This window comes from Streptococcus fryi, from assembly GCF_053206505.1.
Genome location: NZ_JBRUGW010000003.1, coordinates 1 through 115,343, shown reverse-complemented (window position 1 = coordinate 115,343; position 115,343 = coordinate 1). Strand labels below are relative to the sequence as shown.

Here is a 115,343-nt window from a genome sequence, read left to right as displayed (position 1 = left end):
TAGCGAAAAGGGTTAAAACCGTTACTTGTCATCATAGACACCAGGTCTAAAATCTTAATCTGGTAGCCAGCCTTCAAGAAGAATTTCCCTGTCTTTTGCGGCAGGTGGTCCTTGGGGTCAACGACAATGTTGGAACAGTTGGCTTGAATCAGATTGGGTTTGACAAAGCGAAATGTCTTACCTGCTCCAGAGCCGCCGATAACCACAAGATTCTTATTTCGGTCATATTTAGGGGCTTTTTTCTCCAAGAGGGTCAGCCGAACGGTCTTCGCCAGTAGAGTATCCAAAAAGGGATTTTTACTGGCAAAGGCCTGACTCTCTTGTCTGGTGCCAAAACGAGCTGAACCATATTCCTGACCTTCTCGGTAAACCTTGGCTCCTGACATCGTGTAGAGGTAGGCTAAGCTCATTACCCCAAGACCAAATAGAAACCAGAGGCTGGAGTGAAGGGTAAAGTGGAAATTCCAAGGTTCATCAGCAAAAACATTTTGACCTTCCATCAAGAGATAGGTCCATCGTTCAAGAACAGGCAGGTGACCCAACTCATCATAGAGAAGGCTCAAGCGATGACAGACATAACCTAGAGCTAGACCCATCATGATAAAAACGACTTGTCTTGCTTTTGTCATGACAGCACCATCTCTTTCGTTTTGACGCTAGAATCTTCACTCAGAACAATGCTTTCCTTAGCTAAGGCTATTTCTTCATCTAGGGTCTTATCTGTCACCAAGTCCTTGAGCTTATCTGGGTCATTGACCAGTTCTTTGAGGAGGGTGTCTAGGTGGGTATCCAAGAGAGACCTATCTTTGGTGTAAAAATAGAGATAATCGTCTTGAAAAGCGATAGCCAAAGGCAAGTTGTCCTTAGTCAACATTTCTTTTAGCTTCTCAATATCTACAGGCTTATCTAAGAGTTCTGTTTTTAAGTCAATGCCATCAATGGTAAATGGGGTCTTGATCAAGTCTGCCAAAGTTTGAAGACCAATTTTATAGGCCGTTTCCTGATGAAGACTGCGTTTAATCGACCAGTCTAAAATCTTGAGAAAGGTTCTCAGCGTTAAGAGGCTAGTTCTCTCTAAATACTGAAAAGCTTGGCGTTCCTGTTGTTCACTAGACATAGCTTCTCCTTTCTTTGTAGGGATAGGCTTATCTTAAACCAGTTGCCTCGCCTTTTTTATCACAGAAAAGTAGTTAGTAAGACCAGGCCATTCCAAATCAGATGGAGGCCTGTTACCCCTAATAGGTCAGTTTTTAACCGCATGAAACCAAGGCAAAGTCCTAAACTCCAATAGACCACCCAACTCCCTAAACTATTAGGCTGATGAGCCAAGACAAAGACGATACTAGTTACCAGTAAGGCGTTATAAGGCTTTGGAAAGAGTGTCCAGAGGAAACAACGGTAAACCAACTCTTCGACCAGACTAGCGTTAACCAAAAAGAGAACAAAGACCACCAAAGGTAGTTGAGCTTGAACTGAGATGAGGCTGGTTTGATTGGTAGACGTCACTGGCCATAGAATCCCGACAAGAACTGACATCAGAAACATGCCAGCTAGACAAGTCACCAACCAAATGAGCCTTGACTGAGCAGATATAGACCGAGGAGACTTATTCAAAAGCCAGATCAGACTGGCCAAGTAAAGGAGCTGAAGGACAAGGTCTTCCCACAAGAATAGCTGGTTTCCTAAATACAGGGATACTAATACAGTATTCACATACTGGTAGAGATAGAGACCTACAATTTTCCAGATTCTAGCGTCTAAATAAGTCTTCATAGTCTACCTCCAAGACCAGCACAATTTTCTCCACCCACTTGGTCTGAGGCATTTGACAGGTGGACTTGTAGTGCCTGATTTTCTGATAGAGCCGATTGAACTCGCTGGGGTACTGGTAGCTCCCCGCAAACATCTTCCGTGTCAAATCAGCCCAGCTCATTTCCTTTTCCGACAACAAGAGAGCAACATTCTCCCAAAATAATTCCGCCATAGCCCCTCCTAAACACTCAACAAGGATTTAAGAGCCCGACGCTTTTCCTCTTTCATCTCACGAGGAAGAAAGGCAGGCAAGTCCTCTAGGGTCACATCAGGATAGACCTGCCCCTTATCAACAATCAGAGGTAAACGAAGGCTTCGTGCCCTATTATCCCAGATGATGTCAACAAATCGAGAAAAGGGGAGATTATCCCTGCGTTTGTAAATGAGACAGGTTGGGGTTAGAAAGTCAAAACAGTCTGGAGACAACCGCAACCATTCCAATAGGTCTGCTTTCTTCAGTTGGTCAAAGTCCACCAGCTCATAAGCAATCCCATATTGGTCTAAGGTTTCAACCAAAGACTGGTGGCGTTCTTGGTACTTACCTAGATAGAGTCGCATGTCACAACCTCCTTACCTTTGGTCAGGTCTTCCATCACAAATCCACTAAGGAGCCTGGCCATATTGACAGGAACCCTGCCCTCACTAAAGCACTTAACCGTCACTAAACTCGTCAGAATACCGTCTTTACCTTGATGGGTGTAATGTTGCCCATAGGCTCTAAAGGCCAAATCCCCATCATCTGTCAGGAAACTATCCACTTCGTTTTTGATGTCCCTCTCTTCCAAAAACTCAAAGATCCGATGGAGATTGGATTCGTAAAAGAGAGGATAGTTCATCTCCTTGTGGTAGTCGTCCTCAAAGGTGACTAGAAACTCACAGTCATAATTTGGCAAGGAAAAGAGGCTCTCTGTCAGTCGCTCCACCTCTGCCTGATGAATAACTTGGTCCAAGTCTGAACAGTTCAAGATGGATGTTTTATGTAGTCGTTTCATGAGTATTTTCCTCCAATTTCTTTAATTCTCCTGCGATGGCTGCGATAACAGGGACTGATACGCTGTTTCCAGCCTGTTTGTAGAGTTGGCTCTTGCTTGAAACGGCCTCTGCTCGGTCAAATGCCCAGTCTGGAAACCCTTGGAGGCGAAAGCACTCTCTAGGTGTGAGCTTTCGGATTCTCAGGCGATAAAGTTTATCGCCAACCAAGAAGCCTGTCACCTCAAACCATTTGTCTTTGTGGTATTCCAGGGCTGCGACAACCACCCCTTGTTGGGAGCTGGTCGTTAGCGTATTAGCCATTTCCTTGCCTACCCGTCCACGTTTAGAGTTAGACTTGGGATAAGACAGGTTAACTGAATCACCAACTTCCGCCTTGGCATAGCCTAGCTTGGTGGCCTCACGGATTTTCAAGTGTGGAGCTTCTTGGCGAAACAGGACTTTGGGAACTTTGTCTCCACCTTGCATGGTGGTTAAGGTCGGTGATAAGCCTGTCACATCATAAACCCGTCCTGACTGGGAATAAGTTGTTGGCAAGTTGCCAGCCACTAGAACCCCATGCCTATCTTGAGCCGTTAGGGTAAACATGGGGTCTTGATTAGCTTTGAACCGTCTGCCATTCTGTCGTTTAGTAAGTCTATCAGGTGATAGAACGGGTATGGCAATCTTAACCCCTTCCCCCTTGTTTACGGTTAAGGTCGGTGATAGACCTGTTGCCAGATAGACCTCCCCACTCATCCCCTTTCCAGACGGATTAACATTACCTAGTCGGTCAAGATGAGCTGGGCCACCTTGTTCTCGGAGAGGAAATATTGGTCGGAAACTTCGCTTTCGAGAATGTCCGATAAGAAAGACCCGCTCCCTGTTTTGGGGAAGGCCGAAATCTTTACTGTTAAGCACTTGCCATTCGACATGATACCCCAATTCATCCAGCGTATTGAGGATTGTGGCGTACGTCCGTCCCTGGTCGTGACTGAGTAACCCCTTGACGTTCTCAAAAAATAGATAAGATGGTTGAATTTCCTTGGCACATCGAGCAAGCTCAAAGAAGAGAATGCCTCTAGTGTCCTCAAATCCCAATCGTCGTCCTGCGAGAGAAAAGGCCTGGCAAGGAAAGCCCCCACAGAGGACGTCCACTTGTCCTCGGAGTTTCCTGAGTTGGCCATCTGTGATTTGGGTAATGTCATGGTATTCTAGTTCTCCTTTCGTGTCGTGAATGGCCTGATAAGACCTTCTAGCGAATTTGTCAATTTCGCAAAAACCAATGCAGGTATGACCTTGACTTTCCATGCCTAAGCGAAAGCCTCCAATCCCTGCAAAACAATCAAAAAATTTCATCTGTTTCTCCTTTCGTGCATCAAAAAGACCTTACTCCTCGTAAAGTCTTGGTTAGATATGGTCATCCATTTCTGGAGCGTTTTTGAACTCAATCGCTAGCACGATAAGGGAAAGTACCCACATGCCTAGTAAGGTTTTCCACCACATGATCCTCACCTCCTCTCCTGTTCCTGCCTACGTTTCTTGTTCCACTCTGCCAGAATCCCATTAAAGACATACTCAGCTATAACCTCTGCCGTTCTGGCAAATCTCATGTTCTCCAAAGCATACTGGTAGCGGTCATCAAAGTGCCTCATCACAAATTCAGCAGCATTCCTAGAAAAACCTTCTTGCCTAAACTGGTCATGAACCAGTCCCCAAATGTAGTCTTTATCATAAGGGCTCATTTTTTCAACCTTGCGAGTAAGCCTAATCTCCTCCTCATCCTCTGAAGGAAATTCAGTCTCACTACTATTAGTCTCACTATCTTCAGTCTCACTAGGGGCTGAAATTAAGACGGGGCCTGTCTGTTTTTGAGACTGGCCCCGTGTTTTTTTAACACTACCCCCGTCTGAATTTGACACGAGGGTAGGTTCATGTTCCAACTCACCAAGATAAATCTTGTTTGCGAGCCGTCCTTTTTCACTTGATGACTGTTGGACTTCCTCAATCAAACCATAGTCTCGCAGTGATTTCTTAATCGATAAGAGTTTTGACTTTGAACAGCCTAAAAGTTCCATCAATTTTGAGTTAGAGTAAATCAAGTAGATAGAACCTTCTTCATCTATCCAGCCCCTACTCAAAGATAATTCAAGACGGTCCTTCAAAACAGCATAGGCCACCTTAACCTCTAGTCTCATGTCTTTATATCGCTCACTCTCAAACAAGAGTTTGGGGAGCTTGTAGTACCTCTCTGAGGTTTGGTAGTGATTTGCACTAATGCGTTTCATGTTGTTCCTCCAATACTTTGAGTGCTAGTTGACCAGTTGTAGCAATATTAACCAGCCCATTTGTTTCTAATTCTTTCAACATGTCTGTTGCTTTAGATGATGTAACTCCCATAACAATCATGAGATAGCTAACAACACCTAGGCGAGTTGATTCTGCAAGTTCCACGATTTTCCTCCCTGTAAAATAAAAAAGGCAAGAACACTCTAAATTGTTCTTGCCACAAACTAGGCACCAAACTGGGCACCAAAAAATGGTTTTTATTGCTCATTATTGCTTCTTTAAGCGATGATATTTACTTGCCTATCTATTAGCACAACAACTTAAAAACCCTTTGAAATCAAGGGTTTTAAGGGTTATCCACTTCTCAAACAACTCACATAATCTCTTAGGCACCCATTCAACCATTGAATAGTAGCCATAACTTATAAATCCTTTCGTAGCAAGGGTTTGAGGCCCTTGTCTTAAAAATGTATAGAAAAACCCAAAATAAATGCGATTAGGAATAACCAAATTCAAATCTAAGTTTTTCTATTTTTACCTTCTTTTATAAAATATAATTAACTATCGATCTTTAAAAAGAGAAAATATGACAGCCAATAGAGTTAGCACATTCTATTTTACCATATCTTTTTAAAGTATCGGCCAATTTTTCTCTTTTCAAGTAAGGCTACAGAGTTAAAAGTTGCAATTCGAAATCGACTTGTCACCTCACTCATCACTTAAAATCGTTAGGAACATATCCAATCGCTCATTAAGATATTTAGCGAACAAATTTTCCATCTCTGATAAACTATCTTTTGAATGGTAACCATCAAAGGATTGATAGTAAGCTAGGCAATATGTAAATTTAATATCAATTGGTGGATAGCCTGATTTCATTAACTCTAAGTTGACCAGTAAATGTTCTATACAATCATTGCCATCAATACATCAATAGATGGGTGAATACTTTCAAATTCTATATGAAAGCGTACCATTTTGGTAATCATATTTTCTTGACTCCCAAGATAGTCAGCTAGTAATTGCTCCATCTTGGGGCCAATCATCAAGATTTGAACAGGTATATTAGCAGCCCCCATAATACGAACAAGAACTTTCCGATAGACACCTCTATCCTCTTTTTTATCAGATAAAACTAGATCATGTATAGCTTTGATAACTGGCTCTGTTAATGGCTGATGTTCTGATACCAAGATTTGAACATGCTGAAAGGATTCACGATATCCAATAGCTTCATTGTGTTCTTTCAAGGATTTTTAATTCATTGTCAAACCTCTTAAGACCATATCTGTTTCACGAAGGGTTTTCAATGGCATTCGAGTTGTAGGTATATTCAACCGTAAAATCTTCATTTAAGCGTTCTAACTCTCCTTCTGTCAATGGTCTCAAATTAGCAAGCTTAGCCATTTTTTCATCAATCAAGGGAAGAAGACTTTTCGCTTTTTATAACGAGCATCTGCAGGTTTTCTGCTATCAATGGGGATTTTCCAAGAACGCCCTTCTTGAATGGCTCCTAGAATTTTTCCATCCTTACACAAGGTACGAATACGTCTATCCAAAATCCCCCAAAGCTAGGCCGCTTGTTTTACAGCCATGTAAGTCATATAAAAATCCTTACTTTCTACTCTATTATACTACAGTTACGGAACAAAATGTTAGACCACTTAAATCAAAAAAGAATAATCCTTGCTATGATATCAGAAAGTCTTTACTAGAAGCTAGCTTGAAAATAAAAACTCTTTAAAATGCTAATTTATCAGCATTTCTAAGGATTTTTTTAAGTTTGTTACCAAAAGAAAAAAGATTGAAGAAAATTATCTAAAATGGACTTTTTCTTCAATCTGAATATAATTGTGTTCATTATTTAAACTAATTTTATCGTTAATCTAACTATCAATAGCTATATAGATTTATGGACTGTTTATCTTTACTCCTTTCTTAAATAACTAAAAACGCCGAACCGATAACTCCATTATTGCCTTCAATTTGGGATACTTTAATATTTTCTAAGATATGATATTGCTCTGGATGTAACATATCTTTTAAGGTAATGACTATCTTAGTTACAAAATCTGGATTATGGACAGCGACACTTCCACCTAGAACAATGACTTTAGGGTCCAATAGACAAATCATATGATGTAGTGCCGTTACTAAGCCTGATATTGTATTATCAATGATTTTCTGAGCTACTGGCTCATTATTAAAAACTTGCTCTGTTGTTATCGTATCATCTTGATATAACTGTTTGCCATAAGATGCAATCGCAGGACCTGAACAAGCCAACTCCAATCCACTCGTTTGACCGAAGCTCTGAACAGGCATAAAGCCAATTTCTCCTGCAAATCCTGAACCTCTTAAAATAGTGTTATTAACGATGTTTGTAGACGCAATTCCGGTTGAAATAGTTATGTATCCAAACATGTCATTCGATTTTAAATTTAGGAGACGATATTCAGCATAAGCAGCTACTTTGACATCATTGTCAATCTTAATCAGAATATCACCATATACTTCTTTGAGTCTGGCAACAACTGGAAACTGTTCCCAAGGAATGTTATTTTGAAAAACAGCAATACCATTTTCGACATCAACTTTACCAGGAAGACCTACACCGATCCCTTTGATGTCTCCTGTTGTTAGCTGGTAGCGCTTTAATAATTCATCAATAACTGAACAAACAGATTCAAAGAGAGATTCTGCATTCAATACTTGGCTAGGAACACGCAAGCTATCAATAACATTTCCCACATTATCAACTAGTCCAGCAGCAACTTTTGTCCCGCCAATATCAACACCTATTGCATATTGTTTTGCCATATATACTCCCTCACTTAGACAGAATTAAAATCTCATACGGTGCTAGTTCAATTTCTGTATCAGAAACTTGTGTGTAATCACCTGTAATCTTTTGATAATCCTTCAAATCCCAATCCAATGTAGAAATCGTAGCTGGTTTGTCTGAAGGATTTCTAAGAGAAAGAATCGCCGTATCACCATTCACACAATGATAACCATATATATCAAAAGCTGATGGGCTACCACCAATTTTTTGACTATGCTTCAATGTAGAGTAATTGGCTTCAATCCATTTCACTGCACGTGCATTAGCTTTCCAACGCTCATCATCAAACATGGTGTAAGAATAATGAAATTCCCAGAAAGCATTCCCTCTAGTAGCGATAAACATGAGATAATGTTCAAATTCTTCAACAGTCGCATACATTTGGTGATCCATATACCAAGTATGAGCCGTACTCGCATAAATAGGCTCATGATTGTACAAGGCCCACAATGGTAATTGAATATCACGCTTGTTCAAAAATTCCTCATATTGAGAATCACGATAAGTAATCATACGTTGGATATCATTACCAGCATTTTCAGTAAAGCCAACATCTTGTGAAATCTGAATCCATAAACTGTTAACCCACTGTAAAAACCACGGACTAGGATTAACATAAGACGTTAAATTGAGCCAACAATCTCTTTCGCCACGTTCTAATCTCAGATCTTTTAACAGTTCAATCAAAAATTCGTACACAGGTGTCATTGTGTGCATCGCATAATCACCAGATATATCTGAAACATCTGGTTTTAATAGCCAACCATCAATTTTCCAATAACTAATATCATATTGCTTCTGATACTCTAACATCTTAGCTTTCATACGATTAAGATAATTAAAATCAGCAATATTAACATCATTAGATAGCTTGTTCTTACTGCCAAATTCAGGATGTTCTTCAAGCCAGTCACTCATGATCACTTCAGTACCATTATAACCTCCTCGAGGACCAATCCAAAGCCCTAAGCTAGCTCCAAGACCATTGACCAAACGCTTAACTTTAGTTAAGCCATTAGGAAATTTTTTATTAAATTCCCAAACACTCTGATAATCACACCAGCCATCATCTACAACATAAGCGTCAAGCTGTACGCCGTGATCTTCAAATCCATGAGAAATCTTTTCAAAGCTATTGATGATAATCTCCTCATCAATCTCGGTCATATGATCGTACCAGGAATTATACTGTTTTCTAAAATAACTCGGCTGAGCAATAGCTTCTATGTATAGGAAAAATGCTTTTTGAATAGACATTTTATCTGGATTTTTAGCAGCTCCCATGATAGCTGGCCAAACAGTCTTCTCTTCTGTAATATCATGTCCTACATAGTATCTTGAGGCATATCGTGTATCAACAATTCGGTTCTCGCCCATAGGAAATTCCATACCCAGATATAAGGTTTTGGCATAAACAGGTTGACCGAGTTCGACATAATAACCAGGAAAATCTGCCATTTCTTTGATATTGTCTTGTTTTTTAGGATAGTAAATCCCCTCTTGATCAGAAAACACCAAAACTTCTACATCAATGTAGTTAATGGTTTTATCGCTCTGAAGTATTGTTACTTCTTTAGCAATGACATCTTCACGAGCTGTATAAAGGATATTCAACTTAACATCACTACGGTAAAAATGAACTAATAATGTCTGACGAGTCTCTTCGATAATACGAGCAGAAAAATCTGATGAGCGATATGAAGTGCCATCACAAAATACTATCTCAAATTCTGTTTCTGACTGATTTGAAATAGGAATTTCAGTATGTTTATTTAAAACATGAGTCGTATAGAATCGGTCATCCTGTAATTTAAAATAACGAGCGATTTGATGATTCTCAATTTTCATTATCTACCTCCTTTAACTCAATTTTAATCACACTATCTATATCATCTGGTAATGGGTAGGTAAAATGCGGGATATCACCGTATTGAGCGAAACAAATCCCTTCATAAGCATTTGTCGTCCAACTTTTAGAGATCTTAACTTCACTACCATCATGAAGAAAACTCATTCGTTTGATACTTCTCTCGTCAATACCAATCAAGGCAAGTGGCCCAATTGGTTGCTCAAAAACATGGGCGTAAACGGTATTTCCTTTTTGAGTATAATAGCCCCATTCTGGTTTAGGCAAGGAACTCACTCCACAACCGTAAATAGATTCGCCGTTCTTATTTAGCCAATTCCCAAAATCGTCTAAAATAGATTGACTTTCATGATTGATGACACCTAATGCATCTGGACCAACATTTAAAATCATGTTTCCATTTTTGCTGACACATTCTACTAACTTGCGAATGAGTGTCTTAGACGATTTATAAAGATGGTCGGTTGGATTATAGGCCCAGTTGTTATTCATTGTTAAGCATAATTCCCAAGGTATTGGTTCACCGTGATTATTGCGAATCCCTTCATGAGGCACTATTTGTTCAGGGCTTACAAAATCCCCTGAAAAAATGTTAATATCATCTGTTACAATACTACCAAAACCTTCTCCTGACGTTTCTAAGCGGTTATCAACAACCACGTCTGGTTGATGTTTTCGAACAAGATTAATCAAGTCTGTCGCACGCCATTTTTCTCCAAACATATCACCGTAAGAATAATCAAACCATAGAATGTCTAATTTCCCATACTTTGTCACGATTTCCTCAACTTGATTGTGAAGGAAAGTCAAGTAATTATCAAAGTCAATCTCCTCATCTTTGAAAGATTCATTTGCCCTCATAGGATGAATCATGTCGCCATATTTAGGATAATCTTTGTGATACCAATCAATCAGACTGAAATAAAGACCTACTTTTAGTCCCTCAGCACGAACAGCCTCAACAAATTCAGCAACCAAGTCTCTACCAATTGGTGTATTGGTTGCCTTATAGTCTGTGTAGGCTGAATCAAATAGGCAAAAGCCATCATGATGTTTGGCCGTCAAAACCATGTACTTCATTCCTGCTTTTTTAGCTGCTTTAGCCCACTCACGTGGATTGTACTTAACAGGATTGAATGCTTCAAAATAAGGTTGATAATCTTCAATGGATAATTCTTGATGACTTCTAATCCATTCCCCTTTCCCAGGAATTGAGTAGAGGCCCCAATGGATAAACATACCAAATCTATCTTTCCTAAACCACTCTGTTCGTTTGTTAATTTCTTGTAAACTATTCTTTATCATCCCTTAACAGCTCCTCCTCCTAATGCCTCAATAAAGTATTTACTTGCAAAAGCAAATAGTAAAATTGGTGGCAAAATAATCACTACAATCGCTGAAAATAAGCCATTATAATTAGTGTTAAAACTTGTTGTAAATTGACCGAGTAAGGCTGGGACCGTTAATTCATCCTTATTGATAATTAACATTGATGCCCAATAATATTCGTTCCAGTTATTAATAAATGCCAAAATAGCAGCAGTCAGAATCCCTGGCCTTGCAATAGGCAACATGACTTTCCAAAATGTTTGAGCATAGGTAGCACCATCAATTTCTGCTGCTTCCTCTAATTCTTTAGGAATAATAGCAAAGTAGTTTTTGATGATAAAGAAACTCATTGCAATCCCACTACAAGAATAAACAAAGATCAAGGCTGCTGGTGTGTTGTAAATTCCCAAAATATTGACCAAGCGATAAACAGGGAATGTCATTGCTGTGGCAGGAATAAAAAGTGTCGAGTATAACATGGCAGTAATCACTTTCTTTCCTTTGAATTCCATTCTAGCTATAACGTAGGAAGACATTGATATCATAATGATACTAATAAAGACTGACACCGAAACAACCTTAAAGCTGTTCCAAAAATAATCCAGAACATGTAGTTCAGTAAAAACCTTGATATAGCCTTCAAAGCTCAAATCAGTTGGCAGACTAATACCAGGATTTTTCATTGGATCAGCTTTAAGAGAGGAAAGGAAAATCCATAATATTGGAAAAACTGATATCAAACATGTGATGGCCATATAGCCATATATGATTAATTTACCTGTTCTTGATAATCCACTTAATTTTGAATCCATTTGCTATACTCACTTTCTTCCTTTACTTTCTCTGAAAATCAGGTTGATACAAACGATAATCAACATACCACCTAAAATTTGAATAACACCAATCGTATTAGCTCTAGCATATTGTGTTCTCGAACTTGAAACAGCTAACTCTCTAATAATGAAACTGATACTTTTTGTACCAGCAGCACCATTTGTTAAAAAGAATACTTCATTATAGAGCAAGAATCCTGATGTAGCAGCCATGATGGAAACTGTTTTTAAGGTTTCTTTGATCATTGGAATAGTAATGTACCACTCTCTTCTCCAACCTGTAATATTATCTAAAATAGCAGCTTCACTAATTTCTTGAGGTATGGCGAAAATCTGCCCCAAAATCATGATTGTTGATGTTCCAGCAAAGAAAATATAAGCACACGTCATTGCTATAATATTGATTCCTGGTGTTAAAAGAATGGCACCTGAGAAATCCGGATTAAAGAATCTGATGACTTGATTTACAACACCATAATTAGGGTTATAGATTTGTAAAAAGATTAAACCCATTGCTGCACTTGAGATAATACTAGGTATGATATACAAATTGCGTGATATCTTCCAACCTGTTAATTTTTTGGATAAGGCTATTGCTACTGATAATGCAAGTGGTACCTGTACGAGAACACCAATAGCTGCCCAAGTTAACGAATTTTTTAAAGCTTCTAAGAAGAAAGGATACTCCTTAAAGATATACTTGTAGTTGGCAAATAAATTGCCAAAACCTAAAAATTCTGGTTTAGTCAGGTTGGTATAATCCCACTTGGTAAAAGAAGTGGCGAAAATCGTCACCACAGAATAAAAATAAAACAAGAAGAAACAAATTAAAGTTGGTAAAAGAAATAAGAAGATAAACCTTTGCTTTTGTGTCTTTCTGTTTTTTAAGGTCATGGTTTTCATTGCCATACTATTACTCACTTTCTAAATAAAAGGACTAAGGAAAAACTCCTTAGCCCCATAATATTAGCCGATAAGGGCCTTCAATATGTCTTGTGTTTCTTTTACTTTTTGATCAATGTCTACGCCATCTGCTGCACTTTCTGTTAAAGCGTTAATAATTGCAGTACGAACATCACCACCCCAAGCAGAAACAACTGTCGGTACTGTCACTTTGGCATTGTTAGCCATAGAAGTCGCTTCACCTAATAACTTCACAGTAGCATCATCCGAACCTTTTGCAATATCTCCTGTATCAATAGCTTGACTCGCTGGGTTGGCACCAACTTTTTCAAAAATAGTCTTTTGAACCTCATCACTAGTCATGTATTTAACAAACTCAAGAGCTAATTTCTCTTCCTCTTCAGAAAGTTTACTTGAAATGGTTAAACCTCCTCCAGCAGAACTGATCGCAACATTACCTGCATAAAGTCCTGGTTTTAACGCAGCATTATCTTTCAAGCCTCCAGCTGCCCAAACACCGTTAAAGAATACACCTGATTTATTATCAGTAAAATCGGTTGAGTAAACGTTGGCGTCGCCGCCTGCATTAGCTGAACCATTTGCCTGTACTTCTGTCATAACTAATTTTAGAGCTTCAGCAAATTCTTTAGAATCAATTCCTTCAGCAGTTAGTGGTCCTTCTAATAATTTTTTACCTTTTTCTGATGATCCTAAAACAGTATTAAAGAGACGAATCGCTGGCTCACCAGCTCCAAAGGCATAAACACCTTCTTGTTTTCTAACTAATGCCATGGCATCCGTAAAATCACTCCATTTTTCCCACTGATCTGGTGTCTTGGCTCCAGCTTTACTAAAGACATCAGCATTATACCAAAGCCCTAATGTCAGCAATTGATCATGAACGGTGTAGATTTTTCCGTTAACATTATTTTGTGTATAATTCAAGCCCACATTTTTTTCAAGCCCATTCTCATCAATATATGGTTTTAAATCAAGAACTAAGCTTTGTTCAATAGCAGCAAGTGATACATCATTACCCGCCAAGTCGATTAAATCTGGAAATTCTCCACTAGCTACTTTATTATTCATTGTATCAGTTAATGCGCCAGTCACTGGGATAGCTTTAAATTCAACTTTACCACCTGCATGTTCTTTGGCAAAGGTATCATATAAGTCACGCATAACTTGAGCTGCTGGCCATTCATCTTCTGCGTGATGATAACCATGATAAAATTCTAAAACAGTATCATCACCAGCTGCAGCTGACTTTTGTTCCTTATCATTTCCAGAACCACAAGCAGCCAATAAAGTTGATGCAATTAAACATACCATTCCACATTTTAATAAATTTTTCTTCATGACAAATTCCTCCTTTATTTTGTTGTTTGTCTTTGTCCATAAGTTTTAAAGCGTTCAGCCATCAGTTCCATTTCTTCATCTGGGAGGATGACTGGTTCTCCCATGCTCTTGGCAACACAATAGATTTTAGCACAGTATTCAACTTCTTCAATAATATTGTAAGCATTTAGAAGGTCTTGTGCACCAGCTAAAATACCATGATTGGCAAGAAAAACGGCTCGACGATTTTCCATTGCTTTGGCAGCATTCATAGCTAATTCTTTAGTCCCATAAGAAGCATACTCAGCCACTTTGACATCTTTGCCTGCCACCGCAATCATATAATGGCTCGCCGGAAGCGGTTGGCGTAAACAAGCTAAGACCGTTCCATAGGTTGTATGGGCATGAATCACTGCATCAATATCATCGCGTTGCTTATATTGGATAAGGTGCATATTCCATTCACTAGACGGTAACTTATCACCCTCAATAATATTCCCTTCTAAGTCCATGATGACAATATCTTCTTCACGTATCTCAAAAAAGTCAATCCCTGAAGGTGTTATAGCCATATAACCATTTGTTCGGTCAAAGACACTCAAATTACCACCAGTACCTTTTGTAAATCCTTCTGATACTAATTTTTTACCGTAGGCGATCAGTTCCTTTCGTTCATTTTCCATTAACATATTTTATACCCCTTATTTACTATATAATGGCCCTAAGACATCACACATCTTAAAGTCTGCTGCTTCTAAATCTTTTGTACCAACACCGTCAAAAATAGCTGGACGGAAGATACGCTCTCTAGGCACATTGTGCAAGGCAACAGGAATCCGTAACATACTTGCCAATGTGATCACCTCGGCACCAATGTGACCATGTACAAATGCACCGTGGTTTGAACCCCAATGGTTCATCACATCATAGACAGTTTCAAACCCTTCTTCACCAAGATTTGGTGCAAACCATGTCGTCGGCCATGTTTTATCTGTACGCTCATCTAAGATCTGATGAACTTCATCCTCTAATGGACAAGTGTAGCCTTCTGCAATTTGCAAACTTGGTCCAACGCCTTTAACAAGATTGACACGAATCAATGTCACAGGCAATTCACCTTTTGTCTTGAAATGAGATGAGAAACCTCCTCCGCGGAAGTATTCATAGTTCGCACGACACCAATCAGTAGCTTCTAAACAAGCTTTGATATCTGCTTCAGTCATATTCCAAAATTCTTTCATTGTTGGTTGACCATTCTCATCACGAGCTGCAGCACTGCCATCCAAAGCTGAAGCTCCTGAGTTAATCAAATGCAGAATGCCATCTTTGGCTTTACCTGTCAGTTCTTTTCCAGTAACACGTTTAACCGCCTCTGGGCTCCAATAAGTTCTAACATCTGAAAAAATTGGAGCCTTATTGGTAAGGAGGGTTCCAAATAGCATGGCGGTTGCATTCAACGTATCATTCTCTGTTGCAAAAGCTGTCACGGGTCTTGGTCCATTCCAGTCAAAGGTTGAAGCTAAAATCGCTTCAGCAAAATCACCATTTGGTAACCAGTCTGTCCATTGACGTTGACCTTGGAAACCACCTGATATGGCATTTCTACCACGTGCTTCCTCTTCCCATCCGATGTCAGCCAATTTAGGATTACCAAAAAGAATATCCCTAATAATCAATGTCTGCTTGGCGATGAATTCCCAATCTTTATCAGCAGGAATAACCTTCGATTTTGTAATAACATCAGGGAAATCTTTACCAGCATTGATATCAATTCCCTCTTTACAATTAGCCTTAATCCAAGCAAGTGCTCTCTCGTATTCTTCTTTATCATAAATCTCTAGCTGCATACGACGAAGAATTTCCGTCATATCAACAAATTCGACAAACATCCCAAGATAATCTTCAAAGAAGCTACTGGTTACTTGTGAACCTGCAATCCCCATAGAAGATGCCCCGATATTGACATAGGACTTTCCTTTCATTTGACCAACAGCGATAACACCCTTGGCAAAACGTAAAATCTTTTCGGCAACATCATCTGGAATGCTGTTATCATCCAAATCCTGAACATCATGGCCATAGATTTTAAAAGCTGGATAACCTTTTTGGGCATAACCACTCATTGCCGCTGCTAAATAAACAGCACCTGGTCGCTCAGTTCCATTAAAGCCCCATATAGCCTTGATAGTATGAGGATCCATATCCATAGTTTCTGTTCCGTAGCACCAACTTGGTGTAACAGATAAGGTTCCAATGACATTTTGTGTCTCAAACTCATTATAGACGACACCAGCATCACCTTGACCACCAATTGTGCGACTAGCCACCACACATTGAACTGGTGTCCCATCAGCATAACGTAAGTTGCTTTCAATCAACTCCTTAGCAGCCAAAGCCATCTGCATGGTCTTTTCTTCTAAGGATTCACGAACGCCACCTTGTCGTCCATCGATGGTTGGACGAATACCAATCTTAGGATAATGTGTCATCTCTGACATCCTCCTTTTTTGAATAAAAGTATTTAAAATCTACTGATTGTTTGACAATTTCTTTTGCCTCTGTCATATCCTTGATATCACCCAAAGCTTTAAATTGTACTAAGGCATTTCCAAGAGAAGTCGCCTCATCTAGTCCAGTCACAACTGTCTTTCCAGTAATATCAGCTACCAATTGAGAAAAGTAACTTGATTTAGACCCACCACCTATCAAATTTAAGTAAGTAAAGTCATAATCAATGATTTCTTCAAGTTGATCTATCACCTCTCTATACTTATAAGCTAAACTGTGGTAAGCAATCTTAAACAATTGTCCGGGAGATTCGAATTTCAGATAGCCTTGTTCAAGAAGGTAGGTCTTAATCTTGTCAATCATCTGTCCTGGCTCTGCAAAAAGCTGATTATCCGTATCTATAATAGGAACATCCTCTGTAACGGATTCTATCATTTGACGAATATCATCAAAGCCAAACTCTTGACCAAGTTCTTTGTAATGTCTTCTCAATTCTTCCACGATCCAAAGTCCTGTACAATTTTTTAAAAAACGCGTCGTTCGACTATGACCGATTTCGTTTGTAAAATTATAAGTCAATGCTTTATCGGTCAGTATTGGATAATCTAACTCCGTGCCTATCAACGACCACGTTCCACAAGAGATGTAGAGCGTTTTATCCTCTAATTTAGGAATAGTTGCAACAGCACTTGCCGTATCATGCTGGCAAATATTGATCACTTTTAAACCATCAGAAGTTTCACCAAGAGTATTCCCCTCATCCACAAGATCTGGCAATAATAAATCTGAAATTTCAAAGATAGATAAAATTTCCTTATTCCACTCCTTTGTCAGTGGATTTAACATCTGCATGGTTGAAGCTATTGTTCTTTCAATGGCAAGATTACCCGACAATAAGTAATTAAAGTAATCTGATAACATCACAATCTTAGCCGTTTTAAAATAAAATTCAGGTTCTGTTTCCTTAGCAACAATAAGTTGAAATAAAGTATTGATTGGCATCAATTGATTACCAGTCTTGTAGTACAAATCAGTCAGTGTCGAATACCTAGCAATCTTGGATAGAACATCTTTCGTTCTATCATCACGGTATGTGACAGGTAAAGTAATCAATGAGCCACTACTATCTAATTGTGCAAAATCAACTCCCCAAGTATCGATACCTATAGATTGAATGGCATAAGTCAGTTTTGCCTGTTCAATGCTCTGTTCGATATGTTTAAAAATGCTTTTAATATCCCAGCAAAGATGACCACGATAGGTTATCGTTTTTGTATCAAATCGCAATATTTCTGACGAGGTCACTTTACCATTTTCTAAGGAATAGACAACCGAACGACCCGATGTTGCTCCAAGGTCAATCGCCAAAACCGAAGTCATTATCTCACCTCCAATGCTTTTTGATAACGTTTTCATATTTTTATTGTACTACTTCATTTTTATCATTACAATATGTGGAGAGTAAAATGAATTTTTTTCAAAAAAACTAAATAATTCATTCATTTTTCTTCATTTTTTTGTTATTATAAAATTAAGGAGGCCTGATATGTCAAGGATTGAACGTTTAAATGAACTACGAGAAATTATTCATGCAAAGAAAAGAATTAAAATTAAGCAACTTGAAAAATTAACTTTTTCTACTCCTTCTACTTTACGAAGAGACTTAATTTATCTTGAAGAGCTTGGGGTACTTAAACGCAAACATGGTGAAGTCATTCTAAATGCAATGAATACTGTAGAACTGGCTCATAGTATTCGAGAAACTGAAAATCGTGAAGCCAAAAAAATTATTGCAGAATTAGCCAAAGATTTTATTGGACCTGGTATGTGTATTTTTTTAGACTCTAGTACAACTGTTTTTGAGTTATGTCCTTATTTATCTGATATTGATAACCTCATTATTTTCACAAATGGATTACATACCGCTCAAGTTCTTTCAGACCTAGCTAATCCAACAATGAAAATCTTTATTACAGGTGGGGAAGTCAAACATCACTCTGCTTCAGTTGTTAATCATGGCAATGATAATAGTTTATTAGGACATTTTAGTATAGATCTTGCGTTTTGTTCAGCTCGAGGAATTGATAAGGAATTTGTATACGAAGCCTCCTTCAGTCAAGCTCAAGCTAAGAAAAATATTATCGACAATGCGAGAGAAACAATACTGTTAATTGATAGCTCCAAGTTTAACAAAACTGGTTTCTTTAAAATCAATAATTTAAAACAATACAGAACCATTATTTCAGAAAGTTTCCCAGGTTCTGAGCTTCTCACATCTGCCGAAAGAAAAGAAATTGAATGGGTTGCTTATGATTCTGAAAATTAATCAATAGTAACTACAATGTTTACAGCTCCAAGCATCGTCATTAGAAATCTATTATGATAATATTTAACAAAAAAGCAGGTGCCATTTTGATAAACTCTCCTTATAGCCAACAGTGAAAAATACAACAGTCACTAGAAATTATATGGGGAGTTTTTGTATGTCTAAAAGAAGGCCAAAATCAGTAGATGAACATTAACAAGAAGGAAATTAAGAGGCTACTGTACAACGACCATCTTTGTAAATTTTGAAGAGAATATTTTATAGCTCAAGTACCTAATCAGAAACGGTTTACAGCTATAATCTTCTTTCAATATTGGAGGCTGTAAAGCTTATTAAAGTGTTATTAAAAACCTTTGTGATGCTTCTATTCCAGCCTACCAAGTCAGTGGGCATAATGATAAATCCACTTGTCGTGGCTAATTGTCAGAAAGACTATACGATTAACTTAGGTGTAAGGAAACAATATCAGCTTACATGCTATATGTCAGGAGTTGGTAAATGCATTGACAAGCCCTTCTTTGACCACTTTCAAATGTAGTATTATAACTTGAGAACCTACAAGACGTTTGAGAAGTTAGTAGATGATAATTATGCCTATACCTATTTTTACAATAACAAACGTTTGTAATAACAAAACAACGACCATGTCCCTATTGAAATGAGGAACAAAGTCGCTGATTAAACGCTTATTATATCATTGTGGCTTATAATAGTTGTTAGACCACTTAAAGCAAAACCTTAGATATTGACTACATACTCTCGAAACTCAGTATCATGCTGTGACAACTTATCATAACAGAGCGTCAAGTATTTCAACCTTCTGACACTATTCACTTTAGTTAGCAACTTTTTACAGAAAATAGTTTTTTTTTTTTAGTTTTTTTATTATAATCGTTTCTGGAGGTCAAAAAATATGAAGAAACAAGCTTTTGATTCAAATCGTTATCTCGATTTGCAACGTGATCATATCCTTGAGCGTATTCAGCAATTCGATGGAAAACTCTACATGGAGTTTGGAGGTAAGATGTTAGAAGATTTCCATGCTTCTCGTGTGTTACCAGGATATGAGCCAGATAATAAGATAAGACTGCTTCAAGAGTTGAAAGAGCAGGTTGAAATCGTTATAGCCATTAATGCCAATAATATCGAACACTCTAAAGCCCGTGGCGATTTAGGTATTACTTATGATCAGGAGGTTCTCCGTCTCATAGATACCTTTAACGACATTGATATTTATGTAGGATCTGTTGTTATTACACAATATAATAATCAGCCAGCTGCTGATGCCTTCCGTCATCAATTATCAAAATATGGCATTACATCATACTTACACTACCCTATTAAGGGCTATCCAACAGATATTGATCACATCATTTCTAAAGAAGGTATGGGAAAAAACGACTATATTCAAACAAGTCGTAACCTGATTGTAGTGACAGCACCTGGTCCTGGTTCTGGTAAATTAGCAACATGTATTTCACAACTGTACCATGATCAGCTAAATGGTATTAAATCTGGTTATGCCAAATTTGAAACATTCCCTGTCTGGAATTTACCTCTCTATCACCCTGTCAATCTTGCCTATGAAGCTGCTACGGCTGACCTTGATGACCTCAACATGATTGACCCTTTCCACTTAGAAGCTTACGGTAAAACTGCCGTTAACTATAACAGAGATATTGAAGTATTCCCAGTCCTCAATAAAACATTTGAGCGTATCTTAAACAAATCACCTTATGCTTCACCGACAGATATGGGTGTTAATATGGTTGGTTTCTCAATTGTTGATGAGGAAGCTGCTATTGAGGCTTCAAAACAAGAAATTATACGTCGTTATTATCAAACATTAGTGGACTTTAAAGCTGAACGCGTTAGCCAAAATGCCGTGAAAAAAATTGAGCTGTTGATGAATGAACTTAGTATTTCACCAAATGATCGTAAAGCTACTGTTGCAGCACGTGAAAAGGCTGAGTTAACTGGACAACCAGCAATAGCTATTGAATTACCTAATGGAAATATAGTCACTGGTAAGACCTCTGACCTCTTTGGTCCTTCTGCTGCTGTTGTTATCAATGCTATCAAAAATTTAGCTGGAATCGATAAAGAAACACATCTCATCGAGCCTGCCTATGTCACTCCTATTCAAGAGTTAAAAATTAATCATTTAGGCAATCGCAATCCGAGACTTCATTCAACAGAGTTACTTATCGCGCTTGCTATTACTGCAATGACGAACCCTGAAGCTGATAAGGCTATGAAACAACTTGGAAACCTCAAAGGAAGTGAAGCACACTCTACAGTTATCCTTCCTGAAGAAGATAAGAATGTGCTGCGTAAACTTGGAATCAATGTGACATTTGACCCTGTTTACTCTCATAATAAATTTTATCATAAACGTTGAGACATTTAATGCCACTATAATCAACTGAGATAGGCAAAAGAATATGTAATAACAATTGTTTGATAGTCATTAATTTTGCTCTATAGTTGGTTAGTTCTGTCGACAACAGACCAAAACAGATCTTAAATATGGCATGGAAGGTAACTTGGTCATTATTACAGGTGAAAAAACCTATCTTGACTATTATTTTGATAAATACTTGAATTAAAAAGTTCCTAGTATCTAAAAATGATACTAGGAACTTTTTTAATTGACAATAATATTCCTCTACTTCCAACCCATTAGATAAGGAACCGCATTCCAAAGCACGTGATAAATAATGGGATAATAAATACATTTGGTTTTTCTAAATAAGCTAGCGATAAGAATACCTGGAATAAAATAACGTATAAACTCAATATTCTGCCAACCATAGTATATGAAGTGATTTATTGAAAAGATAATTCCAGAAGCTAAAACATCCAGATAAATATTTTCCCATTTCTTAAATAATGAAAAAATAATGCCTCTCCATAAAATTTCTTCTACAAAAGGTGCTAGAATTAAGTTATGTAATAGTTTTAAATGCGTAATGATATTCGGTAAAATCAAAACAAAAGTATTTAATTCCAAGGGAACTTTATCAGTATGACTAGAAACTATTGGAAATATAACTAAAACCCATATAGTATTTAATATAAATATCAATACAAACCAAACTAAATAACCCCATTGGAACTGGATTTTGAACATGTCACGAAACCCATTAGTCCAAAGAAGAATTACTCCTAAAATTCCTCCCAAAGTAAATAATGCATAATCTAATAAATAAAAGCTCAAATCAGATAACCCAATCAATATCTGAGAATCCATTATTTGAAAAATAACCTGAGGAAAAATTATTAATAATAAAATAGCAGAAAGATAAAATTGACTTTTTTTCATATTATGATTTCCTTATAGATTATAATAGTGATAACAACATTATTATATCATAAAGGAAAACAATTCGACTGAATTTTTAGAAAATTCAGTGATATTTAGCTGGTTATGATATCACATTTTTTGATAACTCTCTATGCTTCCTATTTTGGCGTTCTTTCATAACTATGGCAAACAGTGATTTGATTAATTTTTCGTGATTTATGTCAACTGATTAAAATCCCAGACATCATCTACCCAACCTTGATAGAAATCAGGTTCATGACAAACCATTAAAATTGATCCCTTGTAGGCTTTCAAAGCTCTCTTTAATTCCTCTTTAGCATCAACGTCAAGGTGATTGGTTGGCTCATCTAAAATAAGGACATTGCTTTCTTTATTCATCAGTAGACAGAAGCGTACTTTGGCTTGTTCTCCTCCTGAAAGAACTTGGATTTGGCTTTCAATATGTTTTGAAGTCAAACCACATCTCGCTAGAGCAGCGCGTACTTCAGCCTGATTCAGAGATGGAAAAGCATCCCATACAGCTTCGAGTGGCGTTTGACGATTACCACCTGCAACCTCTTGTTCAAAATAACCCAATTCTAAATAATCACCACGTTCGACTTCACCACCAAGGGCTGGAATAATACCGAGTAAACTCTTTAAAAGTGTTGATTTTCCAATACCATTTGCACCAACAATTGCGATTTTTTGATTACGCTCAAAAGTCAGATTAAGTGGTTGACGTGTTAGAACCCGACTATAACCAATTTCTAAATCTTTAGCTTGGAAAATAAAACGACTCGGTGTACGCGCTTCTTTAAACTCAAAACTTGGTTTTGGTTTCTCTGCCTGTAACTCAATAATATCCATCTTGTCTAACTTTTTCTGACGAGACATAGCCATATTACGTGTAGCTACACGTGCTTTATTACGGTTAACGAAATCTTGCAAATCAGCTATTTCTTTTTGCTGTCTCTCATAAGCCGCTTCAAGCTGAGCACGCTTCATGGCATGCACTTCTTGGAATTGATAATAATCACCAGAATACCGTGTTAACAGTTGATTTTCAACATGGTACACGATATTGATAACATCATTCAAGAACGGAATATCATGAGAAATGAGAACAAATGCATTTTCATAGTTTTGTAAATAACGTTTAAGCCAGTCAATGTGTTCAGCATCTAAATAGTTAGTCGGCTCATCTAATAGAAGAATATCTGGCTTTTCCAATAAGAGTTTCGCCAATAAAATTTTAGTGCGTTGCCCACCTGACAAAGCTGTAACATCAGTGTCCATACCATAGTCCATCACACCAAGGGCACGAGCCACCTCGTCAATTTTAGCATCAAGTGTATAAAAATCACGACTTTCAAGACGATCCTGTAATTCACCTACTTCTTCCATAAGGGCATCTATGTCAGCTCCTTCATCTGACATAGACATATAGATATCATTGATGCGTTCCTCAGTCTTAAAAAGCTCATCAAAAGCCGTTCGTAAAACATCACGAACAGTCTGCCCTTCTTCAAGAACAGCATGTTGATCTAAATAGCCAGCTGTCACATATTTGGACCACTCCACCTTGCCTTCATCAGGTTGTAATTGACCAGTAACAATACTCATAAAGGTTGATTTCCCTTCACCGTTAGCACCGACCAAACCAATATGCTCACCCTTTAAAAGACGGAACGAAACATTCTCGAAAATAGCTCTGTCACCAAAACCATGACTTAAATTTTTAACTTCTAAAATACTCATAACTTTTTACTTTCTAACTAAAATAACCAAAATAAGACACCGGATAAGACGCCAATGAAAAAACCAAATAAGACATCTAGGGGATAATGAACACCACCTATAACCCTTAACACAGCTAATAAAAATGCCATTATAAGCAATATTACACCTAGCCAAAGATTTAAATGTAGAGCACACATTGCAATCATCGTTGCTGAAAAAACGTGGCGACTTGGCATGGAATTACCCACTGTTTCCTTGCTAATAATAGTCTCAATCATCCACCGTTCATAAGGTCTAGGGTAGTTAAGATGTTGGCGAATATAGGATAGACCTAAAAAACTGATAGCAGGAATAACGAGATAAGGTAAGGTAGCTAAGTTAGCTACTCTAAAAGATTCGTCTTTTTGATATGTTGTCCACCATACAAATAAAAGAAGAACAGGATACAGAATATAAATTACCCTAGTAATACTATTATTCATCAAGTTGATCCATAAAACGGCTTTAGGTCTTTTCTTTATCTGATACGTCAACTTGTCATAAAATTCTTGATAATCACTCACAACTACTCTCACACTAATCATACTTTTAATCTGATAGCTCTGACATAAGAACAGATCATTAAACATTATATCATAAAAAAAGAGAGAGGCGCTGCTAAAAACTACTCTAGCATGTTACTCTCTCTAAACTAAATTCTAAAATATCCTATATCAAGGTACAAAAGAACAAGAACTATTTTAACTGTTCAAATCTAAGGTGAACAGCAATATGATCACCATAGCCATTACGCTCAAGATCACGTTGTAGACGATAGGAAATATAGTGTTCAGCAATAGTAATAAAACCAGCGTCAAGCAAGCGATACTCAACTAAAGATTGAATCATACTAATCGTTGGTCTCTCGGCATGAGCTTCTTCTAAATCCAAAACAACTTTCTTGGTTACTTGAGCCAAATCATGACGAAGGTTGTCATCCAGAACAAAAACGGTACTCGCTGCCTTTAAAATAGCTTGATAAATCTTATCAGGATTAAAATCAGAAATCTGACCATCACGTTTGATAATTTGCATAGGATACCTCCTGTTTATGAAACTGTTTTCCTACCCTTATTATCTCTATAAAACCTTCATTTGTCAAGAAGTTTCAACGTTTTCAATATCTTTTTGATGTGATTTTCAATCATTTTCCTACTACTTATCCTCTAAAACCTGATAGTGCTTATTAAAATAAGATTTCGATACCACTTTATGATTGGTTAAATCGATGATATCTCCAGGATAACCACACACATAGATTCCATAACCAGCAAAACCTCCACCAATAGTACCTGTTACACCTACTGCTAGATTATGTTTTAAACTTGGGTTTAATCCGGCCATTAAAATACAAACACGGTTATCTAACCACCGCATGATATTTTTTTGAAAGGCTTCTTTTACCCAGTCTGGTTGTGAGTTTGTTTTACTAATTTCCCAAACTTCAACGGGTTTCCCTCTAAATAAAATCGTCATGTTATTCTCCTAGATTGGTCCAATCATATTGCCAAACAAATGTAATTCTGGTTTGACTTTGTCATAATGGAAATGGTCATAAGCTCGCCAAGCTTGATAAGCCTCATCGCTTAACTTGAGATTGGTGATACCAACCATAAAACTGGTAGATTGGTAAAATTTTTCTAGTGTGATGAGAAAACGATTAGTCATCTTATGATAAGATTTAACTTGTCGAATAGTCTCATCAATAATGCTTTGTAATCTTATTTCTTCAGTACTGTTGCCTTTTGTCGCTTTAAAAGCTTTATCAAAAGCTGAGAGGTAGTCTAGTGCATTTGTTTGTAATGTGAAATCAGTTGTCATTTTTCCTTCCCCCTTTGATAGATGTTGATAAAATAAGTATAGCAAAAAACCATTTAGGAAGTATCTCTTTTCCTAAATGGCTTCTTTTTCACCCTAAATGGTTAGTTAAATCACTAAACAGTTCTGACATAATGATGTTGCGTACCTTCTGTATCATCTAACCAATTAGGTTCAACACCAAGTAACTCAAAGCCTTGCTTTTCATAGAAGCTAGTTGCAATAGTATTACCTGTCGTTGCATATACTTCCTGAGTAATGATGTCGTAAGTAGCTTTTTGATAGTTGGTTAGAAAGCTTAGTAAAGCAGTTCCAATCCCTTGACGTTTTAAGTTAGGGGCAAGATATAGCACATAGACAAGACCTGTTGTCCCGTCACAAGCACCACCAATACAACCAACAACCACACCATTTTGTTCTGCTACCATGTAACCATGCCACTCTTTAGTCGAGGTAAGGCACTCTTGTCGTACACGGTTAATAGAGTAAAACTCATTGATGATTTTAGAAATATAGGTTTCAGAGTAGAGATGAGCATATGTCTCACGCCAAGCATCCGAACAAATCTTAACAATAGCTTCAGCATCTTTTTCTTCTGCAAAACGAATCGCTAACATACTGATCCTCCATGATAATACCGTTAACCCCTCCATTTATCAGTGTTAACAACTATGCTTATCAACAGACAGTAAAGTAAATATACTTTTAAGCGCTTTGACACTATATAAAAACATCACTCTAGATTTTCTTTTTATAAAAAGTTAGAAATACCACTGCCAAAAATATAGTTACCAAAATAACATCTTTGATAAAATAATTTTTCAAAAAATAACCTATTACAAAGAAAATGATAGCTAAAATTAAAATGACATTATTGATAATACTTTTGACATTCATAGATGTCATACCTTTTGACAACTGTATGAATACTTTAAAGCACAATAATCCTAAAAGTGTCAAAAGTACTAGCGACTTGCACATAGCTAGTGGCTAGTACTTTTAGACATAACACATTTTAAAACATTATTTTAGAACTATCTAGATTAGAACTATCTGTTAGTAAATCACTAAAGCAATAGTCAAATAACTCATATTCAAATGATTCGAGGTTGCTATCGAATATAATCTACAACTCTTATAATTTATCACCGACATGTTTTAATGCCTGTTCAACAGAAGATTTTTCTTTGTCAATCAAAGCAACGCGAGCTGCAATCTCTTTGATCCCCATTGTAATATTACGGCTGATAGCCATGTCATCCAATTGTGGTTCAAAGAAGGCTTTGAATTCATCTAAACGTTCTTGTGTTTTAAAACGTGCTGATGGGTAGATCACAAATTTATCAAAGCTCATGTCTCCTCCAAGAGCTGACTTAATCCAATCCCAATTCTCGCGTGCCCAAGTCCAAATATGACCTTGGCTAAAGTTATTTGATAAGAAATTAACATACCATAGTGATAAATCTTGAGGCTTCACAATATCCTTATCTTTCAAGCCTGACAATACGAGTGATAAGGTTGACTCATTCTTAGTATCAGATAAGGCTGAAACAAGCTGATTACGGAAGTTAGAATCATGTGTTTCTTGAATAGCTTTAATGTAAGTTTCAGCTAATTCAACGCTGTCATCAGACTTAATTTGATTTGCCAAAATCAAGCCACGGATAGCAGCTGGCAAGGTTTCCATAGCATCTTTGTACTGGCTAAAGATCTCTTGACCTGCACGACTAACATCGTCGTCACCTGCAAAAATGAGAAGACTCAAGGTCAACTGACGCACCATTTCATCTTCATCAGATTCACCATCCTTAGACATAAAGCCTAAACGTTCATAATTGCCCTTGAACAATTGACGAACCAACTGTTTCAAGTCCGCTTCAGCTTCTGACTCTTCATCAATGATATTGCGAAGCGTATTGAGGATTTGTGCTGTCGCATTGGCAACAAGGTAAGTTGATTGGTCTTTCAAGTAAGGTAACAAATCAACCAGTTCTGCACTTGAAATCGTACCACTTTCAGCTAATAAACGACGTTCTTGGAGAACTTGAAGCTTAGTCAATTTATCCAAGTTATCCCAATTTGACAAGATGTTATCCAGTAATTCACCTTGATAATAAGAGATGTAATGAGCCGTGTTTTGCGTATTCAAACGTAGTGGCTCGTTGTTATTAGCTACTAGTAATTGATCATAGTTATCAATTACCAATTCTTCAGTTGTTAAGGTGTCTGGTAAACCAGTCCAATTGCTATTGAGTGGGATTTGCCATAAACGTCCCTTGTCTTCATGTTCACCAATGAAGAATTGTTTTTGACTTAAAATCAACTGGTTGTTTTCAACTTTGACTGTTACAACCGGATATCCTGGTTGCTCTAACCAAGCATCCATGAAGCTAGCAACATCTTTACCAGACGTTGTTGATAGGGCTTCCCATAAGTCTTTACCAATCGTGTTACCATACTGGTGTTTTTCAAAGTAAGTTTTTAAACCAGCTGCAAAATCCGTATCACCTAACCAACGACGAAGCATATGCATGAGACGACTGCCTTTAGCATAAACGATAGCTGGGTCAAATAATGTATTGATTTCATCAGGATGGTTAACTTCAACATGGACAGACTGCACGCCATCCGTTGCATCACGTTTGAGGGCAAGTGGCACACCTGTTGTCTGGAATTCTTCGATAATGTTCCAAGTTGGCTCAATCGCATCAACAGAAAGATATTCTGTCATATTGGCAAAGCTCTCATTCAACCATAGGTCATCCCACCACTTCATCGTTACAAGGTTACCAAACCATTGGTGTGCTAATTCGTGCGCCACAACAAGTGCTACTGATTGACGACTAGATACCGTAGAGTTTTCATCAACAAGTAGGTAGATTTCACGGTAAGTCACAAGCCCCCAGTTTTCCATTGCGCCTGAAGAAAAGTCTGGTAAAGCCAAGTGGTAAGACAATGGAATAGGGTATTTCACGCCAAAGTAATCTTCATAGAAATCAATCACACGAGTAGCAATATCCAGCGCGAAATCAAGAGATTTCAAGTCATGTGCCTTAGTTGAGAAAACGCCAACTTCTGTACCATTTTTGGTCTTAGCTGTTTTACCTTGCAAATCACCTAAACCAAAGGCCAACAAGTAAGATGACATACGTGGCGTCGTGTCAAATGACCAAACACCTGTCTCTTGACGACGTTCAACATTGATTTCAGGCATGTTTGACAAGACCAACTCACCATCTTCTTGGTCAAATTTGATGGATAGGTCAAAGGTTGCTTTAGCTTCAGGTTCATCTATTGATGGGAATGCTTCACGTGCGAAGTGGCTTTCAAACTGCGTTGAAATAACTTCCTTCTTGACACCATCCACAGTATAGTAAGATGGGTAGATACCTGTCATATTATCAGTAATATGACCTGAGAACTCGATAACTAATGTCATATTTCCTGTTTCAGGTAAGAGGATATGAACCGCTTCATTCTCGTCATCCATAGTAAACGACATTGCTTGATTATCCAAAAGCACAGATTCGATGGTCAAATCTTTTTGATGTAACGAAATAGCATTAGTCAATGCTTCACCAGTAATAGCAACATTACCTTGGAATGTCTTTTCCTTACGATTGATATCTAGGAAAAGATTATAGTTTTCGGGAATAAATTTTTCCACAAAATGGTCTACTTTTTTCATAAAATCTCCATGATTCTAAGGTTTATAATTAAAATTTGGCTCTTCTTAAAATGAAAAAAGAAAGAGTCTTACAACCCTTTCTATTATATCATAATTCAATGATTTTACCAGTTTTTAAATAAACCACCCACTCACAAACGTTCGTTGCATAAGCTGCGATACGATTCAAATGGAGTAAAACTTGGAAATAATCTTTACCAGTTACGATTGTTTCAGGACTTTGTTTAATTGTATCTACGGCTAATTCTTGAATACGGTGATAATGTCCTTCTATTTCTTGAGTGAGTGCAGCAACTTCTCTTGCTTTATGCTCATCTTCGGTAATATAGGCATCCAGAGCCTCCTCTAGCATATGTTTCACCAGCTTACCCATAACCTTTATCTCTGTCTCTACTGCTAAAATTCGCTCTTCACCTTTCATACGAACAGCTGCTTTTGCAATGGATACAGCATGATCTCCCATACGTTCAATATCACTACTAGCCTTCAAAACCGTAATAACAGTTCTTAAATCTTGTGATACCGGCTGTTGCAAGGCAATGATTTCGAGAGACTTTTTCTCCAATTTGACTTCATAATCATTAACAATTTCATCTGCAACAATGACCTCTTCTGCTAATTCTCTATCATGACTGACAAAGGAACGCAAGCTTTTACGTAGTTGGGCAAGCACTTCTGTTCCCATGGCATAGAACTGGTTGTGAAGCTTATCTAACTCTTTTTCAAATTGTGTTCTTAACATTCATTTTCTCCTTGATATGCTAACGGTATTAACCGAATTTTCCAGAAATATAATCTTCTGTTTCCTTATGTTGTGGGTTCAAGAAAATATCTTTAGTGCTATTATATTCAATCAGATTTCCATCTAAGAAGAAACCTGTTCTATCCGAAATACGTGATGCTTGTTGCATTGACCGCGTCACTAACAAGAGAGTATAGTCTTCTTTCAAGTGATAGAGCATTTCTTCAATTTTACCTGCAGAAATAGGGTCAAGTGCAGAAGTTGGCTCATCCAACAGAATGATTTTAGGGCTAGTCGCTAAAACCCTAGCGATACAGACACGTTGTTGTTGCCCACCTGATAAGCCAACAGCGGAATCATGTAAGCGATCTTTAACCTCATCCCAAATCGATGCTCCTGTCAAAGCTTTCTCAACAGCTTCATCTAGAATCTGCTTATCCTTAATACCTTTCAAACGTAGCCCATAAACCACATTTTCATAGATGGACATCGGAAACGGATTAGGTTGTTGAAATACCATTCCAATTTCTTTTCTTAACTCAACAGTATCTGTTCTTGGGCTATAAATATTATGGTCATTATAAACAATAGACCCTGTCAATGTCGCTTCGGGGTTCAAATCATTCATACGATTAATTGACTTCAACAGTGTTGATTTACCAGAACCTGATGGTCCAATCAATGCTGTAATTTCATTAGGATAAAAATCCATACTAACACTGTTTAAGGCTTTTTTCTTACCATAGTAAAGCGACAAATCCTTGACACTTAAAATTGGTTTCGTCATTCTTTTCTCCTATCCAAAACGACCTGATACATAGTCGCTTGTTGATTGACACTTCGCATTTTGGAAGATATTAACCGTCTTATCGTATTCAATCACATCTCCTAAATAGAAGAAGGCTGTGTAGTCACTTGCACGAGCTGCTTGCTGCATGTTATGTGTCACAATGATGATGGTATAGTTTTTTTTCAATTCCATCATAGTTTCTTCTAACTGCATAGTAGCAATTGGGTCAAGCGCAGAAGCGGGTTCATCCATTAAAAGAATATCAGGTTTGACAGAGATGGCACGTGCGATACATAAACGTTGTTGTTGCCCACCTGATAAGGTAAAAGCTGACTTGTGTAAATCATCTTTTACTTGATCCCAAAGTGCTGCTTGTTTCAATGAGGTCTCAACAATCTCATCAAGAACCTTCTTATCTCTAATACCTGCGCGCTCATGGGCAAAGGTGATATTGTTATAAATTGATTTCGCAAATGGATTAGGGCGTTGGAAAACCATCCCGATATGTTTTCTCATTTCATAAACATTGATATCTTTATGGTTAACATCGATGCCTTCATAAAGGATTTCCCCTGTCACCTTAGCGATATCAATCGTGTCATTCATACGGTTCAAGCTGCGTAAAAAAGTTGATTTGCCACAGCCTGATGGCCCAATAAGCGCCGTAATTTTATTCTTTTCAAATTGCATATCAATGCCTTTTATGGCTTCTTTTTGACCATAGTAAACATGTAAATCTTTGGTCTCTAAAGCCAGATTTCCTTCTGGAAAGGTAATGATATGTCTTTCATTCCAGTTATAATCAGCCATTTTTTCTCCTTGTTATAATCGCAGACTTAGGCTGCTGAAGTTAATTTTGAGTGCAAGACCTTACCGATTTTACGTGCTGAGAAGTTGAAAATCAAGATAAAAATCAAGAGCACCGCTGCACTACCAGCTGAAACCTGCGTTGCATCAGGAATTGTTCCCTCACTGTTAACCTTCCAAATATGAACAGCTAAAGTCTCAGCCTGACGGAAAATTGAGATTGGACTTGTTACGCTTAAGACATTCCAGTTTGACCAATCTAGTGCTGGAGCAGATTGTCCTGCTGTATAAATCAAGGCTGCTGCTTCTCCGAAGATACGTCCCGAAGCTAATACAATTCCAGTGATAATCCCTGGAAGTGCCTCTGGAATAACCACATGCACAACCGTTTCCCAGCGCGAAATGCCTAAGGCTAAACCAGCTTCACGTTGAGTATGATGAACTGTACGTAGACTATCCTCTACCCCACGTGTCATCATAGGTAAGTTAAAGACTGTTAGCGCCAAAGCACCAGAAATAATTGAAAAGCCATATTCAAACTGTACAACAAAAATTAAATATCCAAACAATCCCACAACAACAGATGGAAGAGATGATAGAATTTCAATACAGGTTCTGATAAAATTCGTTACAGGTCCTTTTTTCGCATATTCTGATAAGTAGATACCTGCCCCCATAGATAATGGAACAGAGATGATAAGTGTGATGATCAGCAAGAAGAACGAATTATAAAGCTGAATGCCGATACCACCACCTGCTTGATAAGACGATGATTTCCCCGTTAAAAACTGCCAACTAATATGAGGTAAACCCCTGACCAAAATATAAAGGATAAGAGATGCCAAAATAGTGACAATAATCGTTGCAATCGTGTAAAGAATAGCTGTTGCGATTTTATTAATTTGTTTAGCGTGCATAGTTTTTCTTACCCTCTCTCGTAATCAATTTGATAAGCGTATTGAATGCAAGGCTCATTGTTAACAGAACCAAAGCAAGCGACCAGAGGACATTGTTTTGCACTGTTCCCATTACAGTATTACCAATTCCCATTGTTAGCACAGAGGTTAAGGTTGCTGCTGGTGTTGTCAGCGATGTTGGAATAACCGCCGAGTTACCTACCACCATCTGGATAGCTAAAGCCTCTCCAAAGGCACGAGCCATTCCAAAGACAACAGCTGTAAAAATACCAGGTCTCGCCGCATTCAAGATAACACGCCAAATCGTTTGCCAACGTGTTGCCCCCATTGCTAAACTAGCTTCTTTATAATGACGTGGTACTGCTTTTAAGCTATCAACCGTCATAAAGGTCACTGTCGGTAAAATCATAACAAAGAGAACAAAAACCCCTGATAAGATACCAAAACCAGTTCCACCAAAAATCGAACGGACAAAGGGAACAACCACTTGCAAACCGATAAAACCATATACAACTGAAGGGATACCAACTAACAATTCAATAGCAGGTTGCAAAATTTTAGCACCATATTTAGGTGATATCTCAGTCATAAACACTGCAGCACCAATCGCAAAAGGAGTTGCAATCAAGGCTGATAAGATTGTCACAATGAATGATCCCATAATCATCGGAAGAGCTCCTAGGTAAGGTTGCCCAAGTTCGTTTTTGACACTAGGTTGCCAAGTGGTCCCAAAAAGAAAGTCAATCGGATTGATTTTATCAACAAAGAAAGTCGACAGACCTTTTTGTGCTACAAATAACAGAATCATAGCAACAACAAAAACAATGAGTCCTAAACAGAAAAATGTAATCGTCTTACCGAAGGTTTCTAATTTAGAATTTTTGGACGGGGCTAATAATTTTTTAGCTAATTCTTGATTTTTCATCTTCTCTCCTTACTTAGCCACAACATTCCCATTGGCATCTTTAATCACTTCCATCTGATTAATCGAAATATAGCCCATGCTAACAACAATTCCTTCTTGTACCTCATCGCTCATCATATAATCTAAGAATTCTTTAGTCAGAGCAGTCGGTTCACCTTTAGTATACATGTGTTCATAAGCCCAAATTGGCCAATTGTTTTTAGCAACATTGTCAGCAGTTGGTTCAAAACCATTCAATTTTATTTGTTTAACAGAATCATCAACATAGGCAAAAGCGAGGTAAGAAATTGCTCCTGGTGTTTGAGCAACAATCGATTTCACCATACCATTGGAATCTTGTTCTTGGCTTTGTTTGGCAGACTTACCATCCATAACTACAAGGTCAAATGTGGCTCTTGAGCCTGAGCTTGCAGCACGGTTGATGATTGAAATTGGTAAATCTTTACCACCTAGTTGTTTCCAATTAGTATACTCACCTGTGAAAATTTTTTGAAGTTGCTCTGTCGTCACATTATCTACTGTCACTTCTTTATTAGTAATAACAGCTAAACCAGCTACAGCAACTTGATGGTCAACCAAGGCACTAGCATCGATACCATCTTTTTCCTCAGCAAAAACATCACTGTTACCAATTTGTACAGCACCTGATTGCACTTGAGATAGTCCTGTACCAGAACCACCACCTTGAACATTGATTGATTTGCCGAGATGTGTGCTACCAAACTCATCAGCAGCAGCTTCTACTAGAGGCTGGAGAGCCGTTGAACCTACGGCAGTAATCGACTCACCACGGTCAATCCAACTTGCACAGGCTGTTAACAACAGACCACAGATGGCTACAAGAGCCAATTGATATATTTTTTTCTTTTTCAATGGTTTCGTTCCTTTCAAAATTGAAACTCAAATTGGAAAATCCTACTGATTTTCAGACTTTCCATTCTCACTATAACATAGTTAAAGCCTTTTGAAAAGCTATTTACTCTAAGCTTTCCTAAGGGATAAAGATAAACTGAAAATTCAAAAACGTAATCCCTTGGGGAAATAATTTTTCAGTTGTTGTCCAACAACTTTTGCAAAACCTAAGCCATTGCCATGTACTGTGACTTGGTACCAACCACTGTCCAATTCCTTTGCTAATGTGACAACATTCCCTGACACATATTGCCTAAACTCATCATCTGATAAATTTACAGATTGAGAAACTTCATCTGGCTTTAATGCGAGTCCTAAGGCAAAACTAGGCTCAAAACGCTTCTTTTTAAACGTTCCCAAATGTAACCCATTACGAGCAATTTTTATCTTTTTCAAATCAGGTAAGCCACTAGGTACTAGGTATAGATGATCGCCAAATACCTGCAATAGTCCATATAATGATAGTTTTAAATAGCGTTTAGCAAAATCCAACCACAACTTTTCCTGTTCTTTTGTTAGATTAGACTTCCCTGATTTTACTGATTTAAATTCCGTGGGTCTCTCATCAACTAATTTAGCAACAAACTGTCCTTCACCATGATGATGGTGAGGATACATTCTTGCCGCTTCGGGCATATCAATTCCTTCAACCATACCATTTTGTTTAGAAATATTGACTAATTTTAGGTGAGGATTTTCTGAGGTAAGCCAATTTACTACCCCCTCATTTTCCTCGGGTGACCAAGTACACGTCGAATAAATGAGTTTACCTCCTGGAGCCAACATACTCAAAGATGCTTGTAAAATCTCTTTTTGTAAACGAGCACATTGTTCAGGATAATCCTCATGCCAATATTGAGTAGCATCTGGATCTTTACGAAACATCCCTTCGCCGGAACAAGGACCATCAAAAATAATGACATCAAAATAGTCTTTAAAAACCTTGGATAAACGTTCTGCATTTTCATTGGTCACGAGAACGTTTCTAGCACCAAAGCGTTCAATGTTTTCAACCAAAATTTTACTACGCTTAGTTGAAATCTCATTGCTAACTAATAATCCTGTATTATTCAGGTAAGAAAGAACATGGGTGGACTTACCACCAGGTGCTGCAGCTAAATCGAGAACCTTCATCCCCTGTTCGATCCCAGCTACTTGTGCCACCATTTGAGCAGAAGGCTCTTGTGAGTAGACCAAACCAGTTACATGATCAACTGACTTTCCTGATACTTTTCCATAATATCCCCAATCAGTTTTTGGAATAGGATTAGGAAAAACTTTGGAAGATGCTTTTAAAGGATTTAACCGAAATGCTGAAACAGGTAATTCTTCAAATGTCTTAAAAAAGGCATCAGCTTCATCTTTCAAAAGATGACGATACTTTGTTATAAATTCTTTTGGTAGTGTCATATCTCTATTATACTATATCCTCATCATGCCAACAAAAAGAAAGCTCTCACAATAGACGCGAGAACTTAGGTTGTTAAATTTTGTTTGATTATATCATAAGCAAGACGTGGTACGAACATCACTTTCTGCCTAGTTTGAAAATCAGGTTTATCTCCTTCTAAAGTCAAAATATCATAACCAAGACTCTGGCCAATGACACTTGCCGCTGCGTAATCCCAAGGATAGATATAAGAAAAATAAGCCATCGCCTTACCACTTAACACTCTAGCCATACTAATCCCAGCACTACCATAAGTACGACAACCTAAACTTTTATCAATTAAAACGGCTAATCCATGGTCGTTATTGGCGTACATGGCGGCATTACTAATCATCATTTGACACTCAATAGGCTTAGGCTGATACGCTATTAACTCTTTGTCGTTAGCCATCGGCGTAAAATGAGGCCCCCCACTGTAAAGAATATCTGCCATAACATCATAAATACAAGCAAATTGACCTATACCATCTTCAAAGTAGGACATCATAATCACAAAATCATCTCTTTGTGCAATAAAATTGGCAGTTCCATCAATGGGATCAATAACCCAAACATGCCCATCTGCAATAGGATGAACGACGTTATCTTCTTCAGCCAGGATATGATCCTTAGGATAAAGTGTCTTAATCACACCAATTAAAAGCTCCTGAACTTGATGATCAAGTTCAGTCACTAAATCTGTATGTGAGGTTTTTTGAAACACATCAATTCCCTTAGACATATTCTCTCTAATATAAGCACCGGCTTCTTTTATCAATGTTTGTGCAAATTTAAATTTTGTTTCCAAGAGTAACATACCCTTTCTCTGATACCTTTGCTGCTTGTATAGCTCGGTAAGTTGAATAACCGCTTGCTTCTTCAAACGCTTTATCAATTTGCTTTTCCTGTGCTTTTCCAGGCACAACTTGCTTAAACCCCTTATAAGCTGTTAAAAGGGTATCAACAGCTACTTTTTCTTCATAAGCTTTTTCCACTTGGCTTAAAAAATAGAGTACTGATGAAATTTCCTCAGTACTCCACGATGGATCCAAGGGATAGGCATAATTTTTAATCATTTCTTCCCTCTATTTCTGCTCTAATTGTTGCTTGACGCAATTCATGTTTTCGGTAGTCTCTTGATAAGAAGGCTCTAATCTCATCTTCGTTGAATCCAATCTGCATCCTTTTTTTATCCATAATGATTGGTCTTCTTAATAGACTTGGATTTTCAGCAATAAGGGTCATCAACTCAGAGATAGAAAGTTCATCAACATCAACTGCCATTTTTTGAAAGACTTTTGAACGTGTCGAAATAATATCTTCTGTACCATTCTCAGTAAACGACAAAATCATCATCAATTCTTCTTTATTCAGAGGACTTGTGATAATGTTATGCTCTTGAAATTCAACATCATGTTTAAGCAACCAAGCGCGTGCCTTACGACAGCTGGTGCAACTGGGAGATAAAAATAAGGTAATCATATTTCGCCTTCTTCTATACACTTACTTACTCTTATTATATCTAATTTTGCATCAAAATTCTATACTTTTTCGCCAATTTATTGCAATTTCTTTATCTTTTTGCAATCGATTACCTAATTCTTCCATTGAGGCAAATTTAACCATTGGTCTTATATAGTCACGCCAGAAAATTTCAATTGTTTCACCATAAATATCACCATTGAAATTAAAGATATGAGCTTCTATTCTCAATTCTTCTCCGCCAAAGGTTATGTTTTCCCCGACGCTAGTCATTGCACGGTATGTTTTTCCACCAACAAGTACATCCGTGACATAAACGCCATAAGCAGGAATAAAAGTACGATCAATCAAAGCTAAATTTGCAGTTGGAAAGCCCATCGTTCGACCTCTAGCATCACCATGTACCACAATGCCACGGCTCGAGTAGTGATAGCCAAGTAGTTCACCTGCTTCCTTGACCTTCCCTTCACTAATCAACTGGCGAATGCGTGTAGAGCTGATTTTCTCACCACGACTGGTAATTTCTGAAATGGTAATGACTTCAGCATTGACAAGAGATGATAGGTCATTACTGTCAGAACGCTGACAACTAAAATGGTAGTCAAAACCAACAATGATGGTATGTGGTTGAAAACGTTCAATATATTCAGAAACAAAACCGTTGGCAGTTTGTTTAGCGAATTGGGCTGTAAAATCTGTCAAGTAGAGATGATCGACACCGTAATCTTCAAATAATTGATAACGCTTTTCTGGATAAGTCAAATGGCATAACAAATCCGGATGAAACCGTTCAAAAGCTAGTTGGGGAGACTCGTAAAAGGTTAAGACAGAGATTTCTAAATCATGTTGCGCTGAGACTTCCTTAGCTTTATCAAACAAAGCCTTATGTCCCTTATGAAGTGCATCAAAATAGCCTAACACCAAAACAGATGGCTTAGTGACATAAATATCCGATGCTTGCTTTATATGTTTAATTTCCATGCTTACCTCAATACTTTTCGTGGTTTGTAGAAGTCTCCACGTTTTTCAATCACCGCTATGACTTTATCGTTCAAAAAAGCAGCTAATAATGGTTCTTCTCGATTTAACGTGATAAAGCGACCGTAAAGTAACTCCTCAGCTTCTTTCGTATTAACAGAAATTTTGGGCAAATCCATAAGACCGTATTCAATCGGCAATAAAAACGACCAGTCCTCACTATCTCGTTTGACTGTTATGTTATCTAAAGTCAAGGCGTTCTTTAATTCTAGACCTGCTGATGACGTACGTTCGAGAAAGGACATGTGACTCGGAAAGCCTAATGATTCTCCCAAATCTACAGCTAATGTTCTAACATAAGTTCCTTTACTGCAAGATACCCTAAAATCAAATATTAAACAGTCATTCTCATACTTTAGAGGACTGATTCGTTCAAAGGAATGAATAGTTACAGTTCTTTCCGGTCTTTCGACTGTCTCACCAGCTCTAGCATATTCATATAACTTTCTACCATTTACTTTAACTGCAGAATACATGGGCGGAATTTGCTTTATTTCCCCCTCAAAAGACGTCATAGCAAGATCAATATCAGTTGTTGTAAAATAATCTTTTGGAACAACTTTCTCACTAATACGGTCACCACTTGCATCCTCTGTTGTTGTCGAATAGCCTAGAGTAATTTGACCTTCATAGACTTTACCAGAATCCGTCATATACTCAATCACACGAGTAGCCTTACCCACAGCAATTGGCAAAACACCGACAACATCTGGATCAAGTGTGCCCCCATGCCCAATTTTCTTTTCATTTAACAGTTTACGAAGTTTAAAAACAGCATCATGAGAGGTCATGCCTGCCTCTTTTTTCAAATTGATAATTCCTGAAATCATAAGACTAATTATAACATATTTTTAGAGAGAATACTTTCTTTAAAAATCTCTATTCATGTAATTCCAATGGTAGCCCATCTGGATCAAAAAAGAAGGTCATTTTTTTATTTGTATAGTCATCAAGACGAATCGGTTCTACAAAAATATCAAGCATGGTCAACTCTTGAACAGCTCTCTCAATATCATCTACTCGAAAAGCAAGATGTCTCAAACCAGCTGCTTCAGGACGATTGACCCTCTCAGGTGGACTGACATAGTGTGGATCAGAAGTCTTCTGACCAAAAATTTCTAGTTCAATATCTCCACATTTCAAATCTAACTTATAATCATGACGATGAGGACGATGATTTTCTCTAATAATGCTAAAACCAAGTTTATTCACATAAAAGTCTCTCGACTTGTCATAGTCAGAGACGATAATAGCGATATGATGAACGGCATCTAAATTCATATTGATAACCTCTACTTCTTCTTATTTTTGGGAATACCAAAAAGAGACTAGGTCAAATACTGCCTGTCTCTATCGGATATGACTTATACCATTTCTAAAATAGCATCCCAAGAGTCATCTAAGCCTTCTCGTGAGACTGCAGAAAAGATAATAAAGCGGTCGGATTTGTCAAATTGTAATTTCTTTTTTATAGCTGATTCATGTTTATTCCATTTACCACGTGGTATTTTGTCAGCTTTTGTCGCTACAACAATAACTGGTATCTCGTAATATTTCAAAAATTCATACATCTGAACGTCATCTGCAGAAGGATCATGACGAAAATCAACAAGACTGACCACCGCACGTAGATTATCACGACTTGTCAAGTACTCTTCAATCATTTTACCCCATTTTAGCCGTTCTGCTTTAGACACTTTGGCATAACCATATCCTGGAACATCAACGAAACGTAATTTATCATCTATGTTATAAAAGTTTAGCAATTGAGTTTTTCCTGGTTTACTAGATGTTCTTGCCAAATTTTTACGACCTAATAGTGTATTTATAAAACTTGATTTACCAACATTTGATCGACCTGCAAGGGCAATTTCAGGTAAGTCATCTTGGGGATAATGTGACTTATTAGCTGCACTTAGCAATAGGTCAGCGTTGTGAGTATTTAATAGTTCAGACATTCTTACTCCTAAGCTGTTTCTAAAATAGGACTATCCGTACCATCAACGGCAGCCTTTGTAATACGAACTAAGCTAACATCGTCCTGACTTGGTACTTCAAACATCACATCAAGCATCGTTTCTTCAATAATCGAACGTAAGCCTCTAGCACCCGTTTTCCGTTCAATAGCTTTAGTCGCTATGGTTTGTAAAGCGTCTTCGTCAAACTCTAACTCCACACCATCATACGATAATAAGGCTTGGTATTGTTTAACCAGCGCATTTCTAGGTTCGGTTAAAATCTTCACCAAATCATCAACTGTTAATTGTTCCAATGCTGCTGTTACAGGCAAGCGACCAATAAATTCTGGAATAAGACCAAACTTTTGAATATCCTCGGCTATGATTTCTTGCATGTAAGAAGCATTTTCATCAATTTTACGACTATTTTGCCCAAATCCAATGACTTTTTCACCTAAACGCTGTTTGACAATATCTTCAATGCCGTCAAAAGCTCCCCCAACGATAAAGAGAATATTTTTAGTGTTAATCTCAATCATCTCCTGTTGTGGGTGCTTGCGCCCTCCTTGAGGTGGCACACTAGCAACGGTACCTTCAATAATTTTTAACAAGGCTTGTTGAACACCTTCTCCAGAGACATCACGTGTAATCGAAACATTCTCACTTTTTTTAGCAATCTTATCAATTTCATCAACATAGATGATTCCACGTTCTGCTCGCTCGATATTATAATCGGCTGCTTGAATGAGTTTTAGTAAGATATTTTCTACATCCTCACCAACATAACCAGCTTCCGTTAGCGCAGTGGCATCAGCAATAGCAAAAGGAACATTTAAACTTTTAGCCAATGTTTGTGCCAAAAAAGTTTTTCCTGAACCTGTTGGACCAATCATGAGAATGTTAGATTTTTGTAGATCAACTTCTTCTTCGTCACGGCTTTCAGCAAAACTAATACGTTTATAATGGTTATAGACCGCTACTGCTAAAGCACGTTTTGCCCTATCCTGACCGATAACATAGTGATTTAAGATTTCTAATAACTCTTTTGGCTTAGGAACTTCTGTCAAATCTGCCAAAACTTCTTCGGCCATTTCCTCACGGATAATCTCCTGAGATAAGGCAACACACTCATTACAAATAAAGACGCCATTGCCCGCAATAATTTTCTTAACCTGTTCTTGGTTCTTGCCACAGAATGAACAATGAACCATGATATCATTTTTTCGATTTCCTGCCATTTTTCCTATCTATCTTTCTTAAAATAATTTACCATAAAAAGCGTGGATGGTGTTCACAAGGTTTGTAAATCCATTCAGTAAAAGGAATATCCCTAATCCATAACGCTTTTTCTTAAAGGCAGTCAGAGCACTTAAGACACAAAGTACCCCTAACAATGCCGTAAAAAGACCAAAAAGACTTCGTTGCATACTAATTTCCCTCTTTGCTTCTTTTTCTTGTAAAATGAGTCACTGTAAAATCATAGTCGTTTTTCTCATCTTTGGAAAAGAATGTTTCCTTAACCAATTCGTAATCAGACCAATCAAAATCAGGGAAGTAGGTATCACCCTCAAAACGACCGTGAACCTTAGTTTGGATGATATCATCAAAATAGGGCTCTAATGACGTGTAAACTCGAGCACCACCAACAACAAATAAGCTCTTCTCCTGTTGCTCATACCAGCTCAACACGTCTTTAATATTAGAAAAAACTGTAACATTCAATTCAGATCTCAACTTAGCATCAGAACTCAAAATCAACGTTTCTCGATTAGGTAGTGTCCTTCTATTCATCCCATCAAATGTGACACGTCCCATCAACAGAGCATGGCCACTGGTTGTTTCTTTGAAATGGTTTAATTCTTTAGGTAGATGCCAAGGCAATCTGCCGTCCTTGCCAATCAAACCTTCTTCATCCTCAGCCCATATAGCAATGATTTTCTTTGTCATTTTATTGACCTCATTGTGTTTTTACTATGAGTTAAGCGAATGCCTTTTTATGTAACAGATAACTATGATTATCTCACCTAGATACACGATGACGTCTTTCTCAGTGACATAGTGTTCATCGCTAATCCTAAATAGCTTCAACTCTGACTCTCATGTCACCTATTTTACCAAATTCTTCTCAAAAATGCTCATAAAAAAATTGACTGATCCAAATGGTAGCCAATCTCATACGTCATACTGTCAAAAAAAGCCTGAGCAAGCTCCCCAAAGTCTGACTAAACATCCGACCTTTAGGAGTTACTCAGGGGTTTTATTCTTGTTTAAATAGCTAAATCAAACGTTAATTGTGGCTTGACTGGATTATAATCGACTAATTCAAAATCCTCAGGACGAATGTCAAAGAAATTCGTCTTATCAGGAACATTAAGTAGCAGACGAGGTTGGCTTTCTGATGGTTCACGTCGAAGTAATTCTTCTGCTTGTTCAAACTGATTATCATATATATGTAAATTATTGATGAAGTAGAAGAATTTCCCTAGCTTCCAACCAAAATGTTTAGCAATCATCATTTGAAGAGCAACATACTGCATCGCATTAATATGATGCGCTACCAACATATCATTTGACCGCTGAGTTAGCGTCGCGTCTAGATAAATCTCGCCATCGACCCTTCTAACGTCAAACATGGTTTGGAAGGCACATGGTAATAAGCCTCCACTCTTCTCAAAAGCTTCATAATCCCAAAGAGAAATGACATTACGACGATTCCAAGGATTATCGTCAAGTTGTTTGAGGATTTTGGTAATAATATCATGTTTATTGACCACAGCACCATAACGCTGACCAATCGTACCACTTCTATCAACTTCCCAATCATTCCAATAATTAACACCATACTTATCTTGCAAAACTGACAAGTCACTGGTTTGGTCTTGATAGATCCAAAAAATCTCTTTGATAGCTGACTTAATTGGAATAGGACGAAGAGTTGTGATGGGGAATTCTCCTTTAGCTAAATCATATTCAGCAAAAGCACCTGTGATGTATTTTGAATTAGCTGTTTGACCATTTTTATATTTAGGACGAGCTTGTTCTGACCAAACTCCCTCTTCCATAATTTTACGAATATTCTCTTTAAATATATGATCTGCTTTTGTCATTATAAGTCTTCCTAATCTTATTCATCTATTGGGAAAAACTTATTGTTGAATCGTCAGCAATAAGTTTCCCTTTTAGTTATAATTATAGTTTTACTAGATTTTATCATAGTTAGCCTTGCCTTGCAATCTTTCTTGTTGTTCATCATTGTCTACTTCATTTTTCACATGACTCATCATAAGAGTAACGAATAGGTCCTAAGACTGATTTTTAGGAGATGTAAGCTTCTTTATCGTTTATTAGACAAATTATGATAAAATAGAAGGTATGTATTTAGCACATCAGATTTTACGTGATGGAGCTCGTGATAATGAATAGGAGAATATTATGACAAGTATTGGTATTGATAAGATTGGATTTGCAACCAGTCAATACGTTTTAAATATGTCAGAATTTGCAACAGCTAGGGGAGTTGACCTAGCTAAATTTACCTCTGGTTTAATGATAGATGCGTTTAGTGTCTTGCCTGCGAATGAAGATATTGTCACACTTGGTGCTTCAGCTGCCGAGAGCATCCTGACAGATGATGACAAATCAAAGATAGACATGGTCATTGTCGCTACAGAGTCAAGTATTGATCAAAGTAAAGCGGCATCAGTCTATATCCATGGTATGTTGGGTATACAGCCATTCGCAAGAACATTTGAAGTCAAAGAAGCTTGTTATAGTGCTACTGCAGCTCTTGATTATGCTAAATTACATGTCGCTCAATCACCTGATAGCCGTGTATTAGTCGTTGCTAGTGATATCGCCAAATATGGTATCAAAACAGGCGGTGAATCAACTCAAGGTTCTGGTAGCGTCGCTATGCTTGTGACAGCAAACCCTCGTATTTTAGAATTCGGTGACCAGAAGCTTGCTCAAACCCGTGATGTCATGGATTTTTGGCGACCAAATTACTCAGAAACTCCTTATGTTGATGGAGCCTTCTCAACAGAGCAGTACTTAGATACACTTGATACCACTTGGGCTGAATACCAAAAACGCTATCAAACAACTCTTTCTGATTTTGCAGCTTTCTGCTTCCACATTCCCTTCCCTAAGCAAGCCTTGAAAGGGTTAAACAATATGCTTGATGAAGTTGAATCACAAGATAAAAAAGATAGTCTTCTCAAAGAGTTTCACCACTCTGTAGCTTATAGTCGTAAAATTGGCAATATCTATACAGGTTCCCTCTATCTTGGCCTCCTATCACTATTAGAAAACAGCGATAGTTTAAAAGCTGGTGACAACATTGGCTTTTTCAGCTATGGTAGTGGCGCAGTTTGTGAAATTTTCCAAGGGAAGCTTGTGGAAGGTTATAAAGAACAACTTGAACAGAATCGCACGGAGAAGCTTGATAACAGAACAGCCTTAACTATCACTGAATACGAAGATATGTTCTTTGAAACAATCACTGTTGATGAGAATGGTAATGCCGAGACACCAGATTATAAAACAGGGAATTTTGCCCTTGTCTCTGTTGACCAACATCAAAGACAATATAAAAAGGTACACTAAGATGACAACAATAAATTGGTCTGGTTTTTCCAAAAAATCATTAAAAGAAAAGCTCACCTTTTTAGCTAAACATGATCTATTGACAACTGAGCTAATGAATGATTTGACAAACAACCGCCTCTTACCTGTTGACACTGCAAATCAAATCGTTGAAAATGTGTTGGGAACATTTAGCCTACCTTTTGCAATAGCACCTAACTTTTTAGTTGACGGTAAAACCTATCAACTTCCAATGGTGACTGAAGAGCCTTCTGTAGTTGCAGCGGCTAGCTTTGCTGCCAAACTCATTGCATCATCTGGTGGCTTTAAGACTGAAATCCATAACCGACAAATGATTGGACAGATTGCACTCTATGATTTGACTGATTATGATAATGCAGAGCGTATTATTTTAGAAAATCACGATAAGCTCATTACATTAGCTAATAATGCACATCCTTCTATTGTCAAAAGGGGTGGAGGTGTCACAAAATTATGGGTCGAAAAAGCTAGTGATGTCGATAACACCTTTCTTGTGGTTTATTTTTCAGTTGATACTAAAGAAGCTATGGGAGCCAACATTGTTAATACAATGGCAGAAGCCCTACGTCAACCTCTAAGAGAGCTAACGGGGGGTAAAATCCTTATGGCTATTCTATCTAATTACGCAACCAATAGCTTAGTCACAGCAACTTGTCGTATTCCAAGTCATCTGTTAAGCGATAACCTAGCAGATGCTGATGCATGGGCTGATAAAATAGAAAAGGCTAGTCAATTTGCTCAAATCGATCCTTATAGAGCTGCAACTCATAACAAAGGGATTTTCAATGGTATTGACGCCTTGGTCATTGCTACTGGGAATGACTGGAGAGCTATGGAAGCTGGTGCTCACGCTTACGCTTCTAAGGATGGTCAATATAAAGGTTTAACACGATGGACGTTTGATACTACAAGTAAAGAATTAGTCGGTACATTAACTCTCCCTATGCCCATAGGAACAAAAGGAGGCTCAATCGGACTGAATCCGACAGTCCAAATTGCTATGGCACTATTGGGCAACCCTACTGCAGCCGAATTATCGCGATTGATTGCATCTCTCGGACTAGCACAAAACTTGGCTGCTCTAAAAGCACTGACGGGCAAAGGTATTCAGGCTGGTCATATGAAACTGCACGCCAAGTCATTACTTCTACTCGCTGATGCTAAGGAGTCAGATATTGAACATTTGATTCCCATACTACTCAATGAAAAACATCTTAATTTAGAAACAGCTCAAAAAGTTGTAAACGAGTTTTAAAAAATATCAAATATAAAAAACCTAGAGCTTGAAGCTATTCAAAATCTAGGTTTTTTCGTTTTTAATAATCTTAACACAATTTATAAGAAGTAATTATTTTGTGTCTGAAGTAATTATTTGAAAATCAGTTACCACTTTAGCAAAATTAAAATCAAGTTCTTCTTGATATTTCTCAATTCCTTCAGTTTTAATTGCTTCTATTTTTTCTTCTGTTAGTGACCCCTCATCAGGACCTGTTAAAATACTCGCATATAGTTGACTAGGGGTACTGACCTCAGCCTGCTGCCTTATTGGTCCTCCATTATTGGATTTGTATGAATGCGATACGAAGAAGAGAGGTTCAACCTCCATAGGGTAATCCTTTGTTAAACTCAATTCCTCTATTTTAAAATCCCACACTTCATCGAACAATCCAGATATAAATTTAAACTGTTTCGCCTCAAACTCTGACAATGTTTTAATGTTATCGTCTTCATCGTCTATGAAGGGATAATCAACAACTATTTTACTAATTACTAAAATATTATCTCCGGCATCCTTAACTTCAATATCTTTGTTCCCTTTAGCTTTGGTAAAGTAATCGAAGTTATATTTTTTTGATTTTTTCATTGTAGTTACAACTTTTAAGACATCACCATGTTTAACATCATACAGTTGTTTTTCGTTTTCGAATTTAGCAGATATAATATTTGCATTTAATTCTTGCATATACTGTCCGCTGCTATAGCGATTATAAAAAGTTTGACTTTCCTCATCCGAAATTCCTTCGGGTTCTATTATATTAAACAAAACCTTGAGTTCAGGTTTTTCACCCTCACCCGACACACTCCAAGTAAAAGTAGAAGTATTGAGACCCTCTAGTAAATGATATTTAGTATTTTCTGAAATAATAAATTCTACCTCAGCTTCATGTTTTGTTAAACCTAAGTTTTGATTAAGATTTAAGTCAGTGTTACTGCATCCAGAAATAAACAAAATACATAGGCACGTAACTATTGAAAACAACACTTTTTTCATAAAACACCTCCATTTTTATTATACCACAAAATAAGATAATCTGCTAGTTCTGGATTTGATTCACTTACAAGATCTCTTAAATTTTGGGTAATAGTTTTGGCAGCTTCTCTTCCTATAAAATCGCTTGAAGAAGTTACAATTGAATGTATCATTTCTTCGCTATCAAATTCTGCCTTTATTTTTTTTAAGTTTTCTTCACCTTCAATTTTTTTATAACTAATTGTAAGATTATCTAAAACTGAACCACTGATATCATTAATTAATTTTTTTTTGGACTCTTCAATATTCTCTGTTGCTTTTTCAATAGCTTTTTTAAGATAACCTTTTGTCTTACTATTTAGGTAATCAGTAAAACTTTCTAATTCACTGTTTTTGAAATTTTCTTTATCAAATTTAATTTTTTCATCAAATTTAATTTTTTCATCAAATTTAATTTTTTCAGAATCTAATTCAATTGAATCCGTTAAATTATGTAAAGTATTTTTCACTAAATCCTTGCCTTCATCGCTAAGTTTGTAAGGCATCTTATCAACCAAAGTTTTCGTTAAATGATCACTCGTATATTCATCGATTGACTTGGGTTGATCTTCAATAATAAGATCATCAAGTATTTCTTTTGATATTTCTGATATTTCTGATATTTCTGATATTTCCTCTATCCTATCGAGATCAGATGGTTCTTCAACATCTGACGCTGCAACACTAGGCGTTAAACCAAAAGAAAACAATCCCGTAGCAATAACTGCCGATACTAGAGCTTTTTTACTCTTTCTAAAACCGTAAACATCTTTTTTCAAGTATGTCATTTAATATACCTCCTTATACAAATTATTATAACAAGTTATTCTGTTTTTCTTAAAAAAAGTAACAATTATTGTATTTTCTTCTTTACTTCATCTAAAAAATGAAACTTTAGTTGATTAATATACAAAACGACCTAAAATAAGTTATAATAGGATTAAAAATAGAATAAGAAAGGAATGCGTATATGTTTATCACATCATATGGTGCAGCATTTAAAAAGTTACGAGAAGAACGCGGTCTTACTATTAAAGCAACAGCTCAAGATATCGTATCCCCTCAATTTTTAAGTAAATTTGAAAAAGAAGACTCAAGCATCAGTTTAGAGAACTTTAATAAGCTTCTCATAAGAATTGGAGTTACATGGGAAGATTTCTTTGAAACTTATCAAGGTGAATCCATTGAGTTTCTTATACAGCATTTGCATAGATGTTTGACGAACTATACTAATGAAGAAGATATTCTCAGACATGCGCTAGAAGATATCCCTTATGATTTTAGTTTAAATCCTCCTCTAAAAACAATTGTAGCTGATATGATTAAACTTCATATTGGCTATGGTTTTGATACAACTTGGGATATGACTGAGGAAATCAAGCGCGTCAGTGAATTTTTGAATAAAGTTGATCATTGGGGCAAACTGGAATGGATGGTCTATAGCTTAACGCTTGCACATTTCCCTGACAAAATGGTTATTTATCGTACAAAAGAAATCATGGTATCTTTAACAGAAGATCACCATCTAGGTAAAGAAAGCAAGGAAGTTCAGATACAGATGCTATTAGATACTTTGCGATACTTTTCGCGTTCAGGAAATTATGAAAAAGCTGAATGGATTATCGACTATTTAGATAGTGAGTTAGCCAAGCCACAATATCAAACATATGTCATGCTTCATATTTTATTAAAACTACAGTCAACCCATCATTATTTCCGAAAAGGGGATATGCGAGCACACGAATTAGGAAGACAAGTTATGGATATACTAACTATTTTAGAAAAACAATTTAATATGCCTGCTCTTGGACATGGTCGTGATATGTTTTTCTGGGATGTTCAAAAAAATAATAACACTGGTAAAGATTTCATATAAAAAACGGGGTCCATCACTCTGACAAGGAGTCGATGATATCCCGTTTTTTTCTCTCTACAACTGCTCTTTGGCTTCTTTCAGACGTCCATATAAAAGATAATTCGTCTTTCTTAATTCCTCAATAGTACGACAAGATAAGGCACACATGATCAATCTTAGGTCATCTTGCCAACCTTTGACGATTTCAATAACCTCTGTAACCGAATAGTTCTCCACAAGTTCTAGTATCAGACGTGATAAACCAACAGCTCTAGCTCCGAGGACTAGAGCTTTTATCATATCTAACGGGTTTCTAATGCCACCACTTGCTAATACATCCATTCTGTCCATCATCGGCTTTGCTCTTAGCAAGGCTAAGGCAGTTGTTTGTCCCCAATCATCCAAATAAGGACGGTTTCCACCTCTTTGATTTTCAATAAAAGCAAAACTCGTACCACCTCGACCTGATAAGTCTACAATCCTAATCCCCAAATCATAGGCTTCTTGCATGGTCTCAAGATCCATACCAAAACCAACTTCTTTTAATATAATCGGAATAGGAATATGTGCAATAAATGCTTTTAGATGGCTCACCCAATGCTTAAAGGTTCTTTCTCCTTCAGGCATCAGTAATTCTTGCATGGCATTGACATGAATTTGTAAAAACAATGGGTTTAAGTCTTCAATCGCTTTTAAACCGTCATCAACCGTTTTATCAATCCCTATATTAGTAGCTAATAGCAAATTAGGTTTATCTGCTGAAACATGAAAAGAGCGATCTTCAGGATTTTTCAGAGCCGCGCTATATGAGCCAGTAACAAAAAGAATTCCTGTTGCCTCTGCAACCTGAGCCAACTTTTCATTAATCTCATGTGCTCTTTGACTACCACCTGTCATCGCATTAATGTAAAAAGGATAAGCATAATCACGTCCTGCAAAGCGGGTAGATAAGTCTATCTCGTCTAAATCATATTTAGGAAGCGAATGGTGAATGAGCTCTATGTCATCAAAACTATTATAAGGTGACTGATAAGCTAAAGCATACTCAATATGCTGATCCTTACGATTCATAATTCCCCCAATTCTCCTGATAAAGTAATTTAATACCTTCTTCTTTCCACAAAGCACTAATGTTATCTACCGCTTTTTGATCAAATGCCAAAGCAATTCCACAATCGCCACCACCGGCACCACTAGATTTAGCAACAGCGCCATGTTCACTGCTAATCTCAATCAGTCTTTCTAAACGACTTGTCTTTATAGAGGTATGCAAATCAAATAATAGATTGGACAACTGACCAAAAATCCTCTTAACAGCTAGCATATCGCCTTTTTCAAGTGACTGTTTCAAGTCTAGACTGAGCTGATGGGATGAGTGTAAAAATGGATTGGTAATAGCAGACTTAACATCATTGATCAAATCTTTTGAGATGGCTGGTTCCTGAGTCCAACCAACCATAAAAATACTAGGTAAGGCAACTTTTACCACTGAAATAGTATATCCCCAGTCTGATAAAAGAACTTCTTTCAAGCCTTTCTCATCCAATCGCCTTTTTATCTTTAAACGGTCAAACGATGTATAGGCGACAAAGTCATCATAGGCAATACAAGCTAAATCCCCCATAGAACCATTATCTCCCCTACTCAACAAGACAAGGCAAGCCAATTTGAATAAAGTATCCTTAGACAAGGAAATATTTTCAAAACGCGCAAGGGCTTTTAGGGTTAATATGACCACACTGCCACTAGAGCCTATGCCATATTTTTTCCCATGTTCTTCTAGCTTTCCCGTTATATCTAAACGAAACGGAGATAACGGTCTCTCTAAATAAGTCTCAAAGTAGGTTATCGTATCTTGAATCAATGAATAGTTATTATCCAATTCTCTTCCTACTGAATAATTAAACAAATCAGATTGTATCTGAAAGGTTTGATTTTGACTAATCTTAGCTGTCATGTATATGGGAATATTTTTAACCAAAGCCAACTGTCCTGGTTCTAAAATGGCATATTCACCAGAAATATAAAGTTTACCAGGTGTTTTGACTGAATAACATTTAGTCATGGTTGGGATCCTTTGTCTTAGAGACAATCACACGGTAGTCTTTCTCAAATATAGCTGCGAGATGAGATAAATCTTCTTCCAAACACAGAACTTTGACATTTGGACCAGCATCCATTGTGAAGTAACAACGCTCTCCTTGTGAGCGTAATTCTCTAACTCTATCCATAGCTTGATGGGAAGCCTCTGTCAAATAAGAAAAAGGGGGATTAGCAGCTAATGGTGTCTGATGCATGAAAATAGCATTACTCTCAGTTAGCTCACCTACTTTTTCAAAATCATTTTGGGCTAAATAAGTCAACATCGCCTCATAATCTTTTTCAGATTGTGCTATCCACTCAGCAAAATTGCTTGATGTTTCAACACAACGTTTCATCCCTTCTCGACTTGAAATGGGTTTCTTAGCATCATTCAACACAAGCATAATCATCGCCAATTTTAAATCTGTCTTAACAGGGAAAATATCTCCTGTGTCCTTATCCCAAGCTGTCAATGGACCAAAGAAACTGCGTGCTGATGAGCCCGAAGCAACTTTGGCTAATTGCGCCAACTCTTTTGGGCTATAATGGGTTTCAAATAGTTGATCACAAGCCTTCACCAATGCTGACAAACCGCTGGAGCTTGATGATAGACCCGCAGCCGTAGGCATATTATTGGTTGTGTCTATCTTGATAAAGTCTGTTTTATCCTGACGAAACAAATCAATAATCGCTGACATTTTGGTATGCTCATCGGGATGTTGTCTAACACCATCAATATAAAACTCATCTCCATTAGCTTTTTCCAAGCGCGTCAAACGTGTTTCTGTGTACATATTATCTAATGTCAGGGAAATACTACTTGTGGCTGGAACCATTTTTTTAGCATCTTTTTTGCCCCAATATTTAATAATCGCAATATTAGCATAAGATTTGACACTTACAGTCGTTCGATCCATGTGTTAATAGCACCTTTCTCTTCCAGTTTTTCAGCAATCATTTGTGCTTGAATTTCAGTAGTTGTTAAGGCAATTAAACAGCCTCCTAAGCCCCCACCAGTCATTTTACTTCCCAATGCCCCCACTGATAAGGCGTGAACGACTAACTCATCAGCCTCTACAGATGAGACTCCTAGCTGCTTCAATTCCTTATGAGCTTGTGTCATAAGGCCACCAAGGTCAGATAGGTTATTTGTCAAGAGTACTTCTTCTGCTTGTTGACTCAAATCCCCTAAGCTCTTTAAATGAGGAATAGCTAAATCACCAAGTGCCTTAACCTTTTCGACTGCCTCCTTAGTATGACCATGTACACCTGTATCCGCTATAATAAGATAAGCATCTAAATCAAAAAGGAGGGGTTTAAAGCCTTCGCCTTTAACAAAATGAATGGCAACATCACTCAAACACGTCTTAACATCCAATCCGCTTGGATTACAATGGGCAACTTCCTCTGCCTGATTAGCAAGTTTTTCTAACAGTGATAAACTTAATGCCTGTCCAAAATAATCAAAGGTTGCTCTAATTGCAGCAATTGCTACTGCAGCAGAAGAGCCCATGCCACGTCTCTCCGGCACACCTGATGCTATTCGATAGCTAATGTAAGCTTCCTCTCCTAAATAATCTAATGAAGCAAAAATTGCCACGGAAACAGGATCCTGTGGATCTCGGTTTAACACACTTTTACTTTCTTCTATGAAACAAAAGACTTCTATTGATTTTAATGGTAAAGCAATTGCAGAATAGCCGTAAACTACAGAATGCTCACCCATTAAGATTATTTTACTATGAGATTGACCAATCCCAGTTTTCTTTTTCATACCTACTCTTCACTTTTCATTTGATCCTTTACTATTTTAGTATAATTACGTCAAAAATGCGAATTTTTACCTTGATTCACTGCGATTTATCATTTACAAAAGACCTTTTTTTATTTACAATGAAAGGACAATCGTTAGAAAGTCGACATTATGAAATCTATTTTAACTCATTTCAAACCTTATGATTATATCCTCATTGCCATTGCTGTTGGCTTATCCTTTTTACCCCTCATCATCACTAGCAGACTATATTCTAATCATTCTAATAGCGAGTTGGTCGCTATCGTCAAAATCAGTGGTAAAGTTGTGGATGAACTCAGTTTGAACTCTCCAAAAGAGGTGATAAAAACCTATCACCCTAATGACGAGCAATACAATACCATTGAAATTAAAAATGGTCAAATACGGGTCAAGGAAGATAATAGCCCTGACCAAATCGCTGTTAGAACTGGATGGATTAGCCATGAAGGTCAGATCCTGGTTTGTTTACCACATCAGTTTTTAATCGAAATCACACGTAAAGGCCAAACCGATGAGGCAGTTGATGACCTTATCCTACCTCTGTAGGTTCCCTTTAATTATCTCTAGCACTTATGACAACAGAAAAAATGAACAAAAGACTTACAATTCCTAGGTCCTTTGTTCATTTTCATTTATTCTAAAAACAAATACTCACTAGCTAAAAATAACGAGTAGACATAATATGACTAAGTACATCATAGAAAACATGATAAAGGCTCTGATAGAGCTTACAAAGGTTTCAGATTTAACTTGCTTTTCTTGAAAGAGTTGCAACTGACGATAAGTTAAAGGAAATAATAAAAATCCTGATAAAGCTAATCTTGGTAGTAGTCCAAATAACACTGCTAAAAGCCATATAAACCAAGGTAACAATGCCAGTATCTTATAAAGAAAGAGTGCCCTTTTTTGACCAATATAAAAAACCAGTGTATGACGATGATTACGAATGTCTTGCTCAAAATCAGACAGATTATTAGCTAGCATAATATTAGCGATTAAACATACCAAAGGAATTGACATGAAAGCTATTGTGACTACTTCTCTCCATGCTAAATGTAAACTTACGACTGTTATCCCCCACTCTAGAGACATCAATGCAGTCGGATTTTGGATATAAATAGCTAAAAAGAAAATCCCAAACCCCATCGTTAAACCAGAAAATACTTCACCCAAAGGTAAACGTGACAAGGGCATTGGTCCAAATGTGTAAGTAATGCCAATAAAAAAACACAGCATACCCATAGGGAGTAAGAGTAAATCAGTTCTCCAAACCAAAATAAGAGATAAACAGATTGCTAAGCCTAACAATGCTAGAACAATCATTATCATTTGCTTCATCTCTAAACGAAATTTGCCAATAACATTTTCAGTATGCTTATACTCATCATCCAAAGCTTTATGGTAATCAACCGTATTATTTATGGCAGTTGTACACATGTCAAATGTCAAAGTGGCTGATGCAAAGAGCAGTGTATTGACTAGCGAAAATGACTGATAAGCATAAATAGACCATAGCACTCCTATCATAAGGGGAAATAGGCTAGCCACTTTGGTACGAAGTTCGACAAACTCTAAAAAAGAAGTTAGCGTTAAAGGATTTGATTTAGTTTGCAAGATGATACTCCTCATTAGTTAGTTTAAAATCTTTCTGTAATCCATCACTCAAATAGACATTGCGATCTTTAGTGATAAAAACAGCCTCAACATCAGGACGCTGATTGACTAAGTCTAAACCTTTTTCTAAGCCTAATAAAAAAACTGTTGTTGATAAGGCATCAGCTTCTATGGATTGGTTGGTAAGGATTGTGACACCAGAAATAGTATTGTCAACAGGATAACCCGTTTGAGGATTTAGAATATGGTGATAGATTTGCCCATCCTGCTCAAGATAACGTTCATATATGCCTGAAGTTACTACCGATTGATTAGAAACTGGAACTTGACCTACTGTCTGACCTCTGATTTCATCTGGGTCCTGTACACCTACATGCCAGCCATCATCATGACTCGGTGAACTTCCCATTGCAATAACATTGCCACCCAAATTGATGATTGCCGTTGTAATGCCAGCTTGTTCAAAACGAGTTCTAAGTTCATCAGCAATAAAACCCTTGGAAATAGCCCCTAGCTCTAAAGCCATTCCCTTAGCAATTTTGACCGTCTTAGAGTCTTTATTAAGCTCAATTTTTTTATAATCTATATGGGACAGAGCAGCTTCAATTTCTTCTTGAGAAGGTTTTCGCGCAGCTTCATCTCCAATTTTCCATAAGGTTGATACTGCACCGATAGAAATATCAAATTGACCATCCGTGATTGCTGACATCTCAACAGCTTTTTCAATGATGGTAAAGGTCCTGTCATCAACCTTAACCTCTGTTCCTGCTCCTTGATTAATGTTGTAAACATCTGAGCCTTCTAGTTGTGTAGACAATAAAGCTTCCATCTCCTTGATATAAGCTATAGCCTCATCCATAACTTTTTCTTGATTCTCATGATAGATACTGATTTGAACGACTGTATGTAATAGAGATTCTGATCGTCTTAATGGCGATTTAACTATAGGTAAACTGTCAGGAGTAGTCTGGGACTGACATCCTACTAAAAACAACAGAGAAAACATCAGAAGGTATTTTAAACATTTCATATTTCAGCTTCCTTTTCATCTAAAAAGGGGAATGGGATAAACAAGTGTTAAAATCCTTGCTCCCAAACCCCATAAGCTATGCTAAGTTAGTAATGATTATTTACCAAACTCAAATGTCACTTTTTCAGTATTTCCTTCTTCAGCTGCTTTCAACAAAGCTTCTGTTGCCATTTTGAAGTTTTCAGAAGTGTGCGTTGCACCAGTAACAACTTCAACATCAGATGCATTTTGCGCTTCGATAAGATCAGCATTCAACTTATCAGTAGCCTCTTTAGAAGATACTCCTGATTTTGCTTTCATGTTTGTGTTGTACTCTTCGTTATCAGCTTTTAACATACCTTTTTCATCTTCATAACCAAAAGCTGACTCAGTGATTTTACCATCTTTAACTGTAATAGAGTGAATAACTTTGAAACCGTGCTCATCAAATGCAGATTCACCAGTGTAAGTACCATCTTTTAATGCTGCCATTTCTGTTTTTTCAGCTGTTTCAGTCATTTCTGTCTTAGCTTCTGTTTCTGTTTTTTCAGCTTCTTTTTGACCACCACAAGCTACAAGAGCAAGTACTGATGAGAAAAGTAAAGTTCCGGTAATAAGTTTCTTTTTCAATGACATTATTGAAAACTCCTTTAATTTTTTTGCGCAAGCGCTATTCATATATCATTATTATACATGAAAATCTAAAAATTGTCACTACCTTTAAGTATTTTTTCTTTTCCTAAGATAAATACTCATATCAGGACTAAAACTGTCGAGACATAACTTCATCTAGCCAATGATTAAAGACTTCTTGCTGTTTTTTTTCAATAGGTAAGCGTGACAAATACTGTTTCGTACGTGTCATAAAGCGGCTAATCAGTTGTTCGGTATTCTTAAAAGCACCTAATTGTTCTAAGTCATGATAGAGTCGTCGTAATGACACTTCTTCCCAAGATTTTTCTTTGTGCTCTTCTAAAAGATGTTGAATGTGTTCAGAACGAGACAGCCCAATGATAATAGGATAAGTGTATATCCCATTTTGAACATCCTGTAACACTGGTTTACCTAATTGATGACTCTTTAAATTAAAATCAAGAAGATCATCTGTCAATTGAAAAGCCATCCCAATAGATTCTCCAATTTTGAAAGCTGTTTTAAAGTCGTAATCACTGACCCCTTCATGATAAGCACCAGCTTGAGTAGCAAGACCAAATAACAAGGCTGTTTTGCCACGAATTTGCTTTAGGTAGGTTCTAGGAGTGACAGATAGCTGATATTGATTCATCAACTGTCTCAATTCACCAACTAGTATACCTTCAATCACTCTGGGTTGAAAGGATAACCTATCCTTATCTTCCTTAATATCTAACAGTTCTGCTCCCTTAGCAAATAGACGTCCAGCATACGCCAACAAATAATCACCCGTATAAACAGCAATACGATTACTATGCGTTACCTGAAGGCTATCAAGACCTCGACGTGTCGCTGCATTATCAATAACATCGTCATGAATGAGTGTTGCTAAATGCAAAACTTCAATGGCTGCCGCAATGTAATATTTACCTTGTAAGAGATGACCGTCACTCATACTGGCAAAAAGTAAGCATAAACCTGCTCTCAAATATTTACCAGGAGCCTCAATATAAGCAGTTACTCTATCGGTTATTTCAGGATGAAGCTGAGATAGATTACCTTTAATAATGGCTTTGACTTCTTCTAATCCTGTTTGAATATCTGAATAGGTTGACCAAATAGGATGAACCACACACTTCTCCCTTCTTCTTCGTCAAATGACAGAAAAGCAGCCTAGCTATTTGATAACTTAGCTGCTTAGTCACATTAAATCTTATTATTTCCTATAAATATGCTTGGGCTTTCCATAAACCATACGATCAATTTTTTGACCAAGCCAAGGCATTACCCAGTAATCAAGTCCAAAGGCTCTACCTGCTCCATTCATCAGTGCAATCGCAACAGGAACAAACCACATATTAACCCAATAGAACATCCCTGAAAGGCTAAACATAGCAACTAATGCAACTGTCGTTGCACTAACCAACCAGACAAATAAACCACCGATTAAGGCTAAACCAATACCAATTTCAACAAAAGTCATCACCTTTTGCATTAAGAGAGCAATCTCTTGGTTTGGCATCATAAATTCCATAATCGTAGCAAACCAATCTGGCATACTGTCAAGAACAGTCATCGGCTGTTCACCGTAAGTATAGTTAAGACTGAATACTTGATGTACAACTTCTTCTGCCCCTGACTCAGATGCTCCTGATACTGGATCAGCTAACCAAGGGAATGGGAAGACAACCTCATTACCCAACCAAGATGTTGTTCCAAACAAGCCAAATGCCTTTTTAAGACCTTCATATAGCCACATGCTACCATAAAAGACCCTAAGTGGTACCATCCACAAGAGATTACCCTTGCTCGAGGTATGTCCACCAAAGATATTGCGTTTGTTTTGAATATCAAAGAACTCATGACGAACATAAGAGCCCATATAGAAGAAACTACGGATGGTGAAGAAATACAGTAGGTTCACCAAATGCTTAACAACCATCGCAAAGAAGCCTGATAGATGGTATTTATCCATAAGGTAAGCGACACCATAGCGAGAACCTATTGATACCATAAAGCCGTCGTATTTGCCCTTATAGGCATGTTTTTCGCCACCTTTAATAGCTGCAATGATATTGCTGGCCGCTGTATGACCTGTCTGTTCAGCTGCCTGTACAATTTGTGGTGTTGGTTGACCTTCTGTCTCTTCAAAGTAAACCAAATCTCCTGCCACATAGACATTTTCTTTGCCTTTGGCTTCCATGTAAGCATTAGCCACTAAACGACCAGAACGTCCTTTTTCAATCCCAAACTCACTAGCATCAGTATTAGCTTGTACACCTGCTGTCCAAATAGATGTGTAAGTTGGAATTTGACGCCCTGAAACAAGTGTCAAACGATCTTCCTCAACACTTGCAACACCATCTGAAAGCACTAATTCAACACCTTTTTTCTCAAGGTACTGACGAGCCTTGGTTTGCTCTTTTTCAGTTACCATCGCTAAAATAGTCGGTGTCGCTTCGACAACTTTTAGTGAAAATTCAGCGGTGTCTAATTTGAACTCACGCGCCAAAATCGGTACCCAGTCAATCAATTCACCGACCATTTCAATGCCTGTAAACCCTGCACCAATAACAGTGAATGTCAATAAAGCACGACGCTTAGCTTCGTCATGCTCACGCATGGCACGGTAACAAGCATCAATGATATGGTCGTGCAAACGTTCAGCAGCCTCGATCGACCATAATGTGAAGCCATGTTCTTTTACACCTTGGACACCAAAGTCATTAGCTTCACCACCCATAGCCAAAAGCAAATAATCAAAATTGAGTGTCTGATGCTCAGCAATAACTTGCTTCTTGTCATAATCAATCTCAACAACCTTATCAGTAACCAATTGAACCTTTGGGTACTTTTTAAAGATACGTTGCAAATCATATTTAATCGCATTTGCTTCAACACGGCCAGCAGCCACCTCATGTAATTCTGTCATATAGGTATGGAAAGAGTTTTTATCAATCAATGTCACGGTGACATCTTGATCTTTTTTAAACGTCTTTCCTAATTGTCTAGCAGCTGCAATACCAGCATAACCAGCACCTACAATTACAATGTTTTTTACCATAAAATCTCCTTAGTTAGTTTAAACATTTAAACCATATTATCATGACATACAGTTTAAATAACTTATATTAGTATAACGCTTTTTATCAATAAAAACAAGATAGCGATTTCCTCAAGCTTTTCACTAGGGATTATTAGCGCTTTAATATTGCCAGTTGGCTAAAAAAAATGTAAGATATAGAACAGTAGATTGTATTCTAGAAAGATAAACCTATGCAACGTTCTCATCATAAAATGGTATTCATCGCCATGTTAGCCTCTCAAGCTGTTGTCCTCTCACTAATTGAAAGACTTATCCCAACACCTTTTGCATTTGCTCCAGGAGCAAAATTGGGACTTGGTAATCTGATTACCCTCATCGCTATTTTTACATTGCCATCTCGAGACAGCCTGAAAATTGTCTTGGTACGCTTAATCATTGCTACGCTATTAAGTGGTACATTTTCAAGTTTCATGTATAGTGCTGCAGGCTCGTTACTGAGTTATCTTGTCATGTTAGCTAGCAAAAAACTTGGACCAAAACGAGTTAGTGTCTTAGGGATTTCAACACTCGGTGGCGTTATTCATAATATTGGTCAAATAATAGTGTTTGCCTTCTTGGCTCAATCACTTGGTGCTCTTAATTATCTGCCTATTTTATCAATGACAGGTATCTTATCTGGATTTCTAGTCGGACTGACTGGTTACTATCTTCTTCAAAAAATACCTGTTTTACATCACTATTATCAGACCATGTTAAAAAACTGGTAATCTATCTTGACTACCTTTTAAATCACACAAAAAATACTGGGCATATTGACCAGTATTTTTATGTTATCTTGATGGAAGCTTTAATACACTATTGAAGGATACTAGTTTTAACTGACCTATCACATGTTTAATTCAATCAAAAATCAAGTCTGTCGTCAGACGAACTAATCCTCTCTCATCCCAAACTTCAGAGCTTTAAGCAAAATTCCACGCAACACCTTTCAATAAGTTATGCGAAATAACGCACATATAAATACCATTTTCAGCATCTAAATCGTTGCGAATGCTTCATATAAACGATTAACCCCTTGCTTGTAAATAGAGGTGTGAACTATTATAGACTTTTTAGTGTGCATAAAATGAAATCTTTAAAATATCAAAGGTTTATGATAGCATGAAAAACAAAAATCCCCCACCTGAAAGGAAGAGGATTATAGGGCATCTTTCGATGAGTTAGGCAGGTTCACACAACCTAACAATGTCCGCTCCTGCGTTAATGACATCCCTAGCGCAATAGTGGCAAAGCCACTTATCGACTCATCGCATAATGTTATTATATCAGTTTTTTTACATTTGACAAGAGTTTTGTTGTCATTAAAGTAAAGGAGCAATCATTTTAATTAGCACACCTATGACTTTTTGATAAAACGGGCGTTGTCGCCAATCTAACCAAGTAATTTCTCTAGATAATCTAAATGTCTGTATAAAATCATCATTGATTGCTTCTAGACAATCGGTTTTATAAAGATAGGTTGCACACTCGAAATGATGGTAAAGACTACGGTAATCCAAATTAATCGTCCCAACAACTCCTTTTATGCCGTCAGACAGGAAGACTTTCGAATGGACAAAACCGGGCGTATATTCATAGATTCTAACACCTGAGGAGAGTAGGCTACCATAATAAGTTTTAGCGAGATAATAAGGGATTTTCTTATCAGGTATTCCCGGCATAATCAGTCGAACATCTACGCCACGTTCTGATGCAAATCGCAAAGCGTGTTCTAGTTCACTATCAAGAATCAGGTAAGGAGTCATGATATAGACATAATCTCTAGCATGGTTCAAAATATCAATATAAACATTTTCTCCCACTCTATCAGAATCAAGTGGTGAATCTCCATAAGGAATGACAAAACCTTCTTCCTCATAGTGTTCATGCTCCTCAGTTAAATAACGATCGAATTCTGGATTATCTTCAAAGACAGACCACATTTGTAAAAACATAACAACAAAGCTGTTGACTGCTTCCCCCTCTAACATGATCGCACTATCTTTCCAGTGACCAAAACGCTCAATTTCATTGATATACTCATCAGCAAGATTGACCCCGCCATTAAAGGCGACTTGACCGTCAATAACTAACAATTTACGGTGGTCTCGGTAGTTATAATAAGTGGAAATAAAAGGCGATAATGGAGCAAATGCTTTAGCTTCAATACCTATGGCTCTAAGGCGCTCTTTATAGTCAAATGAAAGTGTTGACATCTCAATCATGCCATCATACATCACACGAACCTGAACACCTTCTTGAACTTTTTGTTCCAAAATCGCCAAGATTTCACCCCACATCAAGCCTTCATCAATGATAAAATACTCTAAAAAGATATACTTTTTGGCTTTCAACAATTGACGTTTCATCTCATCAAACTTAGCTTCCCCCGAAGGAAAATAGGTAACTCTGGTATTCTTGTAAACAGGATACTTGCCATCTGTCCGTCTGAAATACTGAACAAGATTATAGGTGGTTGAGTGAGCATCTTGTAACTCTGCCAAGACATCCAAGTTCTGTTTGAGATAAGGCTGACCTCTGTGAAGTGAGACCAGAATCCCTCTTTTCATCCCACGATAGCCCCAATCCATCTTAGTATAGATTAAAAAGAGTGAGCCTAGTAAAGGTAAACTCAAAATCAGCAGTAACCAGGTAATCTTAGAAGTGGTATCCATACGGTTGTTAATCAAATACAAAACCGTTCCTATACGTAAAATATTTTCCGCAATTTCAACATAAAAACGGTACTGATCTAACCAGATAAATGACGATACAATAAAAAGGAGCTGAAGAATTAAGAGAATAACAATTATCGTTGTACGACTAAAAATCCCTCTTAAAATCCCTCTACGACTCTTATCCAGTAACTGTCGAACCGTATGTTTTTGATTCATACTAACTCCTCACGAAACTTTTTTTCTATTCTCATATCTCGACGATCTTAGCAATCTATCTATAATATCTCTTCAAGAGGTCTTAGAACATGACTTAAATCACTAGTCCTATACAATTAAGATATAACAAAGAGACTGGACATTTCCAGTCTCTTCATTATACCATAAGTTGAGTTCTTCCTTTTATCTGACACTTAGAAATTAAAAACATCATTCAAGTTTTCAGACATGGTTGGGTGGGTAAAGAGTTGATTCTTGATATAAGTATACGGAATCTTGTTATCTATCGCCATCTTAATCAAGTTTATGATTTCCTGACTTTCAGCAGATAGGAGAGTTGCTCCTAAGATCAAACGCGAATCCATATCAACGACTACCTTAAACATGCCACGTAGATTATTATTGACATGAGCTCTCGGCATATTAGCAACCAACAAACTGTTTGCTTTGTAGTTATATCCTTTATCTGCAGCTTCTTGTTCTGTTAAGCCAACCTGTGATAAGGCTGGACGAATGAAACTGGTTGTTGCAATAGTTGAACGATCCTGAAGACTATAGTTGCCATTACCAGTTAATTTCCCAAATACAATACGAAAATCATCTAAAGAAGTGTATGTGAACTGAGGACCACCATTAACATCACCTACGGCATAGACGCCAGGAACAGTTGTTTCGCAATAATGATCAACCTTAATCGCACCACGCTCGGTCATTTCAATAGACGTGCTCTCCAAACCTAAATCAGCAGTATTTGGTTTACGACCTGTGGCATAAAGAAGGGCATCAAAAGTAAACTCTTGATTGTTCGCAATCACAAGAACTTTATCGCCAACATTAGACACTTTAGACACCTTAGCCGACAAAACAAAGTCGACACCATCTTCTTCCATATAGGTTTTAGCTAAATCAGCAACTTCTGGTTCATAACGTCCAAGCACGCGCTCAGAAGCTTCAAATACAGTCACCTTACTGCCTAAATCAGCGTAAAGACTAGCAAATTCTAAACCAATATTACCACCACCGATAATACCTAAATGTTTAGGTTGTGCTGTTAGTTGTTGAATACCTGTACTATCATACACATGCTGACTCGTGGTCAAGCCCTCAATAGGCAAGATAACTGATTCTGCACCAGTATTGATAATAATCGTTTCAGCAGTCAAGCGAAGTGTCTCATCTCCTGCAATAACCTCAACAATCTTATCACCAGTAAAGCGGGCCTTACCATTGATAAGAGTCACACCTGCGTTTTCCATCAACAGTTTATTTTTACCACGTAAACGTGTCACAACAGCTTCTTTTTGAGCCATAGCCTGCTCAAAACTTAAATTTTCTTCCGCTGCAACAATCAGGGTTTTGGTTGGAATACAGCCGATATTGATACAGGTTCCACCGTACATACTAGTATCTTGTTCGACAATAGCGACTTTTTTACCACCCATACTCATCTTAGCAGCTAAGGTTTTACCAGCTTTACCAAAGCCAATAACCAATACATCAAATTGTTCCATATTAACTCCTTTAGTTGATTTTAAGGATTGACTCCCTATATTACATCATTATTTTATCAAATATGATAGCACCTGTCAGAAATATGCTACGAGATAGTCTAAAATCTCCAAAAAAAGTTAGGATCAAATAGAATAAAACGAATCAAAAAGTAGACAATACTATATCTTATCGGTGACAATCCTGTGCTTAAACTGTCTCTTTGCCTAAATAATAAGCGATACATGACATAACCTAAACCAGCACCCAAGGTATTCAAAATTAAATCATCGATATCCGTAATCCGCTCATTGCATAATTGAACCACCTCAATAAATAAAGAAAAGCCAAAGCTAGTTTGTATCATCTTAGGAAGAGATTGGTACTTCTTAGAAAAAAGAGGCAGGAAAAAACCGAATGGAACAAATAAGAAGAGATTTAGCAGATAATCAATCACATTGATCGTTTGACTAAATGGTATCACATTAATTTGATGTTCTAAGGCATACCACGCAAACAAGAAATCATGTCGTGTAGGTAATCCTGTCACGAAAAAAACGAACATCATATACATGGCGTACAAAAATGTCAACATCAAAACCTTGCCATGCCAATCTTCTTTAGGACGATAATACAAATAGAAAGCTAAAAAGGTTAATAAACCTATCACAGCTTCATAAATAAATGATAACGCAAGCATGTTTTCTCCTCTCAAAACGCTATTTAAGATAGCTCAATCACATGACTGTCAAACCCAATTTCTTCCAAAAATCTCAATAAATCACGAGTGTTGATAAAAATGGTTTTATCGTTCGTATTAGGATGAAAACTCATTCGTTCCTCTGACATAATCTCTTGGTCAAAATAAACCTTAATATCCTTTTCCATATTGTTTAAAAGACCAAAAGGTGACACTGTACCTGGTGGTAATCCCATCTTTGACAATAAACTATCAGGCGATGCCATACGGATCCGATTAGCTCCTACTATATCTCTAAACTTATCCATATCCAAGAGTTTTTTATCGTCCATAATCAAAAGGTAGTATTGCGTTTTCTTTTTATTAGTCAAAAACATAGTCTTGGTACGAACACCTTCGATGCCTTCGATATATTTATCTGCTTCCTCAGTCGTAAAAGCTGGTTCATGTTCTACCAACTCTATACTGATTCCAAGCCTCTCTAAAACCTTTAACACCTGTTCATAAGCTGTCATAATACACCTCTCTGCCACTTTTTTCTCATTATACAAAAAGTCACAATAAAAAGCTAACCATAGCTAGCTTTTGTTATTATAATGATAGTTCTTCCTCAAGGCTCTGTGTCGCAGTAACGACATCTTCTGTTATCTCACTTATATGTTTGTCAATAATCAACTTTTCATCCTGGGTAAAGGTTTTACCTGATGTGGAGACATTTTTATACAACTGCAGTATCAACTCTCCTTTTTTCTTGTTAGTCATGTAGATATCTGAACTTGAACCGTGAGCTTCTTCTAAGATGGATAGGTACATATCAATTAATTCGGTAGCTTCTTCATACGACACTTTATCAGGATACATACGCATCAAGACCATTTGTCGTGTCAATTCAATATAAGCATCGATCATCTCATCTTCTGGGGAATAACTATCATCTACTGGCAAATCAGTATCGCCATCGACCTGAATATCGTCTGTTTCTGTGTCATAATAGAGATGATGACGAGCAAGAGCGTCATCAATAGCTACTGATTCCATTATGGCACCAATAGCCATAACTAATAAAAACAAGCTTAACATCCCCAAAATTATCGTTGACCAGAATAAACCTCTTTTCCACAAGGGTTTAGACAAGACGTACAAATGACCTTCATCATCAAGAATGAATTGTTTGACAGGTGCTGCCATTATTTCTCCTTATAAGTATCTTTTATTCTCCAAACGCAACTAATTTCAATTGACCATATTCTAACTCATATACCTTGTCAACTAAATCTAAGATACGTTCATCATGTGTCACCATAATGGCTCCTGTTTGTCTCTCTTTAACCTCTTTACGCAGTAATTCTGCGATTTGACGTCCTCTATCGGCATCCAAACTAGCAGTAGGCTCATCAGCTAAAATAAGTTTCGGTTGATGTACAAAGGCTCTGGCAATCGCTGCACGTTGTCTTTGGCCACCTGATAGTTGATTAGGGTATTTATTTGCTGCGCCTTCAATACCTAAATCCTTCAATAAAGTAGATACAGCCTCTTGACGTTCTTGACGACTAAAATTCTTATTAAAAGCGGCAACTTCTAACAACTGGTCATTGATTGTCATAAAAGGCAAGAGATGATGGCTCTGAAAGATAAAGCCCAATTGCTCGCGTCTTAGTTTTGTCAAATCTTTTTGACTACTGCTAGATACTTTTTCACCATCCAAATAAATAGCACCAGTATCTGCTGTTAACAAGAGACCTGCGATTGATAAAAGCGTGCTTTTACCAGAACCCGATGGGCCTAAAATCGCAACAAATTCACCCGCTTCAACAGAAAGATTCAAATCCTTTAGAATGGTTAATGACGCATCACCATCTTTGTAAGACTTACCAATTCCTTTTAGTTCTAATTTTGCATGAGACATTACATATCACCTCCATTGATAACCTCTATGGCATCTATTTTGACAATCTGACGAATAGACAATAAGCTAGCTAAAATAGCAATCGTCATAAAGGCAACAACTACTGGCAACACTGTCGACGCCGTTAAATAGAATGGTAAGGTTTTTGGTAAAAACTGTGCCAATGTATAAGCAACAATTAAACCAATAGCTACACCAGAAAGTGCTAGAATAAGAATCTGGCTAAGCTGGCTACTAATAATCTCACCAGTTGAATTACCAATAGCTTTCATAACACCAAATTCACGCCTTTTCTGGAGAGTAATGATATAAAAGAATACACCTAAAATAGTTGATGAAATAACAACTAAGGTCCAAATAATCAATTTTAAAGTCAACTGTTGAGCAGTATAACCAGGAATTTTTGAAATAAGAGCTTTCTTTTCAAGAACTTCCACGCCATCAAAACTATAATCCTTAACAAGATCAGTTTCAAAGACAAGTGCTTGAGGAACCCAAGTATAAGCGGGGTTAACAGCCTTATTTAATTCCTCGAAGGTATCTTTTGTGACATAAGCAATGGAGCTGTGACCGTAGTAGGCATTTTTAGCAAAACCAACAACTGTTAATTCTTTATCTGCTCCTTTAGCCAATACCTTATCGCCTAATGCAATACCTTCTTCTCTAAAACGCTCATTTAACACCAGCTCATTAGAGCGAGAAGATAGTGGCTTACCTTCACTGATTTCAGGTGCTAAGAAACTATCTTTATCAATGGCAAAATAAACAGTGTCTAGTTTATTAGAATCCTTGTCGCTCAAGTCAGTTCTTTGAATCGTTAATTCTGTGTAGTTACCTAGCTGTTTGCTTTTGACATCATCCAAAATAGTGGTACTCAGATTAGAGAAGGTTGTGATACCTTCTGCTTCTTCACTTAACAGATAGTAGGGCGCTTCGATTTCTTCAATACCTGCACTAACCACACGGCTAAGTCCATTAGCGAGACCGATAAGAAATACAACCATAAACATCATTAAAATAATGAGTAACTCTATCAAAATATATCTTTTAGCGTAATAACGCAATTCTTTTAAAGCCAGTTTCATGTTTTAACCTCTTTCCAAGCGTAAAGCTAGATTATACTTTATTTATCAGCTTATTGCAACAAAAGGGTTCATAAAATCAATCCTTAACATTTAAAATCAATGCATCGCTTCTACCAACATTTCCTAATCAAGTCTATCATCAGAGTTCAGATAACTGCTTTGTTTTTCTTATTACCATGCATGATTAGGTAAAGAATACTAGAGATTGCAACACCAATAAAACCATATACAAAGTTCATCATGTTACCGCCAGCAATCATAAGAATACTTATGACAACGGCTAAAATCGGAATAAATCTACCAAATGGTACTCTAAAAATAAGATTGGCATTTGGTTCATCCTGACGCAGTTTGATAACTGCTAATGCGGTTGGGATATATTGAAAGAAGCGGAATATCACACTAAGCCCTGAAAGAAATTCAAATGAACCAGTTAGTAATAGCAAAATGGCAACAGTTGATGAAATAGCAATTGCTATTATAGGTGCTCCATTTTTATTTTGTTTAGAAATAACAACTGGCAATAAGCCTTCATCTGCAATAGCTGCTCCAAGACGAGGAACCATAATAGATTCACCCATATTAAGCCCAGTGATTGAAATAAGGGCACCGATAGAAACCAGCCAAGCACCAACAGGACCAATCATGCGCGTGAAAGCCTCTTGAACCGGTGCATTAGTATTCATGATATCATCACCCAACATGGCAATAGTTCCAGCGATAATAAGCATATAAAGAACGGAAACAATACTAATTGAGCCTAAAATAGCACGTGGCACATTTTTTTCAGGATTTTTCATCTCACCGGCAACGATAGAAAGGGTTTCAAATCCGATAAAGCCATAAAAAATATAGATCGCTGTATCAGAAACAGCACCAAAAAGTGTTTTGCCTTCTTCTAACTGTACAAATGGTGCAAAGTTACCCAAACCTTTGTTTATAAAGAAAATAGCACAGATAGAGAAAAGCACAATCGGAATGAGTTTAGCTACCGTAGCGATAATCGTAAAGATTTTTGAGATTTTTAATCCTGATAAATTTATTAGCGATAGAAAAACAACTAATCCAATACTGATAGGGATATTCATGCCTTCAAAAGTCGGGAAAGTAATGATGAACATTTTTGCGAATCCTGCCGCCATAGCAGCCCAAGAAAAAATAGTTACAACCCACCCTAAAATACCGACATTAAAGCCTATAAAGTCACCAAAAGCCCGCTTAGAATATTGGAAAGCTCCACCATTTTTACCAAAGTAACCCGAAACTTCAGCAAAACAAACAGCTAACAGAATCGTTAAAAGAGCTGTTCCAAACATAACTGCTATAGATGCAGGACCTAAGCCACGATAAATATGCTGCGGTCAAAGAAATATACCAGAACCGATAACAGCATTTATCCCATAAAGTGTCGCCCCAGTCAGGCTAAACTTAGCACTCTCTTGAGTAGCTATTTTTTTGTTTCCCATACGTTGTCCTCCTTAGTTGATATAAAATGATAAGTAGAGCTTAGTAGACCCTTCACATAAATAGCTTACTAAACAAGAAATAACTCTACAGGCAGCTTTTCTCACTAGGTAATCAACCAACACCTACATCTGTTTTTTACCTTCAAAAATGATGATTTTCTAAGATAGTGTATCAATTGTGAACTGTTTGCCTAGTTTCAAATAAACTGTAACTCATCTGTATAGTCATATCAACTATGATAATCAACCTATCATTTCATTAGACCTCTATCACAGATGAATAAAACTTATTATACAGGAAGCTGACATTCTTGCAAATCCAATAACTTTTAATTTAGATCATCATTTTTAAAAATCTGGAAAATAGTTATATTTTGGTACTGTTTTAAATGATTTGGTGTTCTAAACCTATGAAATCATTCAAAAATAGAAGGATGTGATGATAATTAGGAGAAATCATTTAATACTTGCTAGAGGGTAAGAATAGAAATATAGTTGCTTTGGTTGAACCTTCAGCTCATTTTGTCAACATAAAATCGGTAAACCTTAGGTCTTGTATGGTTATTGGATTAAAAAAGACCTGTAATCTTTCCTTGGGTATCTATGTCAATACGCTCACTTGCTGGAACTTTTGGCAAACCTGGCATAGTCATAATATCTCCAGCCAAAGCTACAATAAATCCAGCTCCTGCTGATACTTTGAGTTTGCTAATTGTAACAAAGAAATTTTTTGGTGCACCAAGTTTTGTCGCATCATCAGAGAAAGAATACTGCGTCTTAGCCATACAAATTGGCAAATGGTTAAATTCAAGGTCTGTTAATTCTTTCAATTCTTTCTTAGCAGCAGGTGTCAAAATCACACCCTCACCACCATAAACCTTAGTCACAATCTTATTCAACTTTGTTTCAATGCTATCTTCATCGTCATACACGAATTGGAACTGATTGGGTTCTTCGGTAAGGGCGACAACTTTTTCTGCGAGTTCAATACCACCTTGTCCCCCTTTTGCCCAAACATCTGAAACCACAACATCAACACCTAATTTATGACAAGCATCATAAACTACCTTCAATTCTGCTTCTGTATCAAGTGGGAATTTATTGATAGCTACAACAGCTGGTAAGCCATAGACATGACGAATATTATCTAAGTGTTTTTCAAGGTTTGATAAACCATCAATTACAGCTTGGACATTTTCAGTAGCAAGATCTATTTTAGCCACACCACCATGCATTTTAAGGGCACGAATCGTCGCGACAAGAACAACAGCACTCGGGCGTAATCCTGACACACGACACTTGATATCAATAAATTTTTCTGCGCCCAGATCTGCCCCGAATCCTGCTTCAGTGACCACATAATCAGCATATTTCAAAGCCACTTTTGTTGCTAAAACACTGTTACAGCCATGGGCAATATTAGCAAATGGTCCACCATGGATAATGGCTGGAGTATGTTCCAGAGTTTGCACTAGGTTTGGATGGATAGCGTCTTTCAGAAGAGCTGCCATCGCACCACTAGCCTTCAGTTCCTTTGCTAAAACTGGTTTCCCTTGAAAATTATAGCCGATGATAATGTTATCTAAACGTTTTTTGAGATCTGCTAAGCTATCAGCAAGACACAGGATTGCCATAATTTCAGATGCTACAGTGATATCGTAGCCATCTTCACGTGGCACACCATTAACCTTACCTTGAAGACCATTAACGATATGACGTAATTGACGGTCATTCATATCAACAACACGTTTCCAAGTGATGCGTCGAGAATCAATGCCTAAACTATTACCATGATGAATATGATTATCAATCAAAGCTGCTAGGAGGTTATTGGCAGCACCAATTGCATGAAAATCGCCTGTAAAATGAAGATTAATGTCCTCCATAGGAACAACTTGGGCATAACCACCACCTGCAGCTCCACCTTTAATACCAAAAACTGGACCTAATGATGGCTCTCTGAGGGCAATTACTGCTTTTTTACCAATTGCTGAAATGGCATCTGCTAAACCAACAGATGTTGTTGTTTTGCCTTCACCAGCATCTGTAGGCGAAATAGCAGTAACCAAAATAAGTTTGCCATCAGCTTTATCTTTAAAACCATCCAACTGATGCAAGTCAATTTTAGCCTTATATTTCCCATACTGAATTAAGGCATCATCTGTCACACCAAGTTTTTCAGCAATGTCTGCAATTGGCTGCATTGTCATAGAATTTGCAATTTCGATATCTGATAAAACCATGTTGTCCTCCTTATTAGACAAGTTCTAAAATGTCTCGGTAAATCGTCTTAAAAGGGGGCTATCTTTTTCAAAACGTTTTTTACCTTATTAACAGTACGAGGACACAAAGTCCCTATGCTTAATTCCCCATAAATTAATTAAAACATTTAACTAGACTCCTTGCAAGCCTGATGTGAGATGAAATGTTGCGAATGATCAATCACTAGTTGTTAAAATAGTAAAATGACACTGCTTTTTTTGTAACAGTCAAGTCATTGGCAAGGTCAGATATCATCTCAAGAGAGGGGGTAGTGATACTTTTAAAAACCAAAAACAACCTGTCCCTTCTATACCTATTAGGAACAGGTTACTTTATGATTTTGAAATTAAGGTATTAAACCTATCCCTCATCTAAAAAACGAGTTCCTAAGAACTCGACGACCTATTATTTAGCTGCTTGGTAAAGTTCTTCAACCTTATTCCAGTTGATAACTTCAAAGAACGCTTTGATATAGTTTGGACGAACATTGCGGTAGTTCAAGTAGTAAGCATGTTCCCAAACGTCCAAGCCAAGAATTGGTTTATGACCATCCATGATTGGTGTATCTTGGTTTCCAGTTGAAAGAACTTCAAGTTCACCCTCTTTATTAACAACTAACCATGCCCAACCTGAACCAAAACGAGTTGCTGCTGCTTGTGCAAAAGCCTCTTGGAAAGCGTCAAATGAACCGAATTTAGCATCAATAGCAGCTGCAAGTTCAGCTGAAGGCGCAGTTTTTTCTGGTGTCATTAACTGCCAGAAAAGCGCGTGGTTAAGATGTCCACCACCGTTATTGATAACAGCTTGACGGATATCAGCTGGAATAGCTGTCACATCAGCCAATAATGCTTCTAAATCTTCACCAATTTCAGGGTGTTTCTCAAGAGCCGCATTAACATTAGCAACATAAGCCGCATGGTGCTTGCCATGGTGCAATTGCATTGTTTCTGCGTCAATCGTTGGCTCAAGTGCATCATAAGCATATGGTAAATCTGGTAACGTAATTGTCATTTGGTTATTACCTCTTTTCTTTTAATAACTCTATCTTATCGTAAAATAAGTTGGCTTACAAGTAATTAGCTTATATCACTATAAAGCAAGCTAATGTTGCTCAAAACTCGCTATCTTTAACAAAGCTAAATCAAAAAGATATTCTTTTTCAAATTGTCCTGTCTTGATTTGAAAATCTGTTTCAATTAAGGTTTTGATACTGTTTTTCAAGAAATCTACCGACAAGACACGGCTATCTCTAAGTGCAAATTTGACTTGGTAAGGGTTTATTTTCTTACCCGTTATATCCGATAATTCAAAAATCATTTGCGCCTCTGATTTGCCTAAGCTAGCTAACAATTTAACTTGTAAAAACAACCTAAACTGCCCCAACATAACAGCTATCAACTTAACATCATCTTGTCCTTGTAAACGTAAATCCTTAATCAGTTGTCGTGCGTCATCAACTCTATGCTTTAAGACAAGCTGAATCAACTCAAAAATATTATCTGATAACGTACGTGGAATAGCCTCTTGAATATCTTTTTGTGAGATATGACCATCTGCTTTATAGGCTTTTAAAAATGCAATATTCTTGGTCATTTCACCAAAATCAAAATTCGCTTTCACCAAAAGTTGATCAAAAACACCTGATTCAAAGACCATTCCCAACTGATGAGCATGCTTTTGAAAGTAAGTTTTAAAGGCTGCTTCTTTAAGTGGCATAGCCTCAAAAATCTGAGCATCACGTTTTAATAGCTTGACGATTCGACGCTTACTATCTAGCTTACCCGGAGCTAAGAGAATTAGTCTGGTCGTATCTAACGGGCTATCAAGGTAAGCCTCAAAGCGTTTTAAAGCATGTTCGTCGAGATATGTTTTTTTTGATGTCGTAATATCTAAAAAATGGTCAAAAATGACAATTTTCTCATCAGAAAAAAATGGCAAACTCTCCAAATCCATCTCAGCATCTTCATAAGCACTTTCTGACAAATCAAAATAAGAATAGCTCAAATCACTAGGATCATAACCAATCTGAGTCATTAGTGTTTGACGCATCAAAGCGTACTGACCTTGGTCCTCCCCAGTAATTACAGTGATTAAACCTAATTTGGATTTGCTTAGTTGTTCAATGTGTTCAATTGCAATCATAATTCCATTATATCACAGCTAAAATCAGTTGGGACCAGAAAAATGTATGAATGAGGGGTGAATGGCAAACATTTGGGTAAAATTAGACTTTTTATTCTTTTTATATCTAACAAAATAAGGCTGAACTTTTGATTCAACCTTACTCAATATTATATGCAGATATTTGCCTATTTTTTGTCAAATGCGTTTTGAATGCCTTTTAAAGCACCCTCAACAGCACCTTTAGCATCTTCTGCTAACTCCTTAGCTTTACCAACAGCCTTTTCGACAGTTCCTTCTGCCTCGAGTGATTTATCACCAAGCACTTTTCCTGCGAATTCTTTAGCAGAACCTGAAACTTGCTCTAATGTTGCATTTAATTTTTCTTCTGACATAACGATCCCTCTTTTCATTTGTTTGTTTCATTATATCAAAGGACATCAAATAAAGAAAATATAATGCTTAATATTTTTAGCTCACCAGCTTACACTGAACGCTACAGACAAGGAAGCCAAATATTTTTTCGACCAACACTGTATCATTAATCTCATCAAAGACGATAAATCTATTACTCAAATAACTTATCTAATATCATTTCCAGATCAGTACGCTTATCACGTGTTTTGATACCTTCTTTAACAGCCAAAACATAATCTGTAATTATCCCATCTACTTTTGAATTAACAAATGAGCCAATGGACTCCGGTGTATTGACCGTCCAAACAATCACTTTTTTACCGCTTGATTTCAATAAATCAATATTATCAGAGGTTGCTTCGCGCTCTTCCATAATCAGATAATCACCAAGTAAATGATTCGTTTGCCCTATCGCAAAATAATAAAGATAGCCAGATTGGATCTCAGGATATTTTTTTTCAATATATTCAATGAGTGTATAATCCAGCGATAATAAAACAGCTTGATCTCCTAATTTTTCTTTTTTGATGAGCTTGACCATATCATCAACCATTTTTTTATCGGCTGTTTTTCCTTTTAATTCTATAAAAAGACCGATCTTACCCTTTGATGCCTTAATGACTTCTTCGATAGTTGGTACAGGTTGAGAGGGTTTACTAGGATCAAAAAGATTTCGAACTTCTAACTTCTCCACTTCCTTCAAAGTCATTTCTGAAGAGGTACGTGAATCTCCAGCAACACGTCTAAAATTACTATCATGATTTAAAATATAACGACCATCTTTTGTTCTCTGGATATCAATTTCGGTCCATGAAGCACCTTCCTTAGCCGCTTCAATAATCCCTTCAACAGTATTTTCCGCTCCCAAGTCCCCTCCTGCACGGTGCGCTACAATTTCAATAGGGTGATGTGTTTTAAAAATAGGATCAAAAAATACGGTTAATATTGCTGAAACAATTAGATTAACTACGACAGCTACAAAGATGCCTAGAAGAATCCATAATTTTGTTTTCAAGCGAATTTTGTGTTTAACATTATCTAACCACGATGTTGCATTTGTGGTTAATTGTAATTCAATCGTTTGTCCTTCCAAGTGATTGTATTTATAAAATAAATCAGTTATAGACAAGACAAATATAGGCATAAAAATAAATGTTATTAAAGTTAGTAATTCTGAAATGCCTAATAAGATAAAGAAGAGTAAAAATCTTGATGGTTCTGTTCCATCACTTAACTGTATGAGTAAAAAGATTAAACTGGATACAATTATTGTTAAAGGAAAATAAAGCCAAGTTAACCGTTTTAAAAATGCAAGAACTAAATCCTTCAAAAACTCCCACTGAAACTTCTTAGTCAGTTTCCAAGAAGCAATCAAAGCCGAAAAACTGCCATATCCCGAAATCAAAATATAGTGAAAAACGAAAGCAAAACGATAACTGATATAAGCTAGTAAGAGTAATACCAAATTATATAAAGCAAAATAAAGCGGACTTGCATAAATAACAGATGTGATAAAGTTAGGGATTTGAAAATTCTTCATCGGTGAGATGGTTACACCCACCCCAATTAAAGGGAAAATCAAAGCAGCATAAACCATCACAAGTAAGCCAAGCGGGCTGAAAAAATACCTTAAGGATTTGATTCCAATGGCAATCATGTGACGAGCTGTCATCTCAATCTTCCCCTCTTTGATTAAGGCTGACATAATAATAAAGCTGTTAATATCCAAACCAAACAAAATCATCATGAAGATTAAGGTGACAATCAATAAGCTAACCCCATTAAAACTCAATAAGAAACTCATGAAATCGCCACTAGAAAATACAGTACGACCTGATTGATTTAACAACAAGCTAATGATAAATGAATATATTGGGTAAACTAATAAGGTTAAAACACCTTTTGTTAATAACTGGTATTTCGCAAACAACCATATAATTCTACCTTTGTATGCCAATGACGATTTGAATTGTAAAGATTTAGTCTTCACGATAATCTCCTAATGTGAATGTAATAGATTTTATTATAGCATTAAATCTTGAATGCTAAAAGATGGTTAAATTTAAGAAAAAGAATTGTTTAAGTAGCCTTAGACAATGAAGAAGCTATCGTCACTTCGGTTCCCACATCTATCTGACTTGTAATGGTGATCGTAAGACCTAATTGATCAATAATCCTCTTGGTCATGTAAAGTCCGAAGCCTGTTGCTTTTTGGTGTTCACGACCATTAAAACCTGTAAAGCCTTGTTCAAATAAACGAGGAATATCTTCTGCTAATATCCCTATTCCGTTATCCTTAATACATATACCATCGTTAGACATCGTTATTGTAATCCGACCATGCGGTTTACTATATTTCACCGCGTTATCCAATAGTTGCGACAAAGCAAAACGTAGCCATTTACGATCTGACAAAAGAGTCCAATCCCCATCTAATGAAACCTGTATATCTTTTTTTAAAAAAAGCACCCTAAATTCTTTTATGATATCAATGACGAGGGCTTTTACGGATACCTTCTCAAATCGAAAATCACTATCATAATGACTTAACTTGAGATAGTTTAACATGTTACTTAGCTGATGGTTGAGAGATTGAACCTGTATGGCAACATCCGATACTTCCAAACTATCTGTCTGTACCATCAGGGACAAAGCTGACAAGGGGATTTTCATCTGATGACTCCACATTTTGATTAGCTGTTGTAGATCATTCTCACGTTGCCTGGTTTTTAACAACAATTTTGAAAATGCTGTTTTTTCTTGATCAATAATTGCTAAGTAGGCTTTGTCACTGGGTTTTGTTAGTAGATACACATCTGGATTAAACGAAAAATCTTCGAGCAAGTGTATCTTCTGTTGAAACCGATAGTACAATACCATACTAATAAGGATAATGAGGACAGACGATACTAAAAAACTATAGGTGAAATAAGATAAGGGTAATCGGTATAGATAGAAAGTCATTAAAAATGCTACAGCTTGTATAATGTACATCATATACCAAAAACGATATTCTCTAAAAAAAGCTCTGATCATTTCACAAGATACCCCACTCCTCTAACCGTATGAATACGGTCAAACCCTAGTTGAGCCACTTTTTTACGAAGACGTGCCATATTCACATTTAAAGTATTGACATCAATAAAATCTTCTCCTTCCCATAATTTGTCAAGGAGTAGTTCTTTGGTCACTACTTCTCCTTTAGCTGCAATTAAGACAGCTAAAATTTTAGTCTCTGTAGGTGTTAGTTTTAAATGCTCACCGTTTCGACTAAAGTGGCCATCTAAGTCAAGCTTAAAATCATCAACCACCAACTTAGGTGTTTGCATTAAATACGTACTACGTCTTAACATGGCAGCAATTTTGGCATCTAACAATCCCAAAGAGAATGGCTTAGCAATAAAATCATCCCCTCCCATATTCATCGCCATAATAGCATTCATTTCATCGTCAGCTGAAGAAATAAAAATAATTGGCATAGTCATGGTTTTACGAATTTCAGTTGTCCAATAAAAGCCATTAAAATACGGAAGATTGATATCCATTAAAATCAAATCTGGCTGTAACTCATCAACTTCCTGTGTGACAGACCTAAGATTGCTAACACTAAACACACGATATTGTTGACTCAAATGATTTTTTAAACGTTGAACAATAACCTCATCGTCTTCGACAATGAAAATGGTAGCTTCTTTTCTCATAGATTTATTTTAATACAAATATGTTACTATAGCAATCTCAAACTAAAACAAAAAAGAGTCTCAGAAAGATCGTCATCTCATAAAAACGATATCTCTGACACTCTGAAAATCTTGATTAGTTAAGAATTCTTGTTCTAGAAAGTATTTTTACACCTTTAACAAACAAAGATCCCTAAAGTTATGAAAAACGCTGAAAGTGTTGTATCTGAACTCAGTTCTTAAGTTAGCGTTCAATAATCTTAAAGTAGGTGCGACTGGTTAGACGATAGATGAGATAGTAAATAAGGATAACCAATACAATCACAATGGCACTAACCGTATAAACTGTCGTCGCACTAGTCACTCCAAACATGAGCAACATTTGGCGCAACATGACAATGGCAAATAGAAAATGCACAATTGCCATGACAAGTGGCATAAAGAAAACCAATATGGTTTGAGAATTGATGGTTTTCTTGACAGCTTGTGCTGACATGCCTACTTCTTGTAAAATCTTATAGGATTTTTTATCTTCATGCCCTTCTGAGTACTGCTTATAGTAGATAATTAAGGCAGCTCCCAGTAAGAATGAAATGCCTAGTAAGAAACCAGTAAAGAGGAAGCCACCAACAAAACCAAGAACATCATGTTCATAACTCTCTCGTAGCATGTAGTAAGCACTAACCTCATCGGTGTCTAAGACAATGTCTCCGTCTTGACCTGCTGATAAGGTCTGCATGACCTCTGGTGTCACATCTGCAAATAACGTCATCTCATATTGACTATCTTGTGTATGACTTACAAAATGCTCAAGGACTTGGTCGTTACTCACAACAATGACAGTTCCAGCAAAAGTTTGTATTAAATCAGGGAAATAAAGGTTATCAGAATAGCTGACCAGTTCATAGTCCTGACCAACGTAGGTCAGCTTGTCAGTAATAGACTTGTTATCTGGTGTATAAAAGATAATTTGATTGTCCGCCAACTGAGGCAAATCATTACCTAGACGTCTCATATCCTCTTGGGTGACAACATAAGTATAAAGAACATTAGGGTAGTCAGGGTTGGCTAAATTCTCTTCTGTAATCTCCCAATGTTGATTTGTTGGAGCATTTACGGTCAATTGAGATGATTTGTAGCTAATGGTATCTTCTAAAGACTGATTAAGCTTAGTGACAAAGCTCTCATCAATAGCTTGCTTAATGGCTGACATATCTTGTCCACGATAGACCATTTTGACTGACTTTGGAAAAATCTGGTCAGTTTTACCTATCATATCCGTATATAGACTGGTCGTTGTTGCGATAGTCACAAAACTCATAATGGCTAAAAGAGTGATATTAGCAAGTCCAACAGCGTTTTGCTTCATTCTGAAGAGCATTTGTGAAGTGCTGATAAAATGCTCTGGTTGGTAAAAATAAGCCTTGTTGGCGCGGCGTTTTTTCAAATACCAACTAATAAAGCTAATGTAAAAGAGATAGGTGCCGATAATAACGAAGATAACAGCCGTAAAAAATCTAAGAAGAAGACTGGCTGATTGGATATAATGTGAAGTCACAGATAGACCATATCCAGCTCCTAATGAGATAACGCCTAACAAGGCAAGAAATACGTTACCCTTTGGCTCTTTTTCTCCTTTTTCCTGACTTCTAAATAAAATGAGTGGTGACGATTTACTAATGATGAGAACTTCAATAATCAGCAAAAAACCAAAAATCGCTAAAAAAAGTACGGCAGTCAAAATAAAGGCTAGAGGATTGAGCGTAAACTTGAGATCATCAAATTGGATTAATTTGATAAAAAAGAGATAGCTAAGATTTGAAAATACAGCACTTAAAATGGAGCCGATGAGAACAACAAGGATATAGGTGATTATTAACTCAATACTTGCCACAACAGAGACTTGTTTCTTATTCATTCCAAGCATATTATAAAGTCCAAACTCTCTGCTACGTTGTTTCATCAAAAAATTATAACTATAAGTCGCCATGATAAAGGCAAAAATCGTTAAAACCGTAATAGCTAAGCCTAGTGTCATTGTTCCACTCTGCATGGTTTCAGAAACAGGGCTCAGCATGATCAGCTGAGTAGAACAAATCAGCATAAAGAGAACTAAACTGGATAGTATAAAAGGCGTAAAAATACCAATTGAATTTTTGATATTATTGATGGCTAATTTGAGGTAAAACATGTTATTCACCTCCTAGAAGAGCTGCCATAGACAGAGAAATGTCCTTACTAAATTCACCATTGGCTTTATTACCACGATAAAGCTGATGGAAAATACGACCATCTTTGATAAAGAGGACACGATTAGCATGACTGGCAGCATTGGCAGAGTGGGTTACCATCAGAATGGTTTGCCCTTCGTCATTGATTTGCTCAAACAAATGGAGCAAGTCTTCTGAATTGCGGTAATCAAGGGCTGCGGTTGGTTCATCAGCTAGGATAAGTTGCGGGTGTGTAATCAGACTACGAGCGATCGCAACCCGTTGTTTTTGACCTCCTGACAATTCAAAAGGACGTTTTTTCAAAAGATCGGAAATACGCAATTTAGGTGCGATAACAGCTAATCGCTGTTCCATCTCCTTAATGTCAGTACGCGATAAGACAAGTGGCAAATAAATATTGTCACGGACGGACAAAGTATCTAACAGGTTAAAGTCTTGGAAGACAAAACCTAAGTTACGCAAACGATAATCTGCTAATTGACCATCCTTAATTTGGGTTATATCTTGTCCCCCTAAAACCACATTACCATTTGTGGGCCTATCTAACGTAGCTAAAATATTCAAAAGCGTGGTCTTACCTGAACCGCTTTCTCCCATGATGGCGATAAACTCACCCTTCTCCACTTTAAAGTCCACATCTTGTAAGGCACGAGTTTCCTCTTTTGAAAAACGAGTGCGATAAATTTTTTCCAAATGATTAATTTCTAAAAACATATGAAGCTCCTTTTTATAATTGATGTATTAATAGAGTTGAATAGCATTATCTAACGACATTGTGGGTTGATAAAGCGTGGTTGTCCCATTAGCTTGAGATTTCTCAACAACTAAATAATAATTATCCTGAATACCAATCACTAACTGGTGGTGATCATCCCACATCAAACCATTATAAGCAATAGAAACCTTCTCTTGACCTGTATCTACAAACTTCAGCTTCCAGAAAGCAACTTCTGAACTGGTCAGCGATTGTTCAGAAATCGTTTCTTCTGTAACAAGATATTCACGTCCCTGATATGTAAACGTATTAAAGCTGTTGTCGTCAAAAAGGACTTCGTCTTGTCTTTTTTGACAAGCTAACAGGCAAAATATTACTCCTATGCTTAATAAAAAGATGGCCGCTTTTCGCATAATCATCAACTCCTTTCTTGTACTATTATTATAAGTCAAAAAGGGTACCTATAATCTTACAAAATAGAGATAATACCTTACAATTTTGTAAGAAAAAGACTAAAAACACGAGCAAACATTGGAGTTTGAAAAACCTTTTTGCTATAATCAAATCATTACAGAAAAGAAAAGAGATTAAAATGGTTACTCAAAAAAAAGGTCTATTTAAAAAAGCAGGTAAGGCACTTGGTACCGTAGGAAATGTACTTGGGATTTTAGATGCTGTCAATATTGTCGATAAAGTATCGGGACACGCAGCTCCTATTATTGATAAGGCAGTCGAACGACACTACGACTTGAAAAAAGAAATGATTACCGTTCAAAATTTAACTCATCTACCAATCGAACAAGCGACAACAATATTAGAAAACCTTGGTTTTATCGTTGTGCCTATCTTATTAAAACCCGATAAGAAATATGCTTCAAAAACCGCTGATGAGGTCATCACAATGGTGCCAAAAAGTGGACAACTCAAGCAGGGTTCCGTCATCAAATTATACTACATTAATCAAGATAATTTATCAGCCAGCCAAGAGCTAATGGCTGAGCAAGAGCGTAAAACAAAAGCATTCATTCAGAAAATGACTGATGGCCTAGCCGCTGCCAAGCAAGCTATTCCAAAACAAAAACAAACGCAGCCATCAGAGGATGATCATCAATAGTGAAAAGGCTTAGAATCAGTGTTAAAACCTGATTTTAAGCCTTTTCATTTATTTTTACTCTAGAATTGCATTTTAATCTGTTCGCCCAAGATAAACATCAATAGGTGATTTAGCAGTTAGTTGATACAGGTCAATCAATTCTTTTGGAGCATTGATACCCAGTTGATAATATCTGATTTCCCTGACAAGAAAGGTATTTAATTTCATAGCTGCTAACGGAATATTACCATTATCATCTATCACTTTGGCCGTTTCAATCAGAATAGCCTTTAACTCATCGGTCAAAGTCAGATGATGGCGATTATACAAGTCTGAAATCCTTTTTTGTAAACTCACTTTATCAATCATAGGCACTTCTCCATCACTTAAAATAGCTTTACATGTTAATGTATGGCTCCAAATCACTCAAAGCACGTTCTGCAATACGTTCATAACGTTCTTTTTTATCACGAATACGTGGGCCTTCTAATTCTTTGATAATGCCAAAGTTGACATTCATCGGCTGGAAATGTTTACTCTCAGCGTGTGTCACGTAGTAAGGTAAACTACCGATAGCTGTTGTTTCAGGGAAGACAACTTCTTCTTCCTGTTTAAATAATTTAGCTGCATTGATGCCAGCAACTAAACCTGAAGCTGCTGATTCGACATATCCCTCAACACCTGTCATTTGACCAGCGAAAAAGAGATTTGGATTAGCTTTAGATTGGAAAGTTTGTGTCAGTAGATTTGGTGAATCCATGTAAGAGTTGCGATGCATGACACCATAACGGACAAAATCAGCATTTTCAAGACCTGGAATCATTGAAAAGACACGCTTTTGCTCGCCCCATTTCAGATGCGTTTGGAAGCCTACAATATTAAATAAACTACCTGCTGCATTATCCTGACGTAGTTGCACAACAGCGTATGGCGTTTTAAAATCGCCATCACGTTTACCTTCATAATCTTCTGGATACTCCAAACCAACAGGTTTCATTGGGCCATAAAGCATAGTTTTAATCCCTCGTTTTGCCATAACCTCAATCGGCATACAACCTTCAAAGTATTTCTCTTTTTCAAAGGAGTTTAAAGGGGCTTCTTCTGCTTCTGTTAAGGCATCATGGAAAGCCATAAATTCTTCCTTGGTCATCGGACAATTGAGATAGGCAGCTTCTCCTTTGTCATAGCGGGATTTTAGATACACCTTCGACATATCAATACTTGATTTGTCAATGATAGGAGCTGCTGCATCATAGAAATAAAAGCCCGAACCACCATTTAAGGCATGGATTTTTTCTGCTAGAGCATCCGAAGTCAGAGGACCAGTTGCAATGACTGTAATCGTATCTTGAGGGATTTCAGTAATCTCTTCACGAATCACTTCAATCAGTGGATGATTACTAACAAGGTCAGTTACCATTTCAGAAAAACCTTCTCTGTCTACTGCAAGTGCGCCACCGGCAGGAACACGAGTTGCTTCAGCTGCCTTCATAATAACTGAATCTAGACGACGCATTTCTTCTTTCAATAGCCCTACGGCATTGGTCAATGAATCACCGCGTAGGGAATTGGAACAAACTAATTCAGCAAACTGATTTGTTTTATGTTGTGGTGTTGCTTTAACACCACGCATTTCATAAAGTTTGACCGGGATACCACGTTTGGCAATTTGATAAGCTGCTTCTGAGCCAGCCAAACCAGCACCAATAACATTGATATAAGATTGAGACATGCACTAATACCTCTTTGGATAATGTCTTTCATTATCCTCAAATCTTTCTATTTTTATTAACGTTTCATTCTACCATAAAATCATGGAAAAAGATAGGCACCGACATTTTGCATATTTTAACTGATGTAAAATAAATCTGTGACTTATTCAGACTCCTTCAAAGCATCAAACTTTGCTTTCATGGTTGGGTTTTTGCGTGTCAGGCGTTTGACGGACACATCATCTAGCTTGTTATTGGCAAGACGTAATTGATTTTCAGAAGTTGTCAAAAACTTCTTAACTTCTTCCATACGACGAATGGCTTTGTCAATCTCATCAATCGCTTTTTGGAAATTATTGCTAGCTGAGTGGTAGTTCTTAGCAAAGGCATTTTTAAAGGCTTCTAAATCTTCTTCAAAATGAGTAATGTCAATATTTTGCTCTTTCACCAATGCTAACTCTTGTTTGTATTGTAAGGTATTCAGAGCAGCATTACGCAGTAAACCGATGAGTTGAATGAAAAACTGAGGTCGCACAACATACATTTTATCGTATTTGTGACTAACATCAACAATACCGATATTGTAATAATCATTATCGGTTTCTAACATGCTGACTAGAACCGCGTACTCACAGTTTTTTTCGCGTCTATCCTTGTCTAACTCTTTGAAAAAGTCCTCGTTCTTATGTTTTTTGACGGTTTCATCAGCTTCATTTTTCATCTCAAACATGATTGAAAGGATTTCAATACCATTGTCGTCGGTTTCACGGTAAATGTAATCTCCTTTTGAACCACTATTTGATACAAGATTATCTTTTTCAAAGTAGGCATTTGGAAAGGCTAGGTGTCTGACCTTGTTAAATTCGTTTTCAGCGTATAATTCTAGACTTTCACCGATAGCCTTCGTAGATTGCTGAGCCTTGAAATTTTTATAAAACTCAACTTGTTCATTGGCTGCCTTTAGCTGTAAAGCATGTTCCTGTTTAACAGTTGATAGCTCTAGGGCTTGTTTTTGTTCCTGTAAAGCTAGGGAGGTCTTGATAGTATCTCTTTCTTTTTCGACTTTACCAAGAATATGTTGCCACTCCATATCTTTTTCAAGAGCCAATTTATCCATTTTGGCTTTAAGAGCTGTGAGTTCCTGCTCTTTTTTAGATAGAGCTACTGCTAAATCAGCTTGTGCTTGATTAGTAGATTGGTCTAATTGACCTTGTAAGGTTAAGATAGCCATATCTTTATCAGCTAGTTGACGCTCCAAATCATTTTTAGCTTTTTCTTCTAATAGAGCTGTCTCACGCGCCAATCGCTCATGAATTTCTTTATCAAATTCAATACCTCTGACTTGTGATAGCAACTGGCCATATTCTGTTTCATTAACCTGAAATGCCGTCCCACAATGAGGACAGGTAATATGATGGTTCATCGTCTCTCCTTTGGACTTTGTATAAGTGATTACTCCTCTATCTGATAATCACAGTAAAAATCAACCTTCATCTGAATGAAGAGTTTCATATCATTTAGCAATTGAAATAAAATAGCTCGATTCTCAAACTCCTGACGTGTCTTTGGCAGTTCTCTTTGTCTAAATGTCACCAAGAAGTCATCAATGGCTTCTAACTGCTCCAAACCTGAATTTTCCTGACTGAGCTCGTAAGCGACTTCTTGAAAGAGTTGCGCCAAGATAATACTTTCAGGCGTTTTTAGGGCGAGGCGATTGATAATTTCAGCCATTTGTCTAAGCACCCTGTTTTGTTCCATTCGCATTCTAAAATAATGAACATGATAATCTGTCGTTCTAAACACCTGATTATGACGTTCCAGATAAACAACCTCAGCTGCTTCTTTGAGTGTCTTATCAAATTCGTTGATTAAGAAACCATTGTTAGAGCCGTCACCTTCTTTCAAAAGCAAGCTAAAGCGTAACATAATATCCTTCAATTCCTTTTCAACTCGAACATGGTAGTAATCTATTTTAGCTTGATTTGATGACATGTAGCTATTAAACAGCAAAGCCATTCCAGCTCCGATAACAAAGAGAAGTAATTCATTTTGTAACACGCTGACATCAATCGATTTATCTAAATAAAGATGAGTAACTAAGACACTACTCGGTGCTATTCCAGCTTCTAAACGCCAATAATACGATAACGGAACAAAAATCAACAAGTAAGCTGCTAGAGACCACAATTCAAAACCACCAATTAAAAACATCAAACAGCCTAAACCTAATGCTAAAAGTGTTGACATGAAACGCTTAAAAGCGAGTTTAAGCGAACTGCGTCTCGTATTTAAAATGCTAAGCAAGGCAATTATCCCTGCTGATGTCGCATAAGTCAAGTGTAAAAAATCCGCTACAAATATAGCTAGTATCGTCGCTAAAACCAACTTCATGGTTCGCTGAAACAGTGACATAAAGCGCTCCTTTTCTTTATACTTCTTACATCATATTATATCATAGTTAGCTTATAATCATAAAACCCCAACCTCTTGGATAAAAAGGTTGGGGAAGAGATTATAACAAAGAGCTGATGATATAAATGATAACAAGATGTATTGGATATGCAAAATAGAAAAGATATTTTTCCCATTTAGCCCCCTTAACACCTTTTTGTCCATTATATAACCAAATCATTGGTAAAGCGATAATCTGCATAAATTGATTATCATAAGTCAAGTGTTGATATAAAGTTTGATACTCATGCCCATAGTCATAATAGCCAATAATAGCTTTGACAAACCACAGTAATGAGGTTACCAGTAAAATGCCGATAACATAAGATTTTTTATTTTTGAACCAAGCAAATACAATCGCTAAAGGTAGTAATTCAAGCCCACCTTCGCTCATCATAATGAATGGCAATAATAAGATAAACCAGACAATCACACTGTATTTTCGGAACTTCTTTTCAACTTTAAAGCGGTCAATAAGGATAAAGACCACAAAGAATAACATCAAGGTTTGAAAAATATTATGACCACTCCTCAGATAAAAGAGGTCAAAATTTCCCGTGACAGGATGTACATAGTGACCAGTAATCAGATTTTTACTGATATTAATACCGTACATAATGAGAGTGCCTAGTAATAGACGGTTAAAATAAGCTTTTTTATTCTTAGTGTAACGATAGCCTTCTGCCATCATATACAAGAATATAGGAGCCACAAAACGTCCAATCCAACTAAACCAGAGTGGAAAGCCTAGCTCTGAACCAAAATACGTATTGATATGATCAAAAATCATACCGAGTAAAGCGATTAGTTTCAACTGAAACCCTGTTAAACCTATTTGTTTTGTCATGATAAACTCCTTAATTTAAAAGAATAATGTCGCAAAAATGTATAACATATAGAGCAGAAAGTAATTGATATTGTTTTAAAAACATAAAAACATCTTTTATGAAGATATGTAACCATTTTACCATTTTTTTACAAGAACAACCTTACAATTTTGTAAGACATTTCTAATCAGATAAAAAAGTTTAAAATAACTCTAAAATGCGTTAAAATTAAACGTTTTTGGTTATTATTTAAGTTTTTGAAATGACTTAGTAAGAATACTTATGTCTCCTTATTCCAAAACAGCTCTCAAATCGATAACAGCGTCACAGGCTTCTGCTATTAACTCTTGGTCATGTGTAATGACAATAATAACTCTGTCTTTAGTTTTGAGTTTTTTGAGCAGGTTTGCAACTTGTTTCATTTGTTGGTAATCCAAACCTGATGTTGGTTCGTCAAAGATATAGATAGACTTATGTGCTAATAAACTGTTTGCAATTAAGACCCGCTGTTGCTCACCACCAGATAAACTCATGGGGTGTCTGTCCAGTAAATCCGACAAACCAAGTGTATTTACTATTGTTTTAGCTTCCTGAACATCATGGTTATGCGTTCCTAGTTTAATTTCCTTATCAACACTTTCTGAAAATAATTGCAGACGAACATCTTGCATAACAAAACTGGTATGTCTTAATCTATCCTTGTCTGATAAAGGTCTATTAAATAAACTAATGGTCCCATCTGCGTGTGCCAAACCAGATAGGATATGTGCCAGAGTTGATTTTCCTAAACCATTTGGACCAACTAAAGCGACAACTTTATTTGCAGGAAACAACAGGTGTTTGATTTGACCCAAATAGCTGTCAGCAGTCCTCAAGGAAAGAGTTGTGATTAGCAAACCTTGTTCTTCATGACAGAATTGTGTTAATTTTTTCTGCTCTTGGTTAAGACTTCTCAAGCCTAATTGAGCACGTGTCTGATTGTCAAATGATAGCCATTCTTGTTTTGACCATTCATGTGTCAATCGTCCCTTATCAATATAGAGATAACGGTCAGCTAGTTCCTTTAAAAAATCCAGTCTATGTTCTGCGATAATCACAGTAATTCCTAATCTTTTGAGTTGTTTGATATGCTGAGCTACTTGTTTTATACCAAGTTCATCTAAATTGGCTGTCGGCTCATCAAGTACAAGTAATCTAGGACGTTGCATCATAGCCGTAGCCATTGCAATCCGCTGTCTTTCACCACCAGAAGCAGTTAAGAGATTTCGTTGTAAAAGATGTTCAATACCGAAGAATGCTGTTGTTTCAGCCAATCGTTTTTGAATGAGTTCCTGTATAAGACACTGATTCTCGCAAGGAAAAACTAATTCATGTTCTACAATTTTATGAAAAAATTGCGTGGCAGGATTTTGAAAAACTGTCCCAACTTGCTGGGATAAAACCTCAACACCTTTTTCACCAATCATGGTATCTCCAATTCTACAATAGCCCTCTAAGCTTCCCTCATAATATTCTGGGATAAGGCCATTCAACAATCGGATAAGGGTGGTTTTGCCAGACCCAGATGGACCACATAGGACAACACACTCTCCTTCGGTTACTATCAGTTCATCAATCACCAACGATGGCTTATCCTCTTGAGGGTAACGAAATGCTAATGAACGAATCTCAATCATACACGTGTTACCCCAAACTGAATAGCAATCACACAAACGCCCATTGTAGCTAATAATAGATCATCCCTCCAAGACATCTGATAATGCTTGTAGGACGTTTTTCGAGGATTAGAAGAGATGGATTTAGTTAAGCTAGCTACCGTTAAATCCTGAGCTGTCCTTGTTGCACTCATCAAAAGGGGAACTGTAACATATTCAAAAAATTGCATAGGATGACAGATAACATCACTCGCTTTTATAAAAATCCCTCTCAGCTTTAAAGATTGTCTAATATGCTTATAATCTTCTGGAATCGTTGGCAAAAATCGAAACATTACGGCTAACACTAATAATAAGGGTTCAGGGAAATGCCATTTACGCAAACCTACCATAAATTCATGAACACTTGTTGTTGCTAATAAATAGCTGCCAGCCATAAAACAAGGTAACATCAATCGACCACCTACAGCTAGCATAGACAGTAAGGTAACCCATTTCCCAGACAGAGATGATACGACATAAGTATCAAGCAACCATAAGACACTAAACAGGATGGAATAAAGGATTCCTTTTTTAGTTTTCCCTGAAACCACAAATAGTAAAATCAATAGCCCTACAAATCCCAATTCATAAAAAGCCATAGCTCTCGTCATCAAGAGGTAATTAGCAAAACAGAGCAAGAGGACTTTAGTTCTAACATCAAGGACACTCATAAGCTAACCATTCCAGCTTTTGCAAAATGTTTTTTGACCAAAAACTGTCCAAACAAACCGCCAACTAGGCCTGCAAGAGCGATTAAACTAAATAGCCATAATACATTACCAAGTGTGAAATCAACCATAACAGTTGAAATATAAGTCATGTCTTTGCCTTTTTCTAATAAGCGATTGATATAAGCTTCTCTCATAAACCACATAAGAATAATAGGACCTAAATTACCAAATGAAAAAACGATATAGGATAATAGGTTTATAGAAGCTTTTTTATAATCACCAATCTTAGCAATCATATCACCTAGGAAACCAAACAGTAGGCTTGGCACAAACGACAGAATAAAATGACCAGATAAAAAGAAGAAAATAGCCATAACTGAGCCTACCAAAAAAATGGCTCCGAATTTTCTCACTTTAGCAATCAAGAGCATATAAACCGTTCCATTTAACAAGGCAGCAAATACTGGGGCATACATCATATTACCAGAATGTATGAGCAATACACCTAGCAGAGTACCGAGACCTACAAAAAGAAAGTAAAGAGCGGCATAAACACCAATAGTCATTAAATCTTTAATTGTTAATTGTTTCATAATGCATATCCTTATTATTGATTATTTGATTTTGATAAGACGTTTATTGTCAACTCTATAAATCTCATCAGCACTAGATACCGTACTATCACGATGAGAAATCAAGAAAACATAACCCTTACAATGCTCACGAATAACTTGTAAGAACGAAGCCTCATTCAGAGAGTCCAAATGACTCGTCGGTTCATCAAAAATATAACATTCTGCTTTCTTTAGTAGCGCTCGTGTCAATTCCAACCGCTGCATTTCTCCTGCTGAAAATAAGGGGTGTTCGGTCTTAATTCGAGTATCAAGTCCATCAGGTAGTGAAAGTATTCTATCTTTTATACGACACTTTGCAGATGCATCTAAAATCTCATCATCACTAATTCCAGTTTTTCCTAACAACAGATTTTCTCTTAAGGTTTGTGAAAAGAGTTGTGGGTGTTGCGGGATATAGGCAATTTGTTCTTGAACAGAGTGACCAGAGAAACCATTGATTGTGGTATTATTGAGGAAAACTTCACCATGATTGACATTGTACCAACGCATGATTAGTTTCATTAAACTACTTTTACCAGAACCAGATGGTCCAACTAAGCCAATGATTTTATTTTTATCAAAACGCACACTCACATTATCGTAAATCAGATGTGAACGGTTATCATAGCTAAACGAAACGTTATTAAAAACAATATCCTCAATAGGTTCCTGTAATTGAGCTCCAGAACGATCAAGCTCTGGCTCCTCTAACAAGGTGTATACTTGATTGGCTGCATTGATGGCACGTTTAAATCCTAAAGGAAGACGACTCAACTCCAAATACGGTGCAAAAGAGGTGCTAAAAACAATAATCACTGTCGTCATGTCTAGCAGACTGATTTGGTTTTCTTGATAATGCCAGAAGGCAAGGCTAGTAACCGTCATGATAGATAGACCAACTAAAAAGAACGTCGCTGTTAATTGATTATGATTAGCCACTGCTACCTTTTGCTCGATAGCGTTCACGGATTGGCTTTTATCCTCTAATTGTTCAAAGTAAGCTTTGGCTTGATTAAATTGCAGTAATTCTTTCATACCTTTCAAGCTATCCGAAAAAAGAGACAAATAATCGCGTCTTTTTTCTGTTTGCCTTTTTAGCAACGGTTGCAATCGTTCTGCAAATACTTTCGGTAGGATAACTGCTAGTCCTAAATAAGTCAAAAAAGCAACTAGCGCAATAAAACCAGATAAACGAAGGTAATAAACCATCAATATCAGTGTTGTTGTCGTAGCTGTCAGAATGGGAGGCAGGGTATGGGCAAAGAAAACCTCCATAGCTTCAATATCCTCACCAATCATCTTAAGTAAATGACCGCTATCTTGTCTGTCTAATTTTGCAGGTGTTAACTTGACTAATTTAGTAAAAACCGCTTTTCTAAAATCTGCCAACGTTCTAAAGGCAACATAGTGACCAAAATAATGTTCACCGTATCTAAATAATCCACGTGATAAGGCAAGCAATATCAAAGTACCCAAGTAATACCAAGCAATTGTTTCACCTTCTAGTGCTTGCCACGCGAGATGAACAAGTAAAGCAGGAATGAGTAGGGTCACTAAAAAGCCCATCACAGCAAAACTCACCGCAATCAAAATATGAGGAATGAGATGTCTTACTGATTTAGTCATGGTTTTTGCTAATTGCCATGTCGTCAAACTATGATTCATGTAACAGTTCCTCCAATTCCTTTTGAGTATTAACTAAGGTTGCAAATGCCTGATTAGTCGTCAATAAATCATTCGGATTACCGATATGAACCTGATGATTCTGATCAAGGAAAATCACTTGGTCAGCTTTTAACACCTGCTTCATCTTATGAGAAATAAAAATAACTATTGCTTCAGAAGATATTTCTTTAATAGCATTAAAAAGAACGATTTCATTTTCGCCATCGACACTAGATGTCATCTCATCAAAGATATAAACTGGTCTTTTAGCCAATAAGGCTCTTGCTAGAATAATCTGTTGACGTTGACCAGGCGATAAGAGAGAGCCATTTTCACCCACTTTTGTATCTAAACCTTCTGGGAGGTCTGTTATAAAACTTAACAAGTGATATCTATCAAGCCATGACAACACTTCACTTTTGGAACGCTTTTGACCTAAAATGAGGTTATCGTAAATGGATTGGTTAAACAGATAACTCTCTGGAGATACTAAAACAATGTTTTCTTCCAGACTTTTTAATGAGAATGACGATATCGGACGTTCATCCAAAGTAATGCTTCCTGAATCGACTTGTAAACGGCCCTTGAGCAACTTTGCTAAAGTTGTCTTACCTAAACCACTCTCACCAGCAATTGCAAACATTTGTCCCTTACGAATAACCGCTGATAAATGATTGAACAAAGTAGCATCACCATAGCCAAAAGTCAGATCATTAAGCTTTATCGTATTGACATCTCCTATCTCTTCTGAAGCATGATAGTGACTTGATACTTCAGGGGAATTGACGGAGTCCAAAAAGGTGTAAATCCTATCAGCCATTTTTGTATTCATCATGACTAAATGCATACCGTATCCCATCTCTCTGATAGGAGCAAAAAATTCTGCCGCAATAAGAAGAAAGAAAACCATGCCAGCTAAGGTTAACTGCCCTTTTGATAAGGCTAGTACGGCGAAAAAACCGGAAATGCCAACACCTAAGTACATGATACCATCCATATAACCGACTGCTTCTAATTGAAAACGTAATAAACTCATTGTGGATTGACGAAATTCTTCTGCTTTTTGAGCGAAGGTTTTTTCATATGTTTCGGTAGCACCATAGGTATACAAGGTGTTCAAACCTCGCAAATTATCGACAAATAAATTACCAACATCCATGTAAGTTGCCCAATAATGATTCATAATCTGTTTTGAACGTTTTTGCATAGCGACAATAGATATAGGAATCAGTGGCAAGCTTAGTAAAAAAATTAACCCTCCAAGTGGAAAAATAAAGGTAACTAAAAGCAGAACACTTGTACAGTTGAGATAAACTCTTAAAGCAATAGAGAGATAATAGTGGTAATAAGTATCCAAACTATCAATGCCTTGAGAAGCCACCGTCATCAAGTCAGCCATTGTAAATCGCTCATCAAACTCACCTGAGTTAGCCTCAAACGTTGTAAAAAACCGTTTTTTCAACTGATTTCGAGCATATTGTGAAGCTAAACCTTGATAACGGCGTGCTAACATTGAGAAAATATAACCAGATAGTGATAACACAGTCATCGTTAGAATAAATGGCATTATCGATATCTGTTGTCCTAAATAAAGCATATATATAGCTTGTGAAATCAGATAAAAGGAAATAACCCTCATCAAAAATTGTAACCAAGAAAGGATAGCCCCTTTATAGAGACTTGATTTTTCAGGACCAATCTCAGCCTTAAGACGCTTAAGCAAGTAGCGCTTTTTTTCTTTGGAAATACGTTCTTGACCTTGTGACATAACTCCCACTTTCTAATGATAATTGTTCTAAAAAAGCCTTGTCTGACAAGCTTTCAAGGCTTTTCAATACTCTAATATTATAGCACAAAAGAAAGGGGTTTCAAATATTTTCTTAATTTTTTCATAAATGATAATGATTATAAAAAAGAAACTGGCTAAAAGTATACCAGTTTCTTTTCGTGTTCAGTTTAGCGAGAATTTGTTGCAAATTGTTCAAATAACGCCTTTATTTTGGATAAAATAAGTTCTTCAGTACCTTCTTGGATAAGAATTTGCTCATCTGCATATTTACGAAGAGGTTTATAGTTTCCGATTTGTACAGCATAGAGAGCTGCTTTAAATAACTCTTTGTCATTTTTATCATTGCCGAAAACAACAAAATCAGCGCCGACATGATCCATAACTGAAGCTGCCTTATTGATATCTGCTGGAAGAATATAGAGACATTTTTCATTTTCGTTATAGCTAATCGCTATCTCTCCTAAGGCAGTTAAATCATCACAGAGGTCAGCAACCAACTCCTCATGATCACCCATATAAAGGACAACTTTAATGACTTCTTGCAATTCTGATAACTCTAATCGTTTCCCTTTACCAAGAACATCTACAGTTTTAATAAAAGGAATTTTTTCAGGAATATAAGCACTGTAATTAAAATTATCATCGATAAAGTAAGGTAGGTTGTAGCGTTGACTCCAAGTCAGCAAGTCATTGATAACCTTTTTTGAGATATGTTGTTCGTTTAGGAGTTTTCCATTTTGGTAAACAACTCCTCCATTTAAAGCAATAACCAGATTTTGGCTTAGTTGCTCACCTAAAAGGCTTATGACATCTCTATAAGAACGAGCTGTCGCAAAAATCACTTCATGACCTTGATTTTGAGCATCTAACAGACAGTGTTTCAACTCATCAGCTATTGTTAAGCCATCAAAACACAAGGTACCGTCTATATCAAATACAAATTTCATAAGTATCTATCCTTCCCAATCTCCTACTTTTTGATAGGGTTTTCATACTTCTATTATACCACTACTGAACATAATTGCCTATTGCTTTAATGTGATGGATTAGGTTTTTTTCTCGATAGGTGCTACGCTAGCTAGTACTTTTTTCAAGCCAACACTAGGGAAATTAATTTTTAATTCCTGAGTTTTACCTGTTCCTGATACTGATAGGACTGTCCCCTCTCCCCATTTACGATGTATGGCAATATCACCAATTTCCCAAGACACATCCGATGAAGAATCTTGATTATAGGATGATATCGGTTGACCAAATGCTCTTGGACTAGCAGCTTGTTTACGCATCTGTAGTGCTTGAGAAAGGCTCATCCCTTGTCCGAAGGTTTGTGATTTACCTTGATTACTATAAGAAGCTACAAATGAAGACTGTACTGGTCTCGCTAATCCGTCATAAATTAATAAATCACTTGATATTTCCCTGATAAAGCGACTAGGACGATTAGAATTGGTTTTACCAAACATAGTTCTCGTATTGGCATTGGTCAGAAATAGCACTTCCTCAGCGCGCGTGATACCCACATAAGCTAAGCGACGTTCTTCTTCCAACTCTTCCTCATCTTCACTAGCACGTGAAAGTGGGAAGACATTTTCTTCCATGCCAATAAGAAATACCACAGGGAACTCCAAACCTTTTGCTGCATGTAACGTCATCAAGGTAACTTCTGAAGACTCCACCTCGCCATCATCTGTATCAGCAATCAGGGCCAAATCAATCAAAAACTGACTAAGTTTTTCTAGACCAGTAGCTTGTTCCGTATACTTGTCATCGAAATGTTTGGTAACAGAGAGAAATTCGTTCAAGTTTTCTATACGAGCTTGGCTCTCAAGAGTGTTTTGAACAGCTAAGGCTTCTTTATACCCTGTTTTTTCAAGGATAGTCTCCACTAAGTCTGTTAAACTCATCTTGTCCAAAGAACTACGTAAATGTAACAACAGATTAGCCAAATCCCATATAGATTGGGCTGCCTTACCTTTTATCCCAGATAGCATAATTTGATCAGAAGCTTCAAACAGTGATAATTGATACTGATTAGCATGAAGCCTCAACTTTTCTACTGTTCCTGGACCTATGCCACGCTTTGGCTCATTAATAATACGTTCGTAGCTAATGTTATCCGAAGTATTAGCGACAACATTCAAATAAGCAATGATATCACGAATTTCCTTGCGGCTATAAAACTTCGTGCCACCAACCATTGTGTAAGGAATATTAGATTTTAGCAAAGCCTCCTCGATAGTACGTGATTGGGCATTGGTGCGATACAATACTGCAAAATCTTTGTAATGGCGATTATTCTCTCGGACCAGTTGTTCAATCTGACTAGCCACAAAGACGGCTTCTTCTTGTTCATCACGCCCTTGATGATAGGTAATATGATGACCTTCTTGATTTTGTGTCCATAAGTTTTTAGGACGGCGTTTTTTATTGTTGGCAATAACATCATTGGCCGCTTTAAGAATTCTCTTGGTTGAACGGTAATTTTCTTCCAACAACACCACTTTTGCTTGAGGATAATCCTTCTCAAAATCAAGAATGTTTTGCATATCAGCACCACGCCAACCATAGATAGACTGGTCTGCATCCCCTACAACACAGATATTTTCAAAACGTTTAGCAAGTAATTTTACTAACTGATACTGAGCGTGGTTGGTATCTTGGTACTCATCGACATGAATATATTGATAACGTTGCTGATAGTAGGCTAAAACATCAGGATGCTGATCAAATAAACGCAAGGTTTGCATGATTAAATCATCAAAATCCATGGCTTCACTACGCCTTAGCTCTTCCTGATACAGTTTGTAACATTTGGCAACAACCTGACTGTATATGTCATTGGCTCTTTGTTCATAGGCTTTTTCATCTAGCAAATCATTTTTAGCGTTAGAGATGGTTCCTAAAATAGATCTTTCATTCCACTGTTTAGGATCATAATTGAGTGTTTTTAAAATCCGCTTCATCAAAGTACGCTGCTCACCTGGATCAATAATCGTAAAATGGCGATTATATCCAATATGATCTGCATCACGTCTCAAAATTCGGACACACATGGCATGAAAAGTAGCAATCAAGGTATCTTGCGTAGCAGGATTAAGTGCCATCGCTCGCTCTTTCATCTCTCTAGCAGCTTTATTCGTAAAGGTAATAGCTAAAATATTCCAGGGATTAACCATTTTTTCATCAATCAAGTAGGCAATACGATGCGTCAATACCCTTGTTTTACCTGAACCAGCACCAGCCATGATTAACAACGGTCCTTCTGTTGTTCTAACAGCTTCAGTTTGCTTCTCATTCATACCATTTAATAAAGGATTCATTTATCTTCTCTCTTTCAAGTAGTCACCAAATTATACCATTTTTTAAACAACTAAAAAAGTCAAAGTCCTACTTAGTCTATTATATTAAATAAAAACAAATTCAAAAGCTTGACAAATTTTATATATAATTGGTAAAATGTTAAAAATTAAATGAATACCGGTTGATGTTTTACAGGAGAAGATGATATTTGTCATCGCCGAAGGAGTTATACTCTCAGGTGCTCATCTATTGAGCGGGACTGTTCAACTGACGGACTTCTGGAGAGACCTATATAGGCGCCGAAGGGGCAAGGTAGATTAGCTACTCAATCTCTCAGGCAAAAGGACAGAAGATAATGAATGATTCGCTCATTGCTTAAGGCTTTTTGAGTGTTTTCCTTATTATTTTTAAAAGCTTGCTTTTTACTAAGCTTTATTTCTCAGAGTTCGTATCAACAACTTAATTTAGTACTGATCAGGTAGGTGTTTCAACCTTACTTAGTAATTTGCTAAATGGTGTTGCTATACGAACTTTTTTGATGTATCACGTCCTTCTCTCTCTCTTGTCTGTTTTCTTAACCGTGATAAAGGAGATAAACATGTTATCATTTTTTCAGATGTTAAACGACTTGGTTTGGGGACCACCTCTACTGATTCTTTTGGTTGGTACGGGTATCTATTTAACCATAAGACTTGGTTTGCTACAAATGAGTAAATTAGGTACAGCTTTTAAACTTATTTTCGTTGACGATGAAGGGCATGGAGATATTTCTAGCTTTGCTGCTCTAGCCACTGCCTTAGCTGCAACCGTTGGTACGGGAAATATTGTTGGTGTTGCTACTGCCATCAAATCTGGTGGACCAGGAGCACTATTCTGGATGTGGATTGCTGCCTTCTTTGGTATGGCGACAAAATATGCTGAAGGATTGTTAGCGATCAAATACCGTACTAAAGATGCTAATGGACAAATTGCTGGTGGCCCTATGTACTATATTGTTCACGGGATGGGTGAAAAATGGTTACCTCTGGCGAAGTTTTTTTCAATCAGTGGTATTTTAGTTGCTCTTTTCGGGACAGGAACATTCACTCAGGTTAATGCTATTACCTCTTCCCTAAAACAAAGTTTAAAAATATCGGAACAATTTTCTGGTCTCGTTATCGCCATACTCGTAGCCATTGTGATTTTTGGAGGTATTCAATCTATTTCAACAGTCTCCACTAAAATCGTTCCATTCATGGCTGGTATTTATCTGATTGTATCATTAGCTATCATTATTGTTAATTATCAGTCGGTTCTTCCGATGTTACAATTAGTCCTACAATCAGCTTTTACTCCCGCAGCAGCACTGGGAGGATTCTCAGGTGCTATTGTGAAAGATGCGATCCAAAAAGGTATTGCTAGAGGGGTTTTTTCCAACGAATCTGGTCTTGGCTCAGCACCAATTGCAGCTGCTGCAGCTAAGACTAATGAACCTGTCGAGCAAGGTTTAGTTTCAATGACAGGAACTTTTATTGACACTATTATCATTTGTACCCTGACGGGCTTAGTGATTCTGGTCACAGGTCAATGGACAACTCAACTTGAAGGAGCTCCGCTCACACAAGCTGCTTTTGCGACAATTTTCCCTCAATTTGGCTCAATCATGCTTACATTCTGCTTAGTGCTATTTGCTTTTACTACTATTTTGGGATGGAGCTATTATGGCGAACGTTGTGTTACCTTTCTTCTAGGAACTCATTTTATCACTCCATATCGTATTCTTTTTGTTCTTATGGTTGCTTTAGGCGCTTTTCTAAAACTGGATCTAATCTGGGTTATTGCAGATATTGTCAATGGCTTAATGGCTTTACCAAATCTCATCGCTTTGTTGGCTTTGTCACCAGTGATTATTGCAGAAACAAACCGTTATTTTGAAGCAAAAAATGAATAAACTAAAACTAAATTAGCCACCACACAAAAACGAACAGGCTCAGCATTCCTTGGAATAGAATGTTGGAACTGTTCGTTTTTTATGATATTTAGTCTCGTTTTAATTTGGCTATTTTAAAGCACAACCTTTGCTACAAGGGTATTTTGCCCTAATTTACCTGTTTTGAATAAATCTACTGAGCTAAGCTCTGCAGTATTTGTATAAACAACAACAATCGTTTTTTCACGTTTAGCAGCCACAATGGAATCAATGTCTGCTACCAGTAATAAATCTCCTGCTTCAACGCGTTGCCCATCAACCACCTTGACAGAGAATGGGGCACCGTTTAAAGCAACAGTGTCTAAGCCAACATGGATAAGAACTTCTAGTCCAGCATCTGTTCGCAAACCAATAGCATGTTTTGTTGGAAAAACACTAGTCACTATTCCAGAAATTGGGGAATAGACGTAACCATTATCAGGCTCAACAGCAAATCCTTCACCCATCATCTTTTGAGAAAAAACAGGGTCTTTAACATCAGTAATAGGAATAACCTCACCTGAAGCTACAGAATAAATCTCTTCGACTGTTCCTTTTAGCATAGCAGTATTAACCTGAGTAGCTGACTGACTTGAAACGGCTTTAGGTACAGAGACACCGGAATCTAGGACATCCTGAATATCAGATTTTAAAATATCTGCTTTGGGACCATAGACAGCTTGTACACCGGAATCTTTCATAATCAACCCCATGGCACCTGCCTGTTTCCAAGCAGTTTCTTTGCCAACTTTGTCCAAATCCTTCACAGATACACGTAACCTTGTCATACAAGCGTCTACATCAGTGATATTGTCAACACCACCAAGAAGATTAATGACTTGAACAACTTGCGAACTAGCATCTAAATTTGTGGTATTTGAAGAAGATTCTGTAACTTGTCCATCTAATTCATAGTTGCCATTACGACCAGGTGTCGCAAAGTTGAATTTCTTAATCATAATATTTGCAATCACATACATGATCACAGCAAATAGAATAGTCACCCAGATAAAATTAAGCACATCCATACCTAAACCAGCTTTGATTGCCATTGGTGTACGGGTTAAGAATTCAATATTACCAAATGAATGCATACGAAGGTTTACAAGATCAGACATAGCAAATGCCGCACCTTGAACTAAAGCATACACTAGATAAAGGGGTAAGGCAACGAACATAAACATAAACTCAATCGGCTCTGTTACACCTGTCAAAAAGACAGCGAGTACAGTTGAGATGAACATACCTTTATATTGTTTTTTCTTGTCAGCATCAACATTACGGTACATTGCATAAGCCAAGCCCATCAAAATACCACTTGAACCAATCATTTGTCCAACTTTAAAACGCGCTGGTGTCACGTTAGTTAATAACGTATTATACTGAGAAAGCTCGCCAGCATCTTTGAGGTTAATTAAGTCTGTAATCCAAGCTAACCAAAGTGGATCTTGTCCAAATACTTGGCTACCTTGTTGAGCACCAGTTAAGATTTCATAAGTACCACCTAAGGCAGTGTAGTTCATCGGAATGGTTAACATGTGATGCAAACCAAATGGTAACAATAGACGTTCTAATGTTCCATATACAAATGGCGCTAAGATTGGTGCTGTGTCTTGTGAGTTCGCAATCCATTTTCCGAAATTATTGATTCCTGTCTGAACCAGCGGCCAAACCACTGCCAATGTCAAGGCAACAAGAACTGAACGATAGATGACAACAAAAGGAACAAAACGTTTACCATTAAAGAAAGATAAAGCATCTGGAAGTTTACGATAATTGTAGTACTTGTTATATGTTGTTGCACCTACAAAACCAGCTATCATACCGACAAAAACACCCATATTCAAAGCTGGTTGACCTAAGATAGACACAAAATAACCAGATACAGGGATAGTTGTCCCAAAGACTGTTTTAACAGTTGCTTCAGCATCATTGAGCATGGCTGTTGATACGCCGAAGAAATGACCTGTGATAAGGTTAATCAGAATAAAAGCCAATCCTGCAGCAAAAGCTCCTCCTGCCCTTTCTTTAGCCCAACTACCACCAATTGCAAGTGCAAATAGTAAGTGGAGATTACCAATAATCCCCCAACCAATTTGAGCAATCACATTACCAATCAAGGCAAGTGTAGCCGAATCTTGACTAAGCAACGGAATAGAATTCCCGATACTAACCATCAATCCAGCCGCTGGCATAACGGCAATCACAACCATCAAGCTCTTACCGAATTTTTGCCAAAATTCAAAGCTTAAAAATTTTTTCATCTGTCTCCTCCTAAAAAACTAGTTCTACTTCAACACCATAATGATCTGACACAATAGGCTTATATTTACCATTAAAAATCACACGATGTGCATTAACTTGGCAAGGTTCATTAACAAAGACATAATCTAATCTTTTATCTTGGAAATGATTATCCCAACCATCAATAGCTTTCGTTGCCGTAATACCATCATCTTTAACTTTTGCCAAATCATAGGTATCATAAAGTGGTAACTCTTTTAACCGTTGATACTCTCTGGATTGTGATAAGGCATCAACATTAAAGTCCCCTAATAATATCTTTAAACGCTTGGCAGAGTGCCTATTAAGAATACTTCTAACATTTTCAACTTGATCTTCACCCTTGCAATCTGGGAGATTAATATGGCAAGAGTAGCAATCAATAAGCTGATTATGATAGGATAAGGTTAAGCCGACCACTTTTCTTGCAGCGATAGAATTGATATCTGTCGATTGGCTACAATAGAAAGCATCTGTATCATAGATCGGCAGCTTAGTTAAGATAGCAATACCTTCCTCGTATTTGTCATACCCTATATGTGATTGACTCCAAACGTAAGAATAAACATGGTCAGACCATTCATTAATCATTTGAACTAATAACATACCAAAGTTATCTTTTTTGAGCTGTTGGCTAATCGTTTCTGAGACAATCAGCTGATTGACTTCTTGTAAAGCCACAACATCATAGTCATTTTCAGCGATTGCCTTAGCTAAAATAACCAGCTTGTCCTCTTGGTTTTCTTCAAGCCATGAATGAACATTTAAGGTTAATAATTTCATTTATTTCAGATTCACCTCCTTCAACAACAATTATATTTTAACGAAAACGTTTGCAAAAGTCAATATGTTTTACGTAATTATTTTTAAAATAATATCACTTTTATGTACATATAATTAGTGGTATGGTTTTGTTAGTCCAATTATGGTAAACTAAAGAGAGTTAGAACAAAGGAATAGATTAAGATGAGTAAATATAAATCCGTTTATAGCGATATCAAAAGTAAGATAGATAAGGGTGAATTAAAAGTCAATCAGGAATTGCCTACCGAAAATGAATTAATGGCTTTTTATGGTTTCTCTAAAGATACTATTCGCAAGGCATTATTGCAATTGGAACTTGATGGCTACATTCAAAAAATGAGAGGGAGAAATTCTATTGTTCTCGAACGAGGGCGTACTAAAAATAACTATATTAGTGAAATTCGAACTTCCGATGAATTAAATAGAGCAGATGGTCATGATATTAAAACACATTTGAACAGCTTCTATATTGTTCAAGGAGAACCATTATTGATGGAAATATTTAAGGTGGATGACAGTGTCGATTTTTACCGTGTTGGACGCAGTAGAGAAATCGATGGTGAACGGATTGAATATGAATTATCTTATTTTGATAGACGAGTCATCCCATACCTCAATAAAGATATTGCCGAACAATCCATTTATCAATATTTAGAGACAGAACTTGGACTGAAAATCACCCACTCTCGTAGAGAAATTGCCTTTCGTTACGCAACCGACGAAGAAAAAGCTAATATGGATTTGGGCGATTTTGATATGGTAGCCGTCATGACCAGCCTAACATACCTGTCGAATGGTCAGATTTTCCAATACGGTACCATCAGCTATCGTCCTGATAAATTTACATTTGTGACTATGGCTAAACGATAATACAAATCCATTTCAATAAACAATTAAGTTAGGAGTAATTATGTCAACCCCAACTGAAGACTTAAAACTGGCAGAACGCGGACCAATCCTGAGCATTCTGACCTATCTCATTCTAGCCTGTATAAAGCTATTAGCAGGTTACAGTTTAGGGGCCTCTTCCCTAGTGGCTGATGGCTTTAATAACTTTTCAGATATTATCAGCAACGTGACGCTACTCATTGGTCTCAAAATGGCAAGTAAACCAGCGGATGTTGACCATAAATTTGGTCATTGGAAAATTGAAGATTTGGCAAGTCTATTAACTTCCTGTATCATGTTTATGATTGGTATTCAAATTCTTTTTCAGACCATCCAAAACATCATTAGTAAAACCACTCCTAAAATAGACCCTTTAGGTGCTGCTGTTGGTTTATTATCAGCTCTAGTCATGTTAGCTGTTTATACCTATAATAAAAATCTGGCAAAAACGATTAAATCAAGTGCCTTGATTGCAGCATCAAAGGATAATTTAGCAGATGCAGTCACTTCAATAGGTACCTCATTTGCCATATTAGCAAGTTGGTTACACTTTCCTCTGATCGACCAAATTGTTGCTTTCGTTATTACCTTATTTATTTTAAAAACCGCCTATGACATCTTTGCTCAGGCAAGTTTCTCCTTATCCGATGGATTCAATGAAGAGACACTTCACATCTATGAAGAAGCTATCTTACAAATCCCTAAGATAACCACTGTCAAATCTCAACGTGGTCGCACTTACGGCAGTAATGTGTATCTCGATATTGTATTAGAGATGCATCCGGATTTATCTGTTTATGAAAGTCATGCTATTACAGAAAAAGTTGAAGAATTGTTACGGGATGAGTTTGGCGTCTATGATATTGATATCCATGTAGAGCCATCTGCTCTACCCGAAGATGAGATCTTTGAGAATGTTTACAAAAAACTCTTGACTTATGAAAAAATGATTCTCTCTAAACTACCTGACTATGACCAACATATTCACGACAATTTTTATCATATCGAAAGTAATGGCGAAATCAGCGATAAGCAAAAACTCGTTGAGCTAGAACGCTTTTTACCCAGTAATATTGAACACTTCTCTTTTCAAACTATTAGTCAAAAAACCAAATTATTAACGTATGAATTGAACAACGAAAAGCATACCAGTATTTGGCGACGACACGAAATTTGGCAAGTCATTTACCACCAAACCACTAAAATAGAATCATAACCCTAGCCTGAGTTAAAGCTAGGGTTTTCCATATAAAGAAAATAAGAAAGTCTGATATCTCAGTATTTACATTTTGACTTATTCACCATAATGGTGTTGAATACGCATTAAAGAGGCATTAACCTTTCTGAGATAAATGATTTTTCAATGACTCTACACTTGAGAAATAAGATACTACTACTAAACAAGAGCAGGGATGATTTAAGTAATGAACGTTTCGACATAAAAATCTTTCTAAGTACGACAACACAAGTTTTATGACAATTTAAAACTTATCATAATAACAAAATATTACATTAGTCGATTCTAATATATAATTTAGGTTTACCTAAAAATATCATATAGATAATCTTTTTGTCAACATTTATCTATAAAATAAAAACAACGGAATTTAAACCGTTGTTTTTAAATCATCAAAAGCTATTTGATATGCGCTATTAAAAAGAACATTTAGACCTTTTTAACAAATTCTGATTTAAGCTTCATGGCACCAAAACCATCAATTTTACAATCAATATTGTGGTCCCCTTCAACGAGACGAATGTTTTTTACTCGCGTACCTTGCTTAATATCTTTAGGAGCACCTTTAACTTTTAAATCTTTTATAACCGTCACAGTATCTCCATCTGATAATCTTGTTCCATTGCTATCAAGAACAACTAAACCTTCTTCTTCTACACTATCACTAGGTGACCATTCATAAGCACATTCAGGGCATACAAGTAGTGCACCATCCTCATAAACATACTCTGACTGACATTTTGGACAATTTGGTAATGACATTTTTTCTCCTCGTTTATCTTATCATCTATTTCATCTGTAATAAATAGTTACCTTACTATTTTACTCTAGTCAGACTATTTTAGCAAGCTATTATTCGACCGTTACCGATTTAGCTAAGTTACGTGGTTTATCGACGTCAAGACCACGTTGCAAAGTTGCATAATAAGCAATCAACTGTGTTGGAATAACCATTGAAATAGCAGATAAATACGGATGAACCGTTGAAATCGTCAAGTCATCACTGGCTGTCGCTATTACTTCATCAGCAATGGTCAGCACTTTAGCTCCTCTTGCTGTAACCTCTTGAATATTTCCACGTGTATGTGATGCTAAAATTGGGTTATTTGATAACAAGGCAATAACTGGCACACCATCTTCAATCAAAGCAATTGTCCCGTGTTTTAATTCACCTGCAGCAAAACCTTCACACTGAATATATGAAATTTCTTTTAATTTCAAGCTGGCTTCCATGGCAACGTAATAATCTGTACCGCGTCCGATATAAAAAGCGTTACGGCTAGTCGCTAAAAGCTCTGATACTTTAGCTTCAATTTGCTCTTTTTGGGCTAAAGTCGCTTCCATTGATTGTGCAACAAGGGATAATTCATGTATCAGATCAAAGTCTTTAGCCTTAGGATTGTCAATCGCTTCACCTACTGCTTTAGCTAAAATCGCTAAGGTTGCAATTTGAGCTGTATAAGCCTTGGTCGAGGCAACAGCAATCTCTGGACCCGCATGCAACAACATGGTGTGTGTCGCCTCACGAGATAAGGTTGAACTTGGAACATTCGTTACAGTTAAGCTTGGGATCCCCATCTCATTAGCCTTAACTAAAACTTGACGACTATCAGCCGTTTCACCTGATTGGCTAATCATAATGAATAAGGGTTTCTCACTAAGAAGTGGCATGTTGTAGCCCCATTCTGACGCAATACCTAATTCAACAGGTGTATTGGTCAACTGCTCTAAAAAGTCTTTTGCAGCAAAGCCTGCATGGTAAGATGTCCCAGCAGCCAATATATAAATACGATCTGCTTCTATCACTGCATCAACAATGCCTCTATCAACCTTAACCTGATTATCTTCAGTATAAGCTGAAAGCAGTTTGCGCATAACCGTTGGTTGCTCGTCAATTTCTTTAAGCATATAATAAGGGTAAGTTCCCTTACCAATGTCAGACAAATCTAATTCAGCAATGTAGCTTTCTCTATGGATTTGTTGGCCTGCATAATCTTGGATAGTCACACCATCCTTTTTGACAATGACAAGCTCTTTATCATGAATTTCCATATACTCATTAGTTTCTCTAATCATAGCCATGGCATCAGAACAAATCATATTATAACCATCACCAAGTCCAATGAGAAGTGGTGACTTATTTTTAGCTACATAAATAGTGCTATCATCATTTGCATCCATTAATGCAAACGCATAAGACCCTTCAATGATAGACAAAGCCTTTTGAAAAGCCGGTAAAATAGGCATCTCATCTTCTTCAACAAACTTACCGATTAAATGAACCGCAATTTCTGTATCGGTTTGTCCCTGAAGATGGTGATTAGAAAGATAAGTTTCCTTAATCTCTGCATAATTTTCAATAACGCCATTATGAACCAAAACAAAGCGTCCAGTTTCAGAACGGTGAGGATGTGCATTCGCTTCACTCGGCTTACCATGAGTTGCCCATCTAGTATGTCCTATTCCCGCTGATCCCGCAATATCAATTCCGATTTTGTCGCGTAATTCTGCAATCCGTCCAACAGACTTAACTAATTTTGACTTTCCTTGACCATTAGAGACAAAGACACCTGCAGAATCATATCCACGATACTCTAACTTCTCCAAACCTTGCATCAAAATGTCAGTTGCATTTTTATTGCCTACAACGCCAACAATTCCACACATATACTTTTTTCAGTCAGATAATTCTGACTTACTTCTCCTATCGTCATTGTAAATTGGTATAGTCTTTCAATAAGACTCAAAAACCACTAAAATAGTATATAATTTTATTTCATTAAAGTCAATTATTATAATTGGTATAGTCTATTTGGATATAAAACACTACAAAAAAAAGAGTAACCATATTGGTTACTCCACATCAATAAAACCAAAATCCTCTAGAGGTAATAAACGAAATGTAATAGTTCCCTTGATTTGCTTTTTAGGTATCAATCCAAAAGTACGACTATCATTGAAATTTTGCCTATCATCATTCAAAATCAAATAATAATCATCTGGAATTGTCTGATATTTTCCTTCTGTCAGGGTTTCTAAAGTAAAATCAGGTGTAAAAGCTGTCTCACCATTAGAAGCAACTAGGTGCTTGGTACGCAACTTTTCTAAATAATCCTGAGATTCCACCATGGTATCAAGGTAAAAAATATCGTCCATATAAGTGATCGTCTGCCCTGGAAGCCCTATGACACGACCTATATGCGTTTTATTGTCAAATTTATAGACAACCAACTCCTTATAGTTAGGCAAATCATGTTTCGTTGCAGTAACCAAATCATTTTCTCTAATAAAAGCATTAGCATTCTCTGAAACAACACGATAGGTATCAAAGACAAAAAGCCTTAAAAAAATAAGCATTAGTATAGCTAAAACGGCTAGAACAATATTTCTAATAAAATCACGTTTGACCATAACTACTCCTCTTCTTAATACTGCTATTATACCATAAAATAAATGGGAAAAAAAGATGCGAAGATAAGCAAAATAACGTTAAAAACTAATCAGTAGCTATGGCTTAATCTTCTTGTTAAATAACTGAGACTAAGAACTCTCAAAAACAAAACAATATGCTATGAAAACAAAATAAGAAATTGAATTCAAAATCCAATTTCTTACCTTGTTAATTTAATTATTTAACTGTACGAACACGCATTGTGTTAGTTGAACCAGCTACACCGACTGGAACACCAGCCACAATAACGATATTATCACCTGATTCTACTAAACCTTGTTCAAGTGCAACTTTTTCTGCCAATTCAAACATATCATCTGTTGATGCTGGTCTTTCAGTAACTACTGGAATAACACCCCAATTCAACATCAATGATTTTTGAACTTTTTCAGAGAAAGTAACAGCTAGGATATCAGCATCTGGACGGTATTTTGAAATTGAGCGAGCTGTATAACCTGTTTCAGTAATCGCAACAACCAATTTAATGTCCATTGAATGTGTCGCATCCTTAACAGCTGATGCAACAACTTCTGTTTTTGAAGTACGATCAAAGTGTGCTGAACTTAAACGACCATAGGTATTAAGGTGATTTTGAGCATTCTTAGCAATAGTAGCCATTGTACGAACAGACTCAACAGGGTATTTACCGTTTGCAGACTCACCAGAAAGCATTGTTGCATCTGTACCATCGATAACAGCATTGAAGACATCTGATACTTCTGAACGCGTCGCACGTGGTTTTTCAGTCATTGTCTCAAGCATGTTTGTCGCTGTAATAACAGCTTTACCTGCAGCATTAACTTTCGTGATAATCATTTTTTGGTAAACTGGAACCATTTCAAATGGTACTTCAATTCCCATATCACCACGAGCAATCATGATACCATCAGCAGCTTCAATAATTTCATCTAAATTGTCAATACCTTGTTGGTTTTCAATTTTAGCGAAGAGTTGAACATGTGAGTTACCTGTTTCGTTACAGATAGCACGAACTTCTTCAACGTCTCTTGCTGTACGAACAAATGAGATAGCAATGTAGTTCAAGCCTTGTTCAAGACCAAAACGGATATCAGCGTTATCGCGTTCAGCAAGGGCTGGGAACGGAATCTTAGTGTAAGGAATGTTAACGCCTTTTTGTTTGGCAATTACACCATCATTTTCAACACCAACGATGAATTCACGTTTTTCTTCATCTTTAGCGATAACAGTCAAACCAAGTTTTCCATCGTCAACAAGAATTTGTTTACCAACTTCAACGTCGTCAAAAATGTCAAGACCACCTGCAACATTAAGAGCAATAACCTCTTTTGTTGATTTAATTCCTTGTTTTGTAGCTACACGAAGTTGATCACCTGTTTTATATGAATATTCTTTTGCTTCACCGTCAAAAAGCTCTGTACGGATTTCAGGACCTTTTGTATCAAGTAAGAAACCAACTTTTTGACCTGCAATCTCTTCTGCACGACGAACAGTTGCCATACGTGCTCCTTGCTCAGCATGGTCACCATGTGAGAAGTTGAAACGGAAAACGTTAGCCCCTTCAGTAATTAATTTCGCAATAGTTTGAGCTGACGTCTCAACGTCAAGTGGCTCACCCCAATAACCACTTTCGTGTTGACTTTTACCACCACGTGTTTCAACAGCAGGACCAAGTGTAGCAACAATTTTTACGCGTTTATTCATGTTTCGTTAAACTCCCTTTATTTTTTGTCTTTTATGACTAAGTTATAACATTTTTAATGATTAGAAAGCTAAATCTTTATTCAATTGAGCGAAATCAAGACGTGCTTTATGTGGGTTATTCACAATAATCTTACCATTTTCACCCAAGCTGAACAGAGCATTTTCTTCTGCTGTTCCGAGAATTGGACTCTCAACAAGTTCTTCGTTGTGAACACCAACAGCTAAACCACCACGTCCTTCTTTAAGCAACTTAACCGCGTGAGCACCCATCCAAGATGCTAAAACACGGTCACGGGCAGTCGGTGAACCACCACGTAGAATATGACCAAGGTTAGTCACACGAAGGTCACTAATGTCTCCAGCTTCTTTAAGTTTAGCAGCAAATGCTTCTCCGCTCATAACGCCTTCAGCAAGAACAATGATATGGTGATTTTTACCTAAATTGTAACCATGGTTGATCGATGCTACGACTTCATTAATGTCATAATCTTCTTCTGGTACAATAATTTGATCAGCACCTGCCGCAATACCTGCCCAAAGAGCAATGTCACCAGCATTTCTACCCATGACTTCAATAACAAAAGTACGCTTGTGACTTGAAGAAGTGTCACGTAATTTATCAATAGCCTCAGTAGCCGTATTAACTGCAGTATCAAAACCAATAGTATAATCTGTTCCAACGATATCGTTATCAATTGTTCCTGGAACACCAATTGCTGGGAAACCATGCTCTGTTAAACGCATAGCCCCATGGTAAGAGCCATCGCCACCGATAACAACAACACCTTCAATACCGTGTTTTTTTAATTGCTCAATACCAGCTAATTGACCTTCTAACTTAGCAAACTCAGGATAACGAGCAGAATAAAGAAAGGTTCCTCCACGAGAAATATTGTCTCCTACTGTACGTGAATCAAGAGGGAAAATATCTCCTGCAACCATGCCTGCATAGCCATTATTGATTCCGTAAACTTCCATTCCTTCTGAAATTGCTTGACGAACAACTGCACGAACTGCAGCATTCATACCAGGGGAGTCACCACCACTAGTCAAAACAGCAATACGCTTCATTTTTTAATACTCCTTTTTTGATATTTCAACGTTTCTATTATAGCACATAGATTGGAAAAATGCTTGTTTTTCTTACATATTTTACTGAAAAATCGTTTTCAAGACATATGGAGACAGGTCATTTAATAAAGCCGTGCTATCTCTCACTCTAAATTCCTGAATTCTCAATGTCTCTCTAGTCTCTTGATATCTCAAAACAACGGGAATATCACCATTGTAGCGACTTAAAATATCGGCAATGATTTGATCATGCTCATGATTAGCTAGGAGTATCCATAATTTCTCCTCCTTGAGTAACTCAAGTTCTTCCAAAACCAATTGCATTTGATCATCACGTTTTTTTACTTTTCCTTTCACCCAAACCATTTGGTCTTCTTGGATCAAAGATTTATAGCGACTAAATACTTCTGGAAACAGTGTCACATCTATATGTTTCCTACTATCTGATACTTTTAAAAATGCCATTTCTTGTCCAGTGCTCTTTGTTCTAATAATTCTAATAGAACTTATTTGGCATAGTAGGGTTGCTCTCTGATCTGGTATAAGCTCATCAAACGGTGTATAGTGACCTTTAAAATCTTTTAAATAACCAATAAGCGGATGAGGACTTATACCAACGCCTAAAATATCTTGCTCCAATTGATATTTTTCTAAATCGCTATAATCATCATGAATCGTCCAACTATATGACGAATCAGCAAACAAACTACCTAGTTCTGTGACAAAAATGAATAATGTATCCAAATTTTCTAAGATTTGACGCCTATTTGTATCAAATTCGTCAAATAAACCAATCTGTATCAGAGGAGCTAACAATGTTTGCTTGTGATACTTTTCTGGAAGTCTTGTCAAAAAATCTTCAATGCTTACAAAAGGTCTATTTTCTATAATCCAGAAAGCTAAATCTTTTGGGAGCTGTCTGATATGTTTCATCCCTAATAAAATATAATTTTGATTGATTTTATCATGATAACCGACATTGTTGATGTTCGGTTTTGCTAATTTAAAATGAGATGATAGGGCATCAGTAATGTAATCACTGCTAGAATAGTTAAGCATCACATCATAAAAGATAGATGGGTAGTGGGCTTTAAAATAGGCTAATTGAAAAGCTAAGGCTGAGTAAGCATAGGCATGACTTTTATTAAAACCATAGCCAGCAAACTTTGCCATCATCGCAAACAAGTGTTTAGCCGTTGTTAAGGAATGCCCCAAAGATTGTGCCCCTACTAAAAAATCACTTTCCATACGCTGCATTTCTCGAGCATCTTTTTTAGACATGGCACGACGTAATAAATCAGCTTTACCTAATGTGAAACCACCAAAAAGTTGTGCAATTTGCATAACCTGCTCTTGATAGAGCATAATACCATAGGTAGGTTCTAAAATTGGCGCAATTAAGGGATCAATCAAGTCTACTTGTTCCTTGCCATATTTACGATTGATAAAATTTTCAATGTAATCACTGGCTCCCGGACGATTTAGACTTGTCGTCGCAACAACTTCTTCAAAACGCTGAGGTTTAATTCTTTTTAACAGATTGATGGCTCCTGCTTGCTCAAACTGAAAAATGCCTTTTGTATCGCCACGTGCAAATAACTCTAGCGTTTTTTGATCTTCTAAGTCAATCTCACGTATATCAATTGAAATGCCTTGTTCAAAGAACAATTTCTCTTTCATCTTTTGAACAAAAGTTAGATTACGTAAGCCAAGAAAATCCATTTTCAGTAATCCATTCGCTTCTACTGCTGACGCGTCGTACTGAGTGATCATCATATCCTCACCTGATTTCAAAGGAATATGCTCCGTCAGGAGATCATCACTCATAACAACTCCTGCCGCATGGATAGATGTCTGTCTTGGTTTGCCTTCAATTCGTTTGGCAATCGCAAAAGCTTTCTGAAATTCTACACGACTGTTAATCAATTGTCTCAAGGATAGCTGTTTTTGATAAGCCGAATCAAGTGTGTCCTTAAAACCGATTTTCTTTGTTAGATTACTCAATTCATACTCTTTAGCACCAAATCGCTTAAAGACATCCCTAATCGCTTGTTTAGCTCCAAAAGTAGAAAATGTCACAATTTGAGCAGAATGATTATCTCCATAGCGTTCTTTTGTATAATTCAAAAAATGAGTACGATAAATATCAGGTAAATCGATATCAATATCAGGCATGCTGTAGCGTTCCTCATTTAAAAAACGCTCAAAAAGGAGGTTATTTTTGACTGGATCAATACCTGTAATATCTAAAGCATAGGCAACTAAACTTCCTGCTGCCGAACCACGACCCATTCCCATATAGTAACCACTTCTCAAACCAAACTGAATGAGATCCCAGACAATCAAAAAATAATCATCAAATCCCATTTTGTGGATAATACTCAGTTCATGGTCAAGTCTCTTTTGATAGAAACTTGTTTGACAACCTTTTGCCAAAAGCCCAGCTTCTGCTAGCTCCCTGAGTTCTACAACAGCTTCTTTAGAAGGATTAAATCTTGGTAATTTAAGATGAGAATCAAATGTGTATTTTACCCCCTTCACCAATTCATCAAGATTGTCTAAAGCTTCTGGATAACGTTCTTGAAAGATAGCCTCAATTTGAAATGGAGATAAAAATTCCTGATGAGGGGTTGGTGGGGGAGTGTTGCTTAAAGAAGTGTTTTCCCTAATAGCATGCAATACATGAAGAGTTTCAATATCTTCTTTCTCAAAATACCTAACTTGGTGCAGAGCGATTGTTTTAGCTGAAAATGATTGGATTTCTGTATCTGGATAAACACCAATATAGTATGACATCGGCAATTTTACTTCTTTAACGACTTCCTTGTTATCCTTATAAGGTATGATTATAGCAATGTCTTCTAAAAATTGGACAATATCATCCCAATCACGATGATTCGTCATAACAGCCGTTGAAATTTTCATCAACTGCTTATAGCCGTTTGTATTTAAGGAGATCAACTGTAATGATACTGATTGCCCTTTTATTGCGATCTTTATTTCAAGTCCAATAATGGGTTGGATATCTACCTTTTCACATGCCTTAACAAAATGATAGGCTGTATAAAGATTGTCCCTATCCATAATACCTAGGGTTTTATACCCCAGCTCACAAGCCTTTTGAATGTAGTTTTCAATATCAATAACACTATCCATAAAGGAATAGACCGTTTTAGTATCTAATTGAGCAAACATAAAACTCCTCTCCTTGCTTGATATAGAGATAACTGACTAGTTAATTAATATTATACTATAAAAAAACAGAACTTTCTTGACAAAGTCGTTCTTTTGTTTTATTATGATAATACAAAAGATAACTCATTTATCATCTTTATGTTACCTTCAGAAAGGAGCAAGCTATGGCATGGATATTTGATGAAAAATCTCCAATTTATGCACAAATAGCTCATCACATCAAGCTACAAATTATTAGTGGCGTGATAAAAAGTGGGCAACAGTTAGCAACTGTTAGAGAATTAGCAGAGGAAGCCGGTGTTAATCCCAATACCATTCAACGTGCGTTTACTGAATTAGAACGTGAAGGAATTGTCTATTCTCAAAGGACATCAGGACGATTTGTCACAGATGACTTAGAACTTATTCGTCAGCAACGCCAGGAACTAGCAGAAACTGAAATATTAAATTTCATCTCTAAAATGAAACAGATTGGATTGGATAACCAGTCCATTATCAATACGGTTTCTACCTATTTGGAAACATCACAAGTGGTTAAAGGAGAATCATTATGACACAACTTTTACAAGTTCATCGTGTAACTAAAAAATATGGTAAACATACTGCCCTAGATAATTTAACCCTATCTATCCCTTCAGGTAAAATCATTGGTCTTTTAGGACCAAACGGAAGTGGTAAAACAACACTCATTAAATTGATTAATGGGCTTTTACAACCAACCAGTGGTGAGATTGTCATCAACGGCTTTAGACCTTCAGTTGAGACAAAAAAAATAATCTCTTACCTACCAGATACAACATATCTCAGAGATAATATGAAAGTTTTTGACATGTTGACCTTGTTTGAAGATTTCTATGAAGATTTTGACAGAGAACGTGCTGAAAATCTTCTCAATGATTTAGATATCAGCTGTGATGAAAAGTTAAAAAACCTCTCAAAAGGAAATAAAGAAAAAGTTCAATTGATTTTAGTGATGAGCCGTAAAGCTAAACTCTATATTCTTGATGAACCAATTGGTGGTGTTGATCCTGCAGCTCGTGAATATATTTTAAAAACCATAATCAATAATTATTCAGAAGAGGCTTCTGTAATCATTTCAACACATCTCATCTCAGATATCGAGCCTATTTTAGATGAGGCTATCTTTATCCGTAAAGGAGAACTTGTTCTACAAGGCAATACTGATGACTTGCGCGAAGAACATGGCAAATCAATCGATGCTATTTTTAGAGACGTGTTTAGAACATAAGGAGGTTAATCATGTTTGGGAAACTATTAAAATACGAAATAAAAGCAGCAGGAAAATGGTATTTTCTACTTTACGCTGGCGCTTTAATCCTATCTATTATAATAGGATTCACCATTAACTCAACTCTTAAACACAGTGCTGAAAATGAAATGCTATATGTTCAGGACACCTTCTACTTCTTCTTAACAATGACACTCGTTGCCATTATTGTTGGTATCTCAATTTCGACATTATTCTTAATCATTTCCAGATTTAATACCAATATTTTCGGACGAGAAGGTTACCTAACACTAACACTTCCTGTTAGTACACATGCAGTCATCTTATCAAAACTCTTAACCTCAGTCTTCTGGTCACTATTGAATTCCTTAGTTCTTGTCCTAAGTTTTGTCCTCATTAGTTTACCATCATTTGCATTAAAAGATGTGTTGATTATATTGCCACGTCTCAAACCTTACTTAATGACACCTCAAGCTGGACTCTTTATCCTATTTGCTCTGACTTCAGTTTTATCAGCCATTATGTTAATTTATTTTTCGATTTCAATCGGTCAACTCTTCCAAGATCGTCGTGGTTTGATGGGATTTGTTGCATACTTTACAATAATTGTCATCTGGTCAGTATTTGATTTAGCAATTGGATATAATATGGAATTCTTTACTCCAGACTTTGTTATGGATACTTACTTAATCAGCGGAATTATAGAATCTTCTATTTCAGCCATTATATTCTACATCGGTACTTACTTGATTATCAAAAATAAACTAAATATCCAATAAATATCATTACATCACTTCTTGTCATCTACTATTGAGAGAAGTGATGTTTTCTTTATACATTGTATACATAAAGAAATCTTGAAAATAACACTAAACCTCAACTGTCATAACATGTATGCTAAATGCTTTGTTAGTGTAAAATAAATCTCGGAAATGCTTTACCAAATGCAAAAAGTCCTATATCCTTCTAGATAAACACTACATTTACCTAGAAGGATATAGAACTTATCAAGAGGTTTTGTGGCTCTATAATTTCTGTAGTGGGTAACTCCACCATAGAGATTATAGGGCCTTTTGAGTATCAAAAAGTCCCATATGACCTATAATGAAAAGCAAGCAAACCATCATTAGAAAGCCTCATATGGAAT

General features: G+C 36.9%; 106 protein-coding genes, 2 pseudogenes and 1 riboswitch (1 of these 109 running past the window's edge). Of the genes and pseudogenes, 14 read left to right on the top strand and 94 right to left on the bottom strand.

The features are described from left to right. The 19 genes and pseudogenes from ACVRZH_RS02035 to ACVRZH_RS01945 all read right to left on the bottom strand — a co-directional run. On the bottom strand, positions 1-629 hold part of the coding region annotated (locus ACVRZH_RS02035; RefSeq protein ID WP_447453659.1) for a VirD4-like conjugal transfer protein, CD1115 family (this coding region is incomplete at its 3' end). Its footprint begins 1,142 nt before the window's first position; 629 of 1,771 annotated nt are visible. Next, positions 626-1,117 carry a hypothetical protein gene (locus ACVRZH_RS02030; RefSeq protein WP_447453658.1) on the bottom strand — a complete coding sequence of 164 codons (492 nt, stop codon included), beginning with the start codon at positions 1,115-1,117 and terminating at the stop codon, positions 626-628. The genes ACVRZH_RS02035 and ACVRZH_RS02030, both read right to left, overlap by 4 nt. A gap of 59 nt (positions 1,118-1,176) precedes the next feature. Then, complete coding sequence (locus ACVRZH_RS02025; RefSeq protein WP_447453657.1) at positions 1,177-1,773, bottom strand: CPBP family intramembrane glutamic endopeptidase; 597 nt, start codon at positions 1,771-1,773, stop codon at positions 1,177-1,179. Beyond that, positions 1,751-1,984, bottom strand: coding sequence for a transcriptional regulator (locus tag ACVRZH_RS02020; protein WP_447453656.1), 234 nt, complete (start codon positions 1,982-1,984; stop codon positions 1,751-1,753). Before ACVRZH_RS02020 ends, ACVRZH_RS02025 begins: the two co-directional genes overlap by 23 nt. A gap of 8 nt (positions 1,985-1,992) precedes the next feature. Beyond that, positions 1,993-2,370 carry a hypothetical protein gene (locus ACVRZH_RS02015; RefSeq protein ID WP_447453655.1) on the bottom strand — a complete coding sequence of 126 codons (378 nt, stop codon included), beginning with the start codon at positions 2,368-2,370 and terminating at the stop codon, positions 1,993-1,995. Next, complete coding sequence (locus tag ACVRZH_RS02010) at positions 2,355-2,804, bottom strand: hypothetical protein (protein ID WP_447453654.1); 450 nt, start codon at positions 2,802-2,804, stop codon at positions 2,355-2,357. The genes ACVRZH_RS02015 and ACVRZH_RS02010 overlap by 16 nt, the downstream gene beginning before the upstream one ends. Further along, the gene (gene dcm / locus ACVRZH_RS02005; RefSeq protein ID WP_447453653.1) at positions 2,788-4,140 is read right to left on the bottom strand and encodes a DNA (cytosine-5-)-methyltransferase; all 1,353 of its coding nucleotides are present in this window, start codon (positions 4,138-4,140) and stop codon (positions 2,788-2,790) included. The genes ACVRZH_RS02010 and dcm overlap by 17 nt, the downstream gene beginning before the upstream one ends. A 152-nt stretch (positions 4,141-4,292) precedes the next feature. After that, positions 4,293-5,069 (bottom strand): replication initiator protein A, encoded by a 777-nt coding sequence (locus tag ACVRZH_RS02000; RefSeq protein WP_447453652.1) that lies wholly within the window; start codon positions 5,067-5,069, stop codon positions 4,293-4,295. Continuing rightward, positions 5,056-5,235: a hypothetical protein gene (locus tag ACVRZH_RS01995; RefSeq protein WP_447453651.1), complete on the bottom strand. Its 180-nt coding sequence runs from the start codon at positions 5,233-5,235 to the stop codon at positions 5,056-5,058. The genes ACVRZH_RS02000 and ACVRZH_RS01995 overlap by 14 nt, the downstream gene beginning before the upstream one ends. A gap of 543 nt (positions 5,236-5,778) precedes the next feature. Continuing rightward, positions 5,779-6,632 (bottom strand): annotated as a pseudogene (locus tag ACVRZH_RS01990) (Fic family protein). A 376-nt stretch (positions 6,633-7,008) separates the two neighbouring features. Further along, positions 7,009-7,890, bottom strand: coding sequence for an ROK family protein (locus ACVRZH_RS01985; protein WP_447453650.1), 882 nt, complete (start codon positions 7,888-7,890; stop codon positions 7,009-7,011). Between the two features lie 10 nt (positions 7,891-7,900). Then, positions 7,901-9,763, bottom strand: coding sequence for an alpha-galactosidase (locus ACVRZH_RS01980; protein ID WP_447453649.1), 1,863 nt, complete (start codon positions 9,761-9,763; stop codon positions 7,901-7,903). Further along, positions 9,753-11,087: an alpha-L-fucosidase gene (locus ACVRZH_RS01975; RefSeq protein WP_447453648.1), complete on the bottom strand. Its 1,335-nt coding sequence runs from the start codon at positions 11,085-11,087 to the stop codon at positions 9,753-9,755. Before ACVRZH_RS01975 ends, ACVRZH_RS01980 begins: the two co-directional genes overlap by 11 nt. Further along, on the bottom strand, positions 11,084-11,923 hold the full coding sequence (locus ACVRZH_RS01970; RefSeq protein WP_447453647.1) for a carbohydrate ABC transporter permease: 840 nt from the start codon (positions 11,921-11,923) through the stop codon (positions 11,084-11,086). The genes ACVRZH_RS01975 and ACVRZH_RS01970 overlap by 4 nt, the downstream gene beginning before the upstream one ends. A 9-nt stretch (positions 11,924-11,932) precedes the next feature. Next, positions 11,933-12,853: a carbohydrate ABC transporter permease gene (locus ACVRZH_RS01965; protein WP_447453646.1), complete on the bottom strand. Its 921-nt coding sequence runs from the start codon at positions 12,851-12,853 to the stop codon at positions 11,933-11,935. 57 nt (positions 12,854-12,910) lie between these two features. Beyond that, a complete protein-coding gene (locus tag ACVRZH_RS01960) occupies positions 12,911-14,206 on the bottom strand; it encodes an ABC transporter substrate-binding protein (protein WP_447453645.1) in 1,296 nt (431 codons plus the stop codon). Between the two features lie 14 nt (positions 14,207-14,220). Beyond that, on the bottom strand, positions 14,221-14,874 hold the full coding sequence (locus ACVRZH_RS01955) for an L-fuculose-phosphate aldolase (RefSeq protein ID WP_447453644.1): 654 nt from the start codon (positions 14,872-14,874) through the stop codon (positions 14,221-14,223). Positions 14,875-14,886: 12 nt separating this feature from the next. Then, a complete protein-coding gene (locus tag ACVRZH_RS01950) occupies positions 14,887-16,674 on the bottom strand; it encodes an L-fucose isomerase (protein ID WP_447453643.1) in 1,788 nt (595 codons plus the stop codon). Continuing rightward, on the bottom strand, positions 16,658-18,073 hold the full coding sequence (locus ACVRZH_RS01945; protein WP_447453642.1) for a rhamnulokinase: 1,416 nt from the start codon (positions 18,071-18,073) through the stop codon (positions 16,658-16,660). Before ACVRZH_RS01945 ends, ACVRZH_RS01950 begins: the two co-directional genes overlap by 17 nt. 166 nt (positions 18,074-18,239) lie before the next feature. Here ACVRZH_RS01945 and ACVRZH_RS01940 point away from each other — a divergent pair, with 166 nt between their 5' ends. Continuing rightward, a complete protein-coding gene (locus ACVRZH_RS01940; RefSeq protein ID WP_447453641.1) occupies positions 18,240-19,019 on the top strand; it encodes a DeoR/GlpR family DNA-binding transcription regulator in 780 nt (259 codons plus the stop codon). Between the two features lie 913 nt (positions 19,020-19,932). After that, a complete protein-coding gene (locus ACVRZH_RS01935) occupies positions 19,933-21,420 on the top strand; it encodes a DUF1846 domain-containing protein (protein WP_447453640.1) in 1,488 nt (495 codons plus the stop codon). 267 nt (positions 21,421-21,687) lie between these two features. Here the strand turns inward: ACVRZH_RS01935 and ACVRZH_RS01930 are convergent, their stop codons facing one another. The 26 genes from ACVRZH_RS01930 to ACVRZH_RS01805 all read right to left on the bottom strand — a co-directional run bounded on the left by ACVRZH_RS01930 (position 21,688) and on the right by ACVRZH_RS01805 (position 43,721). Next, a complete protein-coding gene (locus ACVRZH_RS01930) occupies positions 21,688-22,344 on the bottom strand; it encodes a CPBP family intramembrane glutamic endopeptidase (RefSeq protein ID WP_447453639.1) in 657 nt (218 codons plus the stop codon). 198 nt (positions 22,345-22,542) lie between these two features. After that, positions 22,543-24,087, bottom strand: coding sequence for an ABC-F family ATP-binding cassette domain-containing protein (locus tag ACVRZH_RS01925; RefSeq protein ID WP_447453638.1), 1,545 nt, complete (start codon positions 24,085-24,087; stop codon positions 22,543-22,545). A gap of 17 nt (positions 24,088-24,104) precedes the next feature. Continuing rightward, positions 24,105-24,653: a phosphatase PAP2 family protein gene (locus tag ACVRZH_RS01920; protein WP_447453637.1), complete on the bottom strand. Its 549-nt coding sequence runs from the start codon at positions 24,651-24,653 to the stop codon at positions 24,105-24,107. Between the two features lie 151 nt (positions 24,654-24,804). Then, positions 24,805-25,143: an ATP cone domain-containing protein gene (locus tag ACVRZH_RS01915; RefSeq protein ID WP_447453636.1), complete on the bottom strand. Its 339-nt coding sequence runs from the start codon at positions 25,141-25,143 to the stop codon at positions 24,805-24,807. A gap of 120 nt (positions 25,144-25,263) precedes the next feature. Beyond that, on the bottom strand, positions 25,264-25,584 hold the full coding sequence (locus tag ACVRZH_RS01910) for a hypothetical protein (protein ID WP_447453635.1): 321 nt from the start codon (positions 25,582-25,584) through the stop codon (positions 25,264-25,266). Between the two features lie 9 nt (positions 25,585-25,593). Continuing rightward, positions 25,594-25,929: a helicase BlpT gene (locus ACVRZH_RS01905; RefSeq protein WP_447453634.1), complete on the bottom strand. Its 336-nt coding sequence runs from the start codon at positions 25,927-25,929 to the stop codon at positions 25,594-25,596. A 113-nt stretch (positions 25,930-26,042) separates the two neighbouring features. Beyond that, positions 26,043-26,543: a GNAT family N-acetyltransferase gene (locus ACVRZH_RS01900; RefSeq protein ID WP_447453633.1), complete on the bottom strand. Its 501-nt coding sequence runs from the start codon at positions 26,541-26,543 to the stop codon at positions 26,043-26,045. A 518-nt stretch (positions 26,544-27,061) separates the two neighbouring features. Continuing rightward, positions 27,062-29,614, bottom strand: coding sequence for a M1 family metallopeptidase (locus ACVRZH_RS01895; RefSeq protein WP_447453632.1), 2,553 nt, complete (start codon positions 29,612-29,614; stop codon positions 27,062-27,064). A gap of 88 nt (positions 29,615-29,702) precedes the next feature. Then, positions 29,703-30,356, bottom strand: coding sequence for a phosphate signaling complex protein PhoU (gene phoU, locus ACVRZH_RS01890; RefSeq protein WP_447453631.1), 654 nt, complete (start codon positions 30,354-30,356; stop codon positions 29,703-29,705). Positions 30,357-30,384: 28 nt separating this feature from the next. After that, positions 30,385-31,143, bottom strand: a complete 759-nt coding sequence (gene pstB, locus ACVRZH_RS01885; protein WP_447453630.1) for a phosphate ABC transporter ATP-binding protein PstB — start codon at positions 31,141-31,143, stop codon at positions 30,385-30,387. Positions 31,144-31,152: 9 nt separating this feature from the next. Further along, complete coding sequence (gene pstB, locus ACVRZH_RS01880) at positions 31,153-31,956, bottom strand: phosphate ABC transporter ATP-binding protein PstB (protein WP_447453629.1); 804 nt, start codon at positions 31,954-31,956, stop codon at positions 31,153-31,155. A 26-nt stretch (positions 31,957-31,982) separates the two neighbouring features. Further along, positions 31,983-32,870 carry a phosphate ABC transporter permease PstA gene (gene pstA / locus ACVRZH_RS01875; RefSeq protein ID WP_447453628.1) on the bottom strand — a complete coding sequence of 296 codons (888 nt, stop codon included), beginning with the start codon at positions 32,868-32,870 and terminating at the stop codon, positions 31,983-31,985. Continuing rightward, positions 32,860-33,795 (bottom strand): phosphate ABC transporter permease subunit PstC, encoded by a 936-nt coding sequence (pstC, locus tag ACVRZH_RS01870; protein ID WP_447453627.1) that lies wholly within the window; start codon positions 33,793-33,795, stop codon positions 32,860-32,862. The genes pstA and pstC overlap by 11 nt, the downstream gene beginning before the upstream one ends. A 9-nt stretch (positions 33,796-33,804) precedes the next feature. After that, positions 33,805-34,668 carry a phosphate ABC transporter substrate-binding protein PstS family protein gene (locus ACVRZH_RS01865; protein WP_447453626.1) on the bottom strand — a complete coding sequence of 288 codons (864 nt, stop codon included), beginning with the start codon at positions 34,666-34,668 and terminating at the stop codon, positions 33,805-33,807. Positions 34,669-34,812: 144 nt separating this feature from the next. Further along, entirely contained in the window at positions 34,813-36,117 is a 1,305-nt protein-coding gene (locus ACVRZH_RS01860; protein WP_447453625.1) for an RsmF rRNA methyltransferase first C-terminal domain-containing protein, read from the bottom strand. A 65-nt stretch (positions 36,118-36,182) separates the two neighbouring features. After that, a complete protein-coding gene (locus ACVRZH_RS01855) occupies positions 36,183-36,944 on the bottom strand; it encodes an inositol monophosphatase family protein (RefSeq protein WP_447453662.1) in 762 nt (253 codons plus the stop codon). Next, the gene (locus tag ACVRZH_RS01850; RefSeq protein ID WP_447453624.1) at positions 36,928-37,212 is read right to left on the bottom strand and encodes a UPF0223 family protein; all 285 of its coding nucleotides are present in this window, start codon (positions 37,210-37,212) and stop codon (positions 36,928-36,930) included. The genes ACVRZH_RS01855 and ACVRZH_RS01850 overlap by 17 nt, the downstream gene beginning before the upstream one ends. Then, entirely contained in the window at positions 37,205-37,618 is a 414-nt protein-coding gene (locus ACVRZH_RS01845; RefSeq protein WP_447453623.1) for a Spx/MgsR family RNA polymerase-binding regulatory protein, read from the bottom strand. The genes ACVRZH_RS01850 and ACVRZH_RS01845 overlap by 8 nt, the downstream gene beginning before the upstream one ends. 51 nt (positions 37,619-37,669) lie before the next feature. Then, positions 37,670-38,599, bottom strand: coding sequence for a bifunctional riboflavin kinase/FAD synthetase (locus tag ACVRZH_RS01840; protein WP_447453622.1), 930 nt, complete (start codon positions 38,597-38,599; stop codon positions 37,670-37,672). A 2-nt stretch (positions 38,600-38,601) separates the two neighbouring features. After that, positions 38,602-39,486, bottom strand: a complete 885-nt coding sequence (gene truB, locus ACVRZH_RS01835; protein WP_447453621.1) for a tRNA pseudouridine(55) synthase TruB — start codon at positions 39,484-39,486, stop codon at positions 38,602-38,604. 49 nt (positions 39,487-39,535) lie between these two features. Continuing rightward, positions 39,536-39,937, bottom strand: coding sequence for an SMU1112c/YaeR family gloxylase I-like metalloprotein (gene gloA2, locus ACVRZH_RS01830; RefSeq protein ID WP_447453620.1), 402 nt, complete (start codon positions 39,935-39,937; stop codon positions 39,536-39,538). A gap of 83 nt (positions 39,938-40,020) precedes the next feature. Next, positions 40,021-40,614 (bottom strand): ribosome biogenesis GTP-binding protein YihA/YsxC, encoded by a 594-nt coding sequence (gene yihA / locus ACVRZH_RS01825; protein WP_447453619.1) that lies wholly within the window; start codon positions 40,612-40,614, stop codon positions 40,021-40,023. Between the two features lie 8 nt (positions 40,615-40,622). Beyond that, positions 40,623-41,852: an ATP-dependent Clp protease ATP-binding subunit ClpX gene (gene clpX, locus ACVRZH_RS01820; protein WP_447453618.1), complete on the bottom strand. Its 1,230-nt coding sequence runs from the start codon at positions 41,850-41,852 to the stop codon at positions 40,623-40,625. 18 nt (positions 41,853-41,870) lie between these two features. After that, positions 41,871-42,041: a hypothetical protein gene (locus ACVRZH_RS01815; protein WP_447453617.1), complete on the bottom strand. Its 171-nt coding sequence runs from the start codon at positions 42,039-42,041 to the stop codon at positions 41,871-41,873. A 1-nt stretch (position 42,042) separates the two neighbouring features. After that, positions 42,043-42,561 (bottom strand): dihydrofolate reductase, encoded by a 519-nt coding sequence (locus ACVRZH_RS01810; protein WP_447453616.1) that lies wholly within the window; start codon positions 42,559-42,561, stop codon positions 42,043-42,045. A 320-nt stretch (positions 42,562-42,881) separates the two neighbouring features. Next, entirely contained in the window at positions 42,882-43,721 is an 840-nt protein-coding gene (locus tag ACVRZH_RS01805) for a thymidylate synthase (RefSeq protein WP_447453615.1), read from the bottom strand. Between the two features lie 325 nt (positions 43,722-44,046). On the opposite strand from ACVRZH_RS01805, the gene ACVRZH_RS01800 reads away from it, so the two are divergent. Both ACVRZH_RS01800 and ACVRZH_RS01795 read left to right on the top strand, forming a co-directional pair. Continuing rightward, the gene (locus ACVRZH_RS01800; protein WP_447453614.1) at positions 44,047-45,219 is read left to right on the top strand and encodes a hydroxymethylglutaryl-CoA synthase; all 1,173 of its coding nucleotides are present in this window, start codon (positions 44,047-44,049) and stop codon (positions 45,217-45,219) included. A gap of 1 nt (position 45,220) precedes the next feature. Further along, positions 45,221-46,495: a hydroxymethylglutaryl-CoA reductase, degradative gene (locus tag ACVRZH_RS01795; RefSeq protein ID WP_447453613.1), complete on the top strand. Its 1,275-nt coding sequence runs from the start codon at positions 45,221-45,223 to the stop codon at positions 46,493-46,495. Between the two features lie 93 nt (positions 46,496-46,588). Here the strand turns inward: ACVRZH_RS01795 and ACVRZH_RS01790 are convergent, their stop codons facing one another. Together ACVRZH_RS01790 and ACVRZH_RS01785 are read right to left on the bottom strand one after the other, a co-directional pair. After that, positions 46,589-47,512: a hypothetical protein gene (locus ACVRZH_RS01790; RefSeq protein ID WP_447453612.1), complete on the bottom strand. Its 924-nt coding sequence runs from the start codon at positions 47,510-47,512 to the stop codon at positions 46,589-46,591. After that, a complete protein-coding gene (locus tag ACVRZH_RS01785) occupies positions 47,509-48,318 on the bottom strand; it encodes a hypothetical protein (RefSeq protein ID WP_447453611.1) in 810 nt (269 codons plus the stop codon). Before ACVRZH_RS01785 ends, ACVRZH_RS01790 begins: the two co-directional genes overlap by 4 nt. A gap of 182 nt (positions 48,319-48,500) precedes the next feature. Here ACVRZH_RS01785 and ACVRZH_RS01780 point away from each other — a divergent pair, with 182 nt between their 5' ends. Continuing rightward, complete coding sequence (locus ACVRZH_RS01780) at positions 48,501-49,406, top strand: helix-turn-helix domain-containing protein (protein WP_447453610.1); 906 nt, start codon at positions 48,501-48,503, stop codon at positions 49,404-49,406. A gap of 54 nt (positions 49,407-49,460) precedes the next feature. Here the strand turns inward: ACVRZH_RS01780 and fni are convergent, their stop codons facing one another. The 4 genes from fni to mvk are packed head-to-tail and all read right to left on the bottom strand — an operon-like array spanning position 49,461 to position 53,241. After that, the gene (gene fni / locus ACVRZH_RS01775; RefSeq protein ID WP_447453661.1) at positions 49,461-50,459 is read right to left on the bottom strand and encodes a type 2 isopentenyl-diphosphate Delta-isomerase; all 999 of its coding nucleotides are present in this window, start codon (positions 50,457-50,459) and stop codon (positions 49,461-49,463) included. After that, positions 50,446-51,450: a phosphomevalonate kinase gene (locus tag ACVRZH_RS01770; RefSeq protein WP_447453609.1), complete on the bottom strand. Its 1,005-nt coding sequence runs from the start codon at positions 51,448-51,450 to the stop codon at positions 50,446-50,448. Before ACVRZH_RS01770 ends, fni begins: the two co-directional genes overlap by 14 nt. Next, entirely contained in the window at positions 51,443-52,384 is a 942-nt protein-coding gene (gene mvaD, locus ACVRZH_RS01765; protein ID WP_447453608.1) for a diphosphomevalonate decarboxylase, read from the bottom strand. Before mvaD ends, ACVRZH_RS01770 begins: the two co-directional genes overlap by 8 nt. Further along, positions 52,366-53,241: a mevalonate kinase gene (mvk, locus tag ACVRZH_RS01760; protein ID WP_447453607.1), complete on the bottom strand. Its 876-nt coding sequence runs from the start codon at positions 53,239-53,241 to the stop codon at positions 52,366-52,368. Before mvk ends, mvaD begins: the two co-directional genes overlap by 19 nt. Positions 53,242-53,391: 150 nt before the next feature. On the opposite strand from mvk, the gene ACVRZH_RS01755 reads away from it, so the two are divergent. Beyond that, positions 53,392-53,808: a NusG domain II-containing protein gene (locus ACVRZH_RS01755; protein WP_447453606.1), complete on the top strand. Its 417-nt coding sequence runs from the start codon at positions 53,392-53,394 to the stop codon at positions 53,806-53,808. A 108-nt stretch (positions 53,809-53,916) separates the two neighbouring features. Here the strand turns inward: ACVRZH_RS01755 and ACVRZH_RS01750 are convergent, their stop codons facing one another. From ACVRZH_RS01750 to ACVRZH_RS01730, 5 genes are all read right to left on the bottom strand, one after another. After that, positions 53,917-54,876 carry a 1,4-dihydroxy-2-naphthoate polyprenyltransferase gene (locus tag ACVRZH_RS01750; protein ID WP_447453605.1) on the bottom strand — a complete coding sequence of 320 codons (960 nt, stop codon included), beginning with the start codon at positions 54,874-54,876 and terminating at the stop codon, positions 53,917-53,919. Then, the gene (locus ACVRZH_RS01745; RefSeq protein ID WP_447453604.1) at positions 54,866-55,906 is read right to left on the bottom strand and encodes an FAD:protein FMN transferase; all 1,041 of its coding nucleotides are present in this window, start codon (positions 55,904-55,906) and stop codon (positions 54,866-54,868) included. The genes ACVRZH_RS01750 and ACVRZH_RS01745 overlap by 11 nt, the downstream gene beginning before the upstream one ends. 96 nt (positions 55,907-56,002) lie before the next feature. Beyond that, positions 56,003-56,521, bottom strand: a complete 519-nt coding sequence (locus tag ACVRZH_RS01740; RefSeq protein WP_447453603.1) for an FMN-binding protein — start codon at positions 56,519-56,521, stop codon at positions 56,003-56,005. 127 nt (positions 56,522-56,648) lie between these two features. Further along, complete coding sequence (locus tag ACVRZH_RS01735) at positions 56,649-57,650, bottom strand: polyprenyl synthetase family protein (protein ID WP_447453602.1); 1,002 nt, start codon at positions 57,648-57,650, stop codon at positions 56,649-56,651. A gap of 84 nt (positions 57,651-57,734) precedes the next feature. Continuing rightward, positions 57,735-59,582 (bottom strand): FAD-dependent oxidoreductase, encoded by a 1,848-nt coding sequence (locus ACVRZH_RS01730; RefSeq protein ID WP_447453601.1) that lies wholly within the window; start codon positions 59,580-59,582, stop codon positions 57,735-57,737. Between the two features lie 212 nt (positions 59,583-59,794). Here ACVRZH_RS01730 and ACVRZH_RS01725 point away from each other — a divergent pair, with 212 nt between their 5' ends. Next, positions 59,795-60,331, top strand: a complete 537-nt coding sequence (locus ACVRZH_RS01725; protein ID WP_447453600.1) for a Gx transporter family protein — start codon at positions 59,795-59,797, stop codon at positions 60,329-60,331. A gap of 594 nt (positions 60,332-60,925) precedes the next feature. Here ACVRZH_RS01725 and cls read toward each other — a convergent pair. From cls to ACVRZH_RS01635, 18 genes and pseudogenes are all read right to left on the bottom strand, one after another. Next, entirely contained in the window at positions 60,926-62,497 is a 1,572-nt protein-coding gene (gene cls, locus ACVRZH_RS01720; RefSeq protein ID WP_447453599.1) for a cardiolipin synthase, read from the bottom strand. A gap of 194 nt (positions 62,498-62,691) precedes the next feature. Further along, positions 62,692-64,008, bottom strand: a complete 1,317-nt coding sequence (locus ACVRZH_RS01715; RefSeq protein WP_447453598.1) for an FAD-containing oxidoreductase — start codon at positions 64,006-64,008, stop codon at positions 62,692-62,694. A gap of 98 nt (positions 64,009-64,106) precedes the next feature. Then, the gene (locus tag ACVRZH_RS01710) at positions 64,107-64,685 is read right to left on the bottom strand and encodes a VanZ family protein (RefSeq protein ID WP_447453597.1); all 579 of its coding nucleotides are present in this window, start codon (positions 64,683-64,685) and stop codon (positions 64,107-64,109) included. A 23-nt stretch (positions 64,686-64,708) separates the two neighbouring features. Beyond that, the gene (locus ACVRZH_RS01705; RefSeq protein ID WP_447453596.1) at positions 64,709-65,200 is read right to left on the bottom strand and encodes a prolyl-tRNA synthetase associated domain-containing protein; all 492 of its coding nucleotides are present in this window, start codon (positions 65,198-65,200) and stop codon (positions 64,709-64,711) included. Between the two features lie 76 nt (positions 65,201-65,276). After that, complete coding sequence (locus tag ACVRZH_RS01700) at positions 65,277-65,873, bottom strand: hypothetical protein (protein WP_447453595.1); 597 nt, start codon at positions 65,871-65,873, stop codon at positions 65,277-65,279. Positions 65,874-65,895: 22 nt separating this feature from the next. Beyond that, positions 65,896-66,591: an ABC transporter ATP-binding protein gene (locus ACVRZH_RS01695; protein WP_447453594.1), complete on the bottom strand. Its 696-nt coding sequence runs from the start codon at positions 66,589-66,591 to the stop codon at positions 65,896-65,898. Beyond that, on the bottom strand, positions 66,591-67,676 hold the full coding sequence (locus ACVRZH_RS01690) for an ABC transporter permease (RefSeq protein WP_447453593.1): 1,086 nt from the start codon (positions 67,674-67,676) through the stop codon (positions 66,591-66,593). Before ACVRZH_RS01690 ends, ACVRZH_RS01695 begins: the two co-directional genes overlap by 1 nt. A 146-nt stretch (positions 67,677-67,822) precedes the next feature. Further along, positions 67,823-69,142: pseudogene (locus tag ACVRZH_RS01685) on the bottom strand (APC family permease). Between the two features lie 569 nt (positions 69,143-69,711). Continuing rightward, positions 69,712-71,385, bottom strand: a complete 1,674-nt coding sequence (locus ACVRZH_RS01680; RefSeq protein ID WP_447453592.1) for a formate--tetrahydrofolate ligase — start codon at positions 71,383-71,385, stop codon at positions 69,712-69,714. A gap of 424 nt (positions 71,386-71,809) precedes the next feature. After that, positions 71,810-72,415: a superoxide dismutase gene (locus tag ACVRZH_RS01675; RefSeq protein WP_447453591.1), complete on the bottom strand. Its 606-nt coding sequence runs from the start codon at positions 72,413-72,415 to the stop codon at positions 71,810-71,812. Positions 72,416-72,505: 90 nt separating this feature from the next. After that, entirely contained in the window at positions 72,506-73,546 is a 1,041-nt protein-coding gene (gene holA / locus ACVRZH_RS01670; protein WP_447453590.1) for a DNA polymerase III subunit delta, read from the bottom strand. Between the two features lie 167 nt (positions 73,547-73,713). Beyond that, the gene (locus ACVRZH_RS01665; protein ID WP_447453589.1) at positions 73,714-73,920 is read right to left on the bottom strand and encodes a CsbD family protein; all 207 of its coding nucleotides are present in this window, start codon (positions 73,918-73,920) and stop codon (positions 73,714-73,716) included. Between the two features lie 173 nt (positions 73,921-74,093). Next, positions 74,094-75,932 carry a glycerophosphodiester phosphodiesterase family protein gene (locus ACVRZH_RS01660; protein WP_447453588.1) on the bottom strand — a complete coding sequence of 613 codons (1,839 nt, stop codon included), beginning with the start codon at positions 75,930-75,932 and terminating at the stop codon, positions 74,094-74,096. 89 nt (positions 75,933-76,021) lie between these two features. After that, positions 76,022-76,978 (bottom strand): sensor histidine kinase, encoded by a 957-nt coding sequence (locus ACVRZH_RS01655; protein WP_447453587.1) that lies wholly within the window; start codon positions 76,976-76,978, stop codon positions 76,022-76,024. Next, positions 76,975-77,643 (bottom strand): response regulator transcription factor, encoded by a 669-nt coding sequence (locus tag ACVRZH_RS01650; RefSeq protein WP_447453586.1) that lies wholly within the window; start codon positions 77,641-77,643, stop codon positions 76,975-76,977. Before ACVRZH_RS01650 ends, ACVRZH_RS01655 begins: the two co-directional genes overlap by 4 nt. 223 nt (positions 77,644-77,866) lie before the next feature. Next, entirely contained in the window at positions 77,867-79,813 is a 1,947-nt protein-coding gene (locus ACVRZH_RS01645; protein ID WP_447453585.1) for an FtsX-like permease family protein, read from the bottom strand. Position 79,814: 1 nt separating this feature from the next. Further along, positions 79,815-80,567 (bottom strand): ABC transporter ATP-binding protein, encoded by a 753-nt coding sequence (locus ACVRZH_RS01640; protein WP_447453584.1) that lies wholly within the window; start codon positions 80,565-80,567, stop codon positions 79,815-79,817. 27 nt (positions 80,568-80,594) lie between these two features. After that, positions 80,595-80,981 carry a NisI/SpaI family lantibiotic immunity lipoprotein gene (locus ACVRZH_RS01635; protein WP_447453583.1) on the bottom strand — a complete coding sequence of 129 codons (387 nt, stop codon included), beginning with the start codon at positions 80,979-80,981 and terminating at the stop codon, positions 80,595-80,597. A gap of 179 nt (positions 80,982-81,160) precedes the next feature. Here ACVRZH_RS01635 and ACVRZH_RS01630 point away from each other — a divergent pair, with 179 nt between their 5' ends. Then, positions 81,161-81,682: a PASTA domain-containing protein gene (locus ACVRZH_RS01630; RefSeq protein WP_447453582.1), complete on the top strand. Its 522-nt coding sequence runs from the start codon at positions 81,161-81,163 to the stop codon at positions 81,680-81,682. Between the two features lie 72 nt (positions 81,683-81,754). Here ACVRZH_RS01630 and ACVRZH_RS01625 read toward each other — a convergent pair whose 3' ends face one another. From ACVRZH_RS01625 to pcrA, 12 genes are all read right to left on the bottom strand, one after another. Beyond that, on the bottom strand, positions 81,755-82,030 hold the full coding sequence (locus ACVRZH_RS01625; protein ID WP_447453581.1) for a bacteriocin immunity family protein: 276 nt from the start codon (positions 82,028-82,030) through the stop codon (positions 81,755-81,757). Positions 82,031-82,058: 28 nt separating this feature from the next. Further along, positions 82,059-83,393, bottom strand: coding sequence for a methylenetetrahydrofolate--tRNA-(uracil(54)-C(5))-methyltransferase (FADH(2)-oxidizing) TrmFO (gene trmFO, locus ACVRZH_RS01620; RefSeq protein ID WP_447453580.1), 1,335 nt, complete (start codon positions 83,391-83,393; stop codon positions 82,059-82,061). Positions 83,394-83,536: 143 nt separating this feature from the next. Beyond that, positions 83,537-84,796: a DUF2130 domain-containing protein gene (locus ACVRZH_RS01615; RefSeq protein WP_447453579.1), complete on the bottom strand. Its 1,260-nt coding sequence runs from the start codon at positions 84,794-84,796 to the stop codon at positions 83,537-83,539. A gap of 29 nt (positions 84,797-84,825) precedes the next feature. Further along, entirely contained in the window at positions 84,826-85,785 is a 960-nt protein-coding gene (locus ACVRZH_RS01610; protein WP_447453578.1) for an aromatic acid exporter family protein, read from the bottom strand. 100 nt (positions 85,786-85,885) lie between these two features. Beyond that, on the bottom strand, positions 85,886-86,671 hold the full coding sequence (locus ACVRZH_RS01605; RefSeq protein WP_447453577.1) for a TraX family protein: 786 nt from the start codon (positions 86,669-86,671) through the stop codon (positions 85,886-85,888). A 270-nt stretch (positions 86,672-86,941) separates the two neighbouring features. Then, complete coding sequence (locus ACVRZH_RS01600; RefSeq protein WP_447453576.1) at positions 86,942-88,327, bottom strand: ABC transporter ATP-binding protein; 1,386 nt, start codon at positions 88,325-88,327, stop codon at positions 86,942-86,944. Beyond that, the gene (locus tag ACVRZH_RS01595; RefSeq protein ID WP_447453575.1) at positions 88,324-89,019 is read right to left on the bottom strand and encodes an energy-coupling factor transporter transmembrane component T; all 696 of its coding nucleotides are present in this window, start codon (positions 89,017-89,019) and stop codon (positions 88,324-88,326) included. Before ACVRZH_RS01595 ends, ACVRZH_RS01600 begins: the two co-directional genes overlap by 4 nt. Then, the gene (locus ACVRZH_RS01590; RefSeq protein ID WP_447453574.1) at positions 89,016-89,612 is read right to left on the bottom strand and encodes an MptD family putative ECF transporter S component; all 597 of its coding nucleotides are present in this window, start codon (positions 89,610-89,612) and stop codon (positions 89,016-89,018) included. The genes ACVRZH_RS01595 and ACVRZH_RS01590 overlap by 4 nt, the downstream gene beginning before the upstream one ends. A gap of 21 nt (positions 89,613-89,633) precedes the next feature. Next, on the bottom strand, positions 89,634-91,298 hold the full coding sequence (locus tag ACVRZH_RS01585) for an ABC transporter ATP-binding protein (RefSeq protein ID WP_447453573.1): 1,665 nt from the start codon (positions 91,296-91,298) through the stop codon (positions 89,634-89,636). After that, the gene (locus tag ACVRZH_RS01580) at positions 91,288-93,066 is read right to left on the bottom strand and encodes an ABC transporter ATP-binding protein/permease (RefSeq protein WP_447453572.1); all 1,779 of its coding nucleotides are present in this window, start codon (positions 93,064-93,066) and stop codon (positions 91,288-91,290) included. Before ACVRZH_RS01580 ends, ACVRZH_RS01585 begins: the two co-directional genes overlap by 11 nt. Before the next feature lie 188 nt (positions 93,067-93,254). Next, positions 93,255-94,034, bottom strand: a complete 780-nt coding sequence (locus ACVRZH_RS01575) for an HAD-IIB family hydrolase (protein ID WP_447453571.1) — start codon at positions 94,032-94,034, stop codon at positions 93,255-93,257. A 99-nt stretch (positions 94,035-94,133) separates the two neighbouring features. Next, positions 94,134-96,407 (bottom strand): DNA helicase PcrA, encoded by a 2,274-nt coding sequence (pcrA, locus tag ACVRZH_RS01570; RefSeq protein WP_447453570.1) that lies wholly within the window; start codon positions 96,405-96,407, stop codon positions 94,134-94,136. 248 nt (positions 96,408-96,655) lie between these two features. Next, positions 96,656-96,746: riboswitch (glycine riboswitch) on the top strand. A 239-nt stretch (positions 96,747-96,985) separates the two neighbouring features. Here pcrA and ACVRZH_RS01565 point away from each other — a divergent pair. Beyond that, positions 96,986-98,317, top strand: a complete 1,332-nt coding sequence (locus ACVRZH_RS01565) for an alanine/glycine:cation symporter family protein (protein WP_447453569.1) — start codon at positions 96,986-96,988, stop codon at positions 98,315-98,317. 113 nt (positions 98,318-98,430) lie between these two features. Here the strand turns inward: ACVRZH_RS01565 and ACVRZH_RS01560 are convergent, their stop codons facing one another. Beyond that, on the bottom strand, positions 98,431-100,599 hold the full coding sequence (locus ACVRZH_RS01560) for a PTS transporter subunit IIBC (RefSeq protein WP_447453568.1): 2,169 nt from the start codon (positions 100,597-100,599) through the stop codon (positions 98,431-98,433). 10 nt (positions 100,600-100,609) lie between these two features. Next, positions 100,610-101,401, bottom strand: coding sequence for an endonuclease/exonuclease/phosphatase family protein (locus ACVRZH_RS01555; RefSeq protein WP_447453567.1), 792 nt, complete (start codon positions 101,399-101,401; stop codon positions 100,610-100,612). A 183-nt stretch (positions 101,402-101,584) separates the two neighbouring features. Here ACVRZH_RS01555 and ACVRZH_RS01550 point away from each other — a divergent pair, with 183 nt between their 5' ends. Next, on the top strand, positions 101,585-102,292 hold the full coding sequence (locus ACVRZH_RS01550) for a UTRA domain-containing protein (RefSeq protein ID WP_447453566.1): 708 nt from the start codon (positions 101,585-101,587) through the stop codon (positions 102,290-102,292). A 37-nt stretch (positions 102,293-102,329) separates the two neighbouring features. After that, positions 102,330-103,526 carry a cation diffusion facilitator family transporter gene (locus tag ACVRZH_RS01545; protein ID WP_447453660.1) on the top strand — a complete coding sequence of 399 codons (1,197 nt, stop codon included), beginning with the start codon at positions 102,330-102,332 and terminating at the stop codon, positions 103,524-103,526. 450 nt (positions 103,527-103,976) lie between these two features. Here ACVRZH_RS01545 and ACVRZH_RS01540 read toward each other — a convergent pair whose 3' ends face one another. From ACVRZH_RS01540 to ACVRZH_RS01515, 6 genes are all read right to left on the bottom strand, one after another. Beyond that, positions 103,977-104,309, bottom strand: coding sequence for a zinc ribbon domain-containing protein YjdM (locus ACVRZH_RS01540; protein ID WP_447453565.1), 333 nt, complete (start codon positions 104,307-104,309; stop codon positions 103,977-103,979). Between the two features lie 90 nt (positions 104,310-104,399). Continuing rightward, positions 104,400-106,214, bottom strand: coding sequence for a glutamine--fructose-6-phosphate transaminase (isomerizing) (gene glmS / locus ACVRZH_RS01535; protein WP_447453564.1), 1,815 nt, complete (start codon positions 106,212-106,214; stop codon positions 104,400-104,402). A 186-nt stretch (positions 106,215-106,400) separates the two neighbouring features. Then, positions 106,401-106,958, bottom strand: a complete 558-nt coding sequence (gene lepB, locus ACVRZH_RS01530; RefSeq protein WP_447453563.1) for a signal peptidase I — start codon at positions 106,956-106,958, stop codon at positions 106,401-106,403. Between the two features lie 217 nt (positions 106,959-107,175). Continuing rightward, a complete protein-coding gene (gene pyk, locus ACVRZH_RS01525) occupies positions 107,176-108,681 on the bottom strand; it encodes a pyruvate kinase (RefSeq protein WP_447453562.1) in 1,506 nt (501 codons plus the stop codon). Positions 108,682-108,741: 60 nt separating this feature from the next. Continuing rightward, a complete protein-coding gene (gene pfkA / locus ACVRZH_RS01520) occupies positions 108,742-109,752 on the bottom strand; it encodes a 6-phosphofructokinase (RefSeq protein WP_447453561.1) in 1,011 nt (336 codons plus the stop codon). An 81-nt stretch (positions 109,753-109,833) separates the two neighbouring features. Beyond that, positions 109,834-112,947, bottom strand: a complete 3,114-nt coding sequence (locus tag ACVRZH_RS01515; protein WP_447453560.1) for a DNA polymerase III subunit alpha — start codon at positions 112,945-112,947, stop codon at positions 109,834-109,836. Positions 112,948-113,111: 164 nt separating this feature from the next. Between ACVRZH_RS01515 and ACVRZH_RS01510 the strand changes: the two genes are divergently transcribed. The 3 genes from ACVRZH_RS01510 to ACVRZH_RS01500 are packed head-to-tail and all read left to right on the top strand — an operon-like array spanning position 113,112 to position 114,975. Next, positions 113,112-113,501 carry a GntR family transcriptional regulator gene (locus ACVRZH_RS01510; RefSeq protein WP_447453559.1) on the top strand — a complete coding sequence of 130 codons (390 nt, stop codon included), beginning with the start codon at positions 113,112-113,114 and terminating at the stop codon, positions 113,499-113,501. Next, entirely contained in the window at positions 113,498-114,196 is a 699-nt protein-coding gene (locus ACVRZH_RS01505; protein ID WP_447453558.1) for an ABC transporter ATP-binding protein, read from the top strand. Before ACVRZH_RS01510 ends, ACVRZH_RS01505 begins: the two co-directional genes overlap by 4 nt. Before the next feature lie 11 nt (positions 114,197-114,207). Beyond that, positions 114,208-114,975 carry an ABC transporter permease gene (locus ACVRZH_RS01500; protein WP_447453557.1) on the top strand — a complete coding sequence of 256 codons (768 nt, stop codon included), beginning with the start codon at positions 114,208-114,210 and terminating at the stop codon, positions 114,973-114,975. Positions 114,976-115,343 lie beyond the last annotated feature (368 nt).

What these genes read in the sequence shown, in the direction of transcription:
- ACVRZH_RS02030 (WP_447453658.1), bottom strand. Translation starts at nt 1,117, where the DNA reads ATGTCTAGTGAACAACAGGAACGCCAAGCTTTTCAGTATTTAGAGAGA.
- ACVRZH_RS02025 (WP_447453657.1), bottom strand. Translation starts at nt 1,773, where the DNA reads ATGAAGACTTATTTAGACGCTAGAATCTGGAAAATTGTAGGTCTCTAT.
- ACVRZH_RS02020 (WP_447453656.1), bottom strand. Translation starts at nt 1,984, where the DNA reads ATGGCGGAATTATTTTGGGAGAATGTTGCTCTCTTGTTGTCGGAAAAG.
- ACVRZH_RS02015 (WP_447453655.1), bottom strand. Translation starts at nt 2,370, where the DNA reads ATGCGACTCTATCTAGGTAAGTACCAAGAACGCCACCAGTCTTTGGTT.
- ACVRZH_RS02010 (WP_447453654.1), bottom strand. Translation starts at nt 2,804, where the DNA reads ATGAAACGACTACATAAAACATCCATCTTGAACTGTTCAGACTTGGAC.
- dcm (WP_447453653.1), bottom strand. Translation starts at nt 4,140, where the DNA reads ATGAAATTTTTTGATTGTTTTGCAGGGATTGGAGGCTTTCGCTTAGGC.
- ACVRZH_RS02000 (WP_447453652.1), bottom strand. Translation starts at nt 5,069, where the DNA reads ATGAAACGCATTAGTGCAAATCACTACCAAACCTCAGAGAGGTACTAC.
- ACVRZH_RS01985 (WP_447453650.1), bottom strand. Translation starts at nt 7,890, where the DNA reads ATGGCAAAACAATATGCAATAGGTGTTGATATTGGCGGGACAAAAGTT.
- ACVRZH_RS01980 (WP_447453649.1), bottom strand. Translation starts at nt 9,763, where the DNA reads ATGAAAATTGAGAATCATCAAATCGCTCGTTATTTTAAATTACAGGAT.
- ACVRZH_RS01975 (WP_447453648.1), bottom strand. Translation starts at nt 11,087, where the DNA reads ATGATAAAGAATAGTTTACAAGAAATTAACAAACGAACAGAGTGGTTT.
- ACVRZH_RS01970 (WP_447453647.1), bottom strand. Translation starts at nt 11,923, where the DNA reads ATGGATTCAAAATTAAGTGGATTATCAAGAACAGGTAAATTAATCATA.
- ACVRZH_RS01965 (WP_447453646.1), bottom strand. Translation starts at nt 12,853, where the DNA reads ATGGCAATGAAAACCATGACCTTAAAAAACAGAAAGACACAAAAGCAA.
- ACVRZH_RS01960 (WP_447453645.1), bottom strand. Translation starts at nt 14,206, where the DNA reads ATGAAGAAAAATTTATTAAAATGTGGAATGGTATGTTTAATTGCATCA.
- ACVRZH_RS01955 (WP_447453644.1), bottom strand. Translation starts at nt 14,874, where the DNA reads ATGTTAATGGAAAATGAACGAAAGGAACTGATCGCCTACGGTAAAAAA.
- ACVRZH_RS01950 (WP_447453643.1), bottom strand. Translation starts at nt 16,674, where the DNA reads ATGACACATTATCCTAAGATTGGTATTCGTCCAACCATCGATGGACGA.
- ACVRZH_RS01945 (WP_447453642.1), bottom strand. Translation starts at nt 18,073, where the DNA reads ATGACTTCGGTTTTGGCGATTGACCTTGGAGCAACATCGGGTCGTTCG.
- ACVRZH_RS01940 (WP_447453641.1), top strand. Translation starts at nt 18,240, where the DNA reads ATGTCAAGGATTGAACGTTTAAATGAACTACGAGAAATTATTCATGCA.
- ACVRZH_RS01935 (WP_447453640.1), top strand. Translation starts at nt 19,933, where the DNA reads ATGAAGAAACAAGCTTTTGATTCAAATCGTTATCTCGATTTGCAACGT.
- ACVRZH_RS01930 (WP_447453639.1), bottom strand. Translation starts at nt 22,344, where the DNA reads ATGAAAAAAAGTCAATTTTATCTTTCTGCTATTTTATTATTAATAATT.
- ACVRZH_RS01925 (WP_447453638.1), bottom strand. Translation starts at nt 24,087, where the DNA reads ATGAGTATTTTAGAAGTTAAAAATTTAAGTCATGGTTTTGGTGACAGA.
- ACVRZH_RS01920 (WP_447453637.1), bottom strand. Translation starts at nt 24,653, where the DNA reads ATGATTAGTGTGAGAGTAGTTGTGAGTGATTATCAAGAATTTTATGAC.
- ACVRZH_RS01915 (WP_447453636.1), bottom strand. Translation starts at nt 25,143, where the DNA reads ATGCAAATTATCAAACGTGATGGTCAGATTTCTGATTTTAATCCTGAT.
- ACVRZH_RS01910 (WP_447453635.1), bottom strand. Translation starts at nt 25,584, where the DNA reads ATGACGATTTTATTTAGAGGGAAACCCGTTGAAGTTTGGGAAATTAGT.
- ACVRZH_RS01905 (WP_447453634.1), bottom strand. Translation starts at nt 25,929, where the DNA reads ATGACAACTGATTTCACATTACAAACAAATGCACTAGACTACCTCTCA.
- ACVRZH_RS01900 (WP_447453633.1), bottom strand. Translation starts at nt 26,543, where the DNA reads ATGTTAGCGATTCGTTTTGCAGAAGAAAAAGATGCTGAAGCTATTGTT.
- ACVRZH_RS01895 (WP_447453632.1), bottom strand. Translation starts at nt 29,614, where the DNA reads ATGAAAAAAGTAGACCATTTTGTGGAAAAATTTATTCCCGAAAACTAT.
- phoU (WP_447453631.1), bottom strand. Translation starts at nt 30,356, where the DNA reads ATGTTAAGAACACAATTTGAAAAAGAGTTAGATAAGCTTCACAACCAG.
- pstB (WP_447453630.1), bottom strand. Translation starts at nt 31,143, where the DNA reads ATGACGAAACCAATTTTAAGTGTCAAGGATTTGTCGCTTTACTATGGT.
- pstB (WP_447453629.1), bottom strand. Translation starts at nt 31,956, where the DNA reads ATGGCTGATTATAACTGGAATGAAAGACATATCATTACCTTTCCAGAA.
- pstA (WP_447453628.1), bottom strand. Translation starts at nt 32,870, where the DNA reads ATGCACGCTAAACAAATTAATAAAATCGCAACAGCTATTCTTTACACG.
- pstC (WP_447453627.1), bottom strand. Translation starts at nt 33,795, where the DNA reads ATGAAAAATCAAGAATTAGCTAAAAAATTATTAGCCCCGTCCAAAAAT.
- ACVRZH_RS01860 (WP_447453625.1), bottom strand. Translation starts at nt 36,117, where the DNA reads ATGACACTACCAAAAGAATTTATAACAAAGTATCGTCATCTTTTGAAA.
- ACVRZH_RS01850 (WP_447453624.1), bottom strand. Translation starts at nt 37,212, where the DNA reads ATGATTAAAAATTATGCCTATCCCTTGGATCCATCGTGGAGTACTGAG.
- ACVRZH_RS01845 (WP_447453623.1), bottom strand. Translation starts at nt 37,618, where the DNA reads ATGATTACCTTATTTTTATCTCCCAGTTGCACCAGCTGTCGTAAGGCA.
- ACVRZH_RS01840 (WP_447453622.1), bottom strand. Translation starts at nt 38,599, where the DNA reads ATGGAAATTAAACATATAAAGCAAGCATCGGATATTTATGTCACTAAG.
- truB (WP_447453621.1), bottom strand. Translation starts at nt 39,486, where the DNA reads ATGATTTCAGGAATTATCAATTTGAAAAAAGAGGCAGGCATGACCTCT.
- gloA2 (WP_447453620.1), bottom strand. Translation starts at nt 39,937, where the DNA reads ATGAATTTAGATGCCGTTCATCATATCGCTATTATCGTCTCTGACTAT.
- yihA (WP_447453619.1), bottom strand. Translation starts at nt 40,614, where the DNA reads ATGTCTGAACTATTAAATACTCACAACGCTGACCTATTGCTAAGTGCA.
- clpX (WP_447453618.1), bottom strand. Translation starts at nt 41,852, where the DNA reads ATGGCAGGAAATCGAAAAAATGATATCATGGTTCATTGTTCATTCTGT.
- ACVRZH_RS01815 (WP_447453617.1), bottom strand. Translation starts at nt 42,041, where the DNA reads ATGCAACGAAGTCTTTTTGGTCTTTTTACGGCATTGTTAGGGGTACTT.
- ACVRZH_RS01810 (WP_447453616.1), bottom strand. Translation starts at nt 42,561, where the DNA reads ATGACAAAGAAAATCATTGCTATATGGGCTGAGGATGAAGAAGGTTTG.
- ACVRZH_RS01805 (WP_447453615.1), bottom strand. Translation starts at nt 43,721, where the DNA reads ATGACAAAAGCAGATCATATATTTAAAGAGAATATTCGTAAAATTATG.
- ACVRZH_RS01800 (WP_447453614.1), top strand. Translation starts at nt 44,047, where the DNA reads ATGACAAGTATTGGTATTGATAAGATTGGATTTGCAACCAGTCAATAC.
- ACVRZH_RS01795 (WP_447453613.1), top strand. Translation starts at nt 45,221, where the DNA reads ATGACAACAATAAATTGGTCTGGTTTTTCCAAAAAATCATTAAAAGAA.
- ACVRZH_RS01790 (WP_447453612.1), bottom strand. Translation starts at nt 47,512, where the DNA reads ATGAAAAAAGTGTTGTTTTCAATAGTTACGTGCCTATGTATTTTGTTT.
- ACVRZH_RS01785 (WP_447453611.1), bottom strand. Translation starts at nt 48,318, where the DNA reads ATGACATACTTGAAAAAAGATGTTTACGGTTTTAGAAAGAGTAAAAAA.
- ACVRZH_RS01780 (WP_447453610.1), top strand. Translation starts at nt 48,501, where the DNA reads ATGTTTATCACATCATATGGTGCAGCATTTAAAAAGTTACGAGAAGAA.
- ACVRZH_RS01770 (WP_447453609.1), bottom strand. Translation starts at nt 51,450, where the DNA reads ATGACTAAATGTTATTCAGTCAAAACACCTGGTAAACTTTATATTTCT.
- mvaD (WP_447453608.1), bottom strand. Translation starts at nt 52,384, where the DNA reads ATGGATCGAACGACTGTAAGTGTCAAATCTTATGCTAATATTGCGATT.
- mvk (WP_447453607.1), bottom strand. Translation starts at nt 53,241, where the DNA reads ATGAAAAAGAAAACTGGGATTGGTCAATCTCATAGTAAAATAATCTTA.
- ACVRZH_RS01755 (WP_447453606.1), top strand. Translation starts at nt 53,392, where the DNA reads ATGAAATCTATTTTAACTCATTTCAAACCTTATGATTATATCCTCATT.
- ACVRZH_RS01745 (WP_447453604.1), bottom strand. Translation starts at nt 55,906, where the DNA reads ATGAAATGTTTAAAATACCTTCTGATGTTTTCTCTGTTGTTTTTAGTA.
- ACVRZH_RS01740 (WP_447453603.1), bottom strand. Translation starts at nt 56,521, where the DNA reads ATGTCATTGAAAAAGAAACTTATTACCGGAACTTTACTTTTCTCATCA.
- ACVRZH_RS01730 (WP_447453601.1), bottom strand. Translation starts at nt 59,582, where the DNA reads ATGGTAAAAAACATTGTAATTGTAGGTGCTGGTTATGCTGGTATTGCA.
- ACVRZH_RS01725 (WP_447453600.1), top strand. Translation starts at nt 59,795, where the DNA reads ATGCAACGTTCTCATCATAAAATGGTATTCATCGCCATGTTAGCCTCT.
- cls (WP_447453599.1), bottom strand. Translation starts at nt 62,497, where the DNA reads ATGAATCAAAAACATACGGTTCGACAGTTACTGGATAAGAGTCGTAGA.
- ACVRZH_RS01715 (WP_447453598.1), bottom strand. Translation starts at nt 64,008, where the DNA reads ATGGAACAATTTGATGTATTGGTTATTGGCTTTGGTAAAGCTGGTAAA.
- ACVRZH_RS01710 (WP_447453597.1), bottom strand. Translation starts at nt 64,685, where the DNA reads ATGCTTGCGTTATCATTTATTTATGAAGCTGTGATAGGTTTATTAACC.
- ACVRZH_RS01705 (WP_447453596.1), bottom strand. Translation starts at nt 65,200, where the DNA reads ATGACAGCTTATGAACAGGTGTTAAAGGTTTTAGAGAGGCTTGGAATC.
- ACVRZH_RS01700 (WP_447453595.1), bottom strand. Translation starts at nt 65,873, where the DNA reads ATGGCAGCACCTGTCAAACAATTCATTCTTGATGATGAAGGTCATTTG.
- ACVRZH_RS01695 (WP_447453594.1), bottom strand. Translation starts at nt 66,591, where the DNA reads ATGTCTCATGCAAAATTAGAACTAAAAGGAATTGGTAAGTCTTACAAA.
- ACVRZH_RS01690 (WP_447453593.1), bottom strand. Translation starts at nt 67,676, where the DNA reads ATGAAACTGGCTTTAAAAGAATTGCGTTATTACGCTAAAAGATATATT.
- ACVRZH_RS01680 (WP_447453592.1), bottom strand. Translation starts at nt 71,385, where the DNA reads ATGGTTTTATCAGATATCGAAATTGCAAATTCTATGACAATGCAGCCA.
- ACVRZH_RS01675 (WP_447453591.1), bottom strand. Translation starts at nt 72,415, where the DNA reads ATGACAATTACGTTACCAGATTTACCATATGCTTATGATGCACTTGAG.
- holA (WP_447453590.1), bottom strand. Translation starts at nt 73,546, where the DNA reads ATGATTGCAATTGAACACATTGAACAACTAAGCAAATCCAAATTAGGT.
- ACVRZH_RS01665 (WP_447453589.1), bottom strand. Translation starts at nt 73,920, where the DNA reads ATGTCAGAAGAAAAATTAAATGCAACATTAGAGCAAGTTTCAGGTTCT.
- ACVRZH_RS01655 (WP_447453587.1), bottom strand. Translation starts at nt 76,978, where the DNA reads ATGATCAGAGCTTTTTTTAGAGAATATCGTTTTTGGTATATGATGTAC.
- ACVRZH_RS01650 (WP_447453586.1), bottom strand. Translation starts at nt 77,643, where the DNA reads ATGAGAAAAGAAGCTACCATTTTCATTGTCGAAGACGATGAGGTTATT.
- ACVRZH_RS01645 (WP_447453585.1), bottom strand. Translation starts at nt 79,813, where the DNA reads ATGTTTTACCTCAAATTAGCCATCAATAATATCAAAAATTCAATTGGT.
- ACVRZH_RS01640 (WP_447453584.1), bottom strand. Translation starts at nt 80,567, where the DNA reads ATGTTTTTAGAAATTAATCATTTGGAAAAAATTTATCGCACTCGTTTT.
- ACVRZH_RS01635 (WP_447453583.1), bottom strand. Translation starts at nt 80,981, where the DNA reads ATGCGAAAAGCGGCCATCTTTTTATTAAGCATAGGAGTAATATTTTGC.
- ACVRZH_RS01630 (WP_447453582.1), top strand. Translation starts at nt 81,161, where the DNA reads ATGGTTACTCAAAAAAAAGGTCTATTTAAAAAAGCAGGTAAGGCACTT.
- ACVRZH_RS01625 (WP_447453581.1), bottom strand. Translation starts at nt 82,030, where the DNA reads ATGATTGATAAAGTGAGTTTACAAAAAAGGATTTCAGACTTGTATAAT.
- trmFO (WP_447453580.1), bottom strand. Translation starts at nt 83,393, where the DNA reads ATGTCTCAATCTTATATCAATGTTATTGGTGCTGGTTTGGCTGGCTCA.
- ACVRZH_RS01615 (WP_447453579.1), bottom strand. Translation starts at nt 84,796, where the DNA reads ATGAACCATCATATTACCTGTCCTCATTGTGGGACGGCATTTCAGGTT.
- ACVRZH_RS01610 (WP_447453578.1), bottom strand. Translation starts at nt 85,785, where the DNA reads ATGTCACTGTTTCAGCGAACCATGAAGTTGGTTTTAGCGACGATACTA.
- ACVRZH_RS01605 (WP_447453577.1), bottom strand. Translation starts at nt 86,671, where the DNA reads ATGACAAAACAAATAGGTTTAACAGGGTTTCAGTTGAAACTAATCGCT.
- ACVRZH_RS01600 (WP_447453576.1), bottom strand. Translation starts at nt 88,327, where the DNA reads ATGATTGAGATTCGTTCATTAGCATTTCGTTACCCTCAAGAGGATAAG.
- ACVRZH_RS01595 (WP_447453575.1), bottom strand. Translation starts at nt 89,019, where the DNA reads ATGAGTGTCCTTGATGTTAGAACTAAAGTCCTCTTGCTCTGTTTTGCT.
- ACVRZH_RS01590 (WP_447453574.1), bottom strand. Translation starts at nt 89,612, where the DNA reads ATGAAACAATTAACAATTAAAGATTTAATGACTATTGGTGTTTATGCC.
- ACVRZH_RS01585 (WP_447453573.1), bottom strand. Translation starts at nt 91,298, where the DNA reads ATGAATCATAGTTTGACGACATGGCAATTAGCAAAAACCATGACTAAA.
- ACVRZH_RS01580 (WP_447453572.1), bottom strand. Translation starts at nt 93,066, where the DNA reads ATGTCACAAGGTCAAGAACGTATTTCCAAAGAAAAAAAGCGCTACTTG.
- ACVRZH_RS01575 (WP_447453571.1), bottom strand. Translation starts at nt 94,034, where the DNA reads ATGAAATTTGTATTTGATATAGACGGTACCTTGTGTTTTGATGGCTTA.
- pcrA (WP_447453570.1), bottom strand. Translation starts at nt 96,407, where the DNA reads ATGAATCCTTTATTAAATGGTATGAATGAGAAGCAAACTGAAGCTGTT.
- ACVRZH_RS01565 (WP_447453569.1), top strand. Translation starts at nt 96,986, where the DNA reads ATGTTATCATTTTTTCAGATGTTAAACGACTTGGTTTGGGGACCACCT.
- ACVRZH_RS01560 (WP_447453568.1), bottom strand. Translation starts at nt 100,599, where the DNA reads ATGAAAAAATTTTTAAGCTTTGAATTTTGGCAAAAATTCGGTAAGAGC.
- ACVRZH_RS01555 (WP_447453567.1), bottom strand. Translation starts at nt 101,401, where the DNA reads ATGAAATTATTAACCTTAAATGTTCATTCATGGCTTGAAGAAAACCAA.
- ACVRZH_RS01550 (WP_447453566.1), top strand. Translation starts at nt 101,585, where the DNA reads ATGAGTAAATATAAATCCGTTTATAGCGATATCAAAAGTAAGATAGAT.
- ACVRZH_RS01540 (WP_447453565.1), bottom strand. Translation starts at nt 104,309, where the DNA reads ATGTCATTACCAAATTGTCCAAAATGTCAGTCAGAGTATGTTTATGAG.
- glmS (WP_447453564.1), bottom strand. Translation starts at nt 106,214, where the DNA reads ATGTGTGGAATTGTTGGCGTTGTAGGCAATAAAAATGCAACTGACATT.
- lepB (WP_447453563.1), bottom strand. Translation starts at nt 106,958, where the DNA reads ATGGTCAAACGTGATTTTATTAGAAATATTGTTCTAGCCGTTTTAGCT.
- pyk (WP_447453562.1), bottom strand. Translation starts at nt 108,681, where the DNA reads ATGAATAAACGCGTAAAAATTGTTGCTACACTTGGTCCTGCTGTTGAA.
- pfkA (WP_447453561.1), bottom strand. Translation starts at nt 109,752, where the DNA reads ATGAAGCGTATTGCTGTTTTGACTAGTGGTGGTGACTCCCCTGGTATG.
- ACVRZH_RS01515 (WP_447453560.1), bottom strand. Translation starts at nt 112,947, where the DNA reads ATGTTTGCTCAATTAGATACTAAAACGGTCTATTCCTTTATGGATAGT.
- ACVRZH_RS01510 (WP_447453559.1), top strand. Translation starts at nt 113,112, where the DNA reads ATGGCATGGATATTTGATGAAAAATCTCCAATTTATGCACAAATAGCT.
- ACVRZH_RS01505 (WP_447453558.1), top strand. Translation starts at nt 113,498, where the DNA reads ATGACACAACTTTTACAAGTTCATCGTGTAACTAAAAAATATGGTAAA.
- ACVRZH_RS01500 (WP_447453557.1), top strand. Translation starts at nt 114,208, where the DNA reads ATGTTTGGGAAACTATTAAAATACGAAATAAAAGCAGCAGGAAAATGG.